Here is a 113662-nt window from a genome sequence, read left to right on the forward strand (position 1 = left end):
TCACGAGAGCGGAACCGCCGGGCGGAACAAGCCCGGGCGGTTCACAGCGTCCTCGCTGTGTTTTTTCAAAGGAACCTCGCCACCAGGAAACTTCCTGGTGTCGGGGTATCAACATATCTGGCGTTGATTTTTGGCACGCTGTTGAGTTCTCAAGGAACGGACGCTTCCTTTGTACTCACCCTCTCGGGCTTTCCTCCGGGCGCTTCCCTTCGGTCTTGCGTTTCCGACTCTATCAGACCGTTTCCCGATCCGATTTCCTCGGCGCTTTCCAGGTTCCCGCTCTCGCGTTTCCCTTTCCGGCGGTTCCGACTTTATCAGAAGTTTTGAGCCGGACTGACCGGCCGCTCATTTCCGATTCATCGGGAGTGGCTTCCTCGAAATCAATGTTTCCGAGAAGCAGACAGATACTCACGGCTGCCGACCGGACTAGATCCAGTTCCAGGCAACTGTTCGAATCTACCTCCCCACTTGGTCCGTGTCAACGGCTCCTGTGGGGCGAAGGAGAGACTAACAGGTCGGGAGGCGCGGCCGCACATCAGGCGGCCGTCGGCACCGTGGCGCTGCGCTCCGCTGTCTGGACGTCACCCGTCTCTCCGGCACGGGCCGCTCGGCCGCCCAGGACGAAGACGTACACGAGGAAGGCGAGTTCCACAGCGACCCCGATGCCTATTCGAGCCCACGTGGGCAGGCCGGAGGGGGTGACGAAGCCTTCGATGGCGCCTGAGACGAAGAGGACGAGCGCGAGGCCGATCGCCATGCCCACGGCGGCACGGCCCTCCTCTGCGAGGGCTGTGCGGCGGGAGCGGGGGCCCGGGTCTATGAGGGTCCAGCCCAGACGGAGGCCGGTTCCGGCGGCTACGAAGACAGCCGTCAGCTCGAGCAGGCCGTGGGGGAGGACCAGGCCGAGGAAGGTGTCGAGTCGGCCGGCCGAGGACATCAGCCCGAAGCCGACCCCGAGGTTGATCATGTTCTGGAGGAGGATCCAGAGGACGGGCAAACCGAGGAAGACGCCCAGGATCAGGCACTGAGCGGCGGCCCAGGCGTTGTTCGTCCAGACCTGGGCGGCGAAGGACGCCGCAGGGTGGCTCGAGTAGTACGTCTCGTACTGTCCCCCTGGGCGGGTGAGTTCACGCAGCTCGCCGGGGGCCGCAATCGTGGCCTGCACCTCGGGGTGGGTGCCTATCCACCAGCCCAGGAGGACAGCGACGACGGTGGAAAGAAGCGCCGTGGGGACCCACCAACGGCGCGATCTGTAGACCGCAGCAGGGAATCCCTGCGTCAGGAAGCGGGTGACGTCTCGCCAGGAGGCACGTCGGGTGCCTGTGACTGCGCTACGCGCGCGTGCCACGAGCTGGCTGAGGTGTCCGGTCAGCTGCGGGTCAGGGGCGCTGGACTGAATCAGAGAGAGGTGAGTGGCCGTGCGCTGGTAGAGCACGACGAGTTCGTCGGCCTCGGCGCCGGTGAGACGGCGTTGACGCCTGAGGAGGGCGTCGAGGCGATCCCATTCGGCTCGGTGGGCGGTGACGAAGACGTCGAGGTCCATCGGTTTGCCTGCTCCTCGGCTGTTCGTCGGCGGCTCGTCCTGGGGTCAGCTTTTCGTACTGCGGCGCGATGCGCCCTCAGCTTGGCAGACTGGCCGTTCACGGGGCAGGCCAGGGGAAGGACTACGGGCGTGAGTGAGCTAGTGACGGGCGAGGCGGTGGCGCTGGAGTTGCGTCCCGCGAGGCTGCCCAGCAGGGCGCTTGCAGTACTGCTCGATCTGACCGTGGCCATGCTCGTCTACGTGGTCCTGACCATCGCTCTCGTCGCTGCCACGGCTTCGCTGGATGACGCGGCGCAGATCGCGGTGTCGATCGCGACCTCTGTTCTGTTGCTGGTGGGCGGGCCGATCGCGGTCGAGACGCTCAGCCATGGGCGATCGCTCGGAAAGCTGGCGTGCGGGCTGCGGGTGGTGCGGGACGACGGGGGGCCGATCCGGTTCCGGCATGCCCTGGTTCGGGGTGGGATCGGTGTGGTCGAGATCTTGATGACGTTCGGGGTGGTCGCCTGCATCGCATCCCTTGTGTCGGCTCGCGGGAGACGGCTCGGCGACGTATTCGCCGGGACCCTCGTCGTTCGGGAAAGGGTGCCTGTGGTGCGGACGGGCTTCTTGCCTCCGCCACCGCCCTGGCTGGCCGGGAGGTTCTCGGGGCTTGATCTGTCTGCGGTTCCCGACGGGCTGTGGCTCGCCGTCCGTCAGTATCTGTCGCGCATGCAGCAGCTGGATCCGCAGGTCGGCTGGGCGATGGCGGAGCGACTCGCATCCGACCTCTCGGCGCGTACGGGTACGCCGGTTCCGCAGGGGGTTCCCCCGGCGGCGTTTCTGGCGGCTGTGTTGCAGGAGCGGCAGGCTCGGGAGGCGCGACGGGCCTTCGCGAATGGAGCCGCGGTCGGGAGCCCGGCTGCGGGTGCCGTGCATCCGGCTGGTGCGCCTGGCTCCTACGAGCCCCCGGCTGAATTCCCCCCGGTGGTGGCTCCGACGGCTGCCCATGTGGCGCAGGCGGCTCCGGCGCACGAGACCGTGCAGACCAGCCAGCCGGATGCACCGTCGAGCGACCGGCCGGCGGGCACAACCACCGAGTCCACCGGGTTCGTACCGCCGGCGTAGGCCCCTCGCGCCCCCAGCTAGGAGCCGTCTGGTCCCGGCAGCTGTGTCCGCGCGTTCCCCTGCACCACTTCGGCCACCTTCTCGCTCAGGTGAATTCAGGTGAATGTCGACGGCGGCGATTCGAGGTCTTCGAGCTCGATGCCTGGCGCGGCGAGCACCACGTCGCCGGCGATGTGTACGGCGTGCTGCTCACCCGTGTCCAGGGCTGTGACCTGGTACTCGTCCACGGTCAGGGGGGTGTTGTCAGTGGCGTGTGTTTCTCTGTTCACCAAGGCCCAGGACTGGTCCACGGTGCGCGGGGCGAGGACGGGGTCGGTGAAGGCGATGAGGCGTACGCGAGTTGCTGTGGCGGAGGGGGTGAGGCGCAGGAGACGGGTGGTGGCGATGAGGAACGCGGGGGAGGTGCCGGTGAAGGCGTGGGCGCGGACGTTGCCTTCGGTGGCATGGACTCCGGTGGGGTCCGTCCGGACCCAGGTGACGCCGTCGAGAGCGGCACCGCGGACCTGCCAGCCCGCGGCATGCAGCTCGAGGCGGATGGGGCGGCCCAGCCCGTCGAGGGCAAGGTCGACGGAGCCCTGGTGATCGCCCGCGGGAGTGGTGAGTTGCGAGACGTAGCGCCAGCCGGAAGGTCCGGGGGCGCAGTGGAAGTGCTCTTCTGCGAGGGGGGTGTGATCGTGCGGATCGTGGAGCGAATAACGGCCGCGGGGCATGGGGGTCCTGGGTCTTGACGGGCTGGTCCGGCGGACGGGCCTCGGAGCCAAAGGGGCAGGCCCCCGACACGGGGGTGCGGGGGCCTGCCTCGGAGGAACTGCTGCTGGTGAGCGCGTCAGCGCACCGACACGCTCACCATCGGCTGCGCCGAGCCGCTCAGTAGCGGTAGTGGTCCGGCTTGTACGGGCCCTCGACGTCGACGCCGATGTATGCGGCCTGCTCGGGGCGGAGCGTGGTCAGCTTCACGCCGAGCGCGTCCAGGTGGAGCCGGGCGACCTTCTCGTCGAGGTGCTTGGGCAGCGTGTACACGCCGGTCGGGTACTCGTCGGGCTTGGTGAACAGCTCGATCTGGGCCAGGGTCTGGTCCGCGAAGGAGTTGGACATCACGAACGAGGGGTGGCCGGTGGCGTTGCCCAGGTTCAGCAGACGGCCCTCGGACAGGATGATGATCACCTTGCCGTCGGGGAAGGTCCAGGTGTGGACCTGCGGCTTGACCTCGTCCTTGACGATGCCCGGGATCTTGGCGAGGCCGGCCATGTCGATCTCGTTGTCGAAGTGACCGATGTTGCCGACGATCGCCTGGTGCTTCATCTTGGCCATGTCCGAGGCCATGATGATGTCCTTGTTGCCGGTCGTGGTGATGAAGATGTCGGCCTTGTCGATGACCTCGTCCAGCGTCGTGACCTGGTAGCCGTCCATCGCCGCCTGGAGGGCGCAGATCGGGTCGATCTCGGTGACGATGACGCGGGCGCCCTGTCCGCGCAGGGACTCCGCGCAGCCCTTGCCCACGTCGCCGTAGCCGCAGACGACCGCGGTCTTGCCGCCGATGAGGACGTCGGTGGCACGGTTGATGCCGTCGATCAGGGAGTGGCGGCAGCCGTACTTGTTGTCGAACTTCGACTTGGTGACGGCGTCGTTGACGTTGATCGCCGGGAACAGCAGGACGCCGTCACGCTGCATCTCGTACAGGCGGTGGACGCCGGTGGTGGTCTCCTCGGTCACGCCGCGGATCTCCGAGGCGAGCTGGGTCCACTTCTGCGAGCCGTTGGTGATCGTGCGGTGCAGGAGTTCGAGGATGACGCGGTGCTCGTCGGACTCGGCGGTGTCGACGGAGGGGACCTTGCCGTCCTTCTCGTACTCGACGCCCTTGTGGACGAGGAGGGTGGCGTCACCACCGTCGTCCAGGATCATGTTCGGGCCGCCGGTGGGGCTGTCCGGCCAGGTCAGCGCCTGCTCCGTGCACCACCAGTACTCCTCCAGGGTCTCGCCCTTCCAGGCGAAGACCGGGACGCCCTGCGGGTTCTCGGGCGTGCCGTTCGGGCCGACGGCGATGGCGGCGGCCGCGTGGTCCTGGGTGGAGAAGATGTTGCAGGAGGCCCAGCGGACCTGCGCGCCCAGGGCGACCAGGGTCTCGATGAGCACGGCGGTCTGCACGGTCATGTGCAGGGAGCCGGTGACACGGGCACCGGCCAGCGGCTGGGTCTCGGCGTACTCCTTGCGGATCGCCATCAGGCCGGGCATCTCGTGCTCGGCGAGGGTGATCTCCTTGCGGCCGAAGTCGGCCAGGGAGAGGTCGGCGACCTTGAAGTCCTGTCGGTTGTCGACAGTCGTCATTGCGAGCTGCTCCTCGGGGTTGGGACGAGGGTTGGGTACGGCTGGTCTGCGCGGCGGCGGACACAGGGGTGCCCGAAGAGGACACAGGCATGCCCGCGTACGCGCAGCGCAGTCCGTCGGAGGCCCTCTCTCCCTCGGTCGGTCCGCGGTGGGACCGCCCGACCGCCATCAGCAGCGACGTCTGGCTCGGTTCCAAGCTACACCGGCCGCTCGTGCGACCCCAGTCCGCCTTCGAACACATCACGCTGATCGGGGCCTTCGCCGGGTGCCGGTCTCCAGGGTTGGGGGGCGATAACAGGACGGCTACGAACGGGAGAACAGGAGGCAGCAGACCAGGTCGAACAGGGGCTTTCACAGCTTTGAGCAGGGCCGCGGATGTTGCCGGACGCCAGGAGATCGGGAACTGCTGATCGATCTTGCGAGGCGTCCGGGACGGCGTTTTGCGCCACAAAGGCGTGAGGAGATCGATGTGACCAATCCGGCGGCCCTCCCCCACGGGCGGTGGCACGACGCGGACGGCGCTGCAGCATGCCGGCCGAGGACGGGAACTGGGCGGGATCGCGGCGGTGGGCGTACGGAAGCGTGCCGTCGTGCCCCCGGCTCCGCGCTGGGCCGTGCGGGATGACGAAAGGTGCCCGCCGAGCGTTCGGCGGGCACCTTGGGCGTACGGCGAAGTGGTGTCAGTGACCGGCGGGGTGTGGCGTCGGGCCGCCGGGGGTGGCCTCGCGGTCGGGGCCCTTGGCGGCCTCGGCCTCGCTGTAGATGTCCGGCTCGAGGTAGATGACGCGGGCGATGGGGACGGCGGCGCGGATGCGGGCCTCGGCGGCGTTGATGGCGGAGGCGACCTCCGCGGCCGTGTCGTCGTGCTGGACGGCGATCTTGGCGGCGATCAGCAGTTCCTCGGGGCCGAGGTGGAGCGTGCGCATGTGGATGATGCCGGTGACCGTGTCGCCGTCGACGATGGCCGCCTCGATCTGCTTGACCTCGTCGATCCCGGCGGCCTCTCCGAGGAGGAGGGACTTGGTCTCGGCGGCGAGGACGAGGGCGATCAGGACGAGCAGGATGCCGATGCAGACCGTGCCGATGCCGTCCCAGACGCCGTCGCCGGTGAGCAGGGCGAGGCCGACGCCGCCGAGTGCGAGGACGAGACCGATGAGCGCGCCGAAGTCCTCCAGGAGGACCACGGGCAGCTCGGGTGCCTTGGCGCGGCGGATGAACTGCGACCAGGACAGCTTGCCGCGCAGCTCGTTCGACTCCTTGATAGCCGTCTTGAAGGAGTAGCCCTCGGCGATGATCGCGAACACGAGGACGCCCACCGGCCAGTACCAGTGCTCCAGCTCGTGCGGGTGGCGGATCTTCTCGTAGCCCTCGTAGATGGCGAACATGCCGCCGACCGAGAAGAGGACGATGGAGACGAGGAAGGCGTAGATGTAGCGCTCGCGGCCGTAGCCGAAGGGGTGCTGCGGGGTCGCCTCGCGCTGGGCCTTCCTGCCGCCGATCAGCAACAGGAACTGGTTGCCCGAGTCTGCGAGCGAGTGGACGCCCTCGGCGAGCATCGACGAGGAACCGCTGAACGCGAACGCCACGAACTTCGATGCCGCGATCGCGAGGTTGGCGCCGAGTGCCGCCACGATCGCCCTGGTGCCGCCTGACGCGCTCATCTGTCCGCGTTGTCCCTTCGCCTACGTACGTACGCCGTCCGGGGCCCCGCCTCGTCACGGCTTTGCCCGTCCTTTGCCGGTGGGCCATTCTTGCAGCCCTGCCCGACGACGGCGCTTCAGGTATCCACAACCCCGGTCATACGATCACAGTGGCCCGGAAGACCGTACCCGCCCCCGACACTTCGGCCTTCTCGCCCGCCGGGACGAACACCGACTGGCCGGGGCGCAGTTCGTGTCCGCCCGCCTGCACGGAACCGGCCGTGCAGAGCAGGATCTGCGGGGTGGCGCGGGTGAGGTCGTGAGCGGAGCCACCCTCGGGGAGGACGTAGCGCGACAGCCGGAACTCGTCGATCGGGGTCTCGTAGACCTCCTCGCCGTCCGGGGACGCCTCGGGGCGCAGCACGCCGGGGTCGCTCGCCTCGAAGCGGACGATGCGCAGGAGTTCGGGGACGTCGACGTGCTTGGGGGTCAGACCGCAGCGCAGGACGTTGTCGGAGTTGGCCATGATCTCGACGCCGAGGCCGTTCAGGTACGCGTGCGGGATGCCCGCGCCGAGGAACAGGGCCTCGCCGGGCTGCAGACGTACGTAGTTGAGAAGCATCGCGGCGATGACGCCCGGGTCGCCCGGGTAGTGGTGGGCGATGTCGGCGTAGGGCGCGTAGTCGCCGCCGAGACGGGTGCAGGCGGCCGCGGCTTCGGCGACCGTGTGGTGCATCTCCTCGGGGTCGGCGGTGAGGATCGCCGTGAGGACCTCACGCAGGGCGGCGTCCTCGGGGTGGGCGTGCAGCAGGTCGACGTACGGCTTGAGGGAGTCGACCCCGAGGCCGTCGAGGAGGGCGGCCGCCCGGAGTGGGTCGCGGAAGCCGCACAGGCCGTCGAACTCGGTGAGCGCGCAGATCAGTTCGGGCTTGTGGTTGGCGTCCTTGTAGTTGCGGTGCGGGGCGTCGACGGGGATGTTCCGGCGCTCCTCGTCCTCGTAACCCTCCTTCGCCTGCGCCAGGTTGGGATGCACCTGGAGGGAGAGCGGGGCGCCGGCGGCGAGGATCTTGAGGAGGAAGGGCAGGCGGGGGCCGAACCTGGCGACGGCGGCCGGGCCGAGTTCCTTCTCCGGGTCCGCGTCGACGACCTCGACGAGCGTGCCGCGTCCGGTGCGCGAGGGGGCGCCGGGGTGGGCGCCCATCCACATCTCCGCCTGCGGTTCACCGGTCGGTTCGGCACCGAGCAGATGCGGGATCGCGGTGGTCGAACCCCAGGCGTAGGGACGGATGGTGTTGTCGAGGCGGTCCATGCTGTGTCTTCGTCTCCGTACGTACGCCGCGCTCGGCGGGCGCTGGTCAGTAAGCGCGGGTTGCGCGGGTCAACGTCAGGCCCCCGAGGCGAGCGCCAGGTAAACGGCGGCGAAATCCGTGATGGCGATCAGTTCGGCGAGGGTCTCCAGTTCGCCGCCGGGTTCCGGTTCCAGTTCGCTGATCGGCGTGTCGTGACTGAGGGCCAGGTCACGGGCGGCGGGTGCGGCGGTGAGGCCTTCGATCGGGCGGTCGCGGAGCAGCACCACGCGCGCGTGCAGGGCGGGTGCTTCCTCTACGCGGTCACGGAAGAAGTCGTCCGGGTCGGCGCTGGCGGCGAGCGGGCCGGCCAGCAGGGCGCTGTGTGCGGCGAGTGCCTCGGGGAGTTCGGCGACCACCGCCGGGCGGCCGGAGAGTTCGGCGAGGGCCGCCGCGAAACGCCTTCCCGCGGGGCCTGCCGAGACGCCCTCGGTCCATACGACGGGCAGCGCGTCGGCGAGTTCCGCGGCGAGCGTCTTGGCGGGGTTGCTGTAGGTCGCGATGGCGGGGCCGCAGCGTTCGGCGATGTGGTCGAGACGGTCGGCGATCTTCTCGATGGCCTCCGGTGGCGCGGTGACCAGGCCGGTGCGGTCAAGAAGGGCGAGGAGGGGTGTGAGCAGCGCCCACAGGACACCGGGGGCGGAGGCGGCGAGCTCCTGTTCGTCCTGCTCGTACGGGGCTGTCGCCATCGGTACGAAGAGGCCGTGGGCGCCTTCCACCGCCTCGGTGAGCGGGGTGCGGGCGGGGGCGACGGCGACGACCGTGCAGCCGCGGCGGTAGGCCGCCTCGGCGAGCAGGGACAGGCCCGGTTCGGTGCCGTCGGGGGTGGTGATCAGGAGCAGGTCGACGCTGCCGGCCCAGCCCGGGAGTTCCCAGCGCAGGGCACCCGCGGCGGGGGCGACGCCGGTGGGGGCGAGGCGGATGACGGGGCTGCCGGGGCCGGCGAGCGTGCCGAGGAGGTCGGCGGCGCAGATCGCTGCGGCGCCGGGGCCGGCGATGAGGACCGCCCGGGGGCGGCCGTCGGGCTTGAGGTCGCCCACGCCGGCCTCCGCGGCGTGCCGGGCGGCTGTGCGGACGCGGGCGCCTGCCTCGGCGGCGCCGCGTAGCAGGCCGCGGCGGTCGGCCTCCGAGAGGGCCTCGGGGGTGTCGAGCAGCGATTCGTCGAGCATGGGCGGCAGCCTCCGATCGCCGGGGGTTCTTTGTGTGCGCCGGGTTGTGCGCGCGGCGGGGCTTGGTGTGCGGTGCCCCTTTGCGCGGGTGCCCTTTTGCGCGGGGTGCCTCTTCGCGCGGGTGCCTTTTTTGCGCGGTGGCTTTTGCGGGTGCCTTTTTGCGCGGGTGGCGGGCTCGGCGTTACGCGGGGCGGCGGGCCTCGTCGACGAGCAGGACGGGGATGCCGTCGCGGATGGGGTAGGCCAGGCCGCAGTCCTTGCCGGTGCAGATCAGCTCGGTTTCCTGCTCGTTGGCTTCCTGCTCCTTCAGCGGGGCGTGGCAGGCGGGGCAGGCGAGGATCTCCAGGAGGCCGGCTTCGAGCGGCATGGGTGTGTCCCTTCGGGGGGCGCGCGAGTGCGTGTGCGGATGTGCCTGGTCAGCGTACCGCCGTGGGGGGCGGGGTGCCGGGGTTGGGACGGGGTCGGGTCGGGTGGCTGTGGGAGGGGGTCGCCCCCGCCGCCCCTACCCGTTCCCGTCTCCAGGGGCGCTGCCCCTTCGACCCCGCCAGGGGGCTCCGCCCCCTGGACCCCCATCGGCCTGAACGGCCTTGTCCTCAAACGCCGGACGGGCTGAAGGTGCCGACCGGCCCTGAAGAGACACGACCCCGGCAGACGGGCGGGGAATCGGGACGCCGACCCCGACCCCACACGCCAGACCAGCCGAAAGTACCCACCGGCGCTGAAGAGACACGACCCCGGCAGACGGGCGAGGAATCGGGACGCCGACCCCGACCCCGACCCCACACGCCAGACCGGCTGAAGTTACCGACCGGCACCAAAGAGACGCGGCCCCCGGCGGCGGGTGGGGGCGGGACGGCGGCCTCAGGCGTCGAGCGGGCTGCAAGATCCCCGTTGGCGTCAGAAAGGGTGGCGGCCGGGTTGGCGTGGTGGTGTCGGAGGCCGACCCTGCCCGGTGCGGTCAGGCGCGGATGATGGTCAGGGCCTCGTCTCGGATCTTTGTCATGGTGGCCTCGTCCCTTGCCTCCGCGTTCAGGCGGAGCAGGGGTTCCGTGTTGGAGGGGCGGACGTTGAACCACCAGTCGGCGGAGGTGACCGTCAGGCCGTCGAGTTCGTCGAGGGTGATGTCCTCGCGGGCGCCGTACGCCGCCTTGATGGCCGCCAGGCGGTCGGCCTGGTCGGCGACCGTCGAGTTGATCTCTCCGGAGCCGATGTAGCGGTCGTACTCGGCGGTCAGGGCGGAGAGCGGTCCGTCCTGGCCGCCGAGGGCCGCGAGGACGTGGAGTGCGGCCAGCATGCCCGTGTCGGCGTTCCAGAAGTCCTTGAAGTAGTAGTGCGCCGAGTGTTCGCCGCCGAAGATCGCGCCCGACTTCGCCATCTCGGCCTTGATGAAGGAGTGGCCGACTCGGGTACGGACCGGGGTGCCGCCGTGCTCGCGCACCACCTCGGGGACCGACCAGGAGGTGATCAGGTTGTGGATGATCACGCCCTTGCCGCCGTTCCTGGCCAGCTCGCGCGCGGCCACCAGGGCCGTGATGGCGGACGGCGAGACCGGGTCGCCGTGCTCGTCCACGACGAAGCACCGGTCCGCGTCGCCGTCGAAGGCGATGCCCAGGTCGGCGGACTCCTCGCGCACGCGCTGCTGCAGGTCGACGAGGTTCGCCGGGTCCAGCGGGTTCGCCTCGTGGTTGGGGAACGTGCCGTCGAGTTCGAAGTACATGGGTACGACGGTCAGGGGCAGGCCGGCGAAGACCGTGGGGACGGTGTGGCCGCCCATGCCATTGCCCGCGTCGACGACGACCTTCAGGGGGCGGATGGAGGTCAGGTCGACGAGGGAGCGCAGGTGGGCCGCGTAGTCCGACAACGTGTCGCGCGAGGTGATGGTTCCCGGCTCGGCGACCGGCTCGGGGGCGCCCGACTCGCTCCACTGCTCGGCCAGTTCGCGGATCCGGGACAGGCCCGTGTCCTGGCCGACGGGCGCCGCGCCCGCGCGGCACAGCTTGATGCCGTTGTACTGCGCCGGGTTGTGCGAGGCCGTGAACATCGCGCCCGGCAGGTTCAGGGCGCCCGAGGCGTAGTACAGCTGGTCGGTCGAGCACAGGCCGATCTCGGTCACGTCGACGCCCTGTGCGGCCGCCCCGCGCGCGAAGGCACGCGACAGGCCCGGGGACGACGGCCGCATGTCGTGGCCGATCACGATCGCGTCCGCACCGGTCACCTGGACGAAGGCCGCACCGAAGAGCTCGGCCAGCGACTCGTCCCACTGGTCCGGGACCACCCCGCGTACGTCGTACGCCTTCACGATCTGCGACAGATCAGCAGCCACGGCCAACCCTCCTGAAGTCCTATCGGTCGCCTCAAACTACCCGTAGCGGCAGGCCGTGCGTCGTGCGGTCTCGGAGTGGGCTTCCAGCCGTAGCCTCAGGTCAGAGACGGGTGAGAAACCGGGAAGGACGGGGGAGGATCCGGACACCTCGGCCAACGCCCTCTTCGGAGCCCTCCAGGTGACCGCGGCCCGCGAGGGGGATCTGCTGCGCAAGGTGCTGCCCTGGAGCGCGGGCCTGCTGCTGGTGATGTGCCTGATCGTGGTGGGCCTGAGCTCACCGGTCCTGGACTGGATGCTGCCCTGACTCTTCCCGGAAGGTTCATGACAGCCCACTCCTTGACCACCACGCGCGCGTGCACACCGAGCACGACCGCCGTGCAGACGCCGGCGAGCAACACGAGCGTGCCGCCGGCCGACAGCAGTCGCGCGGGACTTCGGGGCGTGCGTCCTGCTCTCCAGTTCCTCGCTGCGTACGCCGGTCAGTACGCGCGCGCGTACCGACTCGGAGGCGGGTACGCGCGCTTGCGGTACGGCCACCAGGGCGCCCGCGCCCACCAAGGAGGCACCCATGTCGGCAAGTTGCGCGGCGACGTAGTTGGAGGCGGCGAACTGGGCGACGGCGAAGGCGACTCCGCACACCAGGGCAGGAAGCCTCGGCTTCGACTCGGTGCGCGCCGCGGTCGTCGCGCTCGTCGCCGGTCGCCTTCGGGGCGATGGGCACACCGGTCGGGACGCTCGCGCAGGCGACGGCGCTGCCGCTGGACTCCGTGGCGCGCCGAAGCAGAACGCGACCACGAGCGCCTGGATGCACGGGCCGCCCGACAGCCGCCCGAAGGAGCGGCGCTGGGCGTTCACCGCGGTCCACAGGGTGGGAAAGGCCGAAGCCGACCCCCTGGGCGGCGCTGGAGAGCGTCTGATCGAGCGGCACGCGGTAGGGCGGGGCAGGCGCCCAGAGCGGCCGCCAGAAGCCCCATCAGGCCCGCCAGGTGCGCCTCGAGGGCGGACCGGCCGAGTGAGTCGGCACCGGGTCCCACAGGACAACCTCTTGGATTCCGGCATACGGAAAGCGTTTTCCCACCAGACAACATCACCGAAACGATCGTGTCCGCGCGAAGGGCACCTCAATGGATGTGCACCACTGGGCGGAACGGGGGACGGGAAGCGCGGCTCAGTTGTCCGGAGAGCGCAGTACCCGCAGATGCCCGCGGCGTGCGACCTCCATCGGGTCCGCCGTGCGCGCCCCGCCACCGCCGGCGCCTGCCGCCCGCTCCTGGGGGCGGGCCGCCTCGCGGACCGCGTTGGCAAGCGCTTCCAGGTCGTCGCCGCTGGGGCGGGCCGGAGCGGAGCCGTCGAGCAGGCGGACGACCTCCCAGCCGCGCGGGGCGGTGAGGCGCTCGGAGTGCTCGGCGCACAGGTCGTAGCAGTGGGGTTCGGCGTAGGTGGCGAGCGGGCCGAGGACCGCGGTCGAGTCGGCGTAGACGTACGTCAGCGTCGCGACGGCGGGACGGCCGCAAGCGGTGCGCGAACAGCGACGTACAGGGCTCACGACGTTGGACGGTACCGCACTCTTGAGCGGGCCGCGACGACTCTCCCCCAGGTCACTCCACCGTGTCGTACTGTGAAACACCCCACACCCCTCCCTTGAAACACCCGGCTGACCTGCGCGGACACGCATTCACACGACCCTGCGCACCTCTTCGCCCGATCAACACACCGTACAAACCCCGTCAATTACCCCAAGATCGTCGGTCTCGTAGAGATATGGAATCGAGCCCAACCTTGGCTGGAATGGTCATCCTGCGACAGGCCGTCCAGTGGAGCCCGAGGCACTCCGGCCGACCGCGTGGGGCACCGCGCGCGGTCCCGGCGGGGACTACGCTTCACCAGTGATGGACAACCCCGTACCGCACCGTGCCGCCCGCCCCGGGCCCCGCCGTCGTGATCGCCACGGCCGGGGCATGCGCGGCCCGATCGCGCCGCCCCAGGTGCCGCTCGCCGCGAGCCGTGCCGAGGCGTTCGCGGATCTGGTGCAGGACTCCGTGGAGCGGCTGGAACGGCGGTGGCCGCAGCTCGCCGAGATCGACTTCCTCGTCCTCGAGGTGCCGCGTCTGGACGGGCCGACCGAGGCCTGGAGCGACGAGGCGGTGCCGCTGGGCGGCACGATTCCCTCCCGGGAGGGGCGGCCGGCCCGGGTGGTCGTGTACCGGCGGCCGGTGGAGATCCGCACGAAGGGGCGGGACGAGCGGGCCGCTCTGGTGCACGAGGTCGTTGTCGAGCAGGTGGCGGAGTTGCTGGGGCTCACTCCGGAGACGGTGGATCCGCGGTACGGGGAGGACTGAGCGGGCCTGAGCGGCCTCGTCCTCGAACGCCGGACGGGCCGAAAAGATCGAACCCCGGCCGGCGCTCACCAGCGGCTACTTCTGCAGTACCGACAGGTCCTGGTCCGCCTCCGGTACCGCCACCGTCCCCCGGTCGTCCGGCAGTGTCTGGACCGTGAAGCCGGGGACTCCCTCCTCCGTCGCCGCCAGGGTGCGTGCCGCGTAGACCGGGCCGCCGGACAGTGGCTCGACCGTCAGGGCGTAGGTGCCCTGGAGGCCGCTCGGGACGGGGGCGGCGATGTCCTGGGTGGTGCCGGCCTTGATCGTGTAGGTCTTCGAGACCGCGGTGCCGCCGTCGCTGCCAGCGGACGCGGTGACCTTCACCTGGGCGGTGCGGGTGGGTGCGGCCAGGGACAGCGTGGTGCCCTTTCCGCTGTTGTCGGCGGACGTCGCGCGCGTGCCCACCGGGCTGGTGGCCGGGATGAACGCCGTCTCCTGCTTGTCGCCCTTGCCCCGTACGACGCGCAGCGCGGCGACCACCGGTACGGACTTGTCGGTGGGCGTGAGGACCAGGGAGCCGGCCTCGCCGCGGGTGACCGGACCGAGGTCGACGGCGGTGGTCATACCGGCCTTCACGTGCAGCGTCTCGTTCCCGGCGGGCGTGATCTGCCCGGACGGGGAGGCGAGCCGCAGCTTCAGGTCGGCGTCCGCGTCGCCGGGCGTGAAGGCGATCAGGCGCACGGCCGTGGCGTCCTTGGGGATGCCGGGCAGGACGAGGCTGCCCGCCGGGTCCGTGGCCGCGGCCAGCCAGTCGCCGCCGAGTTTGTCGTCGAGGGCCTGTACGGCGGCACCCACGCGTCCGCTGCGGACGTTCACATGCACGGTGAGGTCGGTCTGCTTCTCGTCGGTGAGCGTGGACAGCAGGACCGGGTCGCTGGAGTGCGGTGCGACGGTGATGCCCTCCCCCACGGTCGACTTGAGGGCGCCGTCCTTGCCGTACAGCTCGATGTCGACGACGGCGGCGGAGTCGTCCGGGTTGGTGAGGTGGACGTAGTCGGTGCGGGCGGGGTCGGTGCTGGCGCCCGGGAACCAGAACTCGGTGTCCGGGGCGGTGCAGTTGACGCCCTGGAGGCCGCGTCCGGTGCCCGCGGCGACCTCGGTGGTCTCCTGAACCGCCCAACCGGGCGCCAACCTGCCCTCGGCGGTGCCGACGAGCGCGGGTGTGTCGGCACCCGAGGTGTCGCCCGTGACGGGCTTGCCGGGCTCCTTGGGCGTGAGGACCGGCTTGTCGGTCGTCGGCTTGCCGGCCTTCTTCTTGTTGCCCTTTTTGCTGTCCTTCTTGCCGCCCGTCTTGCCGCCCGTCTTGCCGCCCGTCTTGCCGTCGGCGCCCGATGTGTCGGCCGACTGCTCGGTGGCGGACCGGAGTTGGGCCGTGCCGTCGCTTCCCGTGCCCTTCGTGACGGGCGTGAAGGACGTGTACGACGTGTCGGCGAGGTCGGAGGTGCTGGGCTGCGGGCACAGCAACGTGGTGCGCTCCACGGGCAGTTCGGCGGCCGCCTTGGCGGTGCCCGCGCCGGAGGCGCCGGGCGCGGTGAGCGAGGCGAAGCCCGTGATGGCGGCGAGCGCGGCCGTGCCGGCGATCAGGGAGATGGTGGTGCGGTTCACTGCTGACTCCCGTCGGGGCGCTCAGGGGCGTGCGGGTGCGGCTGCGCCGGGTCGTACGTCGGGTCGTAGCCCTGCTGGTACGACGGGTCGTACGCGGTCTGGTCGTACGCCCCCTGGGAGGAGCCTCCGTAGGCGTACGGGTCGTACTGGCCGCCCTGGTACGGGTCCGCCTGGTACGTCTGGTCGTAGGTGCCCGCCGGGTACTGCTGGGTGCCCTGGTACTGCTCGTTGCCGTAGCTGCCGTAGTCGGCACCCTGGTAGCCCGCCGCGTCCCAGTCGCCGTAGGACTGCTGGTGCGGGACCGCCACCGGCGTCTCCTGCGCGGGAGGAGACGGGAACTCCTCGCTCGGGGCCTCTTCTTCGGCCTCCGCCTGGGCGCGCAGACGGCGGGCGCGGCGGCCCTCGCCGGCGACGGCCTCCGCGGGTACGGCGGGCTCCTCGGGGAGGTCGTCGTCGACGTCGCGGCGCCGGCCGGGCAGGGCCAGGACGACGAGGACGACGGCCAGGAGGCCCTGCGCCCACAGCCAGGCGGTGTGGGTGATCGGGTCGTCGAAGGTGATGTCCAGCCTGCCGCCGGAAGCGGGGAGTCGGAAGCCCTGGGCCCAGCCGTCGAGCGTGGTGCGGGTGAGCGGCCTGCCGTCCAGGGTGGCCGTCCAGCCCTCGGAGGCGGTGTCGGCGAGGCGCAGGACGCGGTCGCCGGAGCCGGCCGGGACGGTGGTGTGGATCTCGACGGGTCCGGCGGCGACGGGCTGCGCCGTACCGGAGCCGGAGGCGGGGACGAGGGTGGCGCGCGCCACCTCCTGGTCGACCCGCCACAGGGCGCTGCCGTCCTGCTGGCTCAGCCGGGAGAGGCCGGGGGTGGCGTCCAGGACGCGGGTGACCTCGCGGGGCGCGCCCTTGCGGACGAGGACGTAGCGGACGGCGAACTTGCCGAGCTGGTCGGTCTGGTCGGCGCCGGAGCCGGCGACCAGATTGGCGACGACCTTGTCGAGCCTTGCGTTCTCGCCGTCGGCCGCGGCGCTCTCCGCGTCGCCGAGCCGGGCGCCGGAGCCGCGCACCAGGGTGTAGCCGACGCGGGCCGTGGAGTCGCTGTCGAGCACGAGCGTGCGTGCCTGGTCGCTGGTGCCGCTCTCCTCGGCGACGAACGCGGGGACCTGCACGGGGTCCTGCCGCTCGACCGGTCCGTCGGCGCCGCGGATCATCCAGCCGAAGGCGATGACCAGCGGGCCCGCGAGCGCGGCGAAGGCTATGAGTGCGGCCACCGGCTGGCGCCAGCCGAAACTCTGCTCGGCCACGCGCGCGCGTGCACCGTCGGCGCCGATGACGGCGGCGGTCAGGAGGGCGAGGCCGTAGACGAGGGTGGCCGGGCCGGCCCAGGTCGAGCGGTTGGACAGGACCGCGAAGACGAGGCCCACCAGGGCGACCGCCCAGGCCGTCCGGATTCCGAACTGACGCTCCGAGCGCAGCAGGGCGGCCAGCGCGGCCAGGACGACGCCGATGAGCATCAGCCCGCTGACCGTGCCCGGGCCACCGGGGCTCATGCCGAGCAGATCGAGGGCGGAGGCGGCCGAGGGGCCGTAGTCGAGCCCTGCCTCCTTGAAGAAGCCGAACGGGAGCAGCGTCAGCGACCAGGGGGCGAGGACCAGCAGGGGCGTGCCGAGCTGGGCCAGGAAGCGCAGGCCGTGGGCGGTGAGATCGGTGCGCCGCACGGCGAGGGGCGCGAGGCCCAGGAGCAGCGCGAGAGGCCACACGATGGGCGTGAACGCCGTGGTGATCGTCAGCAGCAGCGTGTACGCCCAGGTGGCGCGCCAGCTGCCGGGTGTGCCCGAGGCGTTCGCGAGGCCGCTGGCCGCGATGCCCGCGCGCGCGATGAGCGGCAGCAGCACGGCCAGTACGGCGGTGCCGATGCGGCCGCCCGCGAGCGCGCCCGTGGCGGCCGGCAAGAAGGCGTAGACGACGGCCGCCCAGGCGCGCAGCAGCCGCGACTCGACGAGCGGGCGGGAGGCGAAGTACGCGGTGACGCCGGCCAGCGGCACCGAGCACACGAGCAGGACCGTCACCGCGAGTCCGGTCGAGCCGAACAGCACGGAGGCGAGCATCGCCACGATCGCGAGGTACGGCGGCGCGGACGGGGTGCCGCCGGCGCCCACGGCGTGCCAGGAGTCGAGGTAGCGCGACCAGAGCTCGCCGGAGCCGGCCGGGGCGGGCAGCAGGGCGCCGCCCGCGAGCGCGCCGCCGCCGAGCAGGGCGCGGCAGGCGACCAGCGAGACGAGCAGCAGCACCAGGAAGAGCATCGGGCCGGGCTTGCGGCCGATGCGCTTGAGGCGGGCGAACTGCTCGATCTCCAGGAAGTCGGCGTCGTCGCCGCCGGGTCCGGACTCGACGGCGCCGCCGTGCCGTCCGGCGCCGGAGGTCACCTCCGGGTCGGAGCGGCCGACGAGGTCGCCCGCCGCCTGTTCGACGGTGGCCCGTATGGTCGCGCCGGGCGGCGGGAACAGGGCGCGCAGTTCGCCCTTGTCGATCTGCGGCTGCCCACGCCTGCGCCGTCCGGCGATGATCCGCTCGGGGCGCAGCAGCGTGCCCAGCAGACCGCGGATCTCGTCGACGGCCTGCCCCGGGACCTTGCCGACGAGGTAGGCGACGGTCCGCAGGAGCGTGCCGAGCACGAGGCGCACCAGCACCCAGGGCAGCGCGGCGGTACGCGTGTTGACCAGGAGGGTGTAGACGGCGCCGGCCTTGTCGACCTTGTGCGGGGAGGCGACGGTACGGCCCGAGCAGTCGACGGTGCGGCGCTCGCGGGAGGCCGCCTCGGCGTGTCGTACGACGGCCTCGGGGGCGACGAGGACGCGGTGGCCGGCGGCGGTGGCGCGCCAGCACAGGTCGACGTCGTCACGCATCAGCGGCAGCCGGCTGTCGAAGCCGCCGAGCTGTTCGAAGACGTCGCGTCGGATGAGCATGCCGGCGGTGGACACGGACAGCACGGTCCGGACGTGGTCGTGCTGTCCCTGGTCCTGTTCGCGGCGGTCCAGGCCGGTCCAGCGGCGGCCGGAGTTGGCGATGGTGACGCCGACCTCGAGGAGCTGGCGGCGGTCGTACCAGCCGCGGAGCTTGGGGCCCACGACGGCCACGTCGTCGCGGCCGAGCTCGAGTTCGTTCTCCACGACGCGCAGCAGCTGGGCCAGGGCGTCGGGTTCGGGGGCGCAGTCGTCGTGCAGCAGCCACAGCCACTGGACCGGCTCGCCGTGCGGGAGTTCCGGCATGTCGTAGGCGTCGTCGCGCCAGCTGCGGGTGACCGGGTCCCAGCCGCTGGGCCGCTTCAGATAGGGCAGCTCGTCGGGGGTCAGGACGGGCGCGCTGCGTTCCGCCTCCTCGACGGCCTGGCCGAAGCCGGTGCGCCGGGCGAGGTGCAGCACGCGGTCGGCGCCGAGGGCGTCGGTGACCAGCTGGGCGGAGTCGTCCGCGCTGCCGGTGTCGGCGGCCACGACGTACTGGACGGGGCGCTCCTGGCCGAGCAGCCCGGCGAGCGCGTCGGGCAGCCAGCGGGCGCCGTCGTGGGAGACGACGACCGCCGTCACCACGTGACGCGGAAACTCTGGTGTGGCAGCGAGGTCTTGGTGGGCTGCCGTGTGGCTGTGCGCGGACATCGAGGTACGGGCCCCGGTTCGATGGACTGCGGTGGACGTCTGTGCCCCCTGGGGGCAGCGAGGCGTCTCGGACGAGCGACCACACTATCGGCTGGGCATCACAGCGGCCCGCCGCCTGTGGATAACCCCACCTGCGACGGGCCGTTCGAATGTGTTTCGGTTGTGTGAGGGCGTCGACCGCCCGGTCAGATGGCGGCCTTCTTCAGACGGCGTCGCTCACGCTCGGACAGTCCGCCCCAGATGCCGAAGCGCTCGTCGTTGGCGAGGGCGTATTCGAGGCACTCGGAGCGGACTTCACAGGCCAGGCAGACCTTCTTGGCCTCACGGGTGGAGCCGCCCTTCTCGGGGAAGAAGGACTCGGGGTCGGTCTGGGCGCACAGCGCGCGCTCCTGCCAGCCGAGTTCCTCGTCCGCGTCGTCGACCAGCAGTTGCTGCACCAGCTCGGTCATGTGCGCCCCTCGTCTGTCTTTCGCGTCCCCGTGATGTAGCCGTTACCGATTCCGGCTGAACGACACGAGTGAAATTACAAGTGTGCTGCTCCGGGCGAGTCAAGCCGAGATCTGCTATTGAGCCCCTTATTCACTCTGCGGAACCAAGGCCATGCGGAAAGTGTTCAAATCGGCATAAACCTTGACATGCAGACGAGGCCCAGACGGGCCTTCGCCCCCGAGCAGAGCCTGTACGGGGAAGGACGCCCGCAGATCCGATCTCGTTCCACGCGCACCTCGATGCAAACCGGATCACAGTCGGATCACAGGACCGCAACGAGGTTTGAGCGCCATGTGTCCCGGGTGACGCATGCACAAACCTTTCGCCTCAGACATGAACCGGATGAGGTGAACCATGTCCCACATACCGGGCGTCGAGTTGACAGTGAAGGTGTGAACCGCTGTTCTTGTGGGCATGCTCGCGAACTTGGCGCTCACCTCGACCCGCACCGCCGGGTCCCACGGTGCTGCCCGCGCTCGCTGTAGCTGTTGTTGCTGTGCCAGCTGTTGAGCCACACCTGCTCCGGCTGTAGGCCCTGTCGACCGTGACGGGCTCCCGTTCCCTCTGACCTTCTTTCACTGAGGAACCACGCACCCCTTATGAACAGCGACAACGACCTCCAGATCGCCGGCGACATCCTCGAAGTGCAACACCTGCTGCAGCCCCCGCGCGAGCACCCGGCCACCGTCGCCGAGTTCGTGGGCCTGGCCCGCTCCATCGCCGCCGACCGCTCCCAGTGGGAGCACCTCGTCGAGTACGACGCGACGACACGCTGGTACCACCGGCTGCGCACGGGGCCGGGCTACGAGGTGTGGCTGCTGTCCTGGGTGCCCGGTCAGGGCAGCGGGCTGCACGACCACGGCCGCTCCTCCGGTGTGCTGACCGTCCTGGAGGGCACGCTGACCGAGCGCACCGAGCGGGGCACGCGCGCGTTGGGCCCGGGCGCGCAGCGGGTGTTCGCGCCGGGGTATGTGCACGAGGTCGTCAACGACGCGCTGGAGCCGGCGGTCAGTCTGCACGTCTACTACCCGGGCCTGACGGAGATGCCCATGCACACCGCCTGCACGGCGGCCCCGGCCGCGTACGACGAGGTCGACGTCGTAACCGCCTGACGCGTTGTCGTACCCGCCTGTAAGACTTGGCCCATGCGCATTGTGGTTCTGGCAGGCGGCATCGGTGGTGCACGGTTCCTGCGCGGTCTGAAGCGGGCCGTGCCGGACGCGGACATCACCGTCATCGGCAACACCGGGGACGACATCCACCTCTTCGGACTGAAGGTCTGCCCGGACCTCGACACGGTGATGTACACGCTCGGCGGCGGTATCAACGAGGAGCAGGGCTGGGGGCGGGCCGAGGAGACCTTCCACCTCAAGGAGGAGCTCGCGGCGTACGGCGTGGGACCGGAGTGGTTCGGGCTCGGGGACCGGGACTTCGCCACGCACATCGTGCGGACCCAGATGATCGGCGCCGGGTATCCGCTGAGCGCGGTGACGGAGGCGTTGTGCGACCGGTGGAAGCCGGGCGTACGGCTGATTCCCATGACGGACGACCGGGTCGAGACGCATGTGGCCGTCGAGGTCGACGGTGAGCGCAAAGCGGTGCACTTCCAGGAGTACTGGGTGCGGCTGCGGGCCTCGGTGCCGGCCGAGGCGGTCGTGCCCGTCGGGGCGGAGCAGGCGAAGCCGGCGCCGGGTGTGCTGGAGGCGATCGGGGAGGCGGACGTGGTGCTGTTCCCGCCCTCGAACCCGGTGGTCTCCGTGGGCACGATCCTCGCCGTGCCCGGCATCCGGGAGGCGATCGCCGATGCCGGAGTGCCCGTCGTCGGCCTCTCCCCCATCGTCGGGGACGCGCCCGTGCGGGGCATGGCCGACAAGGTGCTCGCGGCGGTCGGCGTGGAGTCGACGGCCGCGGCGGTGGCCGAGCACTACGGATCGGGGCTGCTCGACGGCTGGCTCGTCGACACCGTGGACGCGGGCGTCGTGGAACGGGTCGAGGCCGCCGGGATCCGGTGCCGGGCCGTACCGCTGATGATGACCGACATCGAGGCGACCGCCCGGATGGCACGTGAGGCATTGGCGCTGGCGGAGGAGGTGCGGGTGCCTTGAGCGGCATTTCCGAGGGCACGGGCGCGTGCCGCGACGGGGACGGCGGGTACCGGGTCTGGGCCGTGGGCGGGATTCCTGAGGTCGTGCCGGGGGACGACCTCGCCAAGGTGATCGCCGCCGCCGAGCCCGGGCTGGTCGACGGGGACGTGTTGCTCGTCACCTCGAAGATCGTGTCCAAGGCGGAGGGACGGATCGTCGAGGCGGCCGACCGCGAGGCCGCCATCGATGCCGAGACCGTACGGGTCGTGGCGCGGCGCGGGGCTCTGCGGATCGTCGAGAACCGGCAGGGGCTGGTGATGGCCGCGGCGGGCGTCGATGCCTCCAACACCCCGTCCGGCACGGTGCTGTTGCTGCCCGAGGACCCCGACGCGTCCGCCCGGGCGATCCGGGCAGGGCTGCGGGACGCCCTGGGCGTCAACGTCGGGGTCGTCGTCACCGACACCTTCGGGCGGCCCTGGCGCTCGGGGCTCACGGACGTCGCGATCGGCGCCGCCGGGGTGCATGTGCTGGACGATCTGCGCGGGGGCACGGACGCGTACGGCAATCCGCTCAGCGCGACGGTCGTGGCGGCGGCGGACGAGCTGGCCGCCGCCGGCGATCTGGTCAAGGGCAAGGCCGCCGGGCTGCCCGTCGCCGTGGTGCGCGGGCTGCCGCACGTGGTGGCCCAGGGGGACGGAGAGGGGGCGCGGGCCATGGTGCGCGGCGGACGCGACGACATGTTCCGGCTGGGGACGTCCGAGGCGATCCGGACGGCGGTGACCCAGCGGCGTACCGTGCGGGCCTTCACGGACGAGCCCGTCGATCCCGGTGCCGTACGGCGGGCGGTCGCCGCGGCCGTGACCGCGCCGGCGCCGCATCACACGACGCCGTGGCGGTTCGTGCTGCTGGAGTCTCAGGACGCGCGGACCGGGTTGCTGGACGCCATGCGCGACGCCTGGATCGCCGATCTGCGGCGGGACGGGAAGAGCGAGGAGTCCATCGCCAAGCGGGTGCGGCGGGGGGATGTGCTGCGGAACGCGCCGTATCTGGTGGTGCCGTGTCTGGTGATGGACGGGTCGCACACGTACGGGGACGCTCGGCGGGACGGGGCGGAGCGGGAGATGTTCGTCGTCGCCGCCGGGGCGGGGGTGCAGAACTTCTTGGTTGCGCTGGCCGGGGAGCGGTTGGGGTCCGCGTGGGTTTCCTCGACGATGTTCTGCCGGGATGTGGTGCGGGAGGTTCTGGGGCTGCCGGGGGACTGGGATCCGATGGGGGCCGTGGCGGTCGGGCATCCGGCGGAGGAGCCGAGGCCTCGGCCGGAGCGGGACGCTGATGCTTTCGTCGAGGTGCGGTGACGCTCCGCCGGGTGCGCCGGGTGCCTACGGTTCGGGGGTTCTGGGTCCGTGCGCGACTGCGGATGAGTGGGGGTTTTCGCGCCCACGCGGCGGAGCCGCATGGTGACACGGTCCCGCGCCCCTGAAAGCGCACACCGACGCTCGTATGTACGGCCTAGTCTCGTAAGGCAACCCCCGACACCCTAGGAACTCACCCGTGGCAGGACGGTTCTCTCCCCGGCCCACGCGTACGACCGTGCGCGGTGGGCATGTCGTGGTGTCCGGGGGTGTGCCGCGGCAGGCCAGTGCGCCCGGGCGGGTGCGGATGGTCGTACCGGACGGGCCGCTTGATCTTGGGCTTGTGTTGGGGCCGCTTCGGCGGGGTGGCGGGGATCCGACGTTTCGGGCCATGCCGGACGGGTCCGTGTGGCGGGCCAGTCTGACTCCCGGCGGGCCCGGGACGCTGCGGGTCTCCGTGTGCGGGGGTGAGGTCCGTGGGGAGGCCTGGGGGCCCGGGGCCGAGTGGTTGCTGGAGCAGTTGCCGGAGCTGCTGGGGGGCGCGGACGAGCCCGATGCGTTCGTGCCGCGGCACCGACTGGTGGCGCACACCGCGCATCGGCGGCCGGGGCTGCGGCTGACGCGGACCGGGCTGGTGCTGGAGTCGCTGATCCCGTCGGTTCTGGAGCAGAAGGTCACGACCGGGGAGGCGTACCGGGCGTGGCGGCTGCTCGTGCGGAAGTACGGGGAGCCTGCGCCGGGGCCCGCTGCGGGCGGGCGGCTGTGGGTGATGCCCGGGCCGCGGACCTGGGCGTTGATTCCGTCGTGGGAGTGGCACCGGGCCGGGGTCGACAACAAGCGGGCGTCGACGATTCTGCGGGCCGTGAAGGTCGCTGCCCGGCTCGAGGAGGCGGTCGGGATGGAGCCGGCGGCCGCGCAGGCGCGGTTGGAGGTCGTGCCGGGGATCGGGCCGTGGACGTCGGCGGAGACCGTGCAGCGCAGTCATGGGGCGGCGGATGCGGTGACCGTCGGGGATCTGCATCTGCCGGGGATTGTGGGGTGGGCGCTTGCCGGGGACCGGGATGCGGATGATGCGGCGATGCTGGAGTTGTTGGAGCCGTATGCGGGGCAGCGGCATCGGGCTGCGCGGTTCATTCTGCTGAGCGGGCGGACGCCGGCGCGGCGGATGCCGAAGATGCCGAAGACCGATATCGGGCGGTGGTAGGGGGCCGGGCGGGGCGCCCGCGCCGGCGGGGTGCCGCCGGCTGAGCCGACGCGGCGGATGTCGGCGAGCGACTTCTGGCGGTGGTAGGGGACCCGGGGCCGGCACTGGGCCGGGGGTGGGTACGCTTGCCCGCACTCGCGGGGTGCCGCCTGCGCCCACCCGTGCCGCCCTGGGCGGCACGAATGCCCGCAGGCCACGGGGGCCGCAGCACAGCACGACCGCAGCCCGCCCTGGGCGGCACGAATGCCCGCAGGCTACGGGGGCATGGGCCGAGACGGCACGAATACCCGCAGGCCACGCGGGCCGCAGCACAGCACGACCGCAGCCCGCCCTGGGCAGCACGAATGCCCGCAGGCTACGGGAGGCACGGCCGCGGGCTACCGACCGCTGGGCACGCCGCAGCGCGCAGCAGCCGACTGGCTGCCGAGGGCTGTGCGGCCGCAGCGCAGGACGCCCCGAGTCACCGAGGCCTACGCGGACGGGAGAGCACGGCCCGCCCCGAGCCACCGGGGGCTGCACGGGCGGGAGCACCGCGCTCGTAGGCTGCCCCGGCGCCGCACAGCCCGACGGGACGCTCCGCCCGCAGGGTCGTGTGGGCCGATGGGTGGTGCCGGGTTACTGGTCCGAGGAGAAGCGCAGCGATGCTGCTGGGATTTGGGCGTCGCACCACACTCGTACGCCGGTGCGTAGTTCGTTGTCGGCGCCGATGACCGCGCCGTCGCCGATGACCGTGCCGGTGAGGACGGAGCGTTCGCCGACGCGGGCCCGGGTGCCGATGAGGGAGTCGGTGATGACGGCGCCCGGTTCGATGACGGCGCCGGGGAGGATGGTCGAGCCGAAGACCCGCGCGCCCTCCGCCACGAACGCGCCCTCGCCCACCACCGTGCCGCCCGTCAGCTTGGCGTCGGGGGCGACCCTGGCCGTCGGCAGGATCAGGCGGTCGCCGCAGCGGCCGGGGACCGCCGGGGACGGAGCGCGGCCGAGGACGAGGTCGGCGGAGCCGCGGACGAAGGCCGCCGGGGTGCCGAGGTCCAGCCAGTACGTCGAGTCGACCATGCCCTGCAGATGGGCCCCGGCCGCGAGGAGGTCGGGGAAGGTCTCGCGTTCGACCGAGACCGGGCGGCCCGCGGGGATCGTGTCGATGAGCGAGCGGCGGAAGACGTACGCCCCGGCATTGATCTGGTCGGTGACGATCTCCTCGGGGGTCTGCGGCTTCTCCAGGAAGGCGAGGACACGGCCGGTCTCGTCGGTGGGGACCAGGCCGTAGGCGCGTGGGTCCGTGACCTTGGTGAGGTGCAGGGAGACATCGGCTCCCGTCTCCTGGTGGGTGTCGACCAGGGCGCGGATGTCCAGGCCGGTGAGGATGTCGCCGTTGAAGACGAGGACCGGGTCGTCGGGGCCCGAGTGGAGGCGGGACGCGACGTTGCGGATGGCGCCGCCTGTGCCGAGGGGCTCCTCCTCCGTCACGTACTCGATGTGCAGGCCCAGGGACGAGCCGTCGCCGAAGTACGGCTCGAAGACCTCGGCCAGATACGACGTGGCCAGGACGATGTGGTCGACACCCGCCGCTCTGGCTCTCGCCAGTTGGTGGGTGAGGAACGGGACACCGGCCGCACGGACCATGGGCTTCGGCGTGTGGACCGTGAGCGGGCGCAACCGCGTGCCCTTGCCGCCGACCAGGAGGATCGCTTCTGTCACCTGTCGTCTCTGCTTCCTGCCGGGACCGGCCGAACTCTCTTTCGACCGGCCAGTTTATGCAGACCGTCGTGTGGTGATGTGGATGGCCGTTGCGGTGTCCCGCGTTCCGCCCGGTGGCCCGCTATGACGTAAATAACGCTTCCTTGGACGTAAATAACGCTTTCTTGCCCGACTCCTTTGCAAGATCCGGTGGTCGCTCAGCGGCGGCCCTGGTAGTGCGCCGCGGTGGAGCGGATCATTCCGAGCTTTCGGTAGAGCTGCCAGCCCGGGCACGCCGTGGGGTAGCCGTCACGGTGGCCGGAGATCACATTCATTCGGACGTTCTTGCCCTTTCCGTAGAGATTGCCACCGCTCGACTTCAGATATGTCTTTCCGCGCGGATTGGCACCGTAGAGGCCCAGTTTCCAGGCCGTGAGCCGGGCGATGGCCTTGAGGACGGCCGCGGGCGGCTTGGTCTTGCTGAAGTTGCCGATGACAGCGACGCCCATGCTGTTGTTGTTGAAGCCGAGGGTGTGGGCGCCCCTGACCGCCTTCGCCACTCCCCCGGCGCGGCCCTCGTAGATGGTTCCGCACTTGTCGACGAGGAAGTTGTAGCCGATGTCGCGCCAGCCCATGCTCACAACGTGGTAGCGGTAGATGGCACGGATGACGGAGGCGGCCTGCGAACAGCGGTAGGTGTTGCCGGACGACGTGTGGTGGACGAACGCTGCCTTGACCTTCTTCGTGTAGGCGAACCCCCTCTCGCGCAGATCCTCGTCCGCGCCCCACCCCCGGCGGGTGACGATGCGGGGGCGGGGCCCGATGTGCGGCTTCTTGCGCTGACCGGCCGTCAACTCGTGCCCGCGCAGCGTCCGCATCTCCCGCACGGTCGCCGACTTGCTGAGCGCGGGGATCACCGTGGCGCCGAGCGGGACGAGATCGGCGTTGGCGGTGGACGAGGCCAGGGCCTCGGCCGACTCGGAGTTGCCGGTCCCGGCGCCGGGGGGCCCGGCCTGGCTGCCGTGCGGCACAAGCGGTGCCGTACTCCGCATCGGAACCTCGTCGCCGCCGTCGTCCGCGCCGCCGGGGCCCACGAGTTGCAGACGCAGGCCCGACGGGAGGGCCGCCGGCGCCGGGACGGCACGGGTGCTGCGGGCATGACCTCCGGTACGGGGTCCGCCCTCGGCCCGGACCCGGACCTCCACCCCGTCCGAGTCGCCCACCCACAGCGGTGCGGTGGAGCCGCGGACCCGGCCCGGGGTGCCCTCGGCGGTGCCGGGGTCGGCCGCGTCGTCGTTGTGCGTCTCGAGGCTGCGCCAGCCGGACCAGACCCCGTTGCCGGCCGCACGGGTGCGGACCTGGACCTGGCCGTGCAGTTCGGTCTTCGGGTCGTCCCAGATGACGCCGACCATCGAGAAGCGCCGCACGTCCCGGCGGGTCAGCCCCTGCTCCGCGAGGGCCGTCGAGGCCGTGGAGCCGAGGGCGCGGGTGAGGGGGGTCAGCGGGGCGAGGGGCAGCGACTGGGTGCTGCCGTGCACGTCGGGCCGCGCCGGCGCCGGCGCGGATCCTGCGCCGGCGAGCGCGGCCCTTGCCGTCGCCACGGGGACGGGCAGGGTCAGCGGAAGGGCGAGGGCGGCCGCGCAGGCGACGCCGATCGAGGAGGCGATCGAGGAGGCAAGGAATCCACGCATGCTCCTGATCTTGGACATAGTCATACATATCTGTCTATCCCGGAATTGACGGACCGTCGGATTTCGTTCCTCCGAACCGGTGGCCCCACCAGAGGGTGAGCGAGCGGTCGTCCGCGTACCCTTGCGCGGGTGAACGCCACCGACCGCACCCCTGCCGACCTGCTGCGTTCCGCGCTCGCCGCGGACCCCGGACGCCCCCTGGTGACCTTCTACGACGACGCCACGGGCGAACGTGTCGAACTCTCTGTGGCCACCTTCGCCAATTGGGTGGCCAAGACCGCCAATCTCCTCCAGGGCGACCTCGCCGCGGCCCCCGGCGACCGGGTCGCGCTGCTGCTGCCCGCGCACTGGCAGACCGCGGTGTGGCTGCTGGCGTGTGCGTCGGTGGGGGCGGTGGCCGACGTCGGCGGGGATCCGGCGGCGGCCGATGTGGTGGTGAGCGGGCCGGACACGCTGTCCGCCGCGCGGGCCTGCCGTCGGGAGCGGGTCGCTCTCGCCCTGCGGCCGCTGGGCGGTCGCTTCCCACAGGTGCCGGACGGCTTCGTCGACTACGCCGTGGAGGTGCCGGGCCAGGGGGACCGGTTCGTGCCGTTCGCGGCGGTGGATCCCGACGAGGCCGGGCTGATCGTGGCCGGGCGCGAGTTCAGCGGGGCGGAGGTGGTCGAGCGGGCCCGGGCGGAGGCGGCGGGGCTGGGCCTCACCGGGCCGGGGGCGCGGATTCTGTCCGGGCTGCCGTACGACACCTGGGAGGGCCTGAGTGCCGGGTTGTACGGGCCGCTTGCCAGCGGGGGGTCCGTGGTGTTGTGCCGGCATCTGGAGCAGTTGGGGGAGGAGGCGCTGGCCTCGCGGGTCGAAAGTGAGCGGGTGAGTGTGGTGCGCCGCTGAGCGGGGGTGGTGGCGGTTGTTTGGCGTGTGCGGGCCAGTGGGGGTTGATCGCGCCCACGCGGCGGAGCCGCAAATCGACACAGCCCCGCGCCCCTCAAGGGGCGCTGCAGTCACCCGGATGGGTCAGCACCGGACGCCCCCGCGCCCCCGCCGGGCCATGGTCGTAAGAACTGCAGGTCGGCACTGCACGTTCGTACGCCGTGAGGGGGTGGAGCATGGCCCTGGGAGGTCGGCGGCGGCGGTGGGTGCGGTTCGGGGGGCTTGCGGTTGGCGCCGTGGTGGTGGGGGCCGTCGCCGGTGGGGTGGTGGTGTACGCGAAGCTCGACGGGAACATCAGGGCCGACGACGCGGCCGCCCGGGAGCTCGCCCGGTACGAGAAGGAGCGGCCCACCTCGCTCGTCAAGGGTGCGCAGAACATCCTGCTGATCGGGTCGGACACACGGGCCGGGGCCGGGAACGCCCGGTACGGGCGGGACTCGGGGACCGAGCGGTCCGACACGACGATCCTGCTGCATCTCTCCGCGGGGCGGCGCGCCGCCACCGCGATCTCGCTGCCCCGTGACCTGATGGTGGACATCCCGGCCTGTCTGCGGCCCGACGGGAACCGCTCCGAGCCGATGTTCGCGATGTTCAACTCCGCCTTCGAGACCGGTGGTTCGGCCTGCACCATCCGGACCGTGGAGAAGCTGACGGACATCCGCGTCGACCACCACATCGTCCTCGACTTCCACGGCTTCAAGCAGATGGTCGACGCGGTCGACGGCGTCCAGGTGTGCCTGAAGAAGCCGATCGACGACAAGGCGGCCAAGCTGAGGCTGCCCGCCGGACGGGTCACGCTCGACGGTGAGCAGGCCCTCGGGTACGTGCGCGCCCGCAAGTCCCTCGGCGACGGCAGCGACACCGACCGGATGGACCGTCAGCAGCGGTTCCTCGGGGCGCTCGTCAACAAGGTCCAGAGCGACGACGTACTGCTGAACCCGGTGAAGCTCTATCCCGTGCTGGACGCCGCCACCTCGTCGCTCACCACCGACCCGGGGCTTGCGAGTCTGCGCGGGCTGTATCAACTCGTGCGCGGGCTGCGCGACATCCCCACAAAAGCGGTGCAATTCCTCACGGTTCCGCGGGAGTCGTATGTCTACGACTCCAATCGCGACCAGCTCGTGGAGCCGGAGGCGAAGAGACTGTTCGAACGGGTGCGCAGGGACGAGCCGTTGGCGGTCGCGCCGGAAGTTCCACGGGATTCCGACTCAAAGAGCCGTAATTCGACCAAGGGTGGCGAGGGGAACTCGTACGGGTATTCGGGCGGGGATTCGTCTGAGCAGTCGCACGACTACGGCGCGTACGGACACGGCGACGCGAAGTCAGGGGGAAAGCGGTACGGCGGGGCCTCGGAGGGCAGTTCGCCCGCGCCGACGTTCCGCGGGAACACCGCCGACGAGGACGGCTGCGGGTAGGGCGAGCATCAACGCGACGAACAGCTGTCCCAAGAAAACCCAAAGAAATGGGCGGATTGCCCAGTTGTAGGGGCGTGGAATTTGTCACCGACGTCGCTCCACGCTGAACTGGCCGGATAGTGTGAGCGATCCGGTGCACCGGTCCAGGTCCTTCCTGGGGTCGCGCACTGTGTGACCGAGACCCGAGCGTCTTTGAGGGGGAAGGCGCCGCGTGGCCCAAACGGAGGATTCGGAAACCGTGGACGCGCAAAGCCGTGGGCGGGCGGAGAACATCGACCCCGCAGACCAGTGGGTGCTCAATCCGAACACCGGCGAATACGAACTGCGACTGGCTCCTTCCGCACCGCAGTCGGCGGTTCCCAGGCCGCGCAGATCCGCCCCCCGTGGCGCGGACGGCGCGGCGCGCGGGCGTACGGCGAATCCGCAGGCCCCGGGCCGCGGGGTGCCGCCGCAACGGCGCCGCCGTGGCGCGCCCCAGGAGCCGCTGCCGGGCCGGCGCGGCCGCCGGCCGGTGCAGAAGAAGTCGAAGGCGAAGAAGGTCCTGCTGTGGACCGGCGGCACCATGGCGTTCGTGCTGGTCGCCACGGCCGGCGCCGGGTACCTCTACATCAAGCACCTCAACGACAACATCACGTCCGTCTCCGACGACGGCGCGAGCACCGGTGGCTTCAGCAAGGGCAAGGCGATCAACATCCTGCTGATCGGCACCGACAAGCGCACCGGCAAGGGCAACGACGAGTACGGCGACAAGAACAGCGTCGGTCACGCCGACACCACGATCCTGCTGCATGTCTCCAAGGACCGCTCGAACGCGACGGCGCTGAGCATCCCGCGCGACCTGATCACCGACATCCCGGACTGCCCGACCACGCAGCCCGACGGCTCCCAGAAGATCATCGCGGGCACCAGCAACGTCCGCTTCAACACCAGCCTCGGCCAGGACGACCGCACGCCCAGCTGTGTCGCACGCACCGTCACGGAGCTGACCGGCATCAAGCCGGACAACTTCATGGTCGCCGACTTCAACGCGGTCAAGACGCTGACCAGCGCGGTGGGCGGCGTCGACGTCTGCCTCGGCAAGGACATCAACGATCCCAAGTCGCACCTGAACCTGAAGAAGGGCATGCGGCACATCGAGGGTGAGACCGCACTCGCCTTCGTGCGCACCCGGCACGCGGTGGGGTTCGGCGGCGACCTGAGCCGGATCACCCTGCAGCAGCAGTTCCTCAGCGCGCTGATGCGCAAGCTGAAGTCGAACGACACCCTCACCGACCCGACGAAGATGATCAGGGTCGCCGAGGCGGGCACCAAGGCGCTGACCGTCGACGCCAACCTCGACAGCATCGGCAAGCTGAAGGACCTGGGTCTGGAGCTGGGCAAGCTCAACCCGAAGAACCTGACGTTCACCACGGTGCCGGTGATCGACAACCCGGCCGAGAAGGTGCACGCGACGGTCGTCCTCAAGCCTGGCGCCGCCCAGCCGGTCTTCGACGCCATCAAGAACGACGTCTCCTTCACCGCGGTGAAGGAAAAGAAGAAGCAGGAGGCGGCCGCGGTGGCCGCCCGTCTCAAGGGCAGCAAGTCGGCCGCGTCCGCGGTCCGGGTGCGGATCCTGAACGGCGGTGCCGAACCCGGCAGTGCGCAGGCGGAGCTCGAGTACCTGCAGAACCAGGCGGGCGTGCTGAAGTCGGAGAACGCCGGCAACGCGGGCGTGCAACTCGGCAAGACCACGCTGGAGTACGCCCCCGACCAGGCCGACCAGGCGCGCCGGCTGGCCGCCATCCTGGGCCTGTCCGGCTCGGCGATGAAGCCGGGCAAGAGTGTGATCAACTCCCAGGGGCTGCCGGCCATCACGTTGACCCTCGGCAAGGACTTCCCGGGCGCCGGTGAGTCGTTCACCGCGCCGACCAAGGCGCCGGACGTGGACAAGACCACGGCCGACAAAGTTGAGTGCGCCAAGTAGTGACCTGACAGGCCTGTCGTACGTCTAACAGGGCGTACGACAGGCCTGATGCATGGGCGCAGGGTGGGGAGGACGGGGAGATGGCGCAGAGCAGCGTGCAGGGGGAAGGGACGTTCCGGGGCGTTCCGCACACGCGTGGACCCGAGCGGGGCGGCCCGCGGGACGGCGGCGGGCCGGGTGGCAGACGGCGCGGCAGGCCGGGCGGTCGCGGGCCGCGGCGGGGGCGCCGGGTGCTCCGATGGTCCGCGACCACGCTCTCCGTGCTGATACTCGGCACGGCCGGCGCCGGATACCTGTACTACCAGCACCTCAACGGCAACATCCAGAAGGGCGAGCGCAGCAGCGGCGACGCCAAGGCGCGGAAGACCGCGCCGAACGCGGCGGGGCAGACCCCGCTGAACATCCTGCTGATCGGCTCGGACAGCCGTAACTCCGACGAGAACGTGAAGCTCGGCGGCGCCAAGTACGACCGCGGCAGCCCGCCGCTGGGCGATGTGCAGATGCTGATCCACCTCTCCGCGGACCGCAAGAGCGCCGCCATGGTGAGCATTCCGCGGGACACCCGGGTCGACATCCCCCAGTGCAGGGACCCGAAGACCGGCCGGACGTACCCGGAGACGAACAAGATCATCAACGAGTCGCTGGCGCGGGGCGGCGCCGGCTGCACGCTGGCCACCTGGGAGAAGCTCACCGGGGTCTACATCGACCACTGGATGACGATCGACTTCGCGGGCGTGGTGCGGATGGCGGACGCCATCGGCGGCGTCGACGTCTGTGTGAAGCAGAACGTGTGGGACCATCCGACGGCCGCCGTGCCCGGCGGTTCCGGCCTGAAGATGACGGCCGGCACCCACAAGGTCGAGGGCAAGCAGGCCCTGCAGTGGCTGCGCACCCGGCACGCCTGGGGCAGCGACCTGATGCGGGCCAGGGCCCAGCACATGTACCTCAACTCGATGATCCGCACGCTGAAGCACCAGAACGTCTTCACCGACACCGGGCGGCTCACCGACCTGGCCGAGGCCGCCACGAAGTCCCTGAAGGTCTCCGAGGAGATCGGCACCGTCAAGAAGCTCTACGACCTGGGCATGCAGCTCAAGTCGGTGCCGACGGACCGCATCACCTCGGTGACGATGCCGAACGTCACGGACCCGCAGAACTCCGACCACGTCATACCGGACGGCGCGGGCGCCGCGAAGCTCTGGGAGATGCTCCGCGACGACATCCCCCTCGACAACAAGGGCAAGGCCTCGGACGCGAAGAAGACGACCGTCGAGGAAGAGCCCACGAAGGCTCCTTCGGCGCCGGACGGCGCGATCGGTGTCGTGGTGCAGAACGCCACTGGGACCTCCACCCTCGGCCCGGTCGTCGGACGCGCGGGCACGGTCGCCCAGGAGCTGGTGCGGCAGGGGTTCAGCAAGGCGTCCAAGGACGCGACGGCGGGGCTCTCCGCGGACCGGACCGTCGTGCGCTACCCGAGCGCGGAACTGGAGGGCGACGCCCAGCGCATCGCCAAGTCGCTGGGAATTCCGCTGAGTTCGGTGCAGAAGTCGACGGACGTCTCCGGGGTCACGGTCGTCGTCGGCGCCGACTGGCGCACCGGCACGGCGTATCCGAAGCAGTCGAAACCCAAGGCCGGCGACGTGCCCGGCAACGCGGACGCCATCAACGGCTCGGACAAGAGCCAGTGCATGGACGTGTACGGACGGTACCGCTGGGCCTGATCTTCACCGATCCGCACAGCGAACTCCCAAGTGACTGCACAATGATGAGGCGCGCTCACGTCCGAAGGACTTCAGGGGGACGGCGCGCCCTCTCATTCGCCTGATCCGGGGGGACGGGCAGCGGAGAGGTTCGGCATGCCAGGGGTGGGAGGCAGGGAGTTGGCGCGGAGCAGTGTGCGCGGAAAGGTTTCCGCGGTCGAGGACACGATGTCCCTGACACCGCGGGACCGGGACGCGACAACCGAGCACGGCCGGCACGGCGGAGGCAGACGCAGGAAGGGCACGGGCGGCGACGGGAAGCGCCGCAGACGGCGCGTCCTGCGCTGGGCGGCGATCGTCCTGGCGGTGGTGATACTCGGCACGGCGGGGGCCGGTTATCTCTACTACCAGCACCTCAACGCCAACATCAAGAAGGATGACCTCAACCTCGGCGACGCGAAGGACAGGGCGGCCGAGTCGAAGGCCAACGCGGCGGGCCAGACACCGCTGAACATCCTGCTGATCGGCTCCGACGCCCGGGACTCCAAGGAGAACCAGAAGCTGGGCGGCGCCAAGGACACCTTCAACACCGCGCCGCGCGCCGACGTCCAGATGCTGCTGCATGTCTCGGCGGACCGCACCAACATGTCGGTCGTCAGCATGCCGCGCGACACGCTCGTGTCCATCCCCAAGTGCACGGACCCCGACAACGGCAAGGTCTACGGGGCACTCACCTCGGCGATCACCAACGACTCCCTGGGCCGCGGCGGCCCCGGCTGCACGGTGGCGACCTGGGAGAAGCTGACCGACATCCACATCGACCACTTCATGATGATCGACTTCGCGGGTGTGGTGTCCATGGCGGACGCCATCGGCGGCGTACCGGTCTGTGTGGACGCCAACGTCCGCTCCAGGTCCTCCGACGGCCACGGCTCGGGCCTGAAGCTCAAGGAGGGCACCACGTACGTCAAGGGCATCCAGGCCCTGCAGTGGCTGCGCACGCGGTACGGCTTCGAGGACAACACCGACATCGCCCGGGCCAAGGCCCAGCACCAGTACATGAACGCGATGGTCCGCCAGCTGCGCGAGAACGCCACCCTCGGCAACCCGAACGAGCTGCGCAAGCTGGCCGAGACGGCCACCAAGGCGCTGACCGTCGACAACGGCCTCGGCACGGTGGCGAAGCTGTACGACCTGAGCAAGGAGCTCAGGAAGGTCCCCACCAAGCGCATCACCATGACGACGATGCCCTGGCAGTACTCCACGACGAACAGCGGCCGGGTCGTGCCGAAGCCGGGTGACGCCGAGAAGCTGTTCCGGCTCGTCCGCGAGGACATCGCGCTGGACGGCAAGGGCAAGAAGAAGTCCACCGGTACGAAGGCGTCCTCGGACCCGGCCGCGGCGGACGACAAGATCGCCGTACAGGTGCAGAACGGCACCAGCTCCGGCACACAGCTCGCGGTCGGCGGACGGGCGCGTACGGTCGCGCAGTTGCTCGTCGGCAAGGGGTTCACCGAGGCGGTGGCGGACAGTACGGCGGTCCCCGGCGCGGAGAAGACGGTGCTCCGCTACCCGAGCGCGGACCTGGAGGGCGACGCCCAGCGCATCGCCAAGTCCCTGGGAATTCCGCTGAGTTCGGTGCAGAAGTCCACCGCCGTCTCCGGGGTCACACTGGTCGTCGGCGCCGACTGGCGCTCCGGGACGACGTACACGGCCCCCGAGGACGACGACAGGACGCCGACGTCCGCACAGGTCATCAACGGCTCGGACAAGAAGCAGTGCATGCACGTGAACCCGGCCTACACCTGGTAGCCCGGGTCCGACAGGGGTGGCCCCCGGTGCTCAGTTGGAGGCGAGCACCGCGGGGCGCCGGGAGGCGATGACCTTCTTCGCGAGCGCCTTGGGGCTGGTCAGGAAGCCCCAGCCCCACGACATGTGCATGGTGGCGAGAGCGACCGGGATCTGCAGCCGTGCCTTCAGCGGCAGCCCCTTGCCCGCCGGGACGGATCCCAGGGTTATCGCCGCGAGGTAGCCGCCGGGGATCACGAAGCCCCAGGGCGTCAGCACCGCGCCGACCACGAGACCGGCCGCGATCGCCAGGACCGCCGTCGGCGGCGCGAGGTAGCGCAGGTTGATGGAGCCCTCGTGGTAGCGGGCGACGACGTGCCGCCAGCGGCCGTAGTCCTTGTACTGCTTGGCGAGGGCCCTGACCGACGGCCGCGGGCGGTACGACACCTTCAGCTCCGGCGAGAACCAGATCAGCCCGCCGGCCTCCCGGATGCGGAAGTTCAGCTCCCAGTCCTGGGCGCGGATGAACTCCTCGTTGTACCCGCCCTGCTGCTCCAGCGCCTCGCGCCGGAACACCCCGAGGTAGACGGTCTCGGCCGCCTGGGCCTCGCCACCGGTGTGGAAGGCGGCGTTGCCGACGCCGATCTTCGAGGTCATGGCGGCGGCGACCGCGTGCTCCCAGTCGTTCTCGCCCTCGGCGTGCATGATGCCGCCGACGTTCTGCGCGCCGGTCTCCTCCAGGAGCCGTACGGCCGTCGCGATGTAGTTCGGCGAGAGCATGCCGTGCCCGTCGACGCGGACGACGATCGGGTGCCGGGAGGCCTTGATCGCGGCGTTGAGGGCGGCGGGCGTACGCCCCGCCGGGTTGGGGACGGTGTGCACGCGCGGGTCGGCGGCCACGAGCTCGGCGGCGATCTCGTCCGTACGGTCCTTGGAGGGACCGAGGGCGAGGACGACCTCCATCTCGCCGGCGTACTCCTGCGCGAGGATCGCTTGGACGGCTCCGCGCAGATGCCGCTCCTCGTCGAGGACAGGCATGATCACAGAAACGGCGGGGAGCGGCGCGTCGGGGTTGGCGTTCATCGCCCGTTACGTTACCGCGAACGGGGGACACCTTTGCGCCCCGCCGGGGCGGTGGCCCGGGCTACAGATCGTATCGGCCTACGGTGCTCACGGTCCCACGTACGGCCGTCGCCCGGAGGTGTCCGCCTTGCCCACGCAGCCTCGGTCCGCCGCGCCCGCCCCTCCGCAGCGCCGGCCCCAGCCCGCGCGCACCCCACCGCCGCGGGGGCCGCGGCCGCCCGTGCCACGGAGGAAGCCGCGCTGGGTGATGCGGGCGGCGACGACCCTCTCCGTGGTCGTGCTCGCCTCCGCCGGGATCGGGCATGCCGTGGTGACCAGCCTGGATGCGGGTATCGCACGCGTCGACCCGTTCAAGGACATGAAGAACCGCCCCAAGGCCGGTCACGGCATGAACGTCCTGCTGGTCGGCACCGACGGCCGCGACCGGATCAGCGACGAGGAGCGGCACCGCTACCACCTGGGCGGCGAGCCCTGCCACTGCACCGACACGATGATGATCGTGCACATCTCGGCGGACCGGGAGCGGGCGACCGTGGTGAGCCTGCCGCGCGACTCGTACGCCATGACGCCCGCGCACACCGACCCGAAGACCGGGAAACGGATCCCCGGCCACCCCCTCAAGATCAACGCGGCGTACGCGGAGGGCGGTCCGAACCTCACCGTCCAGACCGTCGAGGACATGACCCATGTGAAGATCGACCACTATCTGGAGGTCGACTTCACCAGCTTCATGAAGACGGTGGACGTGCTCGGCGGAGTCTCCGTCTGTACCGCCTTCCCGCTGAAGGACACGTACACGGGGCTCGACCTGCCCGCCGGGACGCACGTCCTCAACGGCGGACAGGCCCTGCAGTTCGTGCGCGCCCGGCATGTCGACGCGGACTCCGACCTCGGCCGGATGAAGCGCCAGCAGCGGTTCCTGGCGGCGCTCATCGAGCGGGCCACCTCCTCCGGGATCCTGCTGAACCCGATGAGGTTCCGGGACGTGACCCGGGCCGTGCTGGGGTCGGTGCGCGCGGACAAGGGTTTCGGCACGGACGAGCTGCTCGACCTCGGGCGGGCGATGCGCAACTTCTCCCCCTCGTCCTCCGAGTTCACGACCGTGCCGATCGGGCAGATGGGGTACGTCGTGCCGGGCATCGGCGAGACGCTGAAGTGGGACACCGCCAAGGCCGAACGCCTCTTCCAGTCGCTGCGCGACGACAAGCCGCTGGCCGCGCGCCCGTCCCGCCCCCAGCCGGTGCCGGTCGAGGTGGACCCGCAGCAGATCCACGTCCAGGTCGAGAACGGCACGGCGACGGAGGGGCTCGGCAAGCGGGTGGACGCGGCGTTGGCGGCGACGGGTTTTCGCACCACCCGGGCGCCTGCGGACGCGGACGACCACGCTGTGAAGCGGACGGTCATCGTCTACGACCCCGGGTGGGACCGCTCCGCGAAAGCGCTGGCCACCGCGTTGCCGGGCAGCGAGCTGCGGGAGGTGCCGGGGCTAGGGCCGACGTTGAAGGTGATCGCGGGGGCGGACTTCAAGCAGGTGCGGCGGGTGCGGGCGGACGCGGACCAGGGGGAGCCCGGGGTGATGACCGGGGACCAGAAGGTCTGCTCGTAACCCGAACGGCCCTGCGCCACCACCCGTGACGGAATGTCGCGGGTCGTGCACTGTGCGGCATTCGGTGGGAATTGTTGGCGTCCGCCCGATGGCGCGGGGCGTCCGGCAGGCGTAGGAACAGAAGGGCACGGGGCCCACCCCCGGGCCCCTCTGCCTCTCAGGAGGAGCCATGACCCAGCCCGGAACCATGACCGCCATGAGCAAGGAGATGCAGGACTGCGTCCAGGCGTGCATGTCCTGCCACAGCGTGTGCGAGGAGACCATGAGCTCCTGCATGCAGATGGGCGGGCAGGCCCAGATGCAGATCATGCGTGCGCTCATGGACTGCTCCGAGACGACCCGTATGTGCGCGGACATGATGATGCGCCGCTCGCCGATGGCGGCCGAGATGTGCGCGATGTGCGCCAAGGCCTGTGACATGTGTGCGGAGGCGTGTATGAGCATGCCGGACGACAAGCAGATGATGCGGTGCGCGGAGGCGTGTCGTCGGTGTGCCGAGATGTGCCGTGCGATGTCGGGCGCCACGATGTGACGTCCGTCTGAGCGTGGGTCGAGGGCACCTGTGTGTGGGGTGCCCTCGGTCACGGCGGTTGCGCGAGCCCGGCGGTGCGGGGTGCCGCCTGCGCCCACCCGTGCCGCCCTAGGCGGCACGTATGCCCGAAGGCTAGGGCGGCACGAATGCCGATGGGCTACGGGGCCGCGAGCGCCCGCAGGCTACGAGGGCTACGGCGTGAAGAGTGGCTCCAGTGCCCGTTCCAGGTCCGCCGACGTGCGGAAGTGCACCGGCTGCATTCCCAGGGCCGCTGCCGCCTCGGTGTTTTCCTCGGTGTCGTCTATGAACAGGCAGCGTTCGGGGCGTGTGCCTGCCAGGTCGGCTGCCAGGCGGTAGATGCGCGGGTCCGGCTTGGCGAGGGCTACGCGGGCGCTGTTGACGATGTCGTCCGCGAGGTCGGCGAGGCCGAGCGCGGTGAGGTCGTCCTCGAGACGGACGGTGGCGTTGCTGACGAGGACGAGCGGCACGCGGGTGCGCGCCCGGCGCAGCAGCGCGACCACCGTCTCGTCGGCCGAGAAGGGGGACTCCAGCAGGGCCGTGCCCAGGTCCCAGGCGGTGGCTTCAGGGACCGACCCGGACAGCCCCTCGGCGATCGCCTGCACCCACTCCTGCAGGTCGACGTGGCCCAGCAGCACCGGCAGAGCGGTCTCCGGGGCGAAGGCGACCTTCGCGGTGGTGCCCTCGGCGAGCCCGGCGGCCCGCTCCAGGGCGTGCAGCCCGGAGGGGTCGTAGAACCGGATCACGTTGTCCACGTCGCAGAGCACCGCGTCGAACGGTGCTCTGCCAGGCCGCTCAGCCACCCGAGACCGTGACCTTCTGGTCGTTGTTCAGCTCGTCCACCAGCGTCTTGACCTTCGCCTTGTCCCAGAGGAGGTTGCCGCCGACGGAACCGGAGATCGGCATGTTCATCGAGGTGCCGTCACCGCCGCTGACGCCCTTCATCGCCCAGAACATGGACGCCAGGTCCCACAGGCTCATGTCCTTGTCGACGGTGAGCGAGTCCAGACCCGCGCCCAGCGTCGGATACAGCTTGAAGGGGTTCAGGACCGTCGACGGGGTGGCCACCTGGTGCGCCAGCGCGGAGAGGAACTTCTGCTGGTTCTTGGTGCGCTGCAGGTCGGAGGTGGCGAAGGCGTGCCGGGTGCGGACGAAGGCCAGGGCCTGCTCGCCGTTCAGGGTCTGCTCGCCGGCCTTGAAGTCGGCGCCCGAGTACTTGTCCTTGAAGCCCTTGTCGATGTTGATCGTGACACCGCCGACCGCGTCCACGATGTTCGCGAAGCCGGCGAAGCCGATCTCCACGTAGTGGTCGATGTGCAGGCCCATGTTGGCCTCGACCGTGCGGACGAGCAGCGTCGGCCCGTCCTCCGCGTAGGCGGCGTTCAGCTTGGTCTGCCGGCCGGTGGCCGGGTACGTCTTGCCGGAGGTCGACCCCTTGTAGGAGGGGATCGTCACGTTCGAGTCGCGGGGCAGCGATATGAGCGTGTCGCCGCTGTCGCCGACGTGCAGGATCATCATCGAGTCGGTCCGCTTGCCCTCAGCGGAACCGGTGTGCAGCTGCTTCTTCTGCTCGGAGGACAGCCCGGCCCGGCTGTCGGAGCCGACGATCAGGTAGTTCGTGCCGTCGCCCGAGGCCGGCCGGTCGATGACCGTGGACAGGTCCACGTCCCGGTGCAGCTTGCCGTCGGCCCAGAAGTACGTGGCGACCGACGTCACGGCCAGCGCAGTCACCAGTGTGATCGCGGTCCACTTGATACGGCGCCGCCAGTTCGGCCGCGGCCTGTACTCGCCCCGGTCGCCCGAGCCGCCCGGCCCTCCGCCGCCGGGCGAGCCGTAGACCTGGCCGGTGTTGTAGCCGCTGTCGTAGCCGTCGACGGCGGTGTCGTCACCGCCGTACCCCCGGCCGTTGACGTACGAGGGCTGCTGGGGCACCCCGCCGCCGTACGGCGGGGCGGACGGGCCGGGGCCCCCGTACCCGCCCGAGGCAGGCCGGCGGACCTGCCGCATCGCGCGGGCACCCTCGGGGTGCGCGCTCGCGCTGCCGCGTCCGTACCGGTTGCGGTTGTCGTCGGACCATGCCTCGGGCCAATCGTTCATGGGGCCCAGTGTGCCGGGAGCAGCCATGCCCTTCACAAGGGTCGTAGGAAAATCAGGGCACGCCTGTTGCGAAGCCAACACAAAGTCCGCAGATGTGGCCTCGTCATAAGGTGGGGGCCATGACAGACCAGGCCCCCGCCACGGAATCGGACACCTCGGATATACCGGAGGTTCCTGGCAAGCCCACCTCGGCGTCCCGGACCACGCTCAGTCACATCATGACGCACAATGACACGAACCTTCTGGGCACGGTGCACGGCGGCGTGATCATGAAGCTGGTGGACGACGCGGCGGGCGCGGTGGCAGGGCGGCACAGCGGCGGCCCCGCCGTCACGGCGTCGATGGACGAGATGGCGTTCCTGGAGCCGGTCCGCGTCGGCGACCTGGTACACGTCAAGGCGCAGGTCAACTGGACCGGCCGGACGTCGATGGAGGTCGGGGTCCGGGTCCTGGCCGAGCGCTGGAACGAGTCGACCCCGCCCACCCAGGTCGGCTCCGCCTATCTGGTCTTCGCCGCGGTGGACGCCGACGGCAAGCCCCGCCGGGTGCCGCCGGTGCTGCCGGAGACGGAGAAGGACCGGCGCCGCTACCAGGAGGCCCAGATCCGCCGCACCCACCGGCTGGCGCGGCGGCGGGCGATCATGGAGCTGCGCGAGAAGCGGGCGGCGGAGGGGCTGGACGACTGAAGGGCGCCAACCGGGGACGCCCTTCACCGCACAGCAGACCGACCGTTACGGCAGGTTCCGCGCCATCACGATGCGCTGGACCTGGTTGGTGCCCTCGTAGATCTGGGTGATCTTCGCGTCGCGCATCATGCGCTCCACCGGGTAGTCACGGGTGTAGCCGTAACCGCCGAGCAGCTGCACCGCGTCCGTGGTGACCTCCATCGCCACGTCCGAGGCGAAGCACTTGGCGGCGGCGCCCTGGAAGGTCAGGTCCTTGTCGCCGCGCTCGGAGGCGGCCGCGGCCTGGTAGGTGAGGGCGCGGGCGGCGGAGACCTTCATGGCCATGTCGGCCAGCATGAACTGGATGCCCTGGAAGTCGGCGATCGGCTTGCCGAACTGCTTGCGCTCCTGGACATAGCCCTTGGCGTAGTCGAGGGCGCCCTGCGCGACACCCAGCGCCTGGGCGGCGATGGTGATGCGGGTGTGGTCGAGGGTCTTCATCGCCGTGGCGAAGCCGGTGCCCTCCTCGCCGATCATGCGGTCGGCGGGGATGCGGACGTTGTCGAGGTAGACCTCGCGGGTCGGGGAGCCCTTGATGCCGAGCTTCTTCTCCGGGGCGCCGAAGGAGACGCCCTCGTCGGACTTCTCGACGACGAAGGCCGATATGCCCTTCGAGCGCTTGGACGGGTCCGTCACGGCCATCACCGTGTAGTACTCGGAGACGCCCGCGTTGGTGATCCAGCGCTTCACGCCGTTGAGCACCCAGTGGTCGCCGTCGCGGACCGCCTTCGTCTTCATGCCGGCCGCGTCGGAGCCCGCGTCCGGCTCGGAGAGGCAGTACGAGAACATCGCGTCGCCCTTGGCGAGCGGGCCCATGTACTTCTTCTTCAGCTCCTCGGAGCCGGAGAGGATCACCGGCAGGGAGCCCAGCTTGTTCACGGCCGGGATCAGGGACGAGGAGACGCACACGCGCGCCACCTCCTCGATCACGATGACCGTCGCCAGCGCGTCGGCGCCCGCGCCGCCGTACTCCTCGGGGACGTGCACCGCGTGCAGGTCGTTCGCGACCAGGGCCTCCAGGGCCTCCTGCGGGAAGCGGGCCTCCTCGTCCACGACGGCGGCGTAGGGCGCGATCTTCGCCTCGGCCAGTGAACGGATCGCGTCGCGGAGCATGTCGTGCTCCTCGGACGGGCGGTACAGGTCGAAGTCAGCCGATCCGGCCAAGGTTTCTCACGCTCCAAGGACGCTTCTGACGCACTGTGGTGATGGCGCTAATTACCGTTAAGTAACTCAAATTTTAGGGGGCCGCCCACGGGAGTGATACGTGAGCTTGGCGACAGCGGGAAAAGTGCCCGGCAAGCGGCCCGACTATGCTCGGCTCGGCACCCACCACGTCCCTCTCTGGAGCACCCATGGCCCTCAGGATCACCGTGATCGGCACCGGCTATCTCGGCGCGACACACGCCGCCGCGATGGCGGAGCTGGGCTTCGAGGTGCTCGCCCTGGACGTCGTACCGGAGAAGATCGAGAAGCTGGCGCGGGGCGAGGCCCCGATGTTCGAGCCGGGCCTGGACGAGCTGCTGCGCAAGCACGTCGCCGGGATCGAGGGATCCACCGGGCGGCTGCGCGTCACGATGGACTGGGCCGAGGTGGGGGCCTTCGGCGACGTCCACTTCCTGTGCATCAACACCCCGCAGAAGCACGGCGAGTACGCCTGCGACATGTCGTACGTCGACTCCGCCTTCGCCTCGCTGGCGCCGCATCTGACCGGGCCCGCCCTGGTCGTCGGCAAGTCGACCGTGCCGGTGGGGTCCGCCGACCGGCTGGCCCGCTTCCTCGTCGAGAACTCTCCGGCCGGCGAGGACGCCGAGCTGGCCTGGAACCCCGAGTTCCTGCGCGAGGGCTTCGCCGTCGACGACACCCTGCACCCCGACCGGATCGTGGTCGGCGTCCGCAGCGAGCGGGCGGAGAAGCTGCTGCGCGAGGTGTACGCGACGCCGCTCGCCGAGGGGACGCCGTTCGTCGTCACCGACTTCCCGACCGCCGAGCTGGTGAAGACCTCCGCGAACTCCTTCCTCGCCACCAAGATCTCCTTCATCAACGCGATGGCGGAGATGTGCGAGGCCTCGGGCGGTGACGTCACCAAGCTCGCCGAGGCGATCGGGTACGACGACCGGATCGGCAAGAAGTTCCTGCGGGCGGGGATCGGGTTCGGCGGCGGCTGTCTGCCCAAGGACATCCGGGCCTTCATGGCGCGCGCCGGTGAGCTCGGCGCCGACCAGGCGCTGACCTTCCTGCGCGAGATCGACTCGATCAACATGCGGCAGCGCGGGCAGATGGTGGAGCTGGCCCGGCAGGCGCTCGGCGGCGGGCCCTTCCTGGGCAAGCGGGTCGCGGTGCTCGGCGCCACCTTCAAGCCCGACTCGGACGACGTCCGCGACTCCCCCGCCCTGAACGTCGCCGGTCAGATCCACCTCCAGGGCGGCCAGGTCACCGTGTACGACCCGAAGGGCATGGACAACGCCCGCAAGGTCTTCCCGACGCTGGGCTACGCCGACACGGCGCTGGAGGCCGTGCGGGGCGCCGACGTGGTGCTGCACCTGACGGAGTGGCGGGAGTTCCGCGAGCTGGACCCGGCGCAGCTGGGCGAGGTCGCGGCGGCCCGGGTGATTCTGGACGGGCGCAACGCCCTCGACCCGGAGCTGTGGCGCAAGGCCGGGTGGACGTACCGGGCCATGGGGCGCCCTACAGCGTGAGAGAGCCGTAGGGGCTGAAAGCGCCCCGGAGGCGAACGAACAATCAAGAGGGGACGCCGGTTCGGCCGAGGCTCAGTCGGCCGAACCGGCGTCTTGTTGCATTCTGCACCACCGGCCGAGGGCGCTGCCGGAGAACTACTTCGCCCGGTACCGGCGCATTTTCGCGCGCGCCCCGCACACCTGCATGGAGCACCAGCGGCCGCGCCCTGCCGGACTGCGGTCGTAGTACGCCCAGTGGCAGGTGACCGACTCGCAGGCCTTCAGGCGCAGCCAGGTACCGGCGACGAGTGATTCGGCGACGGCGGCGGCGACTCGGGAGAGCAGGGGGCCCGCGTCGGCCGGGGCGAGGGCCGCCGAGCCGTCCGCGGTGTCGACGGTCACGCGCAGGGGCGCCGAGGCCAACAGTGCGCCCAGGGGCGTCACCGTGGCGTGCGGCGGATGACCGGCGTGGGCGAGCAGTACGGCGCGCAGCGACTCGCGCAGCTCGCGCGCGGCCGGCACCTCCGCCTCCGCGAGACCGAACCGCGCCCGGCCGTCCGCCGTGTCCAGCGCGTCGGCGCCGGACTCGATGTCCAGCGTGTTCACCAGGGACTCGACCAGGACCAGGCTCCCCGGCGCGGCCGATCTCTCACTCATGCTTGCGACGTTACCTCCAATGAGGCAGCATGCAGTAACCGTTACTGCATGACCGCATCTACAGGTAACGCAGGAGGAAGTCATGGCTCTCGCCAAACTGGGCGCCGTCGTCCTGGACTGTCCCGACCCGAGCGCGCTGGCCGGGTTCTACGCCGAGGTGCTGGGCGGCACCGTGGAGACGGAGGACGGCTGGGCGGACCTCACCACCCCCGACGGCCGGGCGCTGGCCTTCCAGGCCTCCCCCGGCTTCGTCGCCCCCGAATGGCCCGCGCCCGACCACTCGCAGCAGTTCCACCTGGACCTGACCGTCGAGGACCTGGACGCGGCCGAGGCGGGTGTGCTGGCGCTCGGCGCCAAGCCCCTGGACGCCGACGACCGCTCGCGCACCTGGCGGGTTTACGCGGATCCGGCCGGGCACCCGTTCTGTCTCTGCGCCTGCTGAACCGGGAGGACACCATGCCAGTGGCCCGCTTCCGCTCCGTCGTCCTCGACTGCCCCGACCCGCGCGCACTCGCCCGCTTCTACGCGGGCGTCGCGGGCGGTACGCCCGAGGAGGAGGACCCCGACTGGGTCGTCCTGCACATCCCCGGCGGGCCCCGGCTCGCCTTCCAGCGGGCGGAGGGCCTCACGCCCCCCGAGTGGCCGCGTGCGGACCGCAACTCACAGCAGTTCCACCTCGACTTCGACGCAGGGTCGACCTGGGAGGAGATCGACGCGGCGCACGAGAAGGTGCTGGCGCTGGGGGCGCGGCCGCTGGACCTGGAGGACCGGGAGAAGAAGGACTTCCAGGTGTACGCCGACCCGGCCGGGCATCCGTTCTGCCTGTGCCGGATCAGCGAACCGTAGACCGGCCGTCGGCCTGCGCGATCGTCGCCGTCGAGGGCTCCCGGCGCTCCTGCAGCGCGCGGGCCGTGAAGTCGGCCGTACGCAGCACGCGCTGTACGTTTCCCCAGGTCAGCAGGGCGACGTCGGGCTCGGACCAGCCGCGGCGCAGAAGTTCGGCGATGAGGTGCGGGTAGCAGGAGGCGTCGCCCAGGTCCTGGGGGTGGGCGGTGCCGGCGTCGTAGGTGCCGGACAGGCCGACGCAGTCCGGGCCCGCCACCTCGCGCACATGGTCGAGGTGATCGGCGACGTCCTGGACGGACGGGCCCGTCTGGTCCGGTGTCAGCGGCACCATGCACAGGCCCTTGGCGGCCCCCAGCCGGGTGAGCAGGTCGTCGCAGAGGTTGGCCGGGTGGGGGCGCAGGGTGGCGGAGGCGGAGCGGGTGAACAGGACCGGCGCCCTGGAGACCGCCAGGGTGCGGCGGACGGTGTCGGAGGAGGCACCGGAGAGGTCGGCGAGCACACCGAGCCGGTTCATCTCCCGCAGGACCTCCTCGCCGAACCGGGTGAGCCCGTCCTCGCTCGCCCAGGACACCCCGGACAGCGTGAGGACGCGCAGGCCCAGGGTGTGCAGGGCGCGCAGGATGCCGAGGGAGTCGCCGAGCGCGGCGGCTTCGGCGGGGCCGAGCAGCACGGCGATACGGCCGCAGTTGTGGGCGTCGGTGGCCTCTCCGGCGGTGCAGACGAGGCGCAGCCCCTCGGGATGGGCGCGCGCCACGATGTTCACGAGGTCCAGCTGCTCCAGGGTGGCCGCGACGATCCGGTCGCCGTCGATGCCCTCCGGCAGGTGCAGCGACCCGAACAGCATGCCGACGTGCCCCTCGTGCAGCCGCGGCACATCCGTCTCGACATCGCTCTCGCCGAGTTCCAGGTCGTACCAGGACAGATGCCTGAGGGCCCAGGGGAGCCCGTTGTAACCGTCGGCGACGGGATGGACGGCGAGGATGGCATGGGCGCGCTCCACGGGGTCGGCGCCCGGATCGGAGACGGGCTGGTAGGACCCGGCCTTGAAGGGGTCCGGCAGGCCGATGCCGTCAAGCTCCCCGATGGTCTGCAGTTCGTCGTCCTGGAGGTCTGCCATGGCGGGCTCCGTACGTCGTGAATCGTCCCCAAGGGGTACGGTCACCGTCGCACGGGGGCGCGGGGCGCTTCCTGGTGAACGGGGCGTTCGGGGGTACCGGAACCGACCAGCGGTTGGCGGATCCCGAAACGCCCCGCCCCGGCGGTCAGCCGTCCAGGGACTCGATGGTCGCGTTGGACGGCGGGCGGGTCGCTTGGAGCTCGCGGGCCACGTCCTCCGCCGCGGCCAGCACCCGTACCGAGTTCTGCCAGGTCAGCTTGGCCAGGTCGGGCTTCGACCAGCCTCGGTCCAGGAGTTCGGCGATCAGGTTCGGATAGCCCGAGACATCGTTCAGGCCGTCCGGGGTGAAGGCCGTGCCGTCGTAGTCGCCGCCGATGCCGAGATGGTCGATGCCGGCGACCTCGCGCATGTGGTCCAGGTGGTCGGCGACCGTGGAGACCGTGGCGACCGGGCGCGGGTTGCGCTCCTCGAAGGCGCGGTGCACCTTCATCGCCTCCGGGGTCGTCTCGAGGTGGTGGAAGCCGTGCGAGCGCAGGTTCTCGTCCGCGGCCGCCGTCCAGTCCACGGCCGCCTGGAGCACGAACTTCGGCACGAACGTCACCATCGCCACGCCACCGTTCGCGGGCAGCCGCTCCAGCACGTCGTCGGGGATGTTCCGCGGGTGGTCGCAGACGGCCCGGGAGGAGGAGTGGGAGAAGATCACCGGCGCGGACGTGGCGTCCAGCGCGTCCCGCATCGTCGTCGCCGCCACGTGCGAGAGGTCGACGAGCATGCCGAGCCGGTTCATCTCCCGGACCACCTCGCGGCCGAAGGCCGTGAGGCCGCCGACGCTCGGCTCGTCGGTCGCCGAGTCCGCCCACGGGATGTTGTCGTTGTGGGTGAGCGTCATGTAGCGCACACCCAGCCCGTACAGACCGCGCAGCGTGCCGAGCGAGCAGGCGATGGAGTGCCCGCCCTCCGCGCCCATGAGGGAGGCGATACGGCCGTCCCTGCGCGCCGCCTCCATGTCGGCGGCCGTCAGCGCGGGCGCCAGGTCCGCCGGGTAGCGCGCCAGCAACTGCCGTACGCAGTCGATCTGTTCGAGCGTCGCGGGCACCGCGTCCGGCAGATCGGAGCGGACGTACACCGACCAGTACTGCGCGCCGACGCCGCCCTCGCGCAGGCGCGGGATGTCGGTGTGCAGATGGGCGTTCTGGCGTACGGCGATGTCGCGGGCGTCGAGGTCGTAGCGGACCTGCCCGCGCAGCGCCCAGGGCAGGTCGTTGTGGCCGTCGACGACCGGGAACTCGGTGAGGAGCTCCCGGGCCGCCTGCAGTGCGGCGGAGGTCATCGCCGTCACTTCCGGGAGCCGAAGCCGAAGCCGTTCGACCCCTCGACCTTGGCGCGCAGGCGCTTGCCCTTCTCGGTGGCCTGGTCGTTCAGCTCCTGCTGGAACTCCCGCATACGGCCGAGGAGTTCCTCGTCCTGGGTGGCCAGGATGCGGGCCGCGAGCAGACCCGCGTTGCGGGCGCCGGCGACGGACACGGTCGCGACGGGCACCCCGGCCGGCATCTGCACGATCGACAGCAGGGAGTCCATGCCGTCCAGGTACTTCAGCGGCACCGGGACGCCGATGACCGGCAGCGGGGTGACGGAGGCGAGCATCCCGGGCAGGTGGGCGGCGCCCCCGGCGCCCGCGATGATCACCTTGAGTCCCCGCTCGGCGGCCTGCTCGCCGTACGTGATCATCTCGCGCGGCATGCGGTGCGCGGAGACGACGTCGACCTCGTAGTCGATCTCGAACTCGTCGAGGGCCTGGGCGGCGGCCTCCATCACGGGCCAGTCGGAGTCCGAACCCATGACGATGCCCACGAGGGGGCCGGCAGCGGTGCTCATTCGGTGATCGTGCCTCTCAGGTAACCGGCTGCGTGACGTGCGCGCTCGAGGACGTCGTCCAGGTCGTCGCCGTAGGTGTTGACGTGGCCCACTTTGCGGCCGGGCTTCACGTCCTTGCCGTACATGTGGATCTTCAGCTGGGGGTCGCGGGCCATGCAGTGCAGATACGCGGAGTACATGTCCGGGTAGTCGCCGCCGAGGACGTTGACCATCACGGTCCACTTGGCGCGCGGACGCGGGTCGCCGAGCGGGAGGTCGAGGACCGCGCGGACGTGGTTGGCGAACTGGGAGGTTATCGCGCCGTCCTGGGTCCAGTGGCCGGAGTTGTGGGGGCGCATCGCGAGCTCGTTGACGAGGATGCGGCCGTCGCGGGTCTGGAACAGCTCGACGGCGAGGTGGCCGACGACGTCCAGTTCCTTGGCGATGCGCAGGGCCATCTCCTCCGCCCGCAGGGCGACGGCCTCGTCCAGGTCGGGCGCGGGCGCGATCACGGTGTCGCAGACGCCGTTCACCTGCTGGGACTCGACGACGGGGTAGGCGACCGCCTGGCCGTGCGGGGAGCGCACGACGTTCGCCGCCAGCTCCCGTACGTAGTCGACCTTCTCCTCGGCGAGGACCGGGACGCCCGCGCGGAACGGGTCCTCGGCCTCGGTCACGTCGTCGACGACCCACACGCCCTTGCCGTCGTATCCGCCGCGGACGGTCTTGAGGACGACGGGGAAGCCGTCGCCCTCCGCCGCGAAGGCGGCCACGTCCGCCGGATCGGTCACGATCCGGTGCCGCGGGCACGGCACGCCGATCGCATCGAGCCGCGCGCGCATCACGCCCTTGTCCTGGGCGTGCACGAGCGCGTCGGGGCCGGGACGCACGGGGATGCCGTCCGCCTCCAGCGCCCTGAGGTGCTCGGTGGGTACGTGTTCGTGGTCGAAGGTGATCACATCGCAGCCCTTCGCGAACTCGCGCAGCGTGTCGAGGTCGCGATAGTCGCCGATGACGACATCGCCGACGACCTGCGCCGCGGAGTCCTGAGGGGTGTCACTGAGGAGCTTGAACCTGATGCCGAGCGGAATGCCTGCCTCGTGTGTCATACGAGCGAGCTGGCCTCCGCCGACCATGCCGACTACGGGGAACGTCACGCTCCTAGGGTATCGGCCACGCCACGTCGGCCGGTTTCCGGCCGTTTCCGGGGTCTCTTACTCCTGCCTTTCCGGGCTTTTCCGGTCTTCTTCCCCACCTCTATCCCGTCTGTGAACCCAACGACAAGCGTTTGAGAAGGGGGGTGGTTAGCATGGCTGAGTTGACGAAACCGACCGAATGGGGGCCTGCACGGCCATGGGACATGGTTCCGCCGGGCTGCGAAGGCTCGCACACGAGATTGCCAAGTTCGGTGCGGTGGGTGCCCTGGGCACCGTCGTCAACTTCGGAGTCTCCAATCTGCTCTGGCACCTCACGAGCCTGCAGGCCGTACGCGCCAACGTGATCGCCACGGTGGTCGCGATCGGCGTCAACTACCTGGGGTTCCGCTACTTCACCTACCGTGACCGCGACAAGAGCGCCCGGACGAAGGAGCTCACCCTCTTCCTGGCCTTCAGCGCGGTCGGCCTGGTGATCGAGAACGGCATCCTCTACGCGGCCATCTACGGCTTCGGCTGGGACAGCTCGCTGGAGCGCAACATCTTCAAGGTCGTCGGCATCGGGCTCGGCACGCTGTTCCGGTTCTGGTCGTACCGCTCGTGGGTGTTCAAGGCACTGCCGGCCCACGAGGCCGTCGCCGACGCCGAATCGATCCTGGAGGAGGCCGAAGCGGCCGAGGCCCGCCGCCCGAAGCCCGAGGCCCGCGTGAGCTGAGCGCTCCGCCCGCTGTGCCGAGGCGCTGAGCCTCCCGAACCGCCGCCCCCCGGCCGCCGCCGGGGGCTTTCGGCGTCACCAGGCTCCTCGCCTCCGCCGACCGCCGCCTCAACGGCGTACCCGGACCCGGCCGAGACCCCGAACCGAGCGCCCCTGCCGGAACCGCCCCTCCCACGTGAGCCACACCGCCGCCCAGGGGGACCGGGCTCAGCGGACCCGTCCTCCGCCGAGCGCCGCCTCAACGGCGTACCCGGACCCGGCCGAGACCCCGAACCGAGCCGCCCCTGCCGGAACCACCCCTCCCACGTGAGCCACACCGCCGCCCAGGGGGACCGGGCTCAGCGGACCATCGGCTCCTCGTCCTCCGCCGGTGGCCGCTTCAGCGGGGTGCGGGACAGGAAGAGCCCGAACACCGGCGGCTGGGTCTGCAGCATCTCCAGGCGGCCGCCGTCCGCCTCCGCCAGGTCCCGCGCCACCGCCAGACCGATGCCCGTGGAGTTCCGTCCGCTGATCGTGCGCTCGAAGATCCGCGCACCGAGGTCGGCGGGCACGCCCGGCCCCTCGTCGGTGACCTCCACGACCGCCTGGTTGCCTGTCACCCGGGTCCGCAGCGCCACCGTGCCCCCGCCGTGCATCAGCGAGTTCTCGATCAGCGCCGCCAGCACCTGTGCGACCGCGCCCGGTGTGCCGACCGCCTGCAGATGCCGTTTGCCGGAGCTGACGATCGCCCGCCCGGCCTGGCGGTAGGCGGGCCGCCACTCGGCGAGCTGCTGCTGGATGACCTCGTCGAGGTCGAAGGAGACGGCACTGCCGGTACGGGGGTCACGGGCGTTGGTCAGCAGCCGCTCGACCACGTCCGTGAGCCGCTCGACCTGGGTGAGGGCGACATTGGCCTCCTCCTTCACCGTGTCCGGGTCGTCGGTGAGGGTGATCTCCTCCAGCCGCATCGACAGCGCGGTCAGCGGTGTGCGCAGCTGATGGGAGGCGTCGGCGGCCAGGCGCCGCTCGGCGGTGAGCATGCGGCCGATGCGCTCGGCGGAGGAGTCCAGGACGTCCGCCACCCGGTCCAGCTCGGGAACGCCGTACCGCTTGTGGCGGGGCCGCGGATCGCCGGAGCCGAGCCGCTCGGCGGTCTCCGCGAGGTCGGTGAGCGGGGAGGCGAGCCGGTTGGCCTGCCGGATCGCCAGCAGTACGGCGGCCACCACGGCGAGCAGCGCGACCAGCCCGATGATCAGCAGCGTGCGGCCGACCTCCCGGCTCACGGTCGAACGCGGCTCCTCGACGACGACCCGCTCGCCCTCCTCACCGGTGGCCCGGCCGCGGATGACCTCGCCCTCGGGCTTGGTGCCGACCGCGATGGCCGACTGCCCCGGGATCTCGATCACGGCGTACCGCTCCCCCGTGACCTGTCCCTTCAGCACCTCCGCGCTGACCGTCCCGGCCCCGATGAGCCGGCTGTCCACGATGCTGGCCAGCCGCTGCGCCTCGGAGCTCACCCGCTCCTGGGCACTGTTGCTGATGGTCCGCGTCTCGACGATGACGAGAGACACGCCGAAGACGGCGATGACCACGAGCACGACGGCAAGCGTGGACTGGATGAGACGACGACGCACGAGGCCCTCCGGGCAGTGGCTTTACGACGACCAGTGTGCCTCGGGGCCCTGCCGACTCCGACCGGCTACTGCTAGCTCTTCTCGAACCGGAAACCCACACCCCGCACGGTGGCGATGTACCGGGGGTTCGCCGCGTCGTCGCCCAACTTCTTGCGCAGCCAGGAGATGTGCATGTCGAGGGTCTTGGTGGACGACCACCAGGTGGTGTCCCACACCTCGCGCATCAACTGGTCCCGGGTGACGACCCGGCCGGCGTCCCGCACCAGCACCCGCAGCAGGTCGAACTCCTTGGCGGTGAGCTGGAGTTCCTCGTCGCCCATCCACGCCCGGTGCGACTCGACGTCGATCCGCACGCCGTGCGTGGCGGGCGGCTGCGCCGGCTCGGCCGCACCGCGCCGCAGCAGGGCCCGGACACGGGCGAGCAGTTCGGCGAGGCGGAACGGCTTGGTGACGTAGTCGTCGGCGCCCGCGTCGAGGCCGACGACGGTGTCCACCTCGTCGGCACGCGCGGTCAGGATGAGGATCGGCACGGTGTGGCCTTCGGCGCGCAGCCGGCGGGCGACCTCGAGGCCGTCCATGCCGGGCAGACCGAGGTCCAGCACGACCAGGTCGATGCCGCCGGCGTTTCCGGCGTCGAGCGCGGTGGGTCCGTCCTCGCGCACCTCGACCTCGTAACCTTCCCGGCGCAGGGCACGGGCCAGCGGCTCCGAGATGGACGCGTCGTCCTCGGCGAGCAGTACACGGGTCATGAGGTGATGGTAGTCCGCTCTTGACAGGTGCTGTGGTGTGATCGGCACCCGTGATTCTTACCTTCGGACGCTCCGAGACGAACCTGTGTCTGTGCGGTGCCATCGTCGGAGAGACCTTGGAAAAGGTGTGTAGGGTTCCACCTCCACCTGTGATTCCGGTCTCAAGTCCTTCCATATCCGGCACTGTCCTGCCGTATGGTGAAACAACGCCTGTAGCACTGCGGGGACCTTTGGCAACCACTTGACGCCGAAGGTCTCTTTTGTGTGCGGTAAACCCCCACCAGCACAGCAAGGAACGACCATGGCGTCCAGCCTGACGAAGGACTCGGTCCGCCCGGACACCCCCGGCTCCGAGAAGACCTTCTTCGGCCACCCTCGCGGACTGGCCACCCTCTTCATGACCGAGATGTGGGAGCGTTTCTCCTACTACGGCATGAGGGCCCTGCTCCCGCTCTACCTCGTGGCCCCGGGTGGCCTGCACCTGAACGCGGGCACGGCGACTGCGATCTACTCGGTGTACGTGTCGCTCGTGTACCTGCTCGCCCTGCCCGGCGGCTGGGTCGCGGACCGCTTCCTCGGTCCCCGCAAGACGGTCGCCGTCGCGGGTCTGATCATCATGCTCGGCCACCTGTGCCTCGCGCTGCCCGCGGCCGCGAGCTTCTTCGTCGGCCTGGGTCTGGTCGCCATCGGTTCGGGTCTGCTCAAGGCCAACATCTCGACCATGGTCGGCCACCTCTACAAGGGTCCCGAGGACCCGCGCCGGGACGGCGGCTTCACGCTCTTCTACATCGGCATCAACCTGGGCGCCTTCGTCGCGCCGTTCGCCATCGGCACCGTCGGTGAGAACGTCAACTGGCACCTGGGCTTCGCGATGGCCGCGCTCGGCATGGCGCTGGGCCTGGCCCAGTACCTGCTGGGCAGTCGCCACCTGAGCGAGCGGAGCAGCGTGGTCCCGACCCCGCTCACCGCCCAGGAGAAGGCCGCCACCCTGCGCAAGGGCCTGATCTGGCTGGCCGTCGCGGTCGTCTTCTACGGCCTCGTCGGCGGCACCGGCCACTTCACTCTCAACTGGGCGCTGATCCCGCTCACCGTCATCGGCCTGATCGTGCCGATCCTGGTCATCGGCCGGATGCTGCGGGACAAGGACCTGGAGCCGGCCGAGAAGTCGAAGGTGCGGGCGTACATCTGGTTCTTCGCCGCCGCCGCCGTCTTCTGGATGATCTACGACCAGGGTGGTTCGACCCTGTCGCTGTTCGCGAGCAGCTCGGCCAAGAACACGATCCTCGGCTGGGGCTTCCCGGTCTCCTGGTACCAGTCGGTCAACCCGGTGATGGTGATGGCTCTGGCGCCGGTCTTCGCCTGGCTGTGGCTGTGGCTGAACCGGCGCGGCAGCGAGCCGAGCACCATCGTGAAGTTCGCCTCCGGTCTGATCCTGATCGGTGCGTCCTTCTTCGTCTTCCTCGCCCCGCTGTCCATCGCCGAGGGCGGCCACAAGGCCGCGGCGATGTGGCTGGCCGCGATCTACTTCGTGCAGACCGTCGGTGAGCTGACGCTGTCCCCGGTGGGTCTGTCCGTGACGACGAAGATGGCGCCGAAGAAGTACGCCTCCCAGATGATGGGCGTCTGGTTCCTCGCGGTCACCGCGGGCGACTCGGTCACGGCCCTGTTGTCGAACCCGGCCGTCGGCGGGGTCAACCTCGACAAGACGGGCTTCGTCGCCCTGGAGGCGGTGCTCGCCGTGATCGCGGGTGTCGCGGTGTGGATGTACCGCAGCAAGGTCAACAAGCTGATGGGCGACGTCCACTGACGTGGTCCTGGCCGAGAGGGCCGCTGCACCCGGTGGTGCAGCGGCCCTCTCCGTTGTCGAGCCCCGCGTCCCTCGAAGCCGCTACCGGACCCGGCGGCCCGGCAGGAACGTGAAGACCGCCGCGCCGAGCAGCACCGCGGTGCCTGCCACCAGACCCAGAGCCTTCAAGGCCCCATGGCTGTCCGAGCCCGTTTCCGCCAGGCCGCCGCTCGACGAACCGGTGGACGACGTACCGCCCGAGCCCGACGACGAACCCCCCGACGCGCCGCTCGCCTGTTGTGTCGTGTCCAGGGTCAGGGAGACCTCGGTCCTGTCGGGCTTGCAGGTGGTCGTCGTGCCCAGGGCGTTGATGGTGAGGACGCCCGGGGACAGGGTCGACCTCCCGTCCGCGCCCGGCTTGTAGGTGCCCGTCAGATCGGGGATCTCGATGGGTTCGCCGGACTTGATGTCCTTGGCGTTCGTCGGGCCCTCGACGTGCACCGTGCCCTTGTCGGCGCCGCCCAGGACCACCTCCATCGACGGCTTGACCGAGCCCTTGGGGATGTCGGCGGGGCTGTCCATCACGGACTTCCTGAACCGCACGGTGAGGTCGAAACTGCCGCCGTTCTTCCTGGCGTCGATCTGGATGGGCGAGGTCGCCTTCTTCTCACCGATGGGCGACTGGCAGGTGTACGGGATGTCGACCTGCTTGCCGGTGAAGTCGGTCTGGCCGCTGCCGGTGCCGTCACTGGCGGAAGCGGAGGCCGACACGGACGGCGAGGCGGACGGGGAGGCCGAGTCCGTCGGCTGCGGTGTCGTGCTCGACGAGCTGCCGTCGCCCGGCGACACCTGGATCGTCGCCGCCTTCTGCACCGTCTCCTTCGGCGTGCACTTGGTGTCCGTCGACATGGCGTTGATGGTGTACGCGTCCGGCGTCAGCGTCACCTCGCCCGGTGCCGTCAGCTTCAGGCTGCCCTTCATGTCGGACAGCACCATGGCGCCGCCCTTGGGGATGGCCGGGTTCGTGCGCGTGCCCTGCATCGCGATGGCGGCGGCCTGCGCGCCGGCCGCCTTCAACACCCCGGACGGCTGCACCGAGTTGGCGGGCAGGTCGATGATGTCCGGGTTCTTGGAGGCGGCCTGGACGAACTTCCATACGACGTCCACCGTGTCGCCCACCTTCGCCGTGGCCGGCGCGGTGATCTCGACCTTCGTGGTGCCGTCGACGGGAGTGATGCCCGCGGGCGGCACGCAGTGCGTCGCGAACGACACCTCCGCGGCCTGCGCGGGCCCGGCGGCCAGGCCCAGCAGGATGCCTGCCGAGCCCAGTACCAGCGCGGCGCCCGCCGCACCCGCTCTCCCGCTGCCGACCGGTGTGACTCTCCTGCGCTTTCTCACGGGGGTCCCTTCCTGGTGGGAGTCGTAGGACTCGTCGGGCTGTCGTCGTGGTGCGGTGCGGAGAGCCGACCGGCCGTGCCCGGATCGGAGTCCGGGGTGAACCACGGCAGGGTCGAGTTCGAGGGGGGCTCCTGGGCCGCGGCCCTGGCGGGGAACTTCGGCATGCGCAGGGACAGTTCGGGCAGCCGTAGTCCCCGGTGCCGGAGGCCGCCCGCGCGGCGCGGCCGCACCCGGTCCACGATCGCCATCCCGGCGCGGAACAGCGCGGCCGGCACGACCACGCAGACCAGCAGCCAGAACAGGGTCACGCCCCACGGGCGGCCCACGCCCCAGGGCTGCTCGGCGAGGACCTTGCCGCTGTACTTGAGGGAGACGGTGTAGTCGCCGTGCGCGCCCGCCGTCAGCTCGACGGGGAGTCTGATCTCCGCCTTCTTGCCGGGTGCGATGGTGCCGCGCCACTCCTGGTCCTCCCACTGCGGGGCGAACACGCCGTGGGAGGTGCCGAGCTGGAAGACCGGGTTCCTGATCGCGGTGGTGCCGGCGTTGCCGACGGTGAAGACGAGGGTGCGCGCGGGCGGTGCGCCGAACCAGGTGAGCAGGCCGCTCGACCCGTCGAGCCGGGTGTCCGTGAGGACCGCGAGGCGCCCGCCGGACGGCTCGGCGGGCAGCGGTTCGACGGCGTGTCCGGCCACCTGGAAGACCGCGTCCGCCTGCGCCTTCGCGCCCTCGACGGTCGCCACGTGCACCACGCACGGGCACGGCACCGGCGGCTCGGCGACCGGCAGCTTCTTGCTGAAGGACCCCTTGGCGTCGGTGGTGACGGCCCTGCCGTCCGAGTTGGCGCAGGAGTTGGTGCCGCCGATCACGCCCCGGGACGGGGTCGCCTGCCCGCAGACCAGCACCATCAGCAGGGCGTTCGGCCGCCAGCCGCTGCCGCTGACGGTGATCGAACCGCCGGTGCCGGCCTGGGACTTGGAGAGCCCGACGGTCGGCCCGTCCGCCGCTGCCGTGCCCGCCAGGGGCAGCAGGAGCAGCGCGAGCACCACCGGCAGGGCCGTGATCCGCAGCTTGCCCTTCACGTCACCGCTCCCGTCAACTCGACTTCCGTACGCGGGGATTCGAGCGCCTCGCCGTCGCCCGTCCGGCGCCCACGACGCCGTAGACCTCGTACGAGAAGCAGCGCGACCCCCGCCACCACCGCACCCGCCACCCCCGACACCGCTCCCCACGGCACGAACCGCGCCACCACGCCGCCGGAGTCGCGCGCGCCGCCCGCCGCCGTCACGGTCAGCCGTACGTCGACCGAGTCCAGGGCGGGGCGGTCGGGCCACGGTTCGGCGAGACGGAGACGGTGGCCGGGGCGGAGGCGGACGGGCAGGGTGCGCGGGGCTCGGTCGAGGACCGTGCCGAAGACGCCGTCGACATGCACCGCAAGGCTCGGCACGAGATCCGTGGTGCCGCGGTTGACCAGGTCATACGTGATGCGGTCGCCCCGCACGGCCACGCGCTCCACGGTCAGCGCGGACAACGCCGGTCCGCCCACCCGCAGACGGAGCGGGACCGTGCCTCTGCGACCGTCCTGGTCCCGGGCGACGATCTCGCCACTGCGATCACCCCGCGCAGTCACCACGAACGGCACGTCGGCCCGCGTACGGGCGGGCACCCGCACCCGCTCGGCGGCGAACACGACGGGAACCCCGCTGCCACGCAGCCGCACCGTGACCGCCCGTCCACTCCGGTTGACCACGGAGACCGTGTCCTGGAGAACGGCCCCAGGCGCACCCTCGGCGTAGACGGAGGGCCGCCCACCACCCGAGGGCACCAACGACCACCCGTCGGCACCGGAAGCCGTAGGCGCAGCGGTCAGCACGAACAGGACGGACACGAACAGGACACGGACGGCAGACGGCATCCGGCGGCTCCAGCGGTCGTAGCTCGGCGGTGCTGCAGCGCCCCGAAGGGGCGCGGGGCTGTATCGATATGCGGCTCCGCCGCGTGGGCGCGACCAACCACGACGGAGCCGCAGACAACCGACGGCCCATCGCGGCACAACCAGCGGAGCACTCAGCGGCGGACGGCCTGATTCCGCCGGGTCACCCACAACGCCCCCGCCGCGCCGGCAAGCAGCACCGTCCCGCCAAGCGTGCCAAGCGCAATGGCCGAGTCGTCAGGCCCGGTCTGCGGCAGGGAGCCGCCGGAATCCGTACCGCCCTGGCCATCCCCGGCGGAGCCCCCCGCAGCCGTCACATCAAGACTGAGTGCCGGCCCCGGGTTGTTCGACGGCGTGCACGTGGTCGTCGTGCCGAGCGCCTTGATGGTGAGGACGCCCGGCGTGAAGGTGACCTTCCCGGTCTTCTTCGGCGTGTACGTGCCCGTCAAGTCGTTGATCTTGATGGGTGTGTTGGCGGGGATCGCCGTCTGGTTGGCGGGTCCGGAGACGGACACCGTGCCGCTGTCGGCGCCGCCCAGCACGATGGTGGCGCTCGGGTTCATCGCACCCTTGCCCAGTTCGACCGGGCTGGAGGAGACGCCCTTCTGCCAGGACATGGTGAGCCGGTAGCCGCTGCCGCTCTTGACGCTCTTGATGTCGATGGGCGAGACGGCGCTCTTGTTGCCGATCGGCGTCTTGCACTGGTAGTTGACGTCGACGACCGTGGCCTCGGCTGCGGGGGCGGCGAGCAGCACCGCCGAGCCGGCCAGGGCCGCGGCGGACGCGAGCGCGGCGGTTCGATTCCGGTACGACACGTTCCGCTCCCTCTTCGAGATCCTCGGGTTCCTCCGCCAATTCCTGACGGCACATCAGATTCGGCCGTCAAGGTACGCCCGGGCCCTTGAGGAGGGAAGAGAAGGTGCGCGCCGGAGTTGTGGGGATCCGGCGCGCACGGCAAGGGGTTCGAGTGGAGGGGGGTGACCGTGGGTAACCTCGAGCTAGCGTGCCCGCAGGACGTCCGGCGCTCCCCACCGCCGCAGCACCTCCGGCACCGCCACCGTGCCGTCCGCCCGCTGGTGCTGCTCCAGGAGCGCGGGCAGCAGGCGGCTGGTGGCGAGGCCCGAGGCGTTGAGGGTGTGCAGATAGGCCGGTTTGCCGCCACCGGCCGGGCGGTAGCGCATGGCCCCGCGCCGCGCCTGGTAGTCGCGGGCGTTCGACACCGAGCTGACCTCGGCGTACGCCCCGAGGCTCGGCAGCCAGACCTCCACGTCGTAGGTCTTGGCCTGGGCCGGGCTGGTGTCCCCGGCCGCGAGTTTGGTGACGCGGTAGTGCAGGCCGAGTCCGGCGACCAACTCCTCGGCGCGGGCGAGCAGCTCGAGCTGGGCGGCGTCCGAGTCACCGGGGCGCGTGTACTGGAACAGCTCGACCTTGTTGAACTGGTGGCCGCGCAGAGTGCCCCGGTCCGTGGTGCGGTGGGCGCCGCTCTCCTTGCGGTAACAGGGCGTGTAGGCGACGTACTTGAGCGGCAGCTCCCGCTCGTCGAGGGTCTCGCCGCGGTGCAGGTTGGCCAGGGCGGTCTCGGCGGTGGGCAGGAGGAAGTGCTCGTCCACGCGGAAGACCTCGTCGGCGAACTTCGGGAACTGTCCGGCCGTATAGCCCGCTTCCTGGGTGAGCAGGTGCGGCGGCAGCACGAACTCGTAGCCCGCCCGGCGGTGGGTGTCGAGGAAGTGGTTGAGCAGCGCCCACTCCAGGGCGGCGCCCTCGCCCCGGTAGATCCAGTAGCCGCTGCCGGCGAGGGCCGCGCCTCGCCGGTAGTCCACGAGGCCGAGGTCCTGGGCGAGCCGCACATGGTCCTTGGGCGCGAAGCCGAACGCGGGCGGGGCGCCCACGGCCCGTACCACCTGGTTGTTCTCCTTGCCGCCCGCGGCGACATCGTCGTCCGGGAGGTTGGGCAGGGCGTCGAGGAAGTCCTGGTGCCGCCGTGCGAGCCGGTCGAGCCCGGCCTCGGCCTCCCTCAGCCGGTCGGCCACATCCCCGGCGGCGGCCTGGAGCTCCTCGGTGGCCTCGCCGGCCCGCCGTCGTACGGCGATGTCCGCCGAGATGCGCCGGCGCTCGCCACGCAGCCGCTCCACGGCCGTCCGGGCCTCGCGGAAGGCGGCGTCCAGGGCGAGGAAGGCCGGGATGTCGGCGTCCACGGCGCGCTTGCGCAGGGCGTCGCGGACGGTGTCGGGGTGCTGTCGGATGAGGGTGACGTCGAGCATGGTGCGCGCTCCGTCCGGTTCTGCCGGAGCGGCACGCGCCGCCCCGGGGATGGTCCCTCGGGGCGTGGGCGAGAGGGTGCTCGCGGTGCCACCACGCCTTCACCGCCGTACGAACGCATCTCGCGGCCGTACGACGGCCTCGTTCTGGCCCGATGACGGGGGCCGGCCGGCGGGGCATTTCCTCCCCGCACTCGGGAGTGGATTCGCCCTGGCCCGCACGGGCCCCGGCTACTTGTCTCCGTCAGCGCGTTGCAGACGAGGATAGGCAGCGGGTCCGGGCCCGCCAAGCCCATTACGCCGGGGCGCCCAGCTCCGCCCACACGGTCTTGCCGGTCACTCCCGGTGTCCGTACGACACCCCAGTCCAGACACAGCCGCTGCACGATGAACATGCCGTGCCCGCCGGGGCGGCCCGCGCGGTGCGGGGTGCGGGGTGCGGGCTGGCCGGCCCCCTTGTCGGAGACCTCGATGCGGATGACCTTGTTGTCGCAGGCGATCCACAGCTGGTCCGGGCCGTCGGCGTGCAGACAGGCGTTGGTGACCAGCTCGGAGACGACGAGCAGCACGTCCTCGGCGGCGGCCCGCTGGTCGGCCGTGGCGGCGGGCAGCCAGCCCCACGCGTACAGCGCCTGGCGGGTGAAGTCGCGGGCGAGCGGCACGACGCCGCTCTCGCCGTCGAAGTTCAGCCTGCGGGCCTGGCCGCCGCCCCCGGACGACACGGGCGCAGCCGACGACGGGGCCTCGTCGCCCCCGGAAGCGCCGCTCGGCTCCGGGCCGCGGTCGCCCGGCGAGTAAGGCCGGGTGGTGCTCATCAGCGCTTCACCTCACCGATTCACCGATTCACCAGTTCACGAGATTCAAGAGTCAGTACGTACCTCGACGGTGGATCCGCCGCTGTGCCGTCGGACATTGTGCTGCCGACACGTTCAGGATGTCCCTGCCGACAGGATGTCTCCTGCCCGACCGAACCGGCAGAACACCCCCCTATTCGGCCCGGAGGGCGCGACGCCCGGAAAAGACCGGTCACACAGGGGTGAGTGGGGCAGCACACGGGGGTCGGGCGGGGCGGGCCGGGCTCAGCCGGATTCGTCGGCCAGGGCCGCCTCGAGCGTGTCATGGACGGTGAAGACCGCGTCCGCCCCGGTGATCTCGAAGACCCGCGCCACCACGGGCTGCATCCCCGCGAGATGCACTCCGCCCCCCGCTGCCTCCGCCTTCAGGCGGGCGCCGAGCAGCACATTGAGTCCGGTGGAGTCGCAGAACTCCAGCCGTGTGCAGTCCACCACCAGGCGGCTGAATCCCTTGGCGAGGCATTCCTCGAGTGGCTCACGCAACAGATCGGCGGTGTGGTGATCCAACTCACCCACCGGAATCACTACGGCGCTGGAGCTCTCTTCCCTGACCTCCACCAATAGCCGGCCAGACTGTGCGCTGCCGACCGTCCCGCGGTCCATGCCGTCTTTCTCCCGACGTCGTGGCTGCTGACTCACGCCCTCGAACACTACGCCTTCCTCACACTCTCCGACACCCGAACAACCGCACGCAAACGGACATATGCCCACAGAACGCACTTGCGATGGACGTGGGAAAGCGGGTAGGGCTAGTACAGATACGTAACCGACCACGGCCGGCTTTGGAGGCGCCGCACACCGCAGTGCACGCACTGGCTTCGGCAGCCATATGCCGAGAACGATGGAGGACATCATGTCACCCCGGCTCGACGCATCGCATACCCAGAAGGCGACGTCGACATCCCCTCCGGAACATCTGGATCCCATCGAGAGCATCGAGAGCAGCGACCCAGACACGCTTGCCGGACTGGCAGGCCTTCCGGAGATCCCCCCGTACGACGAAGTGGGACCGGTGGACGCACGCGCGCTCTCCAAGACCCTCTTCGAACGCCTTGAGTCCCTCGAGGAAGGCACGTACGAATACTCGTACGTGCGCAACACCCTCGTCGAGCTCAACCTCGCGCTGGTCAAGTTCGCCGCCTCCCGGTTCCGCTCACGGAGCGAGCCGATGGAGGACATCATCCAGGTCGGCACGATCGGCCTGATCAAGGCGATCGACCGGTTCGAACTGGCGCGGGGTGTCGAGTTCCCCACGTTCGCCATGCCGACCATCGTCGGCGAGATCAAGCGCTTCTTCCGCGACACCTCGTGGTCCGTGCGCGTGCCGCGCAGGCTGCAGGAGCTCCGGCTCGACCTGGCCAAGGCCGGTGACGAGCTGGCCCAGAAGCTCGACAGGGCGCCGACGGTGGCCGAGCTCGCCGAGCGCCTCGAGCTGACGAAGGAAGAGGTCGTCGAGGGCATGGCGGCGTCGAACGCCTACACCGCCTCCTCGCTGGACGCCCAGCCCGAGGAGGACGACGCCGAGGGCGCGCTCGCGGACCGGATCGGCTACGAGGACCACGGACTCGAAGGCATCGAGTACGTCGAGTCGTTGAAGCCGCTGATCGCCGAACTCCCGCAGCGGGACCGGCAGATCCTCTCCCTGCGGTTCGTCGCGGGCCTGACCCAGTCCGAGATCGGCGAGGAGCTCGGCATCTCGCAGATGCATGTGTCGCGGCTGCTGTCGCGGACACTGATGCGGTTGCGCAAGGGCCTGACACTCGAGGAGTGATGGCCGAGGAGTGACGGTCGAGGGGTGGCAGTCTCCCCTGCCCTCGCCCTTCTGAGCGCGGTCCGTCCGGTTGCCGGGCGGGCCGCGCTCAGGCGTTCCCTGGGTTACCCACATCCCTGGGTTACCCACAGAAACTCTTTCCCCAGAGGTTTCCATCCATCACTATGGGCCCCCATACCCGCCGGTCGGTCAGAAGTCCGGCGGGCTGCAAGGGTGCAAGGAGGCGGGCGGATGGCTCGGGCCGACGGGACCGACAACGGAGTCGAGACCGGGGGCGGCCGGGGGTCCGGGGGTGTCCCCCGGACAGAGGTGCAGGCGGGCGCGTCCGACGCGCGACTGACCGAACTGCTGCGCACCAGCGCCCCGACCCTCTATCCGGCCCTGCAGGAACTCCGCGCCCGCCATCAGCCGTCGGTCGTCGACTACGCCCGGCTGTGCACCGCGAGCGAGTCCGCCGCACGGGACCTGGCCGCTCAGGCGTTCACCCTGGCGGTCCGGGAGACGGCACGCGGCAGCGAACCCCTGGTCCCCCTCCGGCTTCACCTCCTGCTGCTGACCGGGCGCCTGGCCGCCTCCTGGGCGACCGAAGGGCGGGCCGGCGGTCTCGACCCGGGCCTGCTGCTCGCCCTGACCGCGGCGGGCTCCGACCTCCCCGTACCGCCCATGCTCACCGCCTTCCGGTCCCTTCCGTCCCGTGCCCAGGGCCTCGTCTGGTACGGCGTCGTGGAGCAGGAGGCGGCGGACAGGACGGCAGCCTTCCTCGGTCTGACCCGCGAGGACGTGGGCCACGAGACCGCCTCCGCCCTCCACGCCATGGGCCAGGCGTGTCTGCGTTCCCGGCTGGCCGCCTCGGCCGACCCGCGCTGCGGCAACTTCGGCCGGCTGATCGAGGAGTCGGTACGGCCGCACAACCCGCGCACCAGCGCCGACCTGCGGGCCCACATGGTGCACTGCGCCCACTGCACGACGGCCTACGAGGAACTGTCGGCCCTGCGCGACACGCCACGCACCGCGCTGGCCGAGGGCCTGCTGCCTTGGGCGGGCAAGGCGTATGTCACGACGCCCGAGGAGGCGCCGCGCCCCAAGGCCCGTGCGGACGACTCACCCTGGCCTCCCTCCCGGCGCCTCCTGCTGACCTCGATCGCCGTCGGAGTGGCCCTGGCGCCCCTGATCGTCTTCCTGCTCTCCCAGGCCGCTTCACCGTCCTCGCCGCCCCAGGAGGCGGCGGGCTCGGTGGGTACGCCGACGATCCCGGCGCCGGTCACGGTCACGGCGACGGTCTCCGTCGCCCCCTCGCCCTCGCCGTCACCGTCGGCGAAGAGCAAGCCGCCGTCGCCGACGCGGAGTTCCACCCCGTCGAAGCGGCCCTCGAAGTCGCCTTCGAAGTCTCCGAAGCCCTCCCCCTCGCCCACCCACGCCCCGGGCGGCACGTTCGCGCAGATCGTGAACGTCGCCACCGGCCGGTGCCTGGACGTCCGCGACGGCGACTTCGAGGACGGCACGGACGTCATCACGGCCCCCTGCTCCTCGTCCCGCACCCAGCGCTGGCGCGTCGACTCCGCGCGCGGGGTGGTGCAGTCCTTGGCTGACCCGGACTTCTGCCTGGACAGCCGGGGTGATGTGGACCGGGGCGTGGGCATCTGGGAGTGCGAGGCGGTGTACAGCAGGAACGGCCAGAACCTCATGTTCATGGTGGACACCGACGGTGTGATCCGGCCCGCGATCGCCATCGAGACGGCACTGACTCCGTACTGGGGCGACGGGCTGTCGCTGCGACCGCTGGACGGCGGTGCCGTGCAGCGCTGGCGGGCCGGGGCCTCCTGACCGGGAAGCCGGTCAGACTTCCCGGACGCCCCGCCGCCACACCCCGGTGACCAGCGGCACACCCGGCCGGTAGGCGAGGTGGACGTGGCTCGGGGCGTCGAGGGTGACGAGGTCCGCGCGGGAGCCGGGGCTCAGACGGCCGACGTCGTCCCGGCGCAGGGCCCGGGCGCCGCCCGCGGTGGCCGCCCAGACCGCCTCGTCCGGGGTCATCCCCATGTCCCGTACCGCGAGGGCGATGCAGAACGGCACGGACGAGGTGAAGGACGAGCCCGGGTTGCAGTCGGTGGAGAGGGCGACCGTGGCGCCCGCGTCGAGGAGACGGCGGGCGTTGGGCCACTCGGCGCGGGTGGAGAACTCGGCGCCGGGCAGCAGGGTGGCGACGGTACGGCTGCCCGCGAGCGCGTCGACGTCCGCGTCCGTGAGGTGGGTGCAGTGGTCGGCGCTTGCCGCATCGAGCTCGACCGCCAGCTGGACGCCGGGGCCGTAGGAGAGCTGGTTGGCGTGGATGCGCGGGTGCAGGCCCCTGGCCTTGCCGGCGGTGAGGATCGCGCGGGCCTGGTCGCCGTCGAAGGCGCCCTTCTCGCAGAAGACGTCGATCCAACGCGCGTACGGCGCGCAGGCGTCGAGCATCTCGCCGGTGACCAGGGCGACATAGCCGGCGGGGTCGTCGGCGTAGTCGGGGGAGACGATGTGGGCGCCGAGGTAGGTGACCTCGTCGGTGTGGGCGGCGGCGATGCGCAGGGCGCGGGACTCGTCCTCCGTGGTCAGGCCGTAGCCGGACTTCGTCTCGAAGGTCGTGGTGCCCTGGCGGAGGGCCTCGGCGAGGTAGCGGGTGAGGTTGGCCTCCAGCTCCTCGTCGCTCGCGGCGCGGGTGGCGGCGACGGTGGTGCGGATGCCGCCCGCGCTGTAGGACCGCCCGGACATCCGGGCGTTGAACTCCTGCGTCCGGTCGCCCGCGAAGACCAGGTGGGAGTGCGAGTCGACGAAGCCGGGCAGGACCGCCCGGCCGCCCGCGTCGACCCGGTTGTCAGTGGCGGGTGCTTTGCTTGATTCACCGGTCCACGCGATGCGGTCACCGTCGATGACGAGCGCCGCGTCCTGGATCAGTCCGAGGGGGGAGCCGTCACCGAGGGAGGGGTCGTTGGTGACCAGCGTGGCGATGTTGGTGATGACGGTGCTGCTCATCGTCGTGTCCTCGTGGGTGGCCGGACGGGGGACTGTGGTCAGCCGCGCAGGGCTTCGACGGCTTGCGCGAGGGCCTGCGGCACATCCGGTACGAGCGCGTGCGCGCCGTCGCGTACGACGTGCCGGCCGCCCACGACCGTGTGCCGTACGTCCGCCGCACTCGCGGCGAATACGGCGGTCTCGGCGCCGAGCCTGGGCAGCGGCCCCGCTGTCCTGACCGAGTCGAGGCCGATCGTCGTGAGGTCGGCGAGGGCGCCCTGTTCGATCCTGCCCGCCTCGTCCCAGCCGAGGGCGGCGTGACCGTCGGCCGAGGCCGCGCGCAGCAGTGCCGCTGCGGTCCAGTGGCCGCGGCTTCGGGTGCGAAGGCGCTCGTTGAGCTCCATCGCACGGGCCTCTTCGAGCAGGTCGATGACGGCGTGGCTGTCGGAGCCCAGGGAGAGCGGGGAGCCCTCGTTCTGCAGGGCGACGGCCGGTCCGATGCCGTCCGCGAGATCCCGCTCGGTCGTCGGGCACATGCAGGTGCCGGTGCCGGAGCCGCCGATGAGGGAGATGTCCTCGGCGGTGAGGTGGGTGTTGTGGACGCCGGTGGTGCGCGGGCCGAGCACCCCGTGCAGGGCGAGGAGCTGGGTCGGGGTGCACCCGTGGACCTCCAGGCACGCCTCGTTCTCGGCGGTCTGCTCCGACAGGTGCACATGGAGCGGGGCTCGCCGCTCCTCGGCCCACCGCACCACGGTCGCCAACTGGTCGGCGGGCACGGCCCGTACGGAGTGGATGGCGGCGCCGATCCGCGCGTGATCCCGTTCCTTGAGAACTGAACAGCGTTCGGCCCAGGCCTCCGCGCTGCCGTCGGAGAAGCGCAGCTGGTGGGTGTTGGGTGGCTCGCCGCCGGGCCGGTTCGAGAGGCCGGAGGAGAGGTAGAGGGTGTCGAGGAGGGTGATGCGGATACCGGCGTCGGCGGCGGCCGCGACGAGGGCCTCGCCCATGGCGTTGGGGTCGGCGTAGGGGGTGCCGCCGCGCGCGTGGTGGACGTAGTGGAACTCTCCGACGGAGGTGACGCCCGCCAGCGCCATCTCGGCGTACACGGCGCGGGCGAGGGCGTGATAGGTCTCCGGGGTCAGCTTGTCGGCGACCGAGTACATGACCTCGCGCCAGGTCCAGAAGGTGCCGGAGCCGACCTGGACGGTGGAGCGCAGGGCGCGGTGGAAGGCGTGCGAGTGGGCGTTCGCCAGCCCGGGCAGGGTGAGTCCGCGCAGGATCTCGGCACCGGGGGGCGGGGTGGGCACGTCGGTGCGGACGGCGGTGATGCGGCCGTCCGCCACCTCGACGGCGACTCCCGGCTCGACGTGGGTGTCGAGCCAGGCGTGCTCCAGCCAGTACGTCCGCGTGTGGGGGTGCGTCACCTGCAGGCCAGCCCTTCCAGTACGTCGGCGAGTGCGAGCACCCCGGCCACGCAGTCGTCCTCGGCGGCGAACTCGGCCGGGGAGTGCGAGACACCCGTGGGGTTGCGCACGAACAGCATGGCGGTCGGGATGCTCCCGGAGAGGATTCCGGCGTCGTGTCCGGCACCGGTACCCAGCACGGGCACCGTGATGTCGGTGTCCTTGCCGAGGATGCGGGCCAGTTCGTCGCGCAGGGCGTGGTCGAAGTCGACGACGGGCGTGAAGGACTCCCGGACCACGTCGAGGCCGATGCCGTGTGCGGCGGCGTACTCGCGGGCGGCGTTCTCGATCCCGCCCACCACGGCGTCGAGGCGCTCCTGGTCCTCGGCGCGGGAGTCGAGCCAGCCGCGCACGAGCGAGGGGATCGCGTTGACGCCGTTCGGCTCGACGGCGATCTTGCCGAAGGTGGCGACGGCACCGGCGAGTTCGGCCTCCCGGCGGGCGGCGAGCACGGTCTCGGCGTACGACAGCATGGGGTCGCGCCGGTCGACGAGCCGGGTCGTACCGGCGTGGTTGGCCTCGCCCCGGAAGTCGAACCGCCAGCGGCCGTGCGGCCAGATGGCGCTGGCGATGCCGACTTGGTCACCGGACAGGTCGAGCGCCCGCCCCTGCTCGACATGCAGCTCGACGAAGGCGCCGATCCGCCCGAGCCGCTCGGGGTCGGCCCCGATGGCGCCGGGGTCGTAGCCGGCGGCCTCCATGGCCTTGGGCAGGCTGATCCCGTCCCCGTCGGTCAGCTTGTGGGCGTTCTCGACGGTGAGCTGCCCGGCGGTGAGCCGCGACCCGACACAGGCCAGCCCGAACCGGGCGCCCTCCTCGTCACCGAAGTTGACGATGGCGAGCGGCTTGCGGAACTCCACTCCCCTGCCGCGGAGTTCGTCGAGCGCGGCGAAGGAGGAGACAACACCCAGGGGCCCGTCGAAGGCACCCCCGTCGGGCACGGAGTCAAGATGCGACCCCGTGACCACGGCATCCCCGGCCCCCGGATCCCCGACCCAGGCCCACTGATTCCCGTTCCGGTCGACCTCGTACACCAGCCCGCGAACCTCGGCCTGCTCCTGAAACCAGGCCCGGCACTCGACGTCGGCCCCGGTCCAGGCGAAGCGCCGGTAGCCACGCGAGTCGGGGTGCCGCCCGATGGGCAGCAGCTCGCGCCACATGGCCTGGAACGATCCACCACCGGCAGACGGCGGCGCGCCCGCCTGTCCAGGCTGCCGGGCCTCAGACCGTCCAGGCTCTCGGGCGTCAGGCCGTCCAGGCTGTGGGCAGTCGTTCCGCAGGGCGGAACGGGTGGGCACAGCCGAACCCGCAGTCGGCGACGAGGCCTCGGCCCCCACCGGACGGCTGCCGCCCCGCTCATCTCCCGGAAGGGTCACGCGTCGTCACCCTCGCGCATCGGAACCCGCACACCCCGCTCGTCGGCGACCGACTCGGCGATGTCGTACCCGGCGTCGACATGCCGGATGACACCCATCCCCGGGTCGTTCGTCAGCACCCGGCGGATCTTCTCGCCCGCGAGCTTGGTGCCGTCGGCGACGGACACCTGCCCCGCGTGGATGGACCGCCCCATGCCCACACCGCCACCGTGGTGGATGGACACCCAGGAGGCACCCGACGCCACGTTCACCATCGCGTTCAGCAGCGGCCAGTCGGCGATCGCGTCCGAGCCGTCGAGCATGGCCTCGGTCTCGCGGTACGGAGACGCCACGGACCCGCAGTCCAGATGATCCCGCCCGATGGCGAGCGGAGCCGCCAGCTCGCCGGAGGCCACCATGTCGTTGAACCGCTCCCCGGCCTTGTCCCGCTCCCCGTAGCCGAGCCAGCAGATACGCGCGGGCAGACCCTGGAAGTGCACCCGCTCTCCCGCCATCTTGATCCAGCGCGCGAGGGACTCGTTCTCCGGGAAGAGGTCCAGGATCGCCTTGTCGGTCTTCGCGATGTCGGACGCCTCGCCCGACAGCGCGGCCCACCGGAAGGGCCCCTTGCCCTCGCAGAACAGCGGCCGGATGTACGCCGGCACAAAGCCGGGGAACGCGAACGCCCGCTCGTACCCGGCGAGCTGGGCCTCGCCACGGATCGAGTTGCCGTAGTCGAAGACCTCGGCACCGGCGTCCATGAAGCCGACCATCGCCTCGACGTGCCTGGCCATCGACTCCCGCGCGCGCACCGTGAACCCGGCCGGGTCCTTCGCCGCCGCGTCCGCCATGTCGTCGAAGTCGATGCCCAGCGGCAGATACGACAGTGGGTCGTGGGCGGAGGTCTGGTCGGTGACGATGTCGATGGGGGCGGATTCGGCGAGCATGCGGGGCAGCAGTTCGGCGGCGTTGCCCAGCAGGCCGATGGAGAGCGGGCGGCGGGCGTCGCGGGCCTCGACCGCGAGCTGGAGGGCGTGCTCCAGGCTGTCGGCCCGGACGTCCAGGTACCGGTGCTCGATGCGGCGCTCGATGGCGCGAGGGTCGCAGTCGATGCAGATGGCGACGCCGTCGTTCATGGTCACGGCGAGGGGCTGGGCGCCGCCCATCCCGCCGAGGCCGGCCGTCAGCGTGATCGTCCCCGCGAGGGTGCCGTTGAACTTCTTCGCGGCGACGGCGGCGAAGGTCTCGTAGGTGCCCTGGAGGATGCCCTGGGTGCCGATGTAGATCCAGGAGCCGGCGGTCATCTGCCCGTACATGGTCAGGCCGAGGGCCTCCAGGCGGCGGAACTCCTCCCAGTTGGCCCAGTCGCCGACCAGGTTGGAGTTGGCGATGAGGACGCGCGGGGCCCACTCGTGGGTCTGCATGACGCCGACCGGGCGGCCGGACTGGACCAGCATGGTCTCGTCCTGCTTCAGCCCCTTCAGGGTCCGCACCATCGCGTCGAAGGAGCGCCAGTCGCGGGCCGCCTTGCCCGTGCCGCCGTAGACGACGAGCTTGTCGGGGTGCTCGGCGACCTCCGGGTCGAGGTTGTTCTGCAGCATCCGCAGGGCGGCTTCCTGCTGCCATCCCAGGGCGCTCAGTTCCGTGCCGCGCGGTGCTCGGACGGGGCGGGGTCCTGACATGGTCTGCCTCCTAGCGGATTGTTGCTGCCGTTATTCACATCCTGACGTCCTGAATAGAACTAGTCAATACATCGGTGCGCCGGCATGCGCCCGCCGCAGATGTTTGGCTGGATGCACAGGCATGGACGGCGGCGAGGAACGGGGGATGTCATGGACGGCAGGTACGACAGGGACGGGGACGGGGCCGAGCGGTCGGCCCGGCGTGACGACGCGGTGCGGGCCGCCGTGGAGCAGGGGCTGCTGGGGCCCGGCACCCCCATCGTGGGGCTGCTCGACGTCACCGGCATCCGGGAGGCGGCCGCCGGGCTGCGGGCGGCGTTCGACGCGGTCACGGCACCCGGCACCCCTGTGCTGCACGCCTTCGCGGTGAAGGCGACCCCGCTGGTGCCGGTGCTGCGGCTGCTGGGCACCGAGGGGATCGGCGCGGAGGTGGCGAGCCCGGGCGAGCTGGCGCTGGCGCGGGCGGCAGGGGTGCCGCCCCACCGCACGGTCCTGGACTCGCCCGCGAAGACCCCGGCCGAGCTGCGCGAGGCGCTGGCGCTGGGCATCGCCGTCAACGCGGACAACCCGCAGGAGCTGGACCGCATCGACGCCCTGATGCGGTCGGCCGACAGCCGCTCCCCGCTCGGAATCCGGGTGAACCCGCAGGTCGGCGGGGGTTCCATCGAGGCGACCTCGACCGCCACGGCGACCTCGAAGTTCGGGGTGGCGCTGCGTGACGAGGGGGCGCGGGAGTGGGTGGTGCGGGCGTACGCGGACCGCCCCTGGCTGAGGCGGCTGCATGCGCACACCGGGTCGCAGGGCATTCCGCTCTCGCTGATGGCGCAGGGCGTGGCCGAGACGTATGCGCTCGCCGAGGAGATCAACCGGCGGCTCGGGCGTCCGCAGATCGACACCCTCGACATCGGCGGCGGGCTGCCGGTGAACTTCGGCTCGGACGACACGACACCGACGTACGCGCAGTACGCGCGGCTGCTGAGCGAGGCGGTGCCGGGGCTGTTCGACGGGCGGTACGGGCTGGTCACCGAGTTCGGGCGGTCGCTGCTGGCCAAGCACGGCACGGTGGTGGCCCGTGTGGAGTACGCCAAGAGCGCGGGCGGGCGGCCGGTCGCGGTCACGCACGCGGGTGTGCAGGTGGCGACGCGGACGGTGTACGCGCCGGGTGCCTGGCCGCTCAGGATCGCCGCCTACGACGGCAAGGGGCGCCCCAAGGAGGGCCCGGCGGTCGTGCAGGACGTGGCGGGGCCGGCCTGCTTCTCGGGCGACCTGCTGGCGGAGGGGCGGGCGCTGCCGCTGCTGGAGCAGGGGGACTACGCGGCGGCGCTGGACACGGGGGCGTACTACTTCGCACACCACTACGCGTACAACTCCCTCGCCCGGCCCGGGATCTACGGCTTCGCGCCGGACGGGGCCGGGGGTATCGCCTTCGCGACCGTACGGGAGCCGCAGAGCCTCGACGAGATCGTGGCCGAGTCGGGAGGGGCGCACGCGGACTCGCTCACCACCCTCCGGTCGCCTGACCCCCGTTGACGTGCGCCAGCGGATCTGATGGTCAACTGCGCGTGAATCAAGGCAAGTTGACCCACCTTAGTCGCCCGGCGCATGTTCCACCGGAAAATGCCAGAACGCTCACCCCTCGCGCACACGTTGCGTAGTTTCGGCGTCACTCAGCCGAACCGCAGGCGGGAGGGGAGCCACGGTGCCCGGAATCGACGAGTGTCTGCTGGAAGCGATGCGACTGCCCGGTGCCCGGGGGGCCGCACTGATCGACTGGATGAGCGGGCTGGCCCTGGGCACCGTCGGCGAGTCCCCCGGCGGCGACCGGGAGGCGGCCGCGGTGGAGGCCGCCGAGATCGCCCGGCTGGCCGCCGAGCAGCACGCGTTCGCACCGGGCGACGATCCCGGCGACGGCGCGGCCGCCGACGCGGATCCGCCGGTCGAGGACCTGATCGTCAGCAACCGGGACAGCTATCACGTGCTGCGGTTCGTGGGCGCCTCCTTCGACGGCAGTGTGTTCCTGCACCTGTGGCTGGCCCGCACGGAGGGCAACCTGGCGCTGGCCCGCATCCGGCTGGGCGAGATGGCCGAACGGCTGGTGCTGGCATGACCGCCGTCCGGACGGCCGAACCTCCGCCTCTGCCCGTGCGCACCAAGTCCGCGGCCGGCGAGCGGGGGTGGGGCGGGGTCTCCCCGATGCTGACCCGGCTCGCCGCCGAGCGGGCCACCGGCATCCTGGTCCGCGAGCGCGGCACGCTGCACCTGGCCGAGGGCCAGGTCGTACACGCCGAGAGCCCGTACGCACCTGGCCCGGACACCCTCCTCACGGCCCACGGCACGCTCGCCCCCGTGGCCTGGCAGCGGGCGCTCACGGAGGCGGACGACGGTGACGACGTCGGCCGCCGCCTCGTCGACGGCGGCCATCTCGCCTCCGGCGCCCTGGAGATGTGCCGACTGACGGCCCTGTACGACGCCGCGTACTTCGCCCTCGCCCCCAGCAGCACGCCCGGCCGCTTCCGCTACGGCACCGCCCACCCGCTCGGCCCGGTCCACCCCGTCCCGGTGGCCGCCCTGGAGCACGAGACGCTGCGCCGCCGCGACCTCCTCCACCGCATCTGGCCGGATCCGAGGACGGACGAGGCCCCCCTGATCCGCGCGGACCCCGTGGCGGCCCCCGCCCTCACCCGCCGCCAGCGGACGGTGCTGGACCTGGTGAACGGGGTCCGCACGGCACCGGACATCGCCCGCGAACTGGGCCGCCCGGCCTTCCACACCCTGGTGGACGTGCGGCGGCTGGCGGTGGCAGGCGTCGTGTCACCGCTGCCCCCGCCACCCCCGCCGACCGGCCCCGAACAACTGCCGCCCGATCCCCACACCATCTTGCTGAAAAGGCTCAGGGATGCGCTGGAGGCCCTTTGACTGGTTCGAGAGGAGACACCGGATGGCTGCCGACCCCCACATCCTCGAGGAGCTGCGGCGCCTGAGAGCCCGCGTCCCTCAGCTCACCGGCGCCCTCGCGACCGGCCTCGACGGGCGCGTCCTCGCCCACGACACCCCAGGCGTCGAGCCGAACGGGATGGCCGCGCTCGTCGAGACCGCCCACGGAGCAGCGGTGAAGCTGGCGGACGCGACGGGACAGGGCGAGTTCCGCGAACTGCTCGTGCGGGGCGGGTACGGCTATGTGGCGACGTACGCGGCGGGCGGCGCGGCCGTGCTGACGCTGCTCGCCCAGGACCGCGTGAACGTCGGCCGGCTCCTCCTGGAGGGCCGCCGGGCGGCAGCCCGCATCGGCGAGCTCGGCGAAGGCCGTACGGCACCCGCCCACCGGAGCAGTCCGGCCAGGGAGGCCGAGCCGGAGGCCAAGGCGGCCAAGCCGGAGACCAGACCGGCCGCCCCAAGGACCAGAACCCCGCGCGCCCCACGCAGCACGACCACCAACGCGCGCACCACCGCGGAAAGTTGACAGGAACCGAGGAGCACAGTCATGACCAACACCGAAACCGCACTGAAAGAGGCGCTCGCCTCCATCGAGGGCGCCACCGGCGTCGCGCTCGTCGACTACACCAGCGGCATGGCGCTGGGCACGATGGGCGGCAGCAAGGGCTTCGACCTGAACGTCGCCGCCGCCGGCAACACCGATGTCGTCCGCGCCAAGATGCGCACCATGGAGCACCTCGGGCTGAAGGGCCAGATCGAGGACATCCTGATCACGCTGAGCGACCAGTACCACCTGATCCGCCTGATCAGCGGTCGCGGCGGCAACGGTCTGTTCCTGTACCTGGTGCTCGACGCCAAGAGGTCCAACCTGGCGATGGCCCGCCACCAGCTGAGGAGGATCGAGGAGGAACTCGAGGTCTGACCGTCCGTCTCACCGGACGAGCGCCGCGGTGCGGCGCCGCGCCCCGCCGGGAGCCGCGTCGCCCGCCGCGATGCCCGTGCTGCGGTACGCCTTGACGGCCTTGCCGGCCGGGCGGCCGCCGTTCGCGGCGAGCCAGTCGACGCGCACCCACAGCAGGGCGTCCTCGGCCCGTTCTCGGCGCCCGAGCCAGGCGGCCTTCAGCCGCAGCCCGGTGCCGCACCCGGCGAGCAGCATGCCCCCGGCGGCGGGCACCACGAACGCGCTGCCCACGGCCGCCGCGAAGGCGAGCAGCAGCCACCAGCGGTGCCCGCGGCGCCAGTTGCGCACGCTCACCGCGCGGTCCTGGAGCACGTCGTGCCTGCCGGCGCGGGCGGCCGCCCGGGCGAGTGCGGCGTACCGCCTGCGGCGGGCGTACGCGACGACGGCCGCCGCGACGATGAACGACGCCGCTCCCGCCATGACCCCGATCCGCCGGCCCGTGACCCCCGGCACCAGCAATCCGACACCCGCCGAGAACACCCCGGCCCACCACAGCGGTGCGGCCCCGGCCCGTACGACGACGGCCACCCGAGCCAGACCCTGGGCTCTGCCTTCTCCGCGTGCCACGTCCGTCTCCCGTCTCATCTCTGTGCGGCATCCGTGAGACGCACGTTAACGAGGCAACGTGAGACGAATCTGAAGACGTGGGTCTACTCCACGAACAGGCCCCGCGCCGCCGCCCGTGCGTCGAACTCCTCCAGGCGGGCCTGCGCGTCCGGCAGGTCGTCGCACATCGCCTCCAGCAGGACGCGGCCGAGCAGCATCGGCGCGCAGGCGGTGTCGAAGGCGAGACCCGTGCCGACGGCGGCGGGCAGCAGCAGGTCGGAGACCTTGGCGACCGGGGCGAAGGCCGAGTCGGCGACGGTGACCACGGTCAGGCCGGTCTCCTTCGCGAAGGCCAGCGTGTCCACGACCTCGCGCGGATGCCGGGGCAGCGCGAAGCACAGCAGCGCCGTCGCCCCGGCCCGTACGGCGGCCTCGATGCGGTCCTGGATCATCGTGCCGCCCTCGTTGAGCAGCCGTACGTCCGGGTGGACCTTGGCGGCGAAGTAGCCGAAGCCGTAGGCCTGGGAGGCGGCGGCGCGCAGCCCGAGGACGGGCAGCGGGCGGGAGGCCGCCAGCAGCCGGCCCGCCTTCTGCACGGGCCGGGGGTCGGCCAGCAGCTCCGCGAGGTGCCGGAGGTTCTCGATCTCGGCCTCCACGGCCTGCTGGTACTCGTTGTACGAGCCGGCGTCCGCGGCCTGTTCGGCGGGGGCGACCTCGCGCAGGTGCTTGCGCAGCGCCGGGTAGCCGTCGAAGCCGAGGGCGACGGCGAAGCGGGTCACGGACGGCTGGCTGACCCCGGCCAGTTCGGCCAGCTCCACGCTGGACAGGAACGGCACGTCGGCGGCGCGCCGCACCATGCTGTGCGCGATGCGCCGCTGGGTCGGCGTCAGCCGGTGCCCCTCGAAGAGCGCCTGCAGCCGTCCCGCCGGACTGTCCACCACGCTCAAATCCCTCTCCGTGCTCATGACCCGCTCCCCCTCCAGATGTCCGTGAACCGGTCCAGCAGTGCGGCCGCCGCCGTCACGTCCTCCGTGAGCGGCCGGTCGGCCTGGTCGGCCGCCAGCACCGACTCGGCGAGCTCCAGCGCGCGGCCCACCGGAAGGTCCGGCTCGGGCCGCAGGTCGCGCTGGCGCAGGGCGCGCACGGCGGCGACCAGTTCGCAGCCCACGACCAGACGGTACGCACGGCAGGCGCGCAGTGTCTGACGTGCGGCGAGCGAGGCGAAGCTGGCCTGTTCCTCGACGCCCCGGGAGAGTACAGCGTGCCCGAGCGAGGCGGGGGCGGAGAAGGCCCGCAGATCACCGAGGGCGGCGCCGGCGGCGTACTCGAGGATCATCACGCCGGAGGAGGCGGGCACGTCGTCGGCGAGGAAGGGCCGCAGCCGGGTGAAGGCGGGCTCGTTGAGCGTGGAGAGGCGGGAGGTCGACAGCCGGGCCACCTGGGTGAGCGACAGCCTGAAGTGGTCCAGGGCGAGGGCGAGTTGGGCCTGGTAGAAGCCGCCGTGGTGGTAGGCGGCCATGTCCTCGGGTGAGATCAGGGGGTTCTCGGCGGCCGCGTTGATCTCGATCGCGACGACCTCCTCCAGGTCGTCCGCCGCGTCCAGCGCGGGCCCGTGGATCTGGGGCAGACAGCGGAAGCCGTACGGGTCCTGGATCCGGCCGAGGGGCGGCGTCGGCCGGTCCGCGGCGCCGATCAGCCGCCGCATCCGGCGGGCGACCTCGCCGGAGCCCCGGTGCGGGCGGGCGGCGTGCACGGGGGCGGCGTACGCCTCGTGCGAGCCGTCGACGGCCAGCAGGGAGAGGGCGGCGACGACCTGGGTGGCCTGCACGAGGCCGCGCAGTTCGTGCAGGGCGAGCGCGGACTGGCCGAGGGTGAGGGCGTTGCTGCTGATGAAGGCCAGCGCGTCGTTGTTGTCGAGCTGCTGCGGCTTGGGGGCGCCCGGCCCCCGCCAGGGGTGTTCCCCGGCGAGTGCGAGGCCCGCCTGGGCGAGGGCCGCGATGTCGCCGGTGCCGACCGAGCCGAACTCGTTGACGACCGGGTGCGCCCCGCTCTCCAGCGCCTCGCACAGCGCGGTGACGACGGTGGGCCTGAGCCCCGCACCGCCCGCGAGGAGCTGGTTGGCGCGGACGGCGAGCATCGCCCGCACCTCCCGCGCGGGCAGTTCCCCGCCGATCGCGCCGGCGTGGCTGCGCAGCAGCCTGAGCCCGTGCTCGGCGGCCGCCTCGGTGGGCACGTCCTCGTTCCGGTTGGCGCCCACGCCGGTGGAGCGGCCGTAGACGCGGCCGGTCGCGGCGATCTGCCGGGCGGCGTCCCAGGACTCCTCGACGCGCCGCATCGCCTCGCTCCCGGGGACGGGCCGCGCACTCCCGTCGGCGAGGTGCACGACGTCCGCGACGCCGAGACCGACCCCGTCGAGGACGACGAGCCCGGTGCCCCCGGAGAACGCCGCGGGCGGTGTGTCCACGATCCGAGACGACATAAGGCCCCAATCTCCCCACAAGCCGGACACTCGATCTTGCTCTTCGGTCATCCGTTACCTCGGATTAACACCAACCCGTTGACAACCTATTCAGCTACCAAGAACTCTGCATGACGTTATACAGCCGGGCAAGGGACAACTCATGATCCAGTTCGACGCGGTCCACAAGCGCTTCCCCAACGGCACGACAGCAGTCCACGACCTCTCCCTGGAAATGCCGGAAGGGGGCGTGACGGTCCTCGTCGGGTCTTCCGGTTGCGGCAAGACGACCACTCTGCGGATGGTCAACCGCATGGTAGAGCCGACCTCCGGGACCATCCGGGTCGGCGGCAAGGACGTCACGCGGCAGGACGCCGCAGAGCTGCGCCGCTCCATCGGGTACGTCATCCAGCAGTCGGGCCTGTTCCCGCACCGCACGGTGCTGGACAACATCGCCACCGTGCCGCTCCTGCTCGGCTGGGGCCGCCGCAGGGCCCGCGCCCGGGCCGCCGAGCTGCTGGAGACCGTCGGCCTCGCCGCCGACGCGGGCAAGCGCTACCCGCACCAGCTCTCCGGCGGCCAGCAGCAGCGCGTGGGGGTGGCCCGCGCCCTGGCCGCCGACCCGCCCGTCCTGCTCATGGACGAGCCCTTCGGCGCGGTCGACCCCGTCGTGCGCACCCAGCTCCAGGACGAACTGCTGCGGCTGCAGAAGGAGTTGAGCAAGACCATCGTCTTCGTCACCCACGACGTCGACGAGGCCGTACGGCTCGGCGACCAGATCGCGATCTTCCGCACCGGCGGCCATCTGGTGCAGTGCGCCGCGCCCGCCGAACTCCTCGCCCGTCCCGCCGACGACTTCGTGGCCGACTTCCTCGGCGCCGAGCGCGGCCTGAAGCTGCTCTCGCTGAAGACCCTCACGGACGTCCCGCAGGGCCCGGCCCCCGAGGGCGGCGCCTGGACCCTCGTACTCGACGAGGCACGCAAGCCCCTGCACTGGGCGGCCGAGGACGCCGAACTCCCCGTACGCCCGCTCAGGGACACCGACTCCCTGCTGTCGGCCCTCAACGAGTCGGTCGCCTCCCCCACCGGCCTGATCGCCCGCGTCGACGCGGACGGCGTGCTCACCGGGGTCTCGTCCCGCGACGACATCCACCAGCACGCGGGCCAGGCGCACACGGAAGCCCGGGTGGCCGCATGACCATCGACTGGTCGTGGATAGGCGACCACACCGACGACCTCACCAGCCTCACGGTCTCCCACCTCCAGGCCGCCCTGACCGCCGTCTTCTTCGGCGTCCTGATCTCACTGCCGCTCGCGGTGGTCGCGCACCGGGTCCGCCCTCTGCGCGGCTTCCTGCTCGGGTTCTCGAACGTCCTGTTCACGATCCCGTCGATCGCGATCTTCGTGCTCCTGCTGCCGATCAGCGGCCTGACCCGCACCACCACGGTCATCGGTCTGACCGTCTACACCCTGGTCGTGCTGCTGCGGAACACCGTCGAGGGCCTCGACTCGGTCCCCGCCAAGACCAAGGAGGCGGCGAAGGCGATGGGCACGCGCCCGCTGCGCACGCTCCTCACCGTCGAGTTCCCGCTCGCACTGCCCGTGATCATGGCGGGCGTCCGTATCGCGACGGTCATGTCGATCTCCCTGGTCTCGGTCGCCACCTACATCGGCGACGGCGGCCTCGGCCAGCTCTTCACCGACGGCTTCCAGCGCAACTTCCCGACCCCGGTGATCGTGGGCGTGGTCCTCACGATCCTCCTCGCCGTGGTCGCGGACGCCCTGCTGGTGGCCCTCCAGTACGCCCTCACCCCGTGGAAGAGGCGGCGAGCCTGAGATGTACGAACTCCTCAAGAACCTCGGCGGCTGGCTGACCAGCGGATCGCAGTGGACCGGCCCGGACGGTATCGCCCACCGCCTCGCCGAGCACCTCCAGTACTCCCTCCTCGCGACCCTCATCGCGGCCGCGATCGGCCTCCCCATCGGCCTGCTGATCGGCCACACCGGCAAGGGCGCCTTCCTCGCGATCAACCTGTCGTCCTTCGGCCGCGCACTGCCCACCGTCGGCCTGGTCGTGCTGGTCTTCCTGGCCGGCGGGCTGTCGATGCTGCCGGTCTACGTCGCACTGGTCGCTCTCGCGGTCCCGGCGATCGTCACCAACACCTACGCCGGGATGACCGCTGTCGATCCGGACGTCCGCGACGCCGCCCGCGGCCAGGGCATGCGCGGCCACCAGGTCCTGTTCCAGGTCGAGCTGCCCCTGGCGCTTCCCCTGATCATGACGGGCCTGCGCCTGGCGCTGATCCAGGTCGTCGCCACCGCCACGATCGCCGCATACGTCTCCTTCGGAGGCCTCGGACGCTACGTCTTCGACGGCCTCGCCCAGCGCGACCTCGTACAGGTGCTGGGCGGCGCGGTGCTGGTCGCCGTGATCGCCGTAGCCCTCGACCTGCTGCTGTCCGGCCTCCAGCGCTTCCTCTTCCGCCACCGCACCGCCTAGGGAACCCAGACGATGAACCGACGCACCCTCATCGGCGGCCTCTTCGCCGCGGCCTCCGTCCCCGCCCTCTCCGCCTGCGCGAGCGGCATCACCTCCCTCGACGGCCAGGGCTCCGCCTCCGGTGGCGGCGGCTCCAGCAAGGGCGGAGTCACCATCGGCACCGCCAACTTCACCGAGAACCAGGTACTCGGCTACCTCTACGCGGCCGTGCTCCGGCAGGCCGGAGTGAAGGTGAGGGTCCGCCCCAACCTCGGCACCCGGGAGATCGTGATCCCCGCCCTGAGGAGCGGCGACATCGACCTCCTGCCCGAGTACCAGGGCGCCCTCCTCAACTACCTGGCGCCGAAGGACGATTCGGCGGAGCCCGGCACCATGCAGAACGCGCTCACGTTGGCGATGCCCAGCGGCCTCCAGGTCCTGCCGTACGGCCAGGCCGCCGACTCCGACTGTTTCGTGGTCACCCGGGAGACGGCCCGGAAGTACGGCCTGACCTCCCTCGCCGACCTGGCGAAGCAGAACGGCAAGCTGGTCATCGGTGCCGCGCCCGAGGTGAAGAAGCGCCGGGTGGGCGCGATCGGCCTGAAGGACGTCTACGGCGTGGAGTTCAAGGAGTTCAAGTCGCTGGACTCCGACGGCCCCCTGGTCAAGGGCGCCCTGAAGAAGGGGGACGTGGACGTGGCGAACCTCTTCACCACCGACACCGACATCGCCACCAACGGCTGGGTGGTGCTGACCGACCCGAAGAACCTGATCCCCAGCCAGCACATCGTCCCGCTCATCGCCGACCGCAAGGCCGACGACAAGGTCCGCAAGGCCCTCGCCAGGCTCGGCAACGTCCTGACGACCGCCCAGCTCACCCAGCTCAACAGCCAGGTCGACAACGACAAGAAGGACCCGGAGGACGTGGCCGACGCCTACGCCAAGCAGCACGGGCTCGCCTGATCAACGGATCAACGGATCACGAGATCAAGAGATCAAGAGATCAAGAAGGGGTATCCGCGCGGCGATGATCTGACGACGAATCAGCCAAATATCCTTAAACGGGCACTCAGGGTGACTGATCGCATGCATACGGTGAATATGCGCTGTAAGTACGACACCTGAGGATGCGTCATGGCCTCGAACCGCAGGGCCTTTCTCGCCGCCACCGCCGTCGGCGCGCTGGCCGCCGCCCCCGCGTCGGCGGCCCCCGCCGACCCCCTTGAAACCACCGCCCGCCCCCGCCCGACGACCGCCCGTGCCGCCCTGGCCGAACTGCTCGCCGGCAACCGACGCTACGCCACCGGCGGCTCCCGCCACCCCGACGAGGGACTGCTGCACCGGCACGCGCTGGCGGCCGGTCAGCACCCCTTCGCGGTGGTCGTCGGCTGCATCGACTCCCGGGTGCCGCCGGAACTCGTCTTCGACCAGGGCCTCGGGGACCTGATCTGCATAAGGACGGCCGGCCAGGTGCTGGACGAGGCGGTGCTCGCCTCCATCCAGTACGGCGTCCAGGAACTGCACGTCCCGCTGGTGCTGGTGCTCGGGCACGAGCGCTGCGGGGCGGTCGCGGCCACGCTGGACCACCTGCGCACGGACGCCCCGGTCCCCGGCCACCTGGAGTTGCTGGTGGACGAGATCGCCCCGGCCGCCCTGCGCACCCGGCACCTGCCCGGCGACTGGGCCGAACACACCATGCGGGCCAACACGGTCTGGGTACGGGACGCGATCCGCGCGGATTCCGCGTTCGCGGCGGCCACGGTGACGGCGGCCAGGTTCGACCTGGACACCGGGCTCGTCTCCGTCCTGCCCTGAACCACTTCCACCACGTCCAGCCATCAGCGGGGTCCTGGAGCCGTTCGGTGTCCTCCCGGCCAGCCCCAGCCCCGACAGGGGGGCTATCCCCAGTGCGGTGAGCGCCCCCGCTCCCTAACGTGGGTTCCCATGACGGGAATGGAGACGGGGATGGACGCGCGGGACGCCGAGCTCAAGAAGGAACTCAACGCCACCCTGCAGGCACGCAGGGAACTGGGCGAGGAGTACGAGTCGGCGCTGGTCGACTCGTTCCTGGAGAAGGTCGACCAGCGCATCGACGGCGCGGTGGAGCGCCGGGTGCGCCGGCAGCTCGCCGAGCAGCAGATGGTGGTGGCCCGGGGCTCGCGAGCGCCGAAGCCGCCGACGGACTCCTGGGGCGAGCGCTTCGGCTTCGGCATCGTCTCGCTGGTCCTGGCGATCCCGCTGTCCGCGATCGGCGGCGGCATCGGTCATCTGGCCGGCCTGTTCATCACCTGGGCCGGCATCGTCGGCGTGAACGCCTTCCAGGCCGCCCGCGTCAACCCGGCCCTCTTCGGCCGCCGTCGCCGTTCCGCCAAGGACGAGGACCGTTGGGAGGACTGACCTCACACCTGGCGGGTCGGCAGCACCATGATCTGGCGCAGATTGACGTGCCGGGGACGGCTGCTCACATACGCCACCACATCGGCGACCTCGGCGGCCGACAGCGAGCCCAGCGCCTCGACCATTCCCAGCACCTGCTCCTGCAGCGAGTCGCTGTCGATGTGCTGCGCCAGCTCGGTCTCGGTCAGCCCCGGCTCGATGTTGGTGACGCGCACGTCACGCGGCCCGAACTCACCGCGCAGGGACTGCGAGAGATAGGTGACGGCGGCCTTGGTCGCCCCGTACACCGCGTAGTTGGGGAACGTGATGTGCGCGCCGACGGACGAGATGTTCACGAGGTCGGCGCTGCGGCCGTCGGCGGCCGCGCCCACCAGATCACCGGTGAAGGCGCGGATCACCCGCAGCACACCGCTGACATTGGTGTCGAGCATCCGCTGCCACTCGTCGACCCGCCCGTCGTCGACGGGGTTCGGCAGCATGACACCGGCCGAGTTCACCACCAGGTCGACGGTCCCGTAGGCGGCATGGATCCGCTCGACGGCCGCGTCCACCGACCCGCCGTCGGTCACGTCGGCGACCACGGCGAGCGCCTGCCCGCCGTTCGCCCGGATCTTCGCCACGATCCCGTCCAACCGTTCCCGGCGGCGCGCCAGCAGCGCGACCCTGGCGCCCTGCGCCGCCAGCAGCACGGCGACGGCCTCTCCGATCCCGCTCGCGGCCCCGGTGACGACAGCGGTACGGCCGGCCAGGTTCTCGTACGACATGGGTGCTCCTTGGCAAGGTGGTTCGAGGGAAGCCACCCGGGCATCCGCCCGGCGACACCGACCACCCTGCGCCGCCGCTCCGGCCCTACCCAGGGATGAGCTTTTCCTGGGTCTGCCAGTACCAGGTTCGAATCCCGCCCCTCCCCTACGATCGAACTCATGGACGGGGACCTCGGAGATTTCCTGCGCTCGCGCCGCGCCCGTATCCGGCCCGAGGAGGTGGGGCTGGCCTCGCACGGCCGGCGCCGCGTGCCCGGTCTGCGCCGGGAGGAGGTGGCGCAGCTGGCCGGAGTGAGCGTGGATTACTACATCCGCCTGGAGCAGGGGCGCGGGCCGAGCGTGTCGGACGCGGTGCTGGACGCCATCGCACGCGTGCTGCGGCTGGACGAGGAGGAACACGCGTATCTGTACGCGGTGGCCCGGCCGCAGAAGAAGCGCGAGCGGCGCCGGGCCGCGCCCCGGGTCCGCCCCGGCATCCAGGTGCTGCTCGACGGCATGGCGCACCACCCGGCGTTCGTCCTCGGGCCCGCGATGGACGTCCTGGCCTGGAACGCGCTCGCCGACGCCCTGCTGGGCTTCAGCCGGATGTCGGCCGCCCGGCGCAACATCGCCCGCCATCTGTTCCTGGCCCCCGACGGTCGTACGGTCTACCCCGACTGGGCCGCGGTCGCCGCCCAGACCGTGGCCCATCTGCGGCTGAACGCGGGCGCCCGCCCCGACGACCCCGGTCTGCGCGATCTCGTCGGCGAGCTCTCCCTCAAGAGCGAGGACTTCCGCCGTCTGTGGGCCGACCACCAGGTCAAGGCCTGCATGTACGGGGTCAAACGCGTCCAGCACCCGGTCGCGGGTCTGCTGACGCTGCCGTACGAGTCGCTGACGCTCCCCTCGGAACCGGACCAGACCCTCGTGGCGTACACCCCGGAGGCGGGCTCGGAGACGGCGGAGAGGCTTGCCCTGCTGGGCAGTTGGGCCACCACGGGCGCATAGCCCGGGGGAAAAAGATATGCGCGGGGACCGCCGCACCCCCGTTGCCGGGGGGCGGGACGACGGCGGTCCCCGCGTGGGACGTTGACCGGGTCAGGCCGGGTCTCACGTCCGGGCGTCCATGGAGGTCCGGGAGCCGCTCCGGAGGTCCTTGGACGTTTCGGTGCCGGCCGGGGCGGGGAGCCGCTCCCGCCCTGCCGACACCCACTAATGTGCCGGACCCGTGTTAAGCGTGTGCTGCGTGGACGTGACACGCTCGTACCACTTCGAGGAAGTCCACCACTTCGGTAGGCAAACGGAAGTTCGCCTCCGGCACCCGCCGTTCACCGGACGTTTGCCGCTACTTCCCGCCCTTTGCGAGGAAGGCCAGCAGGTCCTGTCGGCTGACCACACCGGTCGGCTTGCCCTCGACGAGGACGATCGCCGCGTCCGCGGCGCCGAGCACGGACATCAGGTCGCCGACCGGTTCGCCGGAGCCGACCTGGGGCAGCGGGGCCGACATGTGCTTCTCCAGCGGGTCCTCCAGGGAGGCCCGCTTGGTGAACAGGGCGTCGAGCAGCTCGCGCTCCACGACCGAGCCCACGACCTCGGCGGCCATCACGTCCGGGTGACCGGCGCCCGGCTTCACGATCGGCATCTGGGAGACGCCGTACTCGCGCAGCACCTCGATGGCCTGCCCGACCGTCTCGTCCGGGTGCATGTGGACGAGGGAGGGGATGGCGCCGTGCTCCTTGTCGTTCAGGACGTCCCCGACGCGGGCGCTCGGGCCCTCGTCCTCCAGGAAGCCGTAGTCGGCCATCCACTCGTCGTTGAAGATCTTGCTGAGGTACCCGCGTCCGCTGTCCGGCAGCAGCACCACCACGACGCCGTTCTCGTCCAGCCGTTCGGCGACCCGCAGGGCCGCCACCACCGCCATGCCGCAGGAGCCGCCGACGAGCAGCCCCTCCTCCTTGGCGAGCCGGCGGGTCATCTGGAAGGAGTCCTTGTCGGAGACCGCGACGATCTCGTCGGCGACGGTCCGGTCGTAGGCGGTGGGCCAGAAGTCCTCACCCACACCCTCCACGAGGTACGGCCGCCCGGAGCCGCCCGAGTAGACGGACCCCTCGGGGTCGGCGCCCACGACCCGGACGGAGCCGTCGCTCACGTCCTTGAGGTACCGCCCGGTGCCGGAGATGGTGCCGCCGGTGCCCACGCCCGCCACGAAGTGGGTGATCTTCCCCTCCGTCTGCTCCCACAGCTCGGGGCCGGTGGAGTGGTAGTGGGAGAGCGGGTTGTTGGGGTTGGAGTACTGGTCGGGCTTCCACGCGCCCGGCGTCTCACGCACCAGCCGGTCGGAGACGTTGTAGTACGAGTCCGGGTGCTCGGGGTCGACGGCCGTCGGGCAGACCACGACCTCCGCCCCGTACGCCCGCAGCACGTTGATCTTGTCGGTGCTCACCTTGTCGGGGCACACGAAGATGCACTTGTACCCCTTCTGCTGCGCCACGATGGCCAGGCCGACGCCGGTGTTCCCGCTGGTCGGCTCCACGATCGTCCCGCCGGGCTTGAGCGCGCCGCTCTCCTCCGCCGCCTCGATCATGCGCAGGGCGATGCGGTCCTTCACGGAGCCGCCGGGGTTGAAGTACTCGACCTTGGCCAGGACGGTCGCCCGAATGCCCTTGGTCACGCTGTTGAGCCTCACCAGCGGGGTGTTGCCGACGAGACTGATCATCGAGTCGTGGAAATGCACCGTTGTCTCCGGATGCTTGCAAAAGAAGTGGTCGTGATTGTCCCGCCAGCCTACGGCCCGGGGGAGCTGGGGGGTCTGGGGGTTTCCCCCAGAAGGCACAGCACGCGCCGTTGAGATTGGCGAACGGCCGGTACGGGGCAAGGAGTGGATGTACGGCTTCAAGGAGGTGGCGGCGGCGTATGACGAGCATGTCGAGGGCGAGGGTGGCCCGGCGGATCGCGGCCGGCGCGGCATACGGCGGTGGCGGGATCGGGCTGGCCGGCGCGGCCGCCGTCGGTCTGCTGCTGGCGGAGGTACGGATGGCCAGGCGCCATGTGGGCAACGGCTCCGGCGGCCGGGTCCCCGTGGCGGACGGCCTGTACGGCACCACGTACGCCGTCCCCGGCGAACCGCCCCTGCGCCTGACGATGCTCGGTGACTCGACGGCGGCGGGGCAGGGCGTGCACCGGGCGAGCCAGACGCCGGGCGCGCTGCTGGCCTCCGGGCTGTCCGCGGTGGCGGAACGCCCGGTGGAACTCCACAACGTGGCCCTCCCGGGGGCCACGTCCGACGACCTGGACCGGCAGGTGGCGCTGGTCCTGGCGAATCCCGCGCTGGTGCCGGACATCTGCGTGATCATGATCGGCGCGAACGACGTCACCCACCGGATGCCACCGACCCGTTCGGTGCGTCACCTCTCGGCGACGGTACGGCGGCTGCGGACGGCCGGTGCGGAGGTGGTGGTCGGCACCTGTCCCGACCTGGGCACGGTGGAGCGGGTCCAGCAGCCCCTGCGCTGGCTGGCCCGCAGGGCCTCCCGCCAACTGGCGGCGGCCCAGACGATCGGCACGGTGGAACAGGGCGGGCGCACGGTGTCGCTGGGCGACCTGCTCGGTCCGGAGTTCGCGGCGAACCCCCGTGAGCTGTTCGGCCCCGACAACTACCACCCCTCGGCCGAGGGGTACGCCACCGCCGCGATGGCGGTACTGCCGACGGTCTGTGCGGCCCTGGAGCTGTGGCCGGCCGAGGAGGAGCGGCCCGACGTCACGCGCCGCGAAGGCTTCCTGCCGGTGGCCAAGGCGGCCGCGGAGGCCGCCTCGGAGGCGGGCACAGAGGTCACGGCAGCCATGCCGACGGGCCCCCGGGGCCCATGGGCCCTCCTCAAGCGGCGCCGCCGCCGCCGCGTCCCGGAGCCGGAACGGGCCCCCGTACAGCAGCCGTCCCAGTGATCTCGCCCCGCCGCCCCTTCCCATTCCCGTCCCTGGGGGCTGCCGCCCCCAGACCCCCGCTTTCGGCCTGAACGGCCTCGTCCTCAAACGCCGGAGGGGCTGAGATGGCTGAGCCGACTTCAGCCCCTCCGGCGTTTGAGGAGCGGGGGTCCGGGGGCTGGCCCCGGGTCGGGACGGGAAGGGGCGGCGGGGCCGCAAAAAGCAAGCGCTTAGAAAATTGCGGTCAGGGTCACACGGCGACACCCGTGACCCAAGCCATACGTACGGGTAACTTCCCAACCAGCCCTGCCCGACCCCCGTAACGCCAATGGAGCCGTGATGCCCGAAGCCGTGATCGTCTCGACCGCCCGCTCCCCCATCGGCCGCGCCGTCAAGGGCTCCCTGAAGGACCTGCGTCCCGACGACCTGACCGCCACGATCATCCAGGCCGCCCTCGCCAAGGTGCCCGAACTGGACCCGCGCGACATCGACGACCTGCACCTCGGCTGCGGCCTCCCCGGCGGCGAGCAGGGTCACAACCTGGGCCGGATCGTCGCCGTACAGATGGGCATGGACCACCTGCCGGGCTGCACCATCACCCGTTACTGTTCCTCCTCGCTCCAGACGAGCCGCATGGCCCTGCACGCCATCAAGGCCGGCGAGGGCGACGTCTTCATCTCGGCCGGCGTCGAGATGGTCTCCCGCTACGCCAACGGCAGCTCCGACATGCCCAGCGGCCGCAACCCCCTCTTCGCCGAGGCCGAGGCCCGCACCGAGGCCGTCGCCCAGCAGGAGGGCACCACCTGGCACGACCCGCGCGAGGACGGCCTGCTCCCCGACCCCTACATCGCGATGGGTCAGACCGCGGAGAACCTCGCCCGCCTCAAGGGCATCACCCGCCAGGACATGGACGAGTTCGGCGTCCGCTCCCAGAACCTCGCCGAGGAAGCCATCAAGAACGGCTTCTGGGAGCGCGAGATCACCCCGGTCACCCTCCCCGACGGCACGGTCGTCAGCAAGGACGACGGCCCCCGCGCCGGCGTCACCCTGGAGGGCGTCGCGGGCCTCAAGCCCGTCTTCCGCCCCGACGGCCTGGTCACCGCCGGCAACTGCTGCCCGCTGAACGACGGCGCCGCCGCGGTCGTCATCATGAGCGACACCAAGGCCCGCGAGCTCGGCCTCACCCCGCTCGCCCGCATCGTGTCCACCGGCGTCTCGGGCCTGTCCCCGGAGATCATGGGCCTCGGCCCGGTCGAGGCCTCGCAGCGGGCCCTGCGCCTGGCCGGCCTCACCATCGACGACATCGACCTGGTCGAGATCAACGAGGCCTTCGCCGCCCAGGTGATCCCCTCCTACCGCGACCTGAACATCCCGCTGGAGAAGCTGAACGTCAACGGCGGCGCCATCGCCGTCGGCCACCCCTTCGGCATGACCGGCGCCCGTATCACCGGCACGCTCATCAACTCCCTCCAGTTCCACGACAAGCAGTTCGGTCTGGAGACGATGTGCGTCGGCGGCGGCCAGGGCATGGCGATGGTCATCGAGCGCCTCAGCTGAACCCCTGAGCGAACCTCTCGGTAGTCAACTCGGCACCCACCGTGAACAGATGGCCCGGAGTCCGGGAAACCCCGGCCCTCCGGGCCATTTTGTGATCCAATCTCCCCCAGGATGTGACCTATCTCCCTTAGATGGGGGATTTATGCAGGTCAATGCGGGCGCGCCACTAAACCGCGGACCCAAAGTCCTGCCCGTTTCGTGACGTTACGCACTGACAGCTGGTTAGTCCGCCCTTCAAGCTGATGTAGGAAGTCGGGGGTCGACTTTGAACCGGGAGTACGTCAGTGAGCGCCATGCCGATCACCTTGCTGGTCATCACGGCCGCCACGGGCGCCGTGGGCGTCGCCGTCCTGCGGACGCTCATGGTGTTGCGCCGTGAGGTCGCGGCACTGCACACCCAGCTCGCCGAGCACCGCACCGCCCGCGGTCTGGTGCCGGCCGCCCGCCCTTCCTCGGAGGCCGACGACATACGTGCCGCGGTGGCCGAGGCGCTCGCCGAGGAGCGTGAGCGCGAGCTGGCCGAGGCGCGCGCCTTCTGGGCCGCCCAGGAGGCCCGTGACGCCTCCGACGCACCCTCGCTGCTGGGCCTCGCGGACAGCGAGCTGTTCCTGCCCCGGCAGGCCGACTTCATGGGCCTGGAGCCGGTGAGCGAGCCGTCCGCGGACGCCGACGAGTTCGCGGGTGACTCCGCGGAACTGGCCGCGGCCCGCCGCCGCCACCCCTCCCACCCGGACTTCGTCCCGGTCCAGTCACCGGTCGTGAACGACCACGAGCGCACGGTGGCCACCCTCGAGGAACTCGCCGCCTCCCGCGTGGAGCTGGCCGACGTCCGCCCGGGCCCCCTGGGCACCCTCGACGTCTACGTCTTCGCCGACGGCACCACCCTCTGCATGACCCCGGGCCACCGCGAAACGGCGGAGCGCCTCGCGGCGGCCCTGCGCGCGGGCGAATCCCCGGTCCTGCTGGGCGGCTCGGGCATCTCGGGCGCGTACACGCTGACGTTCGAGTGCGGCGAGGAGAACGTCTACATCCTGGCGGACAGGGTCATAGCGTCCCTGTAGGGATCACACCCCGGCGCGTTTCTGCGCCTCCTCCACCAACCGCAGAGCTTCCGCCACCTGGCCCTCGTCACTGAGCACGAGGGCCAAGTCATGCACGGCGACGGTGATTTGGTCCGCGGCGGCGAACATCCCGGCGTCGGGCATCTCCCGGGGCTCCGTCCCGGGTTCCTCCACGGCCTGGGCGCGCCGGGCCATCTCCCTGGCCAGTTCCAGGGCCTCGGCGGCGGCGCCCCGCTGCAGCCGACTCTGAGGTGCGGCCCTCAAACGGTCGGCGAAGTGATCAACGGCACGAGTCAAGGGCGTCGTATCAACCACGAAGTGGAGCGTACGCGTCGCATCCCGAGTGTTGCCAACGGGCGAACGCTCAGGCACGGTGACCTGAAGGACCGGCTTACATCCCCTTTGCGTCCGGAGGCGCCGATGTCCCAAGTCTTCTCCGAGGAGACCCATCGCAACCTGCTAGCCCGCATCCCCCACTGCACCGGCCGTGAGGTCTCCGACTGGCTGCGCGCCGTCGAGGAAGGCCCGGCTCTCTTCAACTTCGAGGAGAAGGTCAGCTGGCTCCGCCACGAGCACAATCTGGCGTACGGCCATGCCAAGGCGATTGTTCATGAGTACGACCTGAGGAGGGCCGCGCGCAAATTCCTCTAGGCGCGCACTGGACGACGGCAAAGGGCCCCGGGTATGAACCCGGGGCCCTTTGTTGCTGACGGCCCGATCAGGGCCGTCGGCGACTAGTCGTTGCTGTTCAGGATCGCGAGGATCCGCAGGAACTCCATGTAGATCCACACCAGCGTCAGCGTCAGACCGAAGGCCGCCAGCCACGCCTCGTTCTTCGGCGCGCCGTAGGCGATGCCGTCCTCGACCTGCTTGAAGTCCAGGGCGAGGAAGCAGGCGCCGAGGATGACGCCGACGACGCCGAAGAAGATGCCGAGCCCACCGCTGCGGAAGCCGAGGCCGTCACCGCCGCCGAAGACGGCGAACAGCAGGTTCACCATCATCAGCAGCACGAAGCCGAGCGAGGCCGCCATCACGAAGCCGTAGAAGCGGCGGTTGACGCGGATCCAGCCGGCCTTGTAGGCGATCAGCACCGCGGCGAAGACCGCCATCGTGCCGATCACGGCCTGCATGGCCGCGCCGCTCGCGATGCGGTTGTCGACGATGCTGGAGACGACGCCGAGGAAGACACCCTCGAATGCGGCGTACGACAGGATCAGCGCCGGCGAGGCCGTCCGCTTGAAGGACTGGACGAACGCCAGGACCATGCCGATCAGCGCGGCGCCGATGCCGATGCCGTAGGACCGGCTGATGTGGGCGTCGTCGACCGGCAGCAGCGCCCAGGCGAGCGCGGCCGTCACGATCAGCGTGCCGAGCGTGGACGCCGTGCGCAGCACGACGTCGTCCATCGTCATCCGGCCGGTGGTGGCCGGCGCCTGCGGCGGCGCACCCGCCTGCTGGGCGTAGGGGTTGGTGGCGTACGGGTTGCCGGTCGGCTGGGCGTACGGGTTGCCCTGCGTGGCGACGGCGGGGCCCCCGGCCTGCGGCGCGGCGTTGAAGCCCGCGTAGCCGTTGTCGCGGCTGAACCCCCGTCGCGAGAAGACCGGGTTTCTGCTCCTCATTGCACTCCTCCATGGCCGCCGTGCGCGGCCTTGAGCATCAAGGGTAATGGGTAGGCAAAGGATTGACCCTAGTGCTTGGGGAGGATCTTTCCCTCGTCGTGGTGCGCAACACGCTACGCGGATCCGTGATTCCCCTCACCGCGGGGCCCCATTCATGACCAAGCTGCGACATGGCCGGAACCCGCCGGAGATCAGCTGCTTACGCCGTCCGTATGTCGGACCGCCTGTACATCAGTGCAGCGGGAAGCCCGTGTAGCCCTCGGCGAGGTCGGTCTCGGCCGCCCGCGAGGAGGCGATGCGTTCCAGCCGGGCGAGCTGCAGCCGGTCCTCGAAGGGCGTGGCCCCGGGGGCGCGGTGCAGCAGGGTCGTCATGTCGTACGAGAACCGCTCGGCCTGCCAGACGCGGCGCAGACAGGTCTCGGAGTAGGCGTCGAGCAGCTCTGCCGAACCGGTCTCCTTCTGGTGGGTCAGCGCCCGCGCGAACGTCACGACGTCCCCCACGGCCAGGTTCAGCCCCTTCGCTCCGGTCGGCGGCACGATGTGCGCCGCGTCCCCGGCGAGGAAGAGCCGCCCGTGGCGCATGGGCTCGTGGACGTAGGACCGCATGGGGGTCACCGACTTCTGGGTGATCGGCCCACGCTCCAGCCGCCAGTCGTCCTCGGTCTCGAAGCGGCGCTCCAGCTCGGCCCAGATCTCCTCGTCCCCCCACTCCTCGGCGTCCGTGCCCTCGGGCACCTGGAGGTAGAGACGGGAGACGGACGGGGAGCGCATGGACAACAGGGCGAAGCCGCGGTCATGGCGGGCGTAGACGAGCTCGTCGTGCGAGGGCGGCACGTCGGCGAGGATGCCGAGCCAGCCGAAGGGGTACGTCCGCTCGAAGACGCGGGTGAGCTCGGCGGGGACCGCCTTGCGGGCCACCCCCCAGAAGCCGTCGCAGCCGACGACGTAGTCGCACTCCAGGACGGACTCACGGCCCTCGTGCCGGAACCGGACGGACGGGCTTTCGGTGTCCGCGCCCTCGACGGCCAGCGCCTCCGCCTCGAACAGCAACGGGCCGCCCTCCTTCAGCTGGAGGGCGATGAGGTCCTTGCACACCTCGGTCTGGGCGTAGACCATCACCGACCGGCCGCCGGTGAGGGCGGGGAAGTCGACCCGGTGGCGCTTCTTCGCGTACCGCAGCTCGATGCCGTCGTGGCGCAGCCCCTCGCGGTCCATGCGCTCGGCGGCCCCGGCCGCGCGCAGCACGTCCACCGTCCCCTGCTCCAGGATCCCGGCGCGCTGGCGCTGCTCGACGTAGGCGCGGTCGCGGCTCTCGAGCACGACCGAGTCGATACCGGCGTTGTGGAGCAGCCGGGCGAGGAGGAGACCGGCTGGGCCGGCTCCGATGATGCCGACGGTGGTGCGCATCCCTGCATCCTTTGGTCGTCGCGTTGGAGGCGTTCGCTTTGCCTGTCGCTTTGTTCGTGGAGTGAAATTTACTTCACCGAATTGCTGACGTGAGTTTCCGTCCGCTCAGGCCCGATGTCAACGGGTCGCGCGGTGAAGTCTTCAATGCAGGGTGCAGGGATCGCCACGCATCGACGACATGGTGGTGCCCGGAGCCGGACTTGAACCGGCACGCCCGCGTAGGGGCAGCGAGGTTTAAGCTCGCCGTGTCTGCATTCCACCATCCGGGCAGGCCATGGGCTCCGCGTCGAGGTTCCGAGCCTATCGGGATACATCCCCCGAACAGCGGAACGGCGGACCGATGTTGTCTTATTTTATTGACGTCTGAGGGTGCATCAGCCCATGGAACGGGCCATCCGCACTTGCCAATAGCCTTGCGTGCGACGGTCGACGGTGCATGCGGAATGACGGAATTTCACCGCCCGAACGAGGGTGCTCCACCGGTTCTCGACGGGACCGTCCGCCGGGGGCGTGGGGAGGCGTGGAGTCAGGGATCCCCGTCATCCCCAGGTATGACACGGCGGACCCGGGTCCCTCCGAAGTCGCCCCCGGGAACCGGAACAGCGGCTGACTCCACGGCAGACTCCGGCCACCACGATGGAACACGTCCCTTCAAGACGTCGTCCCACGAGGAGTTCCTGCCCGTGACCACCACACCCGTCGCCGACCGGTCGACCACCACCGTGGCCGCACAAGCCACGGATCTGTCGAAGATCTACGGACAGGGCGAGACCCAGGTGGTCGCCCTCGACCGGGTCTCCGTCGACTTCCGGCAGGCCGAGTTCACCGCGATCATGGGCCCCTCCGGGTCGGGCAAGTCCACGCTGATGCACTGTGTGGCCGGTCTCGACACCTTCTCCTCCGGCTCGGTGCGCATCGGCGAGACCGAGCTGGGCTCGCTCAAGGACAAGCAGCTCACCAAGTTGCGCCGGGACAAGATCGGCTTCATCTTCCAGGCGTTCAACCTGCTGCCGACGCTGACGGCCCTGGAGAACATCACCCTGCCGATGGACATCGCGGGCCGTAAGCCCGACCGGCAGTGGCTGGAGCGGGTCATCGACATGGTGGGGCTGCGGGACCGCCTCGGTCACCGCCCGGCCCAGCTCTCCGGCGGCCAGCAGCAGCGCGTGGCCGTGGCCCGCGCGCTCGCCTCCCGGCCGGACATCATCTTCGGCGACGAGCCCACCGGAAACCTCGACTCCCGCTCCGGCGCCGAGGTACTGGGCTTCCTGCGCAACTCCGTACGGGAGTTGGGGCAGACGGTGGTCATGGTGACCCACGACCCGGTGGCGGCGGCGTACGCGGACCGGGTGGTGTTCCTGGCGGACGGGCAGATCGTCGACCACATGCTCAAGCCGACAGCCGACAACGTGCTCGACTTCATGAAGCAGTTCGACGCGAAGGGCCGCACCAGCTGATGTTCCGCACAGCACTGCGCAACGTCTTCGCGCACAAGGCCAGGCTGCTGATGACCGTGCTCGCCGTGATGCTCGGCGTCGCGTTCGTGTCCGGCACGCTGGTCTTCACCAACACCATCTCCGACGCCTACCAGAACAGTTCGGCCAAGGGCTTCGACCGGGTCGACGTGGCCGTGCGAGCCAAGTCCCAGGAGGACAAGGGCAACACCATCAGCCAGACGCCCGAGCTGACCCAGGCCATGCTCGACCGGAGCGCGAAGGTGCCGGGGGCCGCGTCCGCGGTCGGCGTCGTGAGCGGCTTCACCGCCATCGCCGACAAGGACGGCAAGCTCATCGGCGGTGGCTTCCAGTCACAGGGCGGCAACTACTGGGGCGACAAGGACGCCCGCTACCCGCTGAAGTCCGGCAGCGCGCCGCACGGCGCGGACCAGGTCGCCATCGACGCGAGGACGGCCGAGCGCGCCGGGTACAAGGTCGGTGACAAGGTGCGGCTCTCGGTCGACGGGCCGGTGCTCACCCCCACCATCACCGGCGTCTTCACCACTGACGACGGCAACGTCGCCGCGGGCGGCAGCCTCGCCCTCTACGACACCGCCACCGCCCAGAAGCTGTTCGGCAAGCCGGGCACCTACGACGAGATCGATGTGAAGGCCGCCTCCGGCACTTCCCAGACCGCCCTGAAGGCCGGGCTGGACGAGGCGCTCGGGACGAAGCTCGTCGAGACCACCACCGGCAAGAAGCTCGCCGCCGACCAGGCCGAGCAGATCTCCTCGTCGATGAGCGGGCTGAAGCAGGGCCTGCTGGTCTTCGCCGGCATCGCGCTGTTCGTCGGCACGTTCATCATCGCCAACACCTTCACCATGCTGGTCGCCCAGCGCACCAAGGAACTGGCCCTGCTGCGTGCCGTCGGCGCCTCCCGCCGCCAGGTCACCCGGTCCGTGCTGATCGAGGCCTTCGTGGTCGGCGTGGTGGCGGGCGTCACCGGGCTGGTCGCGGGCATCGGCATCGGCGCCGGGCTGCGCTCCCTGATGAGCACGCTGGGCGCCACCGTCCCGGACGGGCCGCTGGTCGTCTCGCCCGGCACGGTCGCGAGCGCCCTCGCGGTGGGCGTCGTCATCACCATGCTGGCCGCCTGGCTGCCCGGCCGCCGGGCCGCGAAGATCCCGCCGGTCGCCGCGATGAGCAGCGTGCACGCGAAGGCGACCACCAAGTCGCTGGTGCTGCGCAACACCCTGGGCGCGCTGTTCAGCGCCGCGGGCGTCGCGACCGTCCTGGCGGCCACGACGATGGACGGCTCGGACGGCCAGGCGCCGATGGGTCTCGGCGCGGTCCTGCTCATCATCGGCGTCTTCATCCTCACGCCGTTGCTGTCCCGCCCGCTGATCGCGGCCGCGGCTCCGGTCCTGCGCGTCTTCGGCGTCTCGGGCAAGCTGGCCCGGCAGAACTCGGTGCGCAACCCGCGCCGTACGGCCGCCACCGCCTCCGCGCTGATGATCGGGCTCACCCTGATCACCGGTATGACGGTGATGGCGGGCAGCCTGCAGAAGTCGATCGACAAGATGGCCTCGTCCGCCATCAAGGCCGACTACGTCGTCTCCATGGCGAACGGCAACGAGCTCTCCCCGGACGTCGACAACAAGCTGGACGCCACCGCCGGAGTGACCGCTACCAGCCCCCTGCGCAACGTCTATTCGCGCATCGACGGCACGGGCGAGTCCCTGACCGGCGTGAACGGCCCGGCGATCGCCCGGCTGACGGACCTCAAGGTCAAGGGCGGCACCTTCAAGGTGGGCGGCACTCAGGTCGTCGCCGACGAGGACACTGCCAAGTCCCACGGCTGGAAGGCTGGTTCTTCCTTCACCGCGCACTACGAGGACGGCAGGTCCTCCCGTCTGACGGTCTCCGGGATCTACGAGGGCAACGACCTGATCCGGGGCATCCTGCTCGACAAGAACGTCGTCACCCCCCACATGACCGACCCGGGCGACATGCGGGTCCTGGTCAGGACGGCGGACGGCGCCTCCGATGCGGCCAAGGACAAGCTGGTCAAGGCCCTCGGCACCAACCCGGCCATCAAGGTCCAGAGCAAGCAGGACCTGTCGAACGACATCGCGCAGATGTTCACCCTGATGCTGAACATGCTCTACGGCCTGCTCGCCATGGCGGTGATCGTCGCGGTCCTCGGTGTCATCAACACCCTGGCCATGTCGGTCTTCGAGCGCTCGCAGGAGATCGGCATGCTCCGCGCGATCGGCCTGGACCGCAAGGGCATCAAGCGGATGGTCCGTCTGGAGTCCCTCGTCATCTCGCTCTTCGGCGGCGTGCTCGGCATCGGCCTGGGCGTGTTCTTCGGCTGGGCGGCCGGTGAACTCCTCGGCACCAAGATGGCGACGTACGAACTGCTCCTGCCCTGGACCCGGATGGCCGTCTTCCTGCTGCTGGCGGCGACGGTCGGTGTCCTGGCGGCCCTGTGGCCGGCCCGCCGGGCGGCACGGCTCAACATGCTGACGGCGATCAAGTCGGAGTAGCGGTCCGACGCTCGGGCCCCGTTCGCTCGTCGAGCGGGGCCCTTCGTACGTACGGGACTCACGTCCCCCAGGTGCGGGCGCGCAACGGCATCCCGGACTCCCCGCCCTCGGGTGTCCGCACGGCCAGCACCTGGTTGACGCCGATGCGGTTGCGCTCGAAGGCGAGGGCGGAGGCGGCCATGTACAGCCGCCAGACGCGGGCGCGGCCGGGCCCCGCCAACCGCATCGCGCGCGCCCAGTCGGCCTCCAGATTGGCCACCCAGCGGCGCAGGGTGAGCCCGTAGTGCTCCCGGATCGCCTCCACGTCCCGCACCTCGAACCCGGCGCGCTCCAGCTGCCCGACGGTGCTGCCGAGGGGGGCGAGTTCACCGTCGGGGAAGACATAGGCGTCGATGAACGCGTCGACGCTGTACGACGATTCGTCGCGCTGCGGCCGCCGTGCGATCTGGTGGTTGAGCAGCCGCCCGCCGGGCTTCAGGAGGCGGTACAGGTCCTCGGCGTACTCCAAGTATCTTTCGGCGCCCACGTGTTCGGCCATGCCGACGGAGGAGATGGCGTCGTAGGGGCCGTCGGGGACGTCCCGGTAGTCCTGCACCCGGATCTCGACCCGGTCGGTCAGCCCCTCGTCCGCGACGCGCTTGCGGGCGTACGCGGCCTGCTCCTGCGACAGCGTGATGCCGACGACGTTCACGCCGTACTCGCGGGCGGCGTGGATGGCCAGGGAGCCCCAGCCGCAGCCGACGTCGAGCAGCCGCTGACCCGCCGTCAGGTCGAGCTTGCGGCAGATGAGTTCGAGCTTGTCGCGCTGGGCTTCTTCCAGGGTGGCGTCGGGGGCGGGCCAGTAGGCGCACGAGTAGACCATGGACGGGCCGAGGACGATCTCGTAGAAGTCGTTGCCGACGTCGTAGTGGTGACTGATGGCGCGCCGGTCGCTGCGCTTGGTGTGCAGATGGGTGCGGGCCCTGCGGACCTCCTCGCGGGGCGGGGCGGGCGGCAGCGGAAGCCCGGCGATCTTCACCAGGCCGCGGGCGGCGGCGCGCACCTCGGGGTCGCGCACCATCTGCAGCAGGCTCCTGGCGTCCTCCCCGCGCTCCCACACGAGCTCCGACATCAGGTCGAGGGCGGCGTAGAGATCCCCCTCGATGTCCAGGTCCCCGGCGACCCAGGCGCGGGCGAGCCCCAGCTCCCCCGGCTTGAACAGCAGCCGCCGTACCGCGCGCCGATTCCGCACGACCAGCGCCGGTGCGCCCGGCGGCCCTGCCTGCGAACCGTCCCAGGCGCGGATGCGCACCGGGAGCGGGACCCCCAGCAACTGTTCGACGAGGCTCTTCAGCCGCTGCGCGGCGTCGGCCATGGTGCACACCTCCGTGACAGCACTCCCGGAATGTCCAACACCACGTATAAACAAAAAGGGGGTGCGGCGCAGTCCCCCGTTGGCGTTTGTCTTTCAGCCCGTCCGGCGTGCGAGGTCCCGGGGCGCAGCCCCCGGGAACGCCGAAAGACCCCCCGCACCACGGACGGCGGGAGGTCTTTCGGTCGGATCAGCGACCGGAACCGGTCAGGAGGCCTTGGCCTCGGTCTTCTCCTTGGGCGCGGCGGCGACCGGGGCCGGCTTCGCGGCCTCGTAGAACTCCTCGCGCGGGTGCTCCATCGCGCCGAGGGAGACGACCTCGCGCTTGAGGAACATGCCGAGGGTCCAGTCGGCGAACACGCGCACCTTGCGGTTCCAGGTCGGCATGGCCAGACCGTGGTAGCCGCGGTGCATGTACCAGGCGAGACGGCCCTTGAGCTTGATCTTCATCTTGCCCATGACGATCATCGCGACGCCCTTGTGCAGGCCGAGACCCGCGACGGCGCCCTTGTTGCCGTGGCTGTACTCCTTCTGCGGGAAGCCCCGCATACCGGAGATCACGTTGTCGCCGAGGACCTTGGCCTGACGCAGCGCGTGCTGGGCGTTGGGCGGGCACCAGGCGTTCTCGTTGCCCGCCTTGCGGCCGACCAGGTCCGGGACCTGAGCGTTGTCACCGGCGGCCCAGATGTAGTCGGTGCCCTGGACCTGGAGGGTCGGGGCGCAGTCGACGTGACCGCGGGGGCCGAGCGGCAGGCCGTAGCGGGACAGGACCGGGTTCGGCTTGACGCCGGCGGTCCACACGATGGTGCTGGAGTCGACCTCGAGGCCGTTCTTCAGCACGACGTGGCCGTCGACGCAGGAGTCCATCGAGGTGGAGAGGTAGATCTCCACACCGCGGCTCTCCAGGTGCTCCTTGCCGTAGGCGCCCAGCTTGGGGCCGACCTCGGGGAGGATCTTGTCGGCGGCGTCGACGAGGATGAAGCGCATGTCCTCGCGGGACACGTTCTTGTAGTACTTGGCCGCGTCGCGGGCCAGGTCCTCGACCTCACCGATGGTCTCGGCGCCGGCGAAGCCACCGCCGACGAAGACGAAGGTGAGCGCCTTGCGGCGGATCTCCTCGTCGGTCGTGGAGTCGGCCTTGTCCAGCTGCTCGAGGACGTGGTTGCGCAGGCCGATGGCCTCCTCGATGCCCTTCATACCGATGCCCTGCTCGGCGAGGCCGGGGATCGGGAAGGTGCGGGAGACCGCGCCGAGCGCGATCACCAGGTAGTCGAAGGGCAGCTCGTACGCCTCGCCGACCAGCGGGGCGATCGTGGCGACCTTGCGGTCCTGGTCGATGGTGGTGACCCGGCCGGTGAGGACCTCCGCCTTCGGCAGCACGCGTCGCAGCGGGACGACGACGTGGCGCGGGGAGATGTTGCCGGCGGCGGCTTCGGGGAGGAAGGGCTGGTAGGTCATGTACGACCGGGGGTCGACGACCGTGACGGTCGCCTCTCCGTAGCGCATCTTCTTGAGGATGCGCCGAGCTGCGTACAGGCCTACGTACCCACCGCCTACTACGAGGATCCTGGGACGCTCCGTGGTGCTCATGCCATCGAGTATCCACCTGCCCCAGGGGGGTCGCTCGTGCGCCCCTTCACAAGCTCTTGCAGGGGGTGTGTTATCCTTCGCGACTCGCTGTCGCGGGGCGGGTCGCGGCGGGGTCTCCGCGGGGCGGTACGTCCCGTTGTCAATGCCGCGTGAGCTGCCTCTCCGCACCATCGGGGGGGGTCGTGAGCCCTCCGTGACACCGCCTCGTGAGCGCCCTCCAGGGAAGCTTCCCCTACCCCTTCTGAACACGTTCAAGGGCCTGTTGGGACCCCGGAAGGCCCAACCGGGCCTTTTTCGTGCTTCCACAGGGCGGAATTCCTTGTGAAGAACTTCACGAACTTTCCTGGCGGCGTGTCGCCAGGAGGCCCCGAAAGGCCCCCTGGACACGCTCATACGCTATCCGACCTGCTCGTCCGAGAGCTACCCATCAGTAACAATCGAGACCTACGCCACGGCCGGAGGAGTGGGCACGAAAGCCCTCCTCCATGACTTCTCCAACAAAGACCACAAGTCGTTCACATCGCTATAAGCTCCCGCTGCCACGCACCACCAGGGGGAGGAACTCCTATGCGCGCACGTCTTGCTGCCTCGGCGATCACCGTCGCCCTCGCCGGCGTCCTCATCAGTGCACCGACCGCTTCCGCGGCCACCCTGCCCGCCACCAACACCGCCCACCACTGCGTCAGTCACACCACCGGCGTGTGCGGCTGGACGCACCACCAGCGGCCGAGGGACAAGTACGAGACGGCGAAGTGCAAGGACGCCACCCTGTCCTACTCGCGCCACTCACAGGGCACCTGTTCGCACCACCACGGCGTCCGGTACTGGTTCAAGTAGGCCGCGGCAGCAGGATCGTCAGACGCCTTCCGCCACCTTGAAGGCGATCCCGTCGAGGATGTCGTGCTCGCTGACCACGACCTCCTCGGCGCCGATCCGCTCCATGATCGACTGCAGTACGAGGGCGCCCGCGGCGATCACGTCGACGCGCCCCGGATGCATGGAGGGGACGGCCGCGCGCTCGGCGTGGGTGGAGTGCAGCAGCCACTCGGTGATCTCGCGGACCTTCGCGAGGGAGATCCGGGAGTGATGGATGCGCTGCGAGTCGTACTCGGTCAGCTCCTGAGCGATGGCCGACACGGTCGTCACCGACCCCGCGAGCCCGACCAGCGTGCGCGCCTCGCGCAGCGGGACCGTCTCCTCGGCGAGGTCGAGGGCCCGCTCGATGTCGGCCCGCATGGCCCCGATCTGCTCCTCGGCGGGCGGGTCGGTGACGGCGCCGTCCCGGACGATGTGCCGCTCGGTCATCCGCACGCACCCGACGTCGACGGAGCGCGCCGCGCGCACCTGTTCGTCGCCCACGACGAACTCGGTCGAGCCGCCGCCGATGTCGACCACCAGATAGGGACGGTCGAGGTCGTCACGCCCCTTCAGCTCCTTGGTCGCCCCGGTGAAGGAGAACTCGGCCTCCTGCTCGCCGGAGATGACCTCGGGCTCGACACCCAGGATGTCCACGACGCCCCGTACGAACTCGTCGCGGTTCGAGGCGTCCCGGGAGGCCGACGTGGCCACGAACCGCACCTTGTCGGCGCCCAGGTCACGGATCACCTCCGCGTACTCCCGGCAGGCCGCGAACGTCCGCTCCAGCGCCTCGGGGGCCAGCCGCCCGGTCCGGTCCACGTCCTGTCCGAGCCGCACGATGGTCATGCGCCGGTCGAGCTCCAGCAGTTCGCCGGTGGCCGGGTTCACGTCCGCCACCAGGAGCCGGATGGAGTTCGTGCCGCAGTCGACGGCGGCGACCCGGCTGAATCCCTCGGCGACCATCGGCTTGTACGCGAAGGAGCCGCTGCGGACCTCGGCGGGGTCGGTGACCTCGCCCTCCTCGCCGGGGAGCTCGTCCGCCGGGTCGGGGGCAGCGAGCGGCTTGAAGGCGAAGTGACCCGTGCCGTCCTCGGAGACGTCCGTCTGCCATCCCTCGCCGGTCGGCGGCCCGCAGGGCGTCACGCACGGGCCCTTCAGCCACCACTCCGGCAGCATCGCGATCGCCTCGTCGCCCAGCGGGTTGACGCCCGGGCCCGCCGCCAGCGAGTGGCCCACCAGGACGTGCAGGCACTTCACCCGGTCGGGCATGCCGCCCGCGCTCGGGAAGCCCTCCAGGACCTCGATGGCGTCACGGCGCGCGAGGTAGTCCTCGTGCGCGGCGCGGTAGGCGGCGGCCAGCTCCGGGTCCGTCTGGAGCCGCTCCGTCATCTCCTTCATGACGCCGTTGGCCTCCAGCGTGCCGATCGCCGAGGCGGCACGGGGGCACGTCAGGTAGTACGTCGTCGGGAAGGGCGTGCCGTCCGGCAGGCGGGGGGCCGTCTCCACGACGTCCGGCTGGCCGCAGGGGCAGCGGTGCGCGATGGCGCGCAGCCCGCGCGGCGGCCGCCCGAGCTGCTGCTTGAAGGCCTCGACGTCGGCGTCGGTGGGCTCGGTGCGCGGGGTGGGCGGCGGGGGCGTATGCATGCCTGAACTGAATTCCTCTGTCGATATCACTGGTCGGCGGGCCTGATCACTGGTCGGATGCGTCCGACCTGTCGACCCCGTCCCAGACGTTCGTGTACCAGGGGCGGTGGCCCGCGCCCTGCTCGAAGCGCGACTGCTTGGCCGTGCTCGGGTCGATCACGACGAAACTGGTCTCCCCGGGCAGCACATAGTGCAGCCGCAGCCGGATCTGCTGTTCGGCGTACTCGTCGTCCTGCCAGCGCGCCTTCAGGTCGCGCAGCTGCTCGACCCGCGCCCTGGCCTGCTCCCGCTGCCGCTGGAGATCGGCGATCTGGGAGCGCTGGGAGACGTACTGCCTCATGGGGTACGCCAGCGCCACCACCATCGAGCACAGCACCAGGGCGAGCAGCGCCGCCCGGCCGGTCAACCGAGACCGGCGGGCCTGCCGCTTGGTCTGGGAGCGGTAGACCCGGGCCGCCGTCTGCTCGCCGAGCAGCCTGATCCTGGTCGCGGTGGAGAACCGGTCCCGGTCCTTCACTGCCATGTCGCCGCCTCCCGTCACACGTGCGTACGTCCCCGCACACGGTACGGGACCGGTACGGGGACGTACGTACGACTGGCTAAGGCTTAGCCCAGGTTGGGTCAGCCCTTGAAGCGGGGGAACGCGCTGCGGCCCGCGTACTCCGCGGCGTCGTCGAGGATCTCCTCGATGCGCAGCAGCTGGTTGTACTTGGCGACGCGGTCCGAGCGGGCCGGGGCGCCGGTCTTGATCTGGCCGCAGTTCACCGCGACGGCGAGGTCGGCGATGGTGACGTCCTCGGTCTCGCCGGAGCGGTGGGACATCATGCACTTGAAGCCGTTGCGCTGGGCCATCTCGACGGCGTCCAGGGTCTCGGTGAGCGAGCCGATCTGGTTCACCTTGACGAGCAGGGCGTTGGCGGTGCCCTCCTCGATGCCGCGGGCCAGGCGCTCCGGGTTGGTGACGAAGAGGTCGTCGCCGACGATCTGGACCTTGTCGCCCAGCTTGTCGGTGATGACCTTCCAGCCGGCCCAGTCGTCCTCGAACAGCGGGTCCTCGATGGAGACGAGCGGGTAGGCCGCCACGAGCTCCTCGTAGTACTCGGTCATCTCGGCGGCCGAGCGGGACTTGCCCTCGAACTCGTACTTGCCGTCCTTGTAGAACTCGGACGCGGCGACGTCGAGCGCGAGCGCGATCTGCTGGCCGGGGACGTAGCCGGCCTGCTTGATGGCCTCGATGATGAGGTCGAGCGCGGCGCGGTTGGACTCCAGGTTCGGGGCGAAGCCGCCCTCGTCGCCGAGGCCGGTGGACAGGCCCTTGGTCTTCAGCACCTTCTTGAGGGTGTGGTAGACCTCGGCGCCCCAGCGCAGGGCCTCGGAGAAGGACTCCGCGCCGATCGGGGCGATCATGAACTCCTGGATGTCCACGTTGGAGTCGGCGTGCGAGCCGCCGTTCAGGATGTTCATCATCGGCACCGGCAGCAGGTGCGCGTTCGGGCCGCCCAGGTAGCGGAAGAGCGGCAGGTCGCTGGCCTCGGAGGCGGCGTGGGCGACGGCGAGGGAGACGCCGAGGATGGCGTTGGCGCCGAGGGAGCCCTTGTTGTCGGTGGCGTCCAGGTCGAACATGGCCTGGTCGATCAGGCGCTGCTCGGTGGCGTCGTAGCCGACCAGCTCGGGGCCGATCTGCTCGATGACGGCGAGGACGGCCTTCTCGACACCCTTGCCCTGGTAGCGGTTGGGGTCACCGTCGCGGAGCTCGATGGCCTCGAAGGCGCCCGTGGAGGCGCCGGACGGGACGGCGGCACGACCCGTGCTGCCGTCGTCGAGGCCGACCTCGACCTCGACCGTGGGGTTGCCTCGGGAGTCCAGGATTTCCCGGGCTACGACGACGTCGATGGACGGCACGAGCATCTCCTTCTTGGATGTGACACGGCTACGGCAGTAGCGCGGTGGCTCTGCGGGACGAGCCTAACCGCCCAAGGCCGATCGGCCACGTTGCCGACCACCTCTTGGGCAGAACCGAGAGTAAATTGTTTCCGAACGGAACAAAGAGGGGGAGCAAAAAGAACCCCGCTCCGGTGCGTACGGGGGAACACGCACCGGAGCGGGGAGACCGCGAGGCTGTCACTTGAGGTGCAGCTGCTGACCCGGGTAGATGAGGTTGGCGTCCTCGATGATGTCCTTGTTCAGCTTGAACAGCTTCTGCCAGCCGCCCTTGACGCCGTGCTTCTCGGCGATCGAGCTGAGGGTGTCGCCCTTGACGACCTTGTACTCGCCGTCGCCCTTCTTGACCTTCTTGCCGGTCGGGGTGGTGACGGTCTTGGTGCTCTTGGTGCTCTCGGTCTTCGCGGCCGGGCGCTCGGCGGAGCGGGAGGCGGCCTGGGAGTCGCTGGAGCGGTTGGTGTTCGCGCTGGGGGCGCTGCCGTTGTAGGCGGCACCGGACAGGCCCGTGCCGCAGACCGGCCAGGCACCCTTGCCCTGGGAGGCGAGGACCTTCTCGGCGACGGCTATCTGCTGCGCCTTGGAGGCCTGGTTGGCCTGCGGGGCGTAGGCGGTGCCGCCGTACGCGGCCCAGGTGGAGGCGGAGAACTGCAGGCCGCCGTAGTAGCCGTTCCCGGTGTTGATGGACCAGTTGCCGCCGGACTCGCACTGGGCGACCTTGTCCCACTCGGAGGCGGTGGCGGCGGAGGCGTTGCCGGCCGCCATCAGCGGAGCGGCGATGGCGACGCCGGTGACGCCGGCCAGCGCGGCGACGCGGGTGGCCTTGGACGGACGGCGGTGCTTGCCCTTGCCGGAAAACAGCATGGTTCGATCCCCTCACCGACGCCTGCGAGGTGAGCTGTCGGGTTCGGGCCGGTTGAGTTGCCCGGCCGTGCTCTCGCTCTCACGAGACACGGCTACACCCCTAGCCGCCCGTCAACTGCCCGGGTCGGCACCTACCTTGGGTCCCCCGCTCCTGCCTACGGCGCTTTACGCGACGACTGTTCCCGTACGGCCGCTGGCAGGATTCGGCGTTGCGGCAGCCGGGGCTCGTGTTGACGAGCGGTGACGACGGTAGACACGCGATCCGTCGAATTTCAAAGACGATCAGGGCTTCTGAGACTCATCCCACACTTTCGCCAAACCGGACATTCAGTGGCGAAGTATGACGTGAACTCCCGTTGTTTTTCGCCCTATTCGGCACCGAGTTTCAGGGTCTGACCGGCGAAGATGTGATTCGGGTCGACACCGATGGCGTTCTTGTTCGCGGCATAGAGCGCACGCCACCCGCCGTCCAGGCCAAGGGAGTCGGCGATGGAGGCGAGAGTGTCACCGGCGTGGACGGTGTACGTGTCGCGCGTGCCGCCGTCGGTCTTGGTCTTGTCGGCGGTCTCACCGGCCGTCTCGTCGGCGCTGGCGCCACGGTGGCGGCCGGTGCCGGTCGTGCCGGTGTCGACGAGGGTCCAAGTGGACGCCGGGGGCTCGAGATTGTCCGAGTCGTCCACCTTCGCCTTGCCTGTCGACGAGCTGTCGGCGCCCTGTGGGTCGGCCGTGGCCTTTTTGGACGGAGAGGTGGACGGCGAGGCGGATGTGCCGGATTCGGTGGAGTTGTCCGTCGCGCTCGCGGAAGTCGAAGGGGAGGCACTGGAGGACGAGCCGGAGGACGAATCCGACGAAGAAGACCCGTCGGAAGCGCTGCCCGAGGAGTTGGACAGCCCCAGCGAGTCGGACGCCCCGGAGGAATCGGACGAACCGGAACCGCCGCCCAGCACGCCGGTGTCGATGGCGGCCGAACCCGAGTCCTTGGTGAGCCCGGAGGTCAGTCCGCACGTGTGGAAGGCGCCGACACCCTGGTCGTCCAGGAGCTTCTCGGCGACGGCTATCTGCTGGTTGCGGCTGGCGAGGTCGGCCCGGGGGGCGTAGTCGAGGCCGCCGTACTTCTCCCAGTTCTCCTGGGTCAACTTGAGCCCGCCGTAGAACCCGTTGCCGCTGTTCTCGCTCCAGGAACCGCCCGTCTCGCACTGCGCCACCTTGTCCCACGTGGTGCCGTCGGCGGCGCTCGCGCCGCCCGCGGCGAAGAGCGGGATCGCGATGGCGGAGCCGGTCACTCCGGCCGCGACGAGGATGGCCGGAGCCTGACGGGGGCGACGGTGTCGACCGTTCCCGGAGAGCATGCGGAGGCCTTTCGCGAGACAGCAATGACCGCGCGGCGCATGACACCGACAGGCGTTCGATACCGCCGCGCTGGTCCGTGAACGTAGCCGGTGCCGATCACTTGTCACAAGTTAATGCCGCGTAGATCACGTGAAGATCACAGACTTGAACGCGTGTCATCTTCGACCCGTTCGCCGCGGCGGCGCATCCACCTGCACGCTCCCGATACGGTCGTCCTGTGAACGTCCCCAACACCGCTCCCGAACTCTTCACCTGGGAATTCGCCAGTGACCCGTATCCGGCCTACGCCTGGCTGCGCGAGCACTCCCCCGTCCACTGGACGACACTTCCCAGCGGGGTCGAGGCCTGGTTGGTGACCCGCTATGCCGACGCACGTCAGGCGCTCGCGGACGGGCGGCTCTCGAAGAACCCCGAGCATCACGCCGAGGACGCGCAGGGCAAGAGCAGGACCGGTATTCCGGGTGAGCGCAGCGCCAATCTGATGACGCATCTGCTCAATATCGACCCGCCGGACCACACCCGGCTGCGCCGCCTCGTCTCCAAGGCGTTCACCCCGCGCCGGGTGGCCGAATTCGCGCCGCGGGTGCAGGAGTTGACGGACGATCTCATCGACCGTTTCGCACCGCACGGGCAGGCGGATCTCATCCACGACTTCGCGTTCCCCCTCCCCATCTACGCGATCTGCGATCTGCTCGGTGTCCCGCGCGAGGACCAGGACGACTTCCGTGACTGGGCGGGGATGATGATCCGGCACGGCGGCGGTCCGCGCGGCGGTGTCGCCCGCTCGGTGAAGAAGATCCGCGGCTATCTCGCCGAACTCATCCACCGCAAGCGCAGCGACCTCGGCGAGGACCTCATCTCGGGCCTCATCCGCGCCTCCGACCACGGCGAGCACCTCACCGAGAACGAGGCCGCCGCGATGTGCTTCGTGCTGCTCTTCGCCGGCTTCGAGACCACCATCAACCTGATCGGCAACGGCACCTATGCGTTGTTGCGCAATCCCGCGCAGCGGCAGCGGCTCCAGGAGTCGATCGGGCGCGGTGAGAGCGCACTGCTCGACACCGGTATAGAGGAGCTGCTCCGCTACGACGGTCCGGTGGAACTCGCCACCTGGCGCTTCGCCACCGAGCCGCTGACCGTCGGCGGGCAGCGCATCGCCACCGGCGACCCCGTCCTGGTCGTCCTGGCCGCGGCGGACCGCGACCCGGCCCGCTTCTGCGAGCCCGACACGCTCGATCTCTCCCGCCGGGACAACCAGCACCTCGGATACGGCCACGGCATCCACTACTGTCTGGGCGCCCCCCTGGCCCGGCTCGAAGGCCGCACCGCCCTTAAGACCCTGCTGCGCCGCCTGCCGGACCTGGAGCTGGCCGCCGACCCCGCCGAGCTGCGCTGGCGGGGCGGGCTCATCATGCGCGGGCTACGAGACCTGCCCGTGCGCTTCACCGCCGCCTGACCGGCTCCGGCCCTCCGTCTCCTTGATCGCGTCCCGGTAGGCCCGGGCGGCCGCCCGCAGCGCGGCCTCCGGGTCCACGCCCTCCGCCTCCGCGCGCACCGCCAGCGCGAGCAACTCGTAACCGACGCCCTCCGCTCGGGGCAACGGAACCTCCAGGCCGGCCGTCCGCACCCGCGAGGCCAGCTTCGCCGCGAGGGCCAGGCCCGGCTGGCCCAGTGGTATGCCCTCCGTCACCGAGGTGCGCTGCTTCTCGACCGCCTTGGTGCGCAGCCAGTGCTCCTTGACCTCCTCGGGCGTGGTGGCGGTCTCGTCACCGAAGACATGCGGGTGGCGGTGGATGAGCTTGGTGACGATGCCGGCGGCCACGTCGTCGACGGAGAACGGGGCGTCCGGGTCCTCCTCGGCGATCCGGGCGTGGAAGACCACCTGGAGCAGGACGTCGCCCAGCTCCTCGCGCAGCTCGTCGCGGTCGCCCTCCTCGATCGCCTCGACGAGTTCGTACGCCTCCTCGATGCCGTACTTCGCCAGGCCCTTGTGGGTCTGCAGGGACGACCACGGGCACTCGGCGCGGATGCGGTCCATGACCTGGACGAGGTCCAGGAGGCGGGCGCCGGGGAGGTCGTAGGAGGCGGGGAGCAGCTCCAGCTCCGGCATCTGTATCCGTCCGGAGCCGGCGAGGCGGGCCAGTCCGTCGGTGAGGGCCGGCTCGCCCTCGCCGGTCGCGACCACCACGACCGTACGGCCGCCGGCGCACGCGTCGACCAGCTCCTCGGCGGTGGGGGCGGTCTCCTCGACCCGTATGCCCGCCTCCCGCAGATACGGCAGCTGCGGGTGGGCGCCGTCCGAGCACAGCACGCGGTCGGCGGCGTGCAGCGCCTGCCAGGCGGGCCAGGACAGCAGTCCGGGCGCGACGCGGTGGCTGGTGGTGAGCAGGACGATGCGGCCCAGGGCCTGTTCCGAGCTGGTTGCGTTCACGATCCGAACGTAACGCACGCCGCCGACAGGCCCGGAAGTCGTCCACAGGGCTGTGGGCCGCCGGGCCGCTGTCCACAGGGGCGGCGGCCCTGGAGGACCGTTACGCCGTCTGCTGCGTCCCGGTCGCCGTGACCTCCCGCACCCAGGGGGTCTTCGCGTCGACGCGGCTGCTCTTCTGGACGTCCCAGGTGCCGTAGCGCGGGTTCAGGTCGACGTGGAGTTCCTTGGACGCCTTGGACAGGGCGTTCCAGAAGGCCGGCTTGCTGGTGTCGGCGCCGAGGGCCTGGGCCAGCTTCTGGGCCTCGAGTTGGAGGCGCAGGTTCTCGTCCAGGCGCTGCGGGGCGACGCCGTACTGCTGGAGCCAGGCCGTCTGCAGGGCCTTGGAGCCGCCGACCTGCTGCTCCAGGCCGGTGCGCATCTGCTGGACCTCCTTGGGCGTGACGCTCACGCCCGCGTCCTGGGCGGCGCGGTGCAGCACCTGGTCGATGACCATCCCGTGCAGGGTGTCGCGGGTGAGGCTCCCGGTCTGCGAGACGGCCTGCTTGTACTGCGTCTCGTCCTTCACGGCCGCCCGCTGCGCCGCGCGCACCTCGTTCACCCGGGTCTCCAGCTGCGCCACGGTGATCCGCTGACCGCCGACGACGGCTGCCGCACCGGGGTGCGCATCGCTTCCGCAGGCGGTCAGGAGGGGGGCCGCGGCGGCGATCGCGGCGGTGAGGACGAGCGCGGTGCGACGGCGGTGCAAGGGAGCCTCCCGAGGAGATTGTGCGACGGTGCACAAAGTCTTGCGGTGATCGATGGTAGGCAGTGGGTCGGCTGTGGCCAACCCATTCGACCAACGATTCACCGCGACTTCGGGCACCGCCGCGCCTCCGCGGGGTCCGGGGGCTCAGCCGGTGATGGCCACCGGGGCGTCCCACGCGTCGCGGTCCACGGTGATCGTGTAGCCGTTCCGCGTCTCCTTGCTGTTGACCAGGTACTGGTGACCGCGGCTGTGACCGGTGAACTGGGTCGAGCCGAACGGCCAGTCCGCGGTCGTGGTGTTCTGCTTGTCCCACAGGGCGTACCAGAGGTTGCCCGGCAGGTCCGTCTTGTCGGTGGCGCCCGCGACGGCCTTCGCGCTGGAACTGGTGAAGCCGTAGTAACCGGCGCGGTAGACCTTGGCGCGCAGTTCCTTGTCGAAGGCGCGGACATAGGTGAGCACGGCGTTGTTGCACGACGTGTTCGTGATGTCGTACGACTCCATGTCCAGGTAGATCGGGCTGCCGGCCTTCATGCCGAGCGCCGACGCCTTGGCCACGGCGTCGTCCGCGTCGGTCTTGCCGAGGGCGGCGGCCGTGCCGGCGGTGATCTTCTCGGGGCTGGAGCCGGACTGGCAGGGCGGCTGGGCGCCGACGTAGAGCGGGATGAGCTTCCAGCCGACCGCGCTGACCTGCTTCACCCAGGAGGCGGTCAGGTTGGGCTGGGAGCAGCCGCGGTTCTTGCCGCCGACGTAGACGGCCGCGGCGCCGTAGAAGCCGGTGTGCCAGGCCTTCATCGCGGCCAGGGAGGGCGCGGCGCAGGTGTCGAAGGCGCGGCCGGTGTACGTCTTCTGCGCGGGCCAGGTGGTGGCGGCCATGGAGCTCTGCGCGGCGAGGCCGGCTCCCGCGACCACGGCGGCACCGGCGGCGGCCCAGGTGATGTATCTGCGCTTCTTGGACTGCCGATGGCCGGCCATGTGTACCCCACCCCTGGTTGTGCGTCGGCTGCGTTGTGCGGTGCCCGGCGCCGTGCGTCGCCTGGCGTGAAACGAACGGAACGTATCCGAACCCGGTCAAGCGTTCGGGAAACGTAAGCCCCCAGGAATCACAAAAATCCCTCTGGACTCGGTAAAAACTAGCCGCGCACCTGCCCCAACCATCCCAATGTGCGGCGGATTTCGGCCACCAGCGGGTGGCCGGGGCCGCGCAGGCGCTCCACGTCGAGCAGGAGCCGGGCGAGGGTGTCGTGGGCGGCGGCGCGGTCGCCGAGGGCGAGCAGGAGGTGCCCGATGCGGCGGCGGACGTCGTGGGCGAGCTCGGGGTCGCCGGCCACGTACTGGTTCTCGTAGTACGGCAGCAGCGCGCGGTACTCGGCGAGGGCTGCCGCCGGTTCACCGAGGGACTCCAGACACTGGGCGGCCTCGTAGCGGAAGCGCAGCGACTGCGGGTCGGCCTGGCCGGCCTCGGCGGCGCGTTCGTCGGCGAGGCGGCGCAGTTCGGGCAGTGCGCGCCGGTACTGGCCGTCGTCCATGAGGGTGGCCGCGTACTGCTTGCGCAGGGTGCGGACGACCGGGGAGTGCTCGCCGTGCTGTTCGGCGGCCGCGGGGAGGATCGCGCCGAGGATGTCGACGGCCTGGGTGATGCGGCCCTCGCCGAGGAGGCGCTTGACCTCGTCGACGGCGCGGGCGACGTCCGGTTTCTCCGCCTTCTCGACCGCCGGGGTGACGGGCGCGGGCTGGGGCGCGGGCGTGCGCGCGCGGTCCGGCCAGGGGGCGTGCGGGCGGAGGAAGGGGCGCGTGGGGTCGAGGGGCGCCCCGGTTGGCATCCCGCGCGCGGGCAGGAGCAGCGACAGGTGCTCGTACACGTCCTGCGCGGAGGCCGGACGGTGCTGCGGGTCCTTGGCGAGCAGGCGCAGGACGAGGGTTTCGAGCGGCTCGGGAACCTCGGGGCGGATACGGCGTACGGGCACCGGGGGCTCGTACAGATGCCGGTGCAGTACGCCGAGCGCCGTGGAGCCCGCGAACGGGACGTCCCCGCTGAGGAGTTCGTGCAGCAGCACACCGAGCGCGTACAGGTCGGTGTACGGGCCGACCGCGCCGCCCATGGCCTGCTCGGGCGCCATGTAGGCGGGCGAGCCGATGGGGGTGCCGGTGTGGGTCAGGCGGGTGGTGTCGGCGTCCATGACGGAGGCGACGCCGAGGTCGAGGACGGTGACGGTGCCGTCCTGCTTCACCATCACATTGCGGGGCTTGAGGTCGCGGTGGACGATCGGCACGGCGTGCACGGCGCTCAGCACGGCGCACAGTTGCGCGGCGACGGCGACCGCCCACTGCCAGGGGTACGGGTCGTGCTCGGCGAGATGGTCGGAGAGGTCCGCGCCGTCGACGTACTGCATGACGAGGAACAGCTCCTCGCCCTCGCTGCCCGCGTCGTGCACGGTGACCAGGCCGGGGTGGTCGACCTGCGCGGTCACCCGGCACTCGCGCACGAACCGGCGGCGCAGCTCGTCGGCCTCCTGCCCCGCCACCTTGTCGGGGCGCAGCAGCTTCACCGCCACGCGCCGGTCCAGCCGCTGGTCGTACGCCGTCCAGACCTGGCCCATGCCGCCCTGCCCGATGAGCGTGGACAGCGCATAGCGGCCGGCGACGACCCGTCCTGCCGCCACGGTCACCTTCCGCCCTCGTGGTTGTCGTCCGCGTGGCCCGGGTGCCGGCGCAGATAGTCGCTGAGCTCGTCGAGTTCGGCGCGCACCTGGTCGATACGGGCGGGCGCGGGGCGCTGCGGCGGCGGAGGCGGTACGGGGGCGGAGGGCACCGCCACCACGGGCGTCTGCGGGAGTGTGGCCGCGTACGGCGACGGGGGCTGCGGGTAGCCGTAGCCCATGCCCGGGGCCGGGGGCGTCGGATGGCCGGTGGAGTACGGCCCGAAGTGGCGTATGTCCGCGTAGAGGTAGCAGCCGGCGCAGGCCACGGCGTTCAGCAGCAGGATGATCATGCCCGTGTTGCCGTTCGGGGTGCTGAAGTCGTCGGTGTGGTCGGTGCTCAGGAAGGCGAAGCTGATGCCGAGGACCACCACCGAGGCCGCGAAGATCCACCAGTCGGCGGCCTTGCGGGTGACGATCGCCGCGCGGAGCGTCGCGACCCATGCCAGGAATCCGATGCTGAGCAGCGCCACCGCCACGAAGATCACGCGCAGCAGGACCAGCACCCCGGTCGAGGGTCGACGGGGCGGAGGCGCGGCGTAGCCGTGGCCCTGCATGGCTGCTCCTGGGGACCTGATGGGACGAACACAAATGCTGAGTCCGAGCGTATAGGCCGACAAGGACAACGCGTCCCGGGTTGTACCGAACCGTTGAAACGCTGGTCACGTCCCACGACCGGGAACGGCTCGGTCCGGTCGGCCCGGTCGGTCCGGTCGGTCCGGTCGATCCGGTCGATCCGGTCAGTCCGGTGCGACCGTCCCGTCCGTCAGCCCGTCGTACATCCCGCGCACGAGTTGCTCGCCGAGGCGGCCCGCGTGCCGCAGGGCGCGTTCGAACTCGTCGAGGGCGCGGAAGCGTTCGCCGTAGCGCCGCTGCTCGTCCAGGGGCAGGCGGGGCAGTTGGAGGCGGCGCACGTCGAGGCGGGTGGCCGTGGACGCGTAGCTGCTGGCCTGGCGGTTGTTGGCGGTGCCGCGCAGGAAGCCGGCGAGGAACCAGGGGTCGAGCGCCGTGGGATCGGGGCGCAGGAGGACGAGGTTGCGCCCCAGGGCGGCGCCCGCCGTCGCCTCGTCGATCACGCGCGCCACCGAGCCGCCGCCGAGCACCGGCACGACGACGTCGCCCGGCTGCGTGAGCACGGCGTCCTCGTCGCTCTCGGGCAGGGCGCCGGAGGGGGCGGTCTGGGCGAGGACGTCGTGGTCGGTGAGGACGGGCACGCGCGCGTGGCCCCCGTTTCCGCCGGTGCGCAGCACCAGGGCGCCCCCGCGGGCGAGTTCACCGACGGTGGTGAACGGCCAGCGGGGCGCGGGCTGCGCGTGGTCCGCGGGCGGCGGGGTGAGCTCGGCGGTCAGCCGCAGGGTCTCACCGAGGCGTTCGCGTACGGCGGTGAGCGCGCCGGCGCCCTCGGCCGCGGCCGGGGGCGGCAGATGGCGGGCCGGGGCGAGGTCGACGTCGTCGTCGAGGAGGTCGATGACGGGGACGGAGCGGGCAAGACCCGGGCGCTCGTCGAGGGTTCCGGCGCGGTCGAAGGCGCCCCAGGCGTCGAGCACGGCCTCGCGCACGGCCCGCCAGTCGGGTCCGCCGCGTCCCTCGGTGGCGTACTGCCCGGTGTCGGCGAGCAGCACCTCGGGCTGCGCGGGCGCCTTGTCGGGGCGGCGCAGCACCCACAGGTGGAGCGGGATGTTGTACGGGGGTGCGGCGCCGAGGGGCAGGGCGACGACGGCGCGCAGTGCGCCGCGGCGCAGCAGGTCGGCGCGGATCCGGCGGCCGGAGCGGCGGGAGGCGGCGGCGGGCGGCATCAGCAGGACGGCGGTGCCGCCGTCGCGGAGGCGGGCGAGGGCGTG

At 70.9% G+C, this 113662-nt stretch carries 99 protein-coding genes, 1 tRNA gene and 1 riboswitch (1 of these 101 cut by a window edge); of the genes, 42 read left to right on the top strand and 58 right to left on the bottom strand.

All coding sequences use genetic code 11. The features are described 5' to 3' along the window. Nucleotides 1-535: 535 nt before the first annotated feature. On the bottom strand, nt 536-1543 hold the full coding sequence (locus ACIBW9_RS22570; RefSeq protein ID WP_398957670.1) for a stage II sporulation protein M: 1008 nt from the start codon (nt 1541-1543) through the stop codon (nt 536-538). A 129-nt stretch (nt 1544-1672) separates the two neighbouring features. Here ACIBW9_RS22570 and ACIBW9_RS22575 point away from each other — a divergent pair, with 129 nt between their 5' ends. Next, nucleotides 1673-2647, top strand: coding sequence for an RDD family protein (locus ACIBW9_RS22575; protein ID WP_398957672.1), 975 nt, complete (start codon nt 1673-1675; stop codon nt 2645-2647). A 95-nt stretch (nt 2648-2742) separates the two neighbouring features. On the opposite strand, the gene ACIBW9_RS22580 is transcribed toward ACIBW9_RS22575, so the two are convergent. From ACIBW9_RS22580 to ACIBW9_RS22610, 7 genes are all read right to left on the bottom strand, one after another. After that, the gene (locus tag ACIBW9_RS22580; protein ID WP_398957674.1) at nt 2743-3357 is read right to left on the bottom strand and encodes a hypothetical protein; all 615 of its coding nucleotides are present in this window, start codon (nt 3355-3357) and stop codon (nt 2743-2745) included. A 157-nt stretch (nt 3358-3514) separates the two neighbouring features. Beyond that, complete coding sequence (ahcY, locus tag ACIBW9_RS22585) at nt 3515-4972, bottom strand: adenosylhomocysteinase (protein ID WP_398957676.1); 1458 nt, start codon at nt 4970-4972, stop codon at nt 3515-3517. A gap of 680 nt (nt 4973-5652) precedes the next feature. Continuing rightward, complete coding sequence (locus tag ACIBW9_RS22590; RefSeq protein ID WP_398957678.1) at nt 5653-6633, bottom strand: cation diffusion facilitator family transporter; 981 nt, start codon at nt 6631-6633, stop codon at nt 5653-5655. A 136-nt stretch (nt 6634-6769) separates the two neighbouring features. Beyond that, nucleotides 6770-7921 carry a mannose-6-phosphate isomerase, class I gene (gene manA / locus ACIBW9_RS22595; protein ID WP_398957680.1) on the bottom strand — a complete coding sequence of 384 codons (1152 nt, stop codon included), beginning with the start codon at nt 7919-7921 and terminating at the stop codon, nt 6770-6772. 75 nt (nt 7922-7996) lie between these two features. Beyond that, a complete protein-coding gene (locus ACIBW9_RS22600; protein WP_398957682.1) occupies nt 7997-9127 on the bottom strand; it encodes an SIS domain-containing protein in 1131 nt (376 codons plus the stop codon). Between the two features lie 181 nt (nt 9128-9308). Continuing rightward, nucleotides 9309-9494, bottom strand: a complete 186-nt coding sequence (locus tag ACIBW9_RS22605; RefSeq protein ID WP_344402083.1) for a Trm112 family protein — start codon at nt 9492-9494, stop codon at nt 9309-9311. 591 nt (nt 9495-10085) lie between these two features. Next, nucleotides 10086-11450: a phosphomannomutase/phosphoglucomutase gene (locus ACIBW9_RS22610; protein WP_398957685.1), complete on the bottom strand. Its 1365-nt coding sequence runs from the start codon at nt 11448-11450 to the stop codon at nt 10086-10088. Between the two features lie 178 nt (nt 11451-11628). On the opposite strand from ACIBW9_RS22610, the gene ACIBW9_RS22615 reads away from it, so the two are divergent. Next, nucleotides 11629-11754 (top strand): hypothetical protein, encoded by a 126-nt coding sequence (locus ACIBW9_RS22615; protein WP_398958731.1) that lies wholly within the window; start codon nt 11629-11631, stop codon nt 11752-11754. Nucleotides 11755-12618: 864 nt separating this feature from the next. Here ACIBW9_RS22615 and ACIBW9_RS22620 read toward each other — a convergent pair. After that, nucleotides 12619-12996 carry a DUF3499 domain-containing protein gene (locus tag ACIBW9_RS22620; RefSeq protein ID WP_030941657.1) on the bottom strand — a complete coding sequence of 126 codons (378 nt, stop codon included), beginning with the start codon at nt 12994-12996 and terminating at the stop codon, nt 12619-12621. Between the two features lie 343 nt (nt 12997-13339). Between ACIBW9_RS22620 and ACIBW9_RS22625 the strand changes: the two genes are divergently transcribed. Next, a complete protein-coding gene (locus ACIBW9_RS22625; protein ID WP_398957687.1) occupies nt 13340-13789 on the top strand; it encodes a metallopeptidase family protein in 450 nt (149 codons plus the stop codon). Nucleotides 13790-13864: 75 nt separating this feature from the next. On the opposite strand, the gene ACIBW9_RS22630 is transcribed toward ACIBW9_RS22625, so the two are convergent. From ACIBW9_RS22630 to ACIBW9_RS22640, 3 genes are all read right to left on the bottom strand, one after another. After that, entirely contained in the window at nt 13865-15433 is a 1569-nt protein-coding gene (locus ACIBW9_RS22630) for a DUF5719 family protein (protein WP_398957689.1), read from the bottom strand. After that, nucleotides 15430-19077 (bottom strand): glycosyltransferase family 2 protein, encoded by a 3648-nt coding sequence (locus ACIBW9_RS22635; protein WP_398957691.1) that lies wholly within the window; start codon nt 19075-19077, stop codon nt 15430-15432. The genes ACIBW9_RS22630 and ACIBW9_RS22635 overlap by 4 nt, the downstream gene beginning before the upstream one ends. Nucleotides 19078-19262: 185 nt before the next feature. Beyond that, nucleotides 19263-19526 carry a WhiB family transcriptional regulator gene (locus tag ACIBW9_RS22640; protein WP_010986447.1) on the bottom strand — a complete coding sequence of 88 codons (264 nt, stop codon included), beginning with the start codon at nt 19524-19526 and terminating at the stop codon, nt 19263-19265. A gap of 639 nt (nt 19527-20165) precedes the next feature. On the opposite strand from ACIBW9_RS22640, the gene ACIBW9_RS22645 reads away from it, so the two are divergent. The 4 genes from ACIBW9_RS22645 to ACIBW9_RS22660 all read left to right on the top strand — a co-directional run bounded on the left by ACIBW9_RS22645 (nt 20166) and on the right by ACIBW9_RS22660 (nt 24206). Beyond that, nucleotides 20166-20678 carry a cysteine dioxygenase gene (locus ACIBW9_RS22645; protein WP_398957693.1) on the top strand — a complete coding sequence of 171 codons (513 nt, stop codon included), beginning with the start codon at nt 20166-20168 and terminating at the stop codon, nt 20676-20678. Nucleotides 20679-20711: 33 nt separating this feature from the next. Then, a complete protein-coding gene (gene cofD / locus ACIBW9_RS22650) occupies nt 20712-21671 on the top strand; it encodes a 2-phospho-L-lactate transferase (protein ID WP_398957695.1) in 960 nt (319 codons plus the stop codon). Nucleotides 21672-21676: 5 nt separating this feature from the next. Further along, on the top strand, nt 21677-23005 hold the full coding sequence (locus tag ACIBW9_RS22655) for a coenzyme F420-0:L-glutamate ligase (protein ID WP_398958692.1): 1329 nt from the start codon (nt 21677-21679) through the stop codon (nt 23003-23005). 196 nt (nt 23006-23201) lie between these two features. After that, complete coding sequence (locus tag ACIBW9_RS22660; RefSeq protein WP_398957697.1) at nt 23202-24206, top strand: DNA-3-methyladenine glycosylase family protein; 1005 nt, start codon at nt 23202-23204, stop codon at nt 24204-24206. A gap of 615 nt (nt 24207-24821) precedes the next feature. On the opposite strand, the gene ACIBW9_RS22665 is transcribed toward ACIBW9_RS22660, so the two are convergent. Further along, entirely contained in the window at nt 24822-25904 is a 1083-nt protein-coding gene (locus ACIBW9_RS22665) for a sugar phosphate nucleotidyltransferase (protein ID WP_398957698.1), read from the bottom strand. 197 nt (nt 25905-26101) lie between these two features. Beyond that, nucleotides 26102-27574, bottom strand: coding sequence for a peptidoglycan recognition protein (locus ACIBW9_RS22670; protein WP_398957700.1), 1473 nt, complete (start codon nt 27572-27574; stop codon nt 26102-26104). 129 nt (nt 27575-27703) lie between these two features. On the opposite strand from ACIBW9_RS22670, the gene ACIBW9_RS22675 reads away from it, so the two are divergent. From ACIBW9_RS22675 to ACIBW9_RS22695, 5 genes are all read left to right on the top strand, one after another. Next, nucleotides 27704-28459, top strand: a complete 756-nt coding sequence (locus tag ACIBW9_RS22675; protein WP_398957702.1) for a TIGR03089 family protein — start codon at nt 27704-27706, stop codon at nt 28457-28459. 215 nt (nt 28460-28674) lie between these two features. Next, the gene (locus ACIBW9_RS22680) at nt 28675-29913 is read left to right on the top strand and encodes an LCP family protein (RefSeq protein WP_398957703.1); all 1239 of its coding nucleotides are present in this window, start codon (nt 28675-28677) and stop codon (nt 29911-29913) included. A 238-nt stretch (nt 29914-30151) separates the two neighbouring features. After that, nucleotides 30152-31876 (top strand): LCP family protein, encoded by a 1725-nt coding sequence (locus ACIBW9_RS22685; RefSeq protein ID WP_398957705.1) that lies wholly within the window; start codon nt 30152-30154, stop codon nt 31874-31876. A gap of 80 nt (nt 31877-31956) precedes the next feature. Beyond that, nucleotides 31957-33597, top strand: a complete 1641-nt coding sequence (locus ACIBW9_RS22690; protein ID WP_398957707.1) for an LCP family protein — start codon at nt 31957-31959, stop codon at nt 33595-33597. Between the two features lie 207 nt (nt 33598-33804). Further along, nucleotides 33805-35388 (top strand): LCP family protein, encoded by a 1584-nt coding sequence (locus ACIBW9_RS22695; RefSeq protein ID WP_398957710.1) that lies wholly within the window; start codon nt 33805-33807, stop codon nt 35386-35388. A gap of 30 nt (nt 35389-35418) precedes the next feature. Here ACIBW9_RS22695 and ACIBW9_RS22700 read toward each other — a convergent pair whose 3' ends face one another. After that, a complete protein-coding gene (locus ACIBW9_RS22700; protein ID WP_398957712.1) occupies nt 35419-36447 on the bottom strand; it encodes a glycosyltransferase family 2 protein in 1029 nt (342 codons plus the stop codon). Between the two features lie 247 nt (nt 36448-36694). On the opposite strand from ACIBW9_RS22700, the gene ACIBW9_RS22705 reads away from it, so the two are divergent. After that, nucleotides 36695-38053 carry an LCP family protein gene (locus tag ACIBW9_RS22705; RefSeq protein WP_398957714.1) on the top strand — a complete coding sequence of 453 codons (1359 nt, stop codon included), beginning with the start codon at nt 36695-36697 and terminating at the stop codon, nt 38051-38053. A gap of 169 nt (nt 38054-38222) precedes the next feature. Beyond that, nucleotides 38223-38585 (top strand): four-helix bundle copper-binding protein, encoded by a 363-nt coding sequence (locus ACIBW9_RS22710; protein ID WP_398957716.1) that lies wholly within the window; start codon nt 38223-38225, stop codon nt 38583-38585. A gap of 191 nt (nt 38586-38776) precedes the next feature. Here the strand turns inward: ACIBW9_RS22710 and ACIBW9_RS22715 are convergent, their stop codons facing one another. Next, the gene (locus tag ACIBW9_RS22715; protein WP_398957719.1) at nt 38777-39406 is read right to left on the bottom strand and encodes an HAD family hydrolase; all 630 of its coding nucleotides are present in this window, start codon (nt 39404-39406) and stop codon (nt 38777-38779) included. Then, nucleotides 39399-40700 (bottom strand): LCP family protein, encoded by a 1302-nt coding sequence (locus tag ACIBW9_RS22720; RefSeq protein ID WP_398957721.1) that lies wholly within the window; start codon nt 40698-40700, stop codon nt 39399-39401. The genes ACIBW9_RS22715 and ACIBW9_RS22720 overlap by 8 nt, the downstream gene beginning before the upstream one ends. A gap of 92 nt (nt 40701-40792) precedes the next feature. Between ACIBW9_RS22720 and ACIBW9_RS22725 the strand changes: the two genes are divergently transcribed. Next, nucleotides 40793-41386: an acyl-CoA thioesterase gene (locus ACIBW9_RS22725; protein ID WP_398957723.1), complete on the top strand. Its 594-nt coding sequence runs from the start codon at nt 40793-40795 to the stop codon at nt 41384-41386. A gap of 45 nt (nt 41387-41431) precedes the next feature. Here ACIBW9_RS22725 and ACIBW9_RS22730 read toward each other — a convergent pair whose 3' ends face one another. After that, nucleotides 41432-42589, bottom strand: coding sequence for an acyl-CoA dehydrogenase (locus ACIBW9_RS22730; protein ID WP_344402106.1), 1158 nt, complete (start codon nt 42587-42589; stop codon nt 41432-41434). A gap of 188 nt (nt 42590-42777) precedes the next feature. Between ACIBW9_RS22730 and ACIBW9_RS22735 the strand changes: the two genes are divergently transcribed. Continuing rightward, a complete protein-coding gene (locus ACIBW9_RS22735; protein ID WP_398957725.1) occupies nt 42778-44121 on the top strand; it encodes a UDP-glucose dehydrogenase family protein in 1344 nt (447 codons plus the stop codon). 135 nt (nt 44122-44256) lie between these two features. Here ACIBW9_RS22735 and ACIBW9_RS22740 read toward each other — a convergent pair whose 3' ends face one another. Further along, nucleotides 44257-44757: a CGNR zinc finger domain-containing protein gene (locus ACIBW9_RS22740; RefSeq protein WP_398957727.1), complete on the bottom strand. Its 501-nt coding sequence runs from the start codon at nt 44755-44757 to the stop codon at nt 44257-44259. An 82-nt stretch (nt 44758-44839) separates the two neighbouring features. Between ACIBW9_RS22740 and ACIBW9_RS22745 the strand changes: the two genes are divergently transcribed. Next, nucleotides 44840-45199 carry a VOC family protein gene (locus ACIBW9_RS22745; protein ID WP_398957730.1) on the top strand — a complete coding sequence of 120 codons (360 nt, stop codon included), beginning with the start codon at nt 44840-44842 and terminating at the stop codon, nt 45197-45199. Nucleotides 45200-45213: 14 nt separating this feature from the next. Beyond that, nucleotides 45214-45603, top strand: a complete 390-nt coding sequence (locus tag ACIBW9_RS22750; RefSeq protein ID WP_266955999.1) for a VOC family protein — start codon at nt 45214-45216, stop codon at nt 45601-45603. On the opposite strand, the gene ACIBW9_RS22755 is transcribed toward ACIBW9_RS22750, so the two are convergent. The 4 genes from ACIBW9_RS22755 to ACIBW9_RS22770 form a co-directional block, all read right to left on the bottom strand. Next, the gene (locus ACIBW9_RS22755; protein ID WP_398957732.1) at nt 45590-46720 is read right to left on the bottom strand and encodes a dipeptidase; all 1131 of its coding nucleotides are present in this window, start codon (nt 46718-46720) and stop codon (nt 45590-45592) included. The genes ACIBW9_RS22750 and ACIBW9_RS22755 overlap by 14 nt on opposite strands. A 145-nt stretch (nt 46721-46865) precedes the next feature. Further along, nucleotides 46866-48050, bottom strand: a complete 1185-nt coding sequence (locus ACIBW9_RS22760; protein ID WP_398957735.1) for a dipeptidase — start codon at nt 48048-48050, stop codon at nt 46866-46868. A 5-nt stretch (nt 48051-48055) separates the two neighbouring features. Beyond that, nucleotides 48056-48559: a 5-(carboxyamino)imidazole ribonucleotide mutase gene (purE, locus tag ACIBW9_RS22765; protein WP_398958694.1), complete on the bottom strand. Its 504-nt coding sequence runs from the start codon at nt 48557-48559 to the stop codon at nt 48056-48058. Nucleotides 48560-48591: 32 nt separating this feature from the next. Beyond that, nucleotides 48592-49731 carry a 5-(carboxyamino)imidazole ribonucleotide synthase gene (locus ACIBW9_RS22770; RefSeq protein ID WP_398957737.1) on the bottom strand — a complete coding sequence of 380 codons (1140 nt, stop codon included), beginning with the start codon at nt 49729-49731 and terminating at the stop codon, nt 48592-48594. Nucleotides 49732-49927: 196 nt separating this feature from the next. Here ACIBW9_RS22770 and ACIBW9_RS22775 point away from each other — a divergent pair, with 196 nt between their 5' ends. Beyond that, complete coding sequence (locus tag ACIBW9_RS22775) at nt 49928-50443, top strand: GtrA family protein (protein WP_398957739.1); 516 nt, start codon at nt 49928-49930, stop codon at nt 50441-50443. Between the two features lie 338 nt (nt 50444-50781). On the opposite strand, the gene ACIBW9_RS22780 is transcribed toward ACIBW9_RS22775, so the two are convergent. Continuing rightward, nucleotides 50782-52056: an ATP-binding protein gene (locus ACIBW9_RS22780; RefSeq protein WP_398957741.1), complete on the bottom strand. Its 1275-nt coding sequence runs from the start codon at nt 52054-52056 to the stop codon at nt 50782-50784. Nucleotides 52057-52127: 71 nt separating this feature from the next. Then, complete coding sequence (locus ACIBW9_RS22785; protein ID WP_030941720.1) at nt 52128-52805, bottom strand: response regulator transcription factor; 678 nt, start codon at nt 52803-52805, stop codon at nt 52128-52130. A 301-nt stretch (nt 52806-53106) separates the two neighbouring features. Here ACIBW9_RS22785 and ACIBW9_RS22790 point away from each other — a divergent pair, with 301 nt between their 5' ends. Continuing rightward, nucleotides 53107-54612 carry a peptide MFS transporter gene (locus tag ACIBW9_RS22790; protein ID WP_398957743.1) on the top strand — a complete coding sequence of 502 codons (1506 nt, stop codon included), beginning with the start codon at nt 53107-53109 and terminating at the stop codon, nt 54610-54612. An 81-nt stretch (nt 54613-54693) separates the two neighbouring features. Here ACIBW9_RS22790 and ACIBW9_RS22795 read toward each other — a convergent pair whose 3' ends face one another. From ACIBW9_RS22795 to ACIBW9_RS22825, 7 genes are all read right to left on the bottom strand, one after another. Continuing rightward, the gene (locus tag ACIBW9_RS22795) at nt 54694-55989 is read right to left on the bottom strand and encodes a hypothetical protein (protein ID WP_398957745.1); all 1296 of its coding nucleotides are present in this window, start codon (nt 55987-55989) and stop codon (nt 54694-54696) included. Further along, nucleotides 55986-57068, bottom strand: a complete 1083-nt coding sequence (locus ACIBW9_RS22800; RefSeq protein WP_398957748.1) for a neocarzinostatin apoprotein domain-containing protein — start codon at nt 57066-57068, stop codon at nt 55986-55988. The genes ACIBW9_RS22795 and ACIBW9_RS22800 overlap by 4 nt, the downstream gene beginning before the upstream one ends. Further along, complete coding sequence (locus tag ACIBW9_RS22805; protein ID WP_398957750.1) at nt 57065-57901, bottom strand: hypothetical protein; 837 nt, start codon at nt 57899-57901, stop codon at nt 57065-57067. Before ACIBW9_RS22805 ends, ACIBW9_RS22800 begins: the two co-directional genes overlap by 4 nt. Before the next feature lie 152 nt (nt 57902-58053). Then, nucleotides 58054-58734: an LPXTG cell wall anchor domain-containing protein gene (locus ACIBW9_RS22810; RefSeq protein WP_398957752.1), complete on the bottom strand. Its 681-nt coding sequence runs from the start codon at nt 58732-58734 to the stop codon at nt 58054-58056. 183 nt (nt 58735-58917) lie between these two features. Then, a complete protein-coding gene (gene serS, locus ACIBW9_RS22815; protein WP_398957754.1) occupies nt 58918-60180 on the bottom strand; it encodes a serine--tRNA ligase in 1263 nt (420 codons plus the stop codon). A 292-nt stretch (nt 60181-60472) separates the two neighbouring features. Next, on the bottom strand, nt 60473-60991 hold the full coding sequence (locus ACIBW9_RS22820; protein WP_398957756.1) for an ATP-binding protein: 519 nt from the start codon (nt 60989-60991) through the stop codon (nt 60473-60475). 264 nt (nt 60992-61255) lie between these two features. Beyond that, the gene (locus tag ACIBW9_RS22825) at nt 61256-61633 is read right to left on the bottom strand and encodes an STAS domain-containing protein (protein ID WP_398958696.1); all 378 of its coding nucleotides are present in this window, start codon (nt 61631-61633) and stop codon (nt 61256-61258) included. Nucleotides 61634-61871: 238 nt separating this feature from the next. On the opposite strand from ACIBW9_RS22825, the gene ACIBW9_RS22830 reads away from it, so the two are divergent. Then, nucleotides 61872-62801, top strand: a complete 930-nt coding sequence (locus ACIBW9_RS22830; RefSeq protein ID WP_398957758.1) for an RNA polymerase sigma factor SigF — start codon at nt 61872-61874, stop codon at nt 62799-62801. Between the two features lie 231 nt (nt 62802-63032). After that, the gene (locus tag ACIBW9_RS22835; protein ID WP_398957760.1) at nt 63033-64625 is read left to right on the top strand and encodes a ricin-type beta-trefoil lectin domain protein; all 1593 of its coding nucleotides are present in this window, start codon (nt 63033-63035) and stop codon (nt 64623-64625) included. 12 nt (nt 64626-64637) lie between these two features. Here the strand turns inward: ACIBW9_RS22835 and hutI are convergent, their stop codons facing one another. The 4 genes from hutI to hutU form a co-directional block, all read right to left on the bottom strand. Continuing rightward, nucleotides 64638-65810 (bottom strand): imidazolonepropionase, encoded by a 1173-nt coding sequence (gene hutI / locus ACIBW9_RS22840; RefSeq protein WP_398957762.1) that lies wholly within the window; start codon nt 65808-65810, stop codon nt 64638-64640. Nucleotides 65811-65848: 38 nt separating this feature from the next. Continuing rightward, nucleotides 65849-67210: a formimidoylglutamate deiminase gene (locus ACIBW9_RS22845; RefSeq protein ID WP_398957764.1), complete on the bottom strand. Its 1362-nt coding sequence runs from the start codon at nt 67208-67210 to the stop codon at nt 65849-65851. Further along, nucleotides 67207-68409, bottom strand: coding sequence for an allantoate amidohydrolase (locus ACIBW9_RS22850; protein WP_398957766.1), 1203 nt, complete (start codon nt 68407-68409; stop codon nt 67207-67209). Before ACIBW9_RS22850 ends, ACIBW9_RS22845 begins: the two co-directional genes overlap by 4 nt. Nucleotides 68410-68621: 212 nt before the next feature. Then, complete coding sequence (hutU, locus tag ACIBW9_RS22855) at nt 68622-70286, bottom strand: urocanate hydratase (RefSeq protein WP_398957768.1); 1665 nt, start codon at nt 70284-70286, stop codon at nt 68622-68624. Between the two features lie 150 nt (nt 70287-70436). Between hutU and ACIBW9_RS22860 the strand changes: the two genes are divergently transcribed. From ACIBW9_RS22860 to ACIBW9_RS22880, 5 genes are all read left to right on the top strand, one after another. Further along, nucleotides 70437-71816 (top strand): diaminopimelate decarboxylase, encoded by a 1380-nt coding sequence (locus tag ACIBW9_RS22860; protein WP_398957770.1) that lies wholly within the window; start codon nt 70437-70439, stop codon nt 71814-71816. A gap of 169 nt (nt 71817-71985) precedes the next feature. Then, on the top strand, nt 71986-72393 hold the full coding sequence (locus ACIBW9_RS22865) for a hypothetical protein (RefSeq protein WP_398957772.1): 408 nt from the start codon (nt 71986-71988) through the stop codon (nt 72391-72393). Further along, a complete protein-coding gene (locus tag ACIBW9_RS22870) occupies nt 72390-73202 on the top strand; it encodes a transcriptional regulator (RefSeq protein ID WP_398957774.1) in 813 nt (270 codons plus the stop codon). The genes ACIBW9_RS22865 and ACIBW9_RS22870 overlap by 4 nt, the downstream gene beginning before the upstream one ends. Before the next feature lie 22 nt (nt 73203-73224). Next, a complete protein-coding gene (locus ACIBW9_RS22875) occupies nt 73225-73746 on the top strand; it encodes a roadblock/LC7 domain-containing protein (protein ID WP_398957776.1) in 522 nt (173 codons plus the stop codon). 21 nt (nt 73747-73767) lie between these two features. Beyond that, complete coding sequence (locus ACIBW9_RS22880) at nt 73768-74142, top strand: hypothetical protein (RefSeq protein ID WP_398957778.1); 375 nt, start codon at nt 73768-73770, stop codon at nt 74140-74142. A 9-nt stretch (nt 74143-74151) separates the two neighbouring features. Here ACIBW9_RS22880 and ACIBW9_RS22885 read toward each other — a convergent pair whose 3' ends face one another. From ACIBW9_RS22885 to ACIBW9_RS22895, 3 genes are all read right to left on the bottom strand, one after another. Next, entirely contained in the window at nt 74152-74748 is a 597-nt protein-coding gene (locus tag ACIBW9_RS22885; RefSeq protein WP_398957780.1) for a hypothetical protein, read from the bottom strand. A gap of 83 nt (nt 74749-74831) precedes the next feature. Then, nucleotides 74832-75692, bottom strand: a complete 861-nt coding sequence (locus ACIBW9_RS22890) for a MurR/RpiR family transcriptional regulator (protein WP_398957782.1) — start codon at nt 75690-75692, stop codon at nt 74832-74834. Then, nucleotides 75689-77206, bottom strand: a complete 1518-nt coding sequence (locus ACIBW9_RS22895) for an aromatic amino acid ammonia-lyase (RefSeq protein ID WP_398957784.1) — start codon at nt 77204-77206, stop codon at nt 75689-75691. The genes ACIBW9_RS22890 and ACIBW9_RS22895 overlap by 4 nt, the downstream gene beginning before the upstream one ends. Nucleotides 77207-77348: 142 nt before the next feature. On the opposite strand from ACIBW9_RS22895, the gene ACIBW9_RS22900 reads away from it, so the two are divergent. From ACIBW9_RS22900 to ACIBW9_RS22925, 6 genes are all read left to right on the top strand, one after another. Beyond that, on the top strand, nt 77349-78383 hold the full coding sequence (locus tag ACIBW9_RS22900; protein ID WP_398957786.1) for an ABC transporter ATP-binding protein: 1035 nt from the start codon (nt 77349-77351) through the stop codon (nt 78381-78383). After that, nucleotides 78380-79021, top strand: coding sequence for an ABC transporter permease (locus ACIBW9_RS22905; protein WP_389084518.1), 642 nt, complete (start codon nt 78380-78382; stop codon nt 79019-79021). Before ACIBW9_RS22900 ends, ACIBW9_RS22905 begins: the two co-directional genes overlap by 4 nt. 1 nt (nt 79022) lies before the next feature. Further along, nucleotides 79023-79685, top strand: coding sequence for an ABC transporter permease (locus tag ACIBW9_RS22910; RefSeq protein ID WP_398957788.1), 663 nt, complete (start codon nt 79023-79025; stop codon nt 79683-79685). A 12-nt stretch (nt 79686-79697) separates the two neighbouring features. Further along, entirely contained in the window at nt 79698-80627 is a 930-nt protein-coding gene (locus ACIBW9_RS22915) for an ABC transporter substrate-binding protein (RefSeq protein WP_398957790.1), read from the top strand. A 171-nt stretch (nt 80628-80798) separates the two neighbouring features. After that, complete coding sequence (locus tag ACIBW9_RS22920) at nt 80799-81479, top strand: carbonic anhydrase (RefSeq protein ID WP_398957792.1); 681 nt, start codon at nt 80799-80801, stop codon at nt 81477-81479. Nucleotides 81480-81629: 150 nt separating this feature from the next. Further along, nucleotides 81630-82061, top strand: coding sequence for a hypothetical protein (locus ACIBW9_RS22925; RefSeq protein ID WP_398958698.1), 432 nt, complete (start codon nt 81630-81632; stop codon nt 82059-82061). Between the two features lie 2 nt (nt 82062-82063). Here the strand turns inward: ACIBW9_RS22925 and ACIBW9_RS22930 are convergent, their stop codons facing one another. Next, on the bottom strand, nt 82064-82825 hold the full coding sequence (locus ACIBW9_RS22930) for an SDR family oxidoreductase (RefSeq protein ID WP_398957794.1): 762 nt from the start codon (nt 82823-82825) through the stop codon (nt 82064-82066). Between the two features lie 159 nt (nt 82826-82984). Here ACIBW9_RS22930 and ACIBW9_RS22935 point away from each other — a divergent pair, with 159 nt between their 5' ends. Next, nucleotides 82985-83812, top strand: coding sequence for a helix-turn-helix transcriptional regulator (locus tag ACIBW9_RS22935; protein WP_398957796.1), 828 nt, complete (start codon nt 82985-82987; stop codon nt 83810-83812). 337 nt (nt 83813-84149) lie between these two features. Here ACIBW9_RS22935 and ACIBW9_RS22940 read toward each other — a convergent pair whose 3' ends face one another. Next, nucleotides 84150-85538: a cystathionine beta-synthase gene (locus ACIBW9_RS22940; RefSeq protein WP_398957798.1), complete on the bottom strand. Its 1389-nt coding sequence runs from the start codon at nt 85536-85538 to the stop codon at nt 84150-84152. 179 nt (nt 85539-85717) lie between these two features. Between ACIBW9_RS22940 and ACIBW9_RS22945 the strand changes: the two genes are divergently transcribed. From ACIBW9_RS22945 to ACIBW9_RS22955, 3 genes are all read left to right on the top strand, one after another. Then, a complete protein-coding gene (locus ACIBW9_RS22945) occupies nt 85718-86746 on the top strand; it encodes an SGNH/GDSL hydrolase family protein (protein ID WP_398957800.1) in 1029 nt (342 codons plus the stop codon). Between the two features lie 318 nt (nt 86747-87064). Beyond that, nucleotides 87065-88282 carry an acetyl-CoA C-acetyltransferase gene (locus ACIBW9_RS22950; protein WP_398957802.1) on the top strand — a complete coding sequence of 406 codons (1218 nt, stop codon included), beginning with the start codon at nt 87065-87067 and terminating at the stop codon, nt 88280-88282. Between the two features lie 284 nt (nt 88283-88566). Beyond that, a complete protein-coding gene (locus ACIBW9_RS22955; protein WP_398957804.1) occupies nt 88567-89343 on the top strand; it encodes a hypothetical protein in 777 nt (258 codons plus the stop codon). 3 nt (nt 89344-89346) lie between these two features. Here ACIBW9_RS22955 and ACIBW9_RS22960 read toward each other — a convergent pair whose 3' ends face one another. Then, entirely contained in the window at nt 89347-89658 is a 312-nt protein-coding gene (locus tag ACIBW9_RS22960; protein WP_398957806.1) for a hypothetical protein, read from the bottom strand. Between the two features lie 105 nt (nt 89659-89763). Between ACIBW9_RS22960 and ACIBW9_RS22965 the strand changes: the two genes are divergently transcribed. After that, nucleotides 89764-89994 carry a DUF4287 domain-containing protein gene (locus ACIBW9_RS22965; protein WP_115907750.1) on the top strand — a complete coding sequence of 77 codons (231 nt, stop codon included), beginning with the start codon at nt 89764-89766 and terminating at the stop codon, nt 89992-89994. Between the two features lie 83 nt (nt 89995-90077). On the opposite strand, the gene ACIBW9_RS22970 is transcribed toward ACIBW9_RS22965, so the two are convergent. The 3 genes from ACIBW9_RS22970 to ACIBW9_RS22980 form a co-directional block, all read right to left on the bottom strand. Then, entirely contained in the window at nt 90078-90962 is an 885-nt protein-coding gene (locus tag ACIBW9_RS22970) for a Bax inhibitor-1/YccA family protein (RefSeq protein ID WP_398957808.1), read from the bottom strand. Nucleotides 90963-91193: 231 nt separating this feature from the next. Beyond that, on the bottom strand, nt 91194-92369 hold the full coding sequence (locus ACIBW9_RS22975) for a 4-hydroxybenzoate 3-monooxygenase (RefSeq protein ID WP_398957810.1): 1176 nt from the start codon (nt 92367-92369) through the stop codon (nt 91194-91196). 182 nt (nt 92370-92551) lie between these two features. Further along, nucleotides 92552-92638: transfer RNA gene (locus ACIBW9_RS22980), tRNA-Leu, on the bottom strand. Between the two features lie 414 nt (nt 92639-93052). Between ACIBW9_RS22980 and ACIBW9_RS22985 the strand changes: the two genes are divergently transcribed. Next, nucleotides 93053-93826 (top strand): ABC transporter ATP-binding protein, encoded by a 774-nt coding sequence (locus tag ACIBW9_RS22985; protein WP_398957812.1) that lies wholly within the window; start codon nt 93053-93055, stop codon nt 93824-93826. After that, nucleotides 93826-96354, top strand: a complete 2529-nt coding sequence (locus tag ACIBW9_RS22990) for an ABC transporter permease (RefSeq protein ID WP_398957814.1) — start codon at nt 93826-93828, stop codon at nt 96352-96354. Before ACIBW9_RS22985 ends, ACIBW9_RS22990 begins: the two co-directional genes overlap by 1 nt. Before the next feature lie 58 nt (nt 96355-96412). Here ACIBW9_RS22990 and ACIBW9_RS22995 read toward each other — a convergent pair whose 3' ends face one another. Both ACIBW9_RS22995 and ACIBW9_RS23000 read right to left on the bottom strand, forming a co-directional pair. After that, nucleotides 96413-97708, bottom strand: a complete 1296-nt coding sequence (locus tag ACIBW9_RS22995; RefSeq protein ID WP_398957816.1) for a class I SAM-dependent methyltransferase — start codon at nt 97706-97708, stop codon at nt 96413-96415. A gap of 204 nt (nt 97709-97912) precedes the next feature. After that, on the bottom strand, nt 97913-99295 hold the full coding sequence (locus ACIBW9_RS23000; RefSeq protein WP_398957818.1) for an NAD(P)/FAD-dependent oxidoreductase: 1383 nt from the start codon (nt 99293-99295) through the stop codon (nt 97913-97915). A 567-nt stretch (nt 99296-99862) separates the two neighbouring features. On the opposite strand from ACIBW9_RS23000, the gene ACIBW9_RS23005 reads away from it, so the two are divergent. Continuing rightward, nucleotides 99863-100132, top strand: a complete 270-nt coding sequence (locus tag ACIBW9_RS23005) for a DUF3761 domain-containing protein (RefSeq protein ID WP_390699249.1) — start codon at nt 99863-99865, stop codon at nt 100130-100132. Nucleotides 100133-100150: 18 nt separating this feature from the next. On the opposite strand, the gene ACIBW9_RS23010 is transcribed toward ACIBW9_RS23005, so the two are convergent. The 5 genes from ACIBW9_RS23010 to ACIBW9_RS23030 all read right to left on the bottom strand — a co-directional run bounded on the left by ACIBW9_RS23010 (nt 100151) and on the right by ACIBW9_RS23030 (nt 105948). Continuing rightward, nucleotides 100151-101797 (bottom strand): DUF501 domain-containing protein, encoded by a 1647-nt coding sequence (locus ACIBW9_RS23010; RefSeq protein WP_398957821.1) that lies wholly within the window; start codon nt 101795-101797, stop codon nt 100151-100153. A 46-nt stretch (nt 101798-101843) separates the two neighbouring features. Further along, the gene (locus ACIBW9_RS23015; protein ID WP_398957823.1) at nt 101844-102320 is read right to left on the bottom strand and encodes a septum formation initiator family protein; all 477 of its coding nucleotides are present in this window, start codon (nt 102318-102320) and stop codon (nt 101844-101846) included. Between the two features lie 98 nt (nt 102321-102418). Then, nucleotides 102419-103705 carry a phosphopyruvate hydratase gene (gene eno / locus ACIBW9_RS23020; protein WP_115907739.1) on the bottom strand — a complete coding sequence of 429 codons (1287 nt, stop codon included), beginning with the start codon at nt 103703-103705 and terminating at the stop codon, nt 102419-102421. 213 nt (nt 103706-103918) lie between these two features. Next, a complete protein-coding gene (locus ACIBW9_RS23025) occupies nt 103919-104599 on the bottom strand; it encodes a transglycosylase family protein (RefSeq protein ID WP_398957826.1) in 681 nt (226 codons plus the stop codon). 4 nt (nt 104600-104603) lie between these two features. Further along, nucleotides 104604-104772: riboswitch (cyclic di-AMP (ydaO/yuaA leader) on the bottom strand. Nucleotides 104773-104967: 195 nt separating this feature from the next. Then, a complete protein-coding gene (locus tag ACIBW9_RS23030) occupies nt 104968-105948 on the bottom strand; it encodes a transglycosylase family protein (protein ID WP_398957828.1) in 981 nt (326 codons plus the stop codon). 218 nt (nt 105949-106166) lie between these two features. Between ACIBW9_RS23030 and ACIBW9_RS23035 the strand changes: the two genes are divergently transcribed. Then, nucleotides 106167-107405: a cytochrome P450 gene (locus ACIBW9_RS23035; protein ID WP_398957831.1), complete on the top strand. Its 1239-nt coding sequence runs from the start codon at nt 106167-106169 to the stop codon at nt 107403-107405. On the opposite strand, the gene ACIBW9_RS23040 is transcribed toward ACIBW9_RS23035, so the two are convergent. The 6 genes from ACIBW9_RS23040 to ACIBW9_RS23065 form a co-directional block, all read right to left on the bottom strand. Further along, nucleotides 107370-108380, bottom strand: a complete 1011-nt coding sequence (locus ACIBW9_RS23040) for a nucleoside triphosphate pyrophosphohydrolase (protein ID WP_398957833.1) — start codon at nt 108378-108380, stop codon at nt 107370-107372. The two genes, ACIBW9_RS23035 and ACIBW9_RS23040, sit on opposite strands and share 36 nt — an antisense overlap. A 100-nt stretch (nt 108381-108480) precedes the next feature. Beyond that, nucleotides 108481-109125 (bottom strand): SurA N-terminal domain-containing protein, encoded by a 645-nt coding sequence (locus tag ACIBW9_RS23045; protein ID WP_398957835.1) that lies wholly within the window; start codon nt 109123-109125, stop codon nt 108481-108483. Nucleotides 109126-109269: 144 nt separating this feature from the next. After that, on the bottom strand, nt 109270-110097 hold the full coding sequence (locus ACIBW9_RS23050) for a glycoside hydrolase domain-containing protein (protein ID WP_398957837.1): 828 nt from the start codon (nt 110095-110097) through the stop codon (nt 109270-109272). A gap of 158 nt (nt 110098-110255) precedes the next feature. Beyond that, complete coding sequence (locus ACIBW9_RS23055; protein ID WP_398958700.1) at nt 110256-111749, bottom strand: protein kinase; 1494 nt, start codon at nt 111747-111749, stop codon at nt 110256-110258. A 38-nt stretch (nt 111750-111787) separates the two neighbouring features. Then, on the bottom strand, nt 111788-112378 hold the full coding sequence (locus ACIBW9_RS23060) for a hypothetical protein (protein ID WP_398957839.1): 591 nt from the start codon (nt 112376-112378) through the stop codon (nt 111788-111790). Between the two features lie 183 nt (nt 112379-112561). Beyond that, nucleotides 112562-113662: the 3' portion of an N-6 DNA methylase gene (locus ACIBW9_RS23065; protein ID WP_398957842.1), read on the bottom strand. Its footprint extends 1068 nt past the window's final position; 1101 of the gene's 2169 nt are visible here — the last part of the coding sequence; its start codon lies beyond the right edge, outside the window — the gene reads right to left on this strand; its stop codon occupies nt 112562-112564.

The sequence above is a fragment of the Streptomyces sp. NPDC049541 genome (assembly GCF_044465725.1).
Lineage (GTDB): Bacteria > Actinomycetota > Actinomycetes > Streptomycetales > Streptomycetaceae > Streptomyces.

Bases quoted from the DNA above. Each gene is read 5' to 3' on its own strand.
- ACIBW9_RS22570 (WP_398957670.1), bottom strand. From the start codon at position 1,543: ATGGACCTCGACGTCTTCGTCACCGCCCACCGAGCCGAATGGGATCGC.
- ACIBW9_RS22580 (WP_398957674.1), bottom strand. From the start codon at position 3,357: ATGCCCCGCGGCCGTTATTCGCTCCACGATCCGCACGATCACACCCCC.
- ahcY (WP_398957676.1), bottom strand. From the start codon at position 4,972: ATGACGACTGTCGACAACCGACAGGACTTCAAGGTCGCCGACCTCTCC.
- ACIBW9_RS22590 (WP_398957678.1), bottom strand. From the start codon at position 6,633: ATGAGCGCGTCAGGCGGCACCAGGGCGATCGTGGCGGCACTCGGCGCC.
- manA (WP_398957680.1), bottom strand. From the start codon at position 7,921: ATGGACCGCCTCGACAACACCATCCGTCCCTACGCCTGGGGTTCGACC.
- ACIBW9_RS22600 (WP_398957682.1), bottom strand. From the start codon at position 9,127: ATGCTCGACGAATCGCTGCTCGACACCCCCGAGGCCCTCTCGGAGGCC.
- ACIBW9_RS22605 (WP_344402083.1), bottom strand. From the start codon at position 9,494: ATGCCGCTCGAAGCCGGCCTCCTGGAGATCCTCGCCTGCCCCGCCTGC.
- ACIBW9_RS22625 (WP_398957687.1), top strand. From the start codon at position 13,340: ATGGACAACCCCGTACCGCACCGTGCCGCCCGCCCCGGGCCCCGCCGT.
- ACIBW9_RS22635 (WP_398957691.1), bottom strand. From the start codon at position 19,077: ATGTCCGCGCACAGCCACACGGCAGCCCACCAAGACCTCGCTGCCACA.
- ACIBW9_RS22640 (WP_010986447.1), bottom strand. From the start codon at position 19,526: ATGACCGAGCTGGTGCAGCAACTGCTGGTCGACGACGCGGACGAGGAA.
- ACIBW9_RS22645 (WP_398957693.1), top strand. From the start codon at position 20,166: ATGAACAGCGACAACGACCTCCAGATCGCCGGCGACATCCTCGAAGTG.
- cofD (WP_398957695.1), top strand. From the start codon at position 20,712: ATGCGCATTGTGGTTCTGGCAGGCGGCATCGGTGGTGCACGGTTCCTG.
- ACIBW9_RS22670 (WP_398957700.1), bottom strand. From the start codon at position 27,574: ATGCGTGGATTCCTTGCCTCCTCGATCGCCTCCTCGATCGGCGTCGCC.
- ACIBW9_RS22680 (WP_398957703.1), top strand. From the start codon at position 28,675: ATGGCCCTGGGAGGTCGGCGGCGGCGGTGGGTGCGGTTCGGGGGGCTT.
- ACIBW9_RS22690 (WP_398957707.1), top strand. From the start codon at position 31,957: ATGGCGCAGAGCAGCGTGCAGGGGGAAGGGACGTTCCGGGGCGTTCCG.
- ACIBW9_RS22695 (WP_398957710.1), top strand. From the start codon at position 33,805: ATGTCCCTGACACCGCGGGACCGGGACGCGACAACCGAGCACGGCCGG.
- ACIBW9_RS22700 (WP_398957712.1), bottom strand. From the start codon at position 36,447: ATGAACGCCAACCCCGACGCGCCGCTCCCCGCCGTTTCTGTGATCATG.
- ACIBW9_RS22705 (WP_398957714.1), top strand. From the start codon at position 36,695: ATGCGGGCGGCGACGACCCTCTCCGTGGTCGTGCTCGCCTCCGCCGGG.
- ACIBW9_RS22710 (WP_398957716.1), top strand. From the start codon at position 38,223: ATGACCCAGCCCGGAACCATGACCGCCATGAGCAAGGAGATGCAGGAC.
- ACIBW9_RS22720 (WP_398957721.1), bottom strand. From the start codon at position 40,700: ATGAACGATTGGCCCGAGGCATGGTCCGACGACAACCGCAACCGGTAC.
- ACIBW9_RS22725 (WP_398957723.1), top strand. From the start codon at position 40,793: ATGTGGCCTCGTCATAAGGTGGGGGCCATGACAGACCAGGCCCCCGCC.
- ACIBW9_RS22735 (WP_398957725.1), top strand. From the start codon at position 42,778: ATGGCCCTCAGGATCACCGTGATCGGCACCGGCTATCTCGGCGCGACA.
- ACIBW9_RS22740 (WP_398957727.1), bottom strand. From the start codon at position 44,757: ATGAGTGAGAGATCGGCCGCGCCGGGGAGCCTGGTCCTGGTCGAGTCC.
- ACIBW9_RS22745 (WP_398957730.1), top strand. From the start codon at position 44,840: ATGGCTCTCGCCAAACTGGGCGCCGTCGTCCTGGACTGTCCCGACCCG.
- ACIBW9_RS22750 (WP_266955999.1), top strand. From the start codon at position 45,214: ATGCCAGTGGCCCGCTTCCGCTCCGTCGTCCTCGACTGCCCCGACCCG.
- ACIBW9_RS22755 (WP_398957732.1), bottom strand. From the start codon at position 46,720: ATGGCAGACCTCCAGGACGACGAACTGCAGACCATCGGGGAGCTTGAC.
- ACIBW9_RS22760 (WP_398957735.1), bottom strand. From the start codon at position 48,050: ATGACCTCCGCCGCACTGCAGGCGGCCCGGGAGCTCCTCACCGAGTTC.
- purE (WP_398958694.1), bottom strand. From the start codon at position 48,559: ATGGGTTCGGACTCCGACTGGCCCGTGATGGAGGCCGCCGCCCAGGCC.
- ACIBW9_RS22775 (WP_398957739.1), top strand. From the start codon at position 49,928: ATGGGACATGGTTCCGCCGGGCTGCGAAGGCTCGCACACGAGATTGCC.
- ACIBW9_RS22785 (WP_030941720.1), bottom strand. From the start codon at position 52,805: ATGACCCGTGTACTGCTCGCCGAGGACGACGCGTCCATCTCGGAGCCG.
- ACIBW9_RS22790 (WP_398957743.1), top strand. From the start codon at position 53,107: ATGGCGTCCAGCCTGACGAAGGACTCGGTCCGCCCGGACACCCCCGGC.
- ACIBW9_RS22805 (WP_398957750.1), bottom strand. From the start codon at position 57,901: ATGCCGTCTGCCGTCCGTGTCCTGTTCGTGTCCGTCCTGTTCGTGCTG.
- serS (WP_398957754.1), bottom strand. From the start codon at position 60,180: ATGCTCGACGTCACCCTCATCCGACAGCACCCCGACACCGTCCGCGAC.
- ACIBW9_RS22820 (WP_398957756.1), bottom strand. From the start codon at position 60,991: ATGAGCACCACCCGGCCTTACTCGCCGGGCGACCGCGGCCCGGAGCCG.
- ACIBW9_RS22825 (WP_398958696.1), bottom strand. From the start codon at position 61,633: ATGGACCGCGGGACGGTCGGCAGCGCACAGTCTGGCCGGCTATTGGTG.
- ACIBW9_RS22830 (WP_398957758.1), top strand. From the start codon at position 61,872: ATGGAGGACATCATGTCACCCCGGCTCGACGCATCGCATACCCAGAAG.
- ACIBW9_RS22835 (WP_398957760.1), top strand. From the start codon at position 63,033: ATGGCTCGGGCCGACGGGACCGACAACGGAGTCGAGACCGGGGGCGGC.
- hutI (WP_398957762.1), bottom strand. From the start codon at position 65,810: ATGAGCAGCACCGTCATCACCAACATCGCCACGCTGGTCACCAACGAC.
- ACIBW9_RS22850 (WP_398957766.1), bottom strand. From the start codon at position 68,409: ATGTGGCGCGAGCTGCTGCCCATCGGGCGGCACCCCGACTCGCGTGGC.
- hutU (WP_398957768.1), bottom strand. From the start codon at position 70,286: ATGTCAGGACCCCGCCCCGTCCGAGCACCGCGCGGCACGGAACTGAGC.
- ACIBW9_RS22860 (WP_398957770.1), top strand. From the start codon at position 70,437: ATGGACGGCAGGTACGACAGGGACGGGGACGGGGCCGAGCGGTCGGCC.
- ACIBW9_RS22870 (WP_398957774.1), top strand. From the start codon at position 72,390: ATGACCGCCGTCCGGACGGCCGAACCTCCGCCTCTGCCCGTGCGCACC.
- ACIBW9_RS22875 (WP_398957776.1), top strand. From the start codon at position 73,225: ATGGCTGCCGACCCCCACATCCTCGAGGAGCTGCGGCGCCTGAGAGCC.
- ACIBW9_RS22880 (WP_398957778.1), top strand. From the start codon at position 73,768: ATGACCAACACCGAAACCGCACTGAAAGAGGCGCTCGCCTCCATCGAG.
- ACIBW9_RS22890 (WP_398957782.1), bottom strand. From the start codon at position 75,692: ATGAGCACGGAGAGGGATTTGAGCGTGGTGGACAGTCCGGCGGGACGG.
- ACIBW9_RS22895 (WP_398957784.1), bottom strand. From the start codon at position 77,206: ATGTCGTCTCGGATCGTGGACACACCGCCCGCGGCGTTCTCCGGGGGC.
- ACIBW9_RS22900 (WP_398957786.1), top strand. From the start codon at position 77,349: ATGATCCAGTTCGACGCGGTCCACAAGCGCTTCCCCAACGGCACGACA.
- ACIBW9_RS22905 (WP_389084518.1), top strand. From the start codon at position 78,380: ATGACCATCGACTGGTCGTGGATAGGCGACCACACCGACGACCTCACC.
- ACIBW9_RS22910 (WP_398957788.1), top strand. From the start codon at position 79,023: ATGTACGAACTCCTCAAGAACCTCGGCGGCTGGCTGACCAGCGGATCG.
- ACIBW9_RS22915 (WP_398957790.1), top strand. From the start codon at position 79,698: ATGAACCGACGCACCCTCATCGGCGGCCTCTTCGCCGCGGCCTCCGTC.
- ACIBW9_RS22920 (WP_398957792.1), top strand. From the start codon at position 80,799: ATGGCCTCGAACCGCAGGGCCTTTCTCGCCGCCACCGCCGTCGGCGCG.
- ACIBW9_RS22925 (WP_398958698.1), top strand. From the start codon at position 81,630: ATGGACGCGCGGGACGCCGAGCTCAAGAAGGAACTCAACGCCACCCTG.
- ACIBW9_RS22930 (WP_398957794.1), bottom strand. From the start codon at position 82,825: ATGTCGTACGAGAACCTGGCCGGCCGTACCGCTGTCGTCACCGGGGCC.
- ACIBW9_RS22935 (WP_398957796.1), top strand. From the start codon at position 82,985: ATGGACGGGGACCTCGGAGATTTCCTGCGCTCGCGCCGCGCCCGTATC.
- ACIBW9_RS22945 (WP_398957800.1), top strand. From the start codon at position 85,718: ATGACGAGCATGTCGAGGGCGAGGGTGGCCCGGCGGATCGCGGCCGGC.
- ACIBW9_RS22950 (WP_398957802.1), top strand. From the start codon at position 87,065: ATGCCCGAAGCCGTGATCGTCTCGACCGCCCGCTCCCCCATCGGCCGC.
- ACIBW9_RS22965 (WP_115907750.1), top strand. From the start codon at position 89,764: ATGTCCCAAGTCTTCTCCGAGGAGACCCATCGCAACCTGCTAGCCCGC.
- ACIBW9_RS22970 (WP_398957808.1), bottom strand. From the start codon at position 90,962: ATGAGGAGCAGAAACCCGGTCTTCTCGCGACGGGGGTTCAGCCGCGAC.
- ACIBW9_RS22975 (WP_398957810.1), bottom strand. From the start codon at position 92,369: ATGCGCACCACCGTCGGCATCATCGGAGCCGGCCCAGCCGGTCTCCTC.
- ACIBW9_RS22990 (WP_398957814.1), top strand. From the start codon at position 93,826: ATGTTCCGCACAGCACTGCGCAACGTCTTCGCGCACAAGGCCAGGCTG.
- ACIBW9_RS22995 (WP_398957816.1), bottom strand. From the start codon at position 97,708: ATGGCCGACGCCGCGCAGCGGCTGAAGAGCCTCGTCGAACAGTTGCTG.
- ACIBW9_RS23000 (WP_398957818.1), bottom strand. From the start codon at position 99,295: ATGAGCACCACGGAGCGTCCCAGGATCCTCGTAGTAGGCGGTGGGTAC.
- ACIBW9_RS23005 (WP_390699249.1), top strand. From the start codon at position 99,863: ATGCGCGCACGTCTTGCTGCCTCGGCGATCACCGTCGCCCTCGCCGGC.
- ACIBW9_RS23010 (WP_398957821.1), bottom strand. From the start codon at position 101,797: ATGCATACGCCCCCGCCGCCCACCCCGCGCACCGAGCCCACCGACGCC.
- ACIBW9_RS23015 (WP_398957823.1), bottom strand. From the start codon at position 102,320: ATGGCAGTGAAGGACCGGGACCGGTTCTCCACCGCGACCAGGATCAGG.
- eno (WP_115907739.1), bottom strand. From the start codon at position 103,705: ATGCTCGTGCCGTCCATCGACGTCGTCGTAGCCCGGGAAATCCTGGAC.
- ACIBW9_RS23025 (WP_398957826.1), bottom strand. From the start codon at position 104,599: ATGCTGTTTTCCGGCAAGGGCAAGCACCGCCGTCCGTCCAAGGCCACC.
- ACIBW9_RS23030 (WP_398957828.1), bottom strand. From the start codon at position 105,948: ATGCTCTCCGGGAACGGTCGACACCGTCGCCCCCGTCAGGCTCCGGCC.
- ACIBW9_RS23050 (WP_398957837.1), bottom strand. From the start codon at position 110,097: ATGGCCGGCCATCGGCAGTCCAAGAAGCGCAGATACATCACCTGGGCC.
- ACIBW9_RS23060 (WP_398957839.1), bottom strand. From the start codon at position 112,378: ATGCAGGGCCACGGCTACGCCGCGCCTCCGCCCCGTCGACCCTCGACC.